This is a genomic window from Gemmatimonas sp. (assembly GCF_021298855.1).
In the GTDB taxonomy this organism is placed as follows: Bacteria; Gemmatimonadota; Gemmatimonadetes; order Gemmatimonadales; family Gemmatimonadaceae; genus Gemmatimonas.
In genome coordinates, this window is record NZ_JAJTHI010000010.1 from 56,694 (window position 1) to 172,036 (window position 115,343).

General features: G+C 68.7%; 96 protein-coding genes (2 of these 96 cut by a window edge). 54 read left to right on the plus strand and 42 right to left on the minus strand.

Annotated features, from left to right (window positions below; translation table 11 throughout):
• The 3 genes from LW840_RS04330 to LW840_RS04340 form a co-directional block, all read left to right on the plus strand.
• On the plus strand, positions 1-807 hold the 3' portion of the coding sequence (locus LW840_RS04330) for a sigma-54 dependent transcriptional regulator (protein WP_291260033.1). It extends 585 nt beyond the left edge of the window; 807 of the gene's 1,392 nt are visible here — the last part of the coding sequence; its start codon lies off the left edge, out of view; the stop codon is at positions 805-807.
• A 337-nt stretch (positions 808-1,144) separates the two neighbouring features.
• Positions 1,145-2,923, plus strand: a complete 1,779-nt coding sequence (locus LW840_RS04335) for a hypothetical protein (RefSeq protein ID WP_291276478.1) — start codon at positions 1,145-1,147, stop codon at positions 2,921-2,923.
• A gap of 14 nt (positions 2,924-2,937) precedes the next feature.
• Positions 2,938-3,579 (plus strand): hypothetical protein, encoded by a 642-nt coding sequence (locus LW840_RS04340; RefSeq protein WP_291260035.1) that lies wholly within the window; start codon positions 2,938-2,940, stop codon positions 3,577-3,579.
• Here the strand turns inward: LW840_RS04340 and LW840_RS04345 are convergent.
• The 3 genes from LW840_RS04345 to LW840_RS04355 form a co-directional block, all read right to left on the minus strand.
• Positions 3,576-4,118 (minus strand): HNH endonuclease, encoded by a 543-nt coding sequence (locus LW840_RS04345; RefSeq protein ID WP_291260036.1) that lies wholly within the window; start codon positions 4,116-4,118, stop codon positions 3,576-3,578. The genes LW840_RS04340 and LW840_RS04345 overlap by 4 nt on opposite strands.
• A 318-nt stretch (positions 4,119-4,436) precedes the next feature.
• The gene (locus tag LW840_RS04350) at positions 4,437-5,786 is read right to left on the minus strand and encodes an amidohydrolase family protein (protein ID WP_291276479.1); all 1,350 of its coding nucleotides are present in this window, start codon (positions 5,784-5,786) and stop codon (positions 4,437-4,439) included.
• 72 nt (positions 5,787-5,858) lie between these two features.
• Positions 5,859-8,012: a penicillin-binding protein 1A gene (locus LW840_RS04355; RefSeq protein ID WP_291273520.1), complete on the minus strand. Its 2,154-nt coding sequence runs from the start codon at positions 8,010-8,012 to the stop codon at positions 5,859-5,861.
• Between the two features lie 67 nt (positions 8,013-8,079).
• On the opposite strand from LW840_RS04355, the gene tyrS reads away from it, so the two are divergent.
• Positions 8,080-9,366, plus strand: coding sequence for a tyrosine--tRNA ligase (gene tyrS / locus LW840_RS04360; protein WP_291260039.1), 1,287 nt, complete (start codon positions 8,080-8,082; stop codon positions 9,364-9,366).
• 22 nt (positions 9,367-9,388) lie between these two features.
• On the opposite strand, the gene LW840_RS04365 is transcribed toward tyrS, so the two are convergent.
• The 5 genes from LW840_RS04365 to LW840_RS04385 form a co-directional block, all read right to left on the minus strand.
• Positions 9,389-9,985, minus strand: a complete 597-nt coding sequence (locus LW840_RS04365; protein ID WP_291268283.1) for a GNAT family N-acetyltransferase — start codon at positions 9,983-9,985, stop codon at positions 9,389-9,391.
• A gap of 79 nt (positions 9,986-10,064) precedes the next feature.
• Positions 10,065-11,168 (minus strand): aminotransferase class V-fold PLP-dependent enzyme, encoded by a 1,104-nt coding sequence (locus tag LW840_RS04370; protein ID WP_291276480.1) that lies wholly within the window; start codon positions 11,166-11,168, stop codon positions 10,065-10,067.
• A gap of 82 nt (positions 11,169-11,250) precedes the next feature.
• Positions 11,251-12,378: a glycosyltransferase gene (locus LW840_RS04375; protein ID WP_291276481.1), complete on the minus strand. Its 1,128-nt coding sequence runs from the start codon at positions 12,376-12,378 to the stop codon at positions 11,251-11,253.
• A 5-nt stretch (positions 12,379-12,383) separates the two neighbouring features.
• Entirely contained in the window at positions 12,384-14,246 is a 1,863-nt protein-coding gene (locus tag LW840_RS04380) for an ABC transporter ATP-binding protein (protein ID WP_291268280.1), read from the minus strand.
• Positions 14,247-14,248: 2 nt separating this feature from the next.
• On the minus strand, positions 14,249-15,811 hold the full coding sequence (locus LW840_RS04385) for a response regulator (protein ID WP_291260044.1): 1,563 nt from the start codon (positions 15,809-15,811) through the stop codon (positions 14,249-14,251).
• Between the two features lie 61 nt (positions 15,812-15,872).
• On the opposite strand from LW840_RS04385, the gene LW840_RS04390 reads away from it, so the two are divergent.
• From LW840_RS04390 to LW840_RS04415, 6 genes are all read left to right on the plus strand, one after another.
• Positions 15,873-16,268, plus strand: a complete 396-nt coding sequence (locus LW840_RS04390; RefSeq protein WP_291260045.1) for a hypothetical protein — start codon at positions 15,873-15,875, stop codon at positions 16,266-16,268.
• Between the two features lie 3 nt (positions 16,269-16,271).
• Entirely contained in the window at positions 16,272-17,108 is an 837-nt protein-coding gene (locus LW840_RS04395; protein WP_291260046.1) for a DnaB-like helicase C-terminal domain-containing protein, read from the plus strand.
• Between the two features lie 49 nt (positions 17,109-17,157).
• Positions 17,158-17,901, plus strand: coding sequence for a YebC/PmpR family DNA-binding transcriptional regulator (locus LW840_RS04400; RefSeq protein WP_291260047.1), 744 nt, complete (start codon positions 17,158-17,160; stop codon positions 17,899-17,901).
• A gap of 38 nt (positions 17,902-17,939) precedes the next feature.
• Positions 17,940-18,509: a crossover junction endodeoxyribonuclease RuvC gene (ruvC, locus tag LW840_RS04405; RefSeq protein WP_291260048.1), complete on the plus strand. Its 570-nt coding sequence runs from the start codon at positions 17,940-17,942 to the stop codon at positions 18,507-18,509.
• The gene (ruvA, locus tag LW840_RS04410; RefSeq protein ID WP_291268278.1) at positions 18,506-19,105 is read left to right on the plus strand and encodes a Holliday junction branch migration protein RuvA; all 600 of its coding nucleotides are present in this window, start codon (positions 18,506-18,508) and stop codon (positions 19,103-19,105) included. Before ruvC ends, ruvA begins: the two co-directional genes overlap by 4 nt.
• Positions 19,106-19,333: 228 nt before the next feature.
• Entirely contained in the window at positions 19,334-20,374 is a 1,041-nt protein-coding gene (locus tag LW840_RS04415; protein WP_291270077.1) for an endonuclease/exonuclease/phosphatase family protein, read from the plus strand.
• Positions 20,375-20,431: 57 nt separating this feature from the next.
• Here the strand turns inward: LW840_RS04415 and LW840_RS04420 are convergent, their stop codons facing one another.
• Genes LW840_RS04420 through LW840_RS04435 form a run of 4 tightly spaced genes read right to left on the minus strand, consistent with a single transcriptional unit; the run spans position 20,432 to position 24,654 of the window.
• Entirely contained in the window at positions 20,432-21,727 is a 1,296-nt protein-coding gene (locus LW840_RS04420; RefSeq protein WP_291276482.1) for a phospholipase D-like domain-containing protein, read from the minus strand.
• Between the two features lie 48 nt (positions 21,728-21,775).
• Positions 21,776-23,353: an ABC transporter permease gene (locus tag LW840_RS04425; RefSeq protein ID WP_291276483.1), complete on the minus strand. Its 1,578-nt coding sequence runs from the start codon at positions 23,351-23,353 to the stop codon at positions 21,776-21,778.
• Positions 23,350-24,105, minus strand: coding sequence for an ABC transporter ATP-binding protein (locus LW840_RS04430; RefSeq protein ID WP_291260053.1), 756 nt, complete (start codon positions 24,103-24,105; stop codon positions 23,350-23,352). Before LW840_RS04430 ends, LW840_RS04425 begins: the two co-directional genes overlap by 4 nt.
• A 12-nt stretch (positions 24,106-24,117) precedes the next feature.
• A complete protein-coding gene (locus LW840_RS04435; protein ID WP_291276484.1) occupies positions 24,118-24,654 on the minus strand; it encodes a DUF3299 domain-containing protein in 537 nt (178 codons plus the stop codon).
• 121 nt (positions 24,655-24,775) lie between these two features.
• On the opposite strand from LW840_RS04435, the gene ruvB reads away from it, so the two are divergent.
• The 15 genes from ruvB to LW840_RS04510 all read left to right on the plus strand — a co-directional run bounded on the left by ruvB (position 24,776) and on the right by LW840_RS04510 (position 38,108).
• The gene (gene ruvB / locus LW840_RS04440; RefSeq protein WP_291260055.1) at positions 24,776-25,804 is read left to right on the plus strand and encodes a Holliday junction branch migration DNA helicase RuvB; all 1,029 of its coding nucleotides are present in this window, start codon (positions 24,776-24,778) and stop codon (positions 25,802-25,804) included.
• A 188-nt stretch (positions 25,805-25,992) separates the two neighbouring features.
• Positions 25,993-27,084, plus strand: coding sequence for a tRNA preQ1(34) S-adenosylmethionine ribosyltransferase-isomerase QueA (gene queA / locus LW840_RS04445; protein WP_291268274.1), 1,092 nt, complete (start codon positions 25,993-25,995; stop codon positions 27,082-27,084).
• Between the two features lie 29 nt (positions 27,085-27,113).
• A complete protein-coding gene (gene tgt / locus LW840_RS04450; RefSeq protein WP_291260057.1) occupies positions 27,114-28,271 on the plus strand; it encodes a tRNA guanosine(34) transglycosylase Tgt in 1,158 nt (385 codons plus the stop codon).
• A complete protein-coding gene (gene yajC, locus LW840_RS04455; protein WP_291260058.1) occupies positions 28,268-28,618 on the plus strand; it encodes a preprotein translocase subunit YajC in 351 nt (116 codons plus the stop codon). Before tgt ends, yajC begins: the two co-directional genes overlap by 4 nt.
• Before the next feature lie 60 nt (positions 28,619-28,678).
• The gene (gene def, locus LW840_RS04460) at positions 28,679-29,239 is read left to right on the plus strand and encodes a peptide deformylase (protein ID WP_291260059.1); all 561 of its coding nucleotides are present in this window, start codon (positions 28,679-28,681) and stop codon (positions 29,237-29,239) included.
• Positions 29,240-29,254: 15 nt separating this feature from the next.
• A complete protein-coding gene (gene fmt, locus LW840_RS04465; RefSeq protein ID WP_291276485.1) occupies positions 29,255-30,250 on the plus strand; it encodes a methionyl-tRNA formyltransferase in 996 nt (331 codons plus the stop codon).
• Positions 30,247-31,596 carry a 16S rRNA (cytosine(967)-C(5))-methyltransferase RsmB gene (gene rsmB / locus LW840_RS04470; RefSeq protein WP_291276486.1) on the plus strand — a complete coding sequence of 450 codons (1,350 nt, stop codon included), beginning with the start codon at positions 30,247-30,249 and terminating at the stop codon, positions 31,594-31,596. Before fmt ends, rsmB begins: the two co-directional genes overlap by 4 nt.
• Positions 31,596-32,114 carry a PASTA domain-containing protein gene (locus LW840_RS04475; RefSeq protein ID WP_291276487.1) on the plus strand — a complete coding sequence of 173 codons (519 nt, stop codon included), beginning with the start codon at positions 31,596-31,598 and terminating at the stop codon, positions 32,112-32,114. Before rsmB ends, LW840_RS04475 begins: the two co-directional genes overlap by 1 nt.
• A complete protein-coding gene (gene rpe / locus LW840_RS04480; protein ID WP_291260063.1) occupies positions 32,111-32,776 on the plus strand; it encodes a ribulose-phosphate 3-epimerase in 666 nt (221 codons plus the stop codon). The genes LW840_RS04475 and rpe overlap by 4 nt, the downstream gene beginning before the upstream one ends.
• The gene (locus LW840_RS04485) at positions 32,773-33,324 is read left to right on the plus strand and encodes a TlpA disulfide reductase family protein (RefSeq protein ID WP_291260064.1); all 552 of its coding nucleotides are present in this window, start codon (positions 32,773-32,775) and stop codon (positions 33,322-33,324) included. Before rpe ends, LW840_RS04485 begins: the two co-directional genes overlap by 4 nt.
• A gap of 14 nt (positions 33,325-33,338) precedes the next feature.
• Entirely contained in the window at positions 33,339-34,418 is a 1,080-nt protein-coding gene (tsaD, locus tag LW840_RS04490) for a tRNA (adenosine(37)-N6)-threonylcarbamoyltransferase complex transferase subunit TsaD (protein WP_291267554.1), read from the plus strand.
• Positions 34,419-34,430: 12 nt separating this feature from the next.
• A complete protein-coding gene (locus tag LW840_RS04495; RefSeq protein WP_291276488.1) occupies positions 34,431-35,258 on the plus strand; it encodes a prolipoprotein diacylglyceryl transferase family protein in 828 nt (275 codons plus the stop codon).
• 156 nt (positions 35,259-35,414) lie between these two features.
• Positions 35,415-35,699 (plus strand): FeoA family protein, encoded by a 285-nt coding sequence (locus tag LW840_RS04500; protein ID WP_291260067.1) that lies wholly within the window; start codon positions 35,415-35,417, stop codon positions 35,697-35,699.
• A gap of 55 nt (positions 35,700-35,754) precedes the next feature.
• Positions 35,755-37,965 (plus strand): ferrous iron transport protein B, encoded by a 2,211-nt coding sequence (gene feoB, locus LW840_RS04505; protein WP_291276489.1) that lies wholly within the window; start codon positions 35,755-35,757, stop codon positions 37,963-37,965.
• Positions 37,966-37,970: 5 nt separating this feature from the next.
• Positions 37,971-38,108 carry a FeoB-associated Cys-rich membrane protein gene (locus tag LW840_RS04510; RefSeq protein WP_291260069.1) on the plus strand — a complete coding sequence of 46 codons (138 nt, stop codon included), beginning with the start codon at positions 37,971-37,973 and terminating at the stop codon, positions 38,106-38,108.
• 57 nt (positions 38,109-38,165) lie between these two features.
• Here the strand turns inward: LW840_RS04510 and LW840_RS04515 are convergent, their stop codons facing one another.
• Genes LW840_RS04515 through LW840_RS04525 form a run of 3 tightly spaced genes read right to left on the minus strand, consistent with a single transcriptional unit; the run spans position 38,166 to position 40,593 of the window.
• Positions 38,166-38,924: a hypothetical protein gene (locus LW840_RS04515; protein WP_291260070.1), complete on the minus strand. Its 759-nt coding sequence runs from the start codon at positions 38,922-38,924 to the stop codon at positions 38,166-38,168.
• Positions 38,921-39,610, minus strand: a complete 690-nt coding sequence (locus LW840_RS04520; protein ID WP_291260071.1) for a haloacid dehalogenase-like hydrolase — start codon at positions 39,608-39,610, stop codon at positions 38,921-38,923. The genes LW840_RS04515 and LW840_RS04520 overlap by 4 nt, the downstream gene beginning before the upstream one ends.
• On the minus strand, positions 39,607-40,593 hold the full coding sequence (locus LW840_RS04525; protein WP_291260072.1) for a DMT family transporter: 987 nt from the start codon (positions 40,591-40,593) through the stop codon (positions 39,607-39,609). The genes LW840_RS04520 and LW840_RS04525 overlap by 4 nt, the downstream gene beginning before the upstream one ends.
• 58 nt (positions 40,594-40,651) lie before the next feature.
• Here LW840_RS04525 and LW840_RS04530 point away from each other — a divergent pair, with 58 nt between their 5' ends.
• On the plus strand, positions 40,652-41,083 hold the full coding sequence (locus tag LW840_RS04530; RefSeq protein ID WP_291260073.1) for a hypothetical protein: 432 nt from the start codon (positions 40,652-40,654) through the stop codon (positions 41,081-41,083).
• Between the two features lie 23 nt (positions 41,084-41,106).
• Here LW840_RS04530 and LW840_RS04535 read toward each other — a convergent pair whose 3' ends face one another.
• The 3 genes from LW840_RS04535 to LW840_RS04545 form a co-directional block, all read right to left on the minus strand.
• Positions 41,107-44,946: a PAS domain S-box protein gene (locus LW840_RS04535; RefSeq protein WP_291276490.1), complete on the minus strand. Its 3,840-nt coding sequence runs from the start codon at positions 44,944-44,946 to the stop codon at positions 41,107-41,109.
• 64 nt (positions 44,947-45,010) lie between these two features.
• Positions 45,011-49,597, minus strand: coding sequence for a translocation/assembly module TamB domain-containing protein (locus LW840_RS04540; protein WP_291276491.1), 4,587 nt, complete (start codon positions 49,595-49,597; stop codon positions 45,011-45,013).
• 37 nt (positions 49,598-49,634) lie between these two features.
• Positions 49,635-51,869 (minus strand): BamA/TamA family outer membrane protein, encoded by a 2,235-nt coding sequence (locus tag LW840_RS04545; RefSeq protein ID WP_291276492.1) that lies wholly within the window; start codon positions 51,867-51,869, stop codon positions 49,635-49,637.
• A gap of 85 nt (positions 51,870-51,954) precedes the next feature.
• Here LW840_RS04545 and LW840_RS04550 point away from each other — a divergent pair, with 85 nt between their 5' ends.
• The 16 genes from LW840_RS04550 to LW840_RS04625 all read left to right on the plus strand — a co-directional run bounded on the left by LW840_RS04550 (position 51,955) and on the right by LW840_RS04625 (position 72,866).
• Complete coding sequence (locus tag LW840_RS04550; RefSeq protein ID WP_291269657.1) at positions 51,955-52,500, plus strand: cob(I)yrinic acid a,c-diamide adenosyltransferase; 546 nt, start codon at positions 51,955-51,957, stop codon at positions 52,498-52,500.
• A gap of 9 nt (positions 52,501-52,509) precedes the next feature.
• On the plus strand, positions 52,510-53,622 hold the full coding sequence (aroB, locus tag LW840_RS04555; RefSeq protein WP_291276493.1) for a 3-dehydroquinate synthase: 1,113 nt from the start codon (positions 52,510-52,512) through the stop codon (positions 53,620-53,622).
• A 303-nt stretch (positions 53,623-53,925) separates the two neighbouring features.
• Entirely contained in the window at positions 53,926-54,834 is a 909-nt protein-coding gene (locus LW840_RS04560) for an RNA polymerase sigma factor RpoD/SigA (RefSeq protein ID WP_291260079.1), read from the plus strand.
• Between the two features lie 199 nt (positions 54,835-55,033).
• Positions 55,034-55,411 carry a response regulator gene (locus LW840_RS04565; RefSeq protein WP_291260080.1) on the plus strand — a complete coding sequence of 126 codons (378 nt, stop codon included), beginning with the start codon at positions 55,034-55,036 and terminating at the stop codon, positions 55,409-55,411.
• A 60-nt stretch (positions 55,412-55,471) separates the two neighbouring features.
• On the plus strand, positions 55,472-56,908 hold the full coding sequence (locus tag LW840_RS04570; RefSeq protein WP_291267546.1) for an FAD-linked oxidase C-terminal domain-containing protein: 1,437 nt from the start codon (positions 55,472-55,474) through the stop codon (positions 56,906-56,908).
• A complete protein-coding gene (locus tag LW840_RS04575) occupies positions 56,901-58,037 on the plus strand; it encodes an FAD-binding protein (protein ID WP_291276494.1) in 1,137 nt (378 codons plus the stop codon). Before LW840_RS04570 ends, LW840_RS04575 begins: the two co-directional genes overlap by 8 nt.
• Positions 58,018-59,412, plus strand: coding sequence for a heterodisulfide reductase-related iron-sulfur binding cluster (locus LW840_RS04580; protein ID WP_291273098.1), 1,395 nt, complete (start codon positions 58,018-58,020; stop codon positions 59,410-59,412). The genes LW840_RS04575 and LW840_RS04580 overlap by 20 nt, the downstream gene beginning before the upstream one ends.
• Positions 59,413-59,572: 160 nt before the next feature.
• Positions 59,573-61,012 (plus strand): carboxypeptidase regulatory-like domain-containing protein, encoded by a 1,440-nt coding sequence (locus tag LW840_RS04585; protein WP_291260084.1) that lies wholly within the window; start codon positions 59,573-59,575, stop codon positions 61,010-61,012.
• Positions 61,013-61,022: 10 nt separating this feature from the next.
• Entirely contained in the window at positions 61,023-61,736 is a 714-nt protein-coding gene (locus LW840_RS04590; RefSeq protein ID WP_291276495.1) for a c-type cytochrome, read from the plus strand.
• The gene (locus LW840_RS04595; RefSeq protein ID WP_291276496.1) at positions 61,733-64,045 is read left to right on the plus strand and encodes a tetratricopeptide repeat protein; all 2,313 of its coding nucleotides are present in this window, start codon (positions 61,733-61,735) and stop codon (positions 64,043-64,045) included. The genes LW840_RS04590 and LW840_RS04595 overlap by 4 nt, the downstream gene beginning before the upstream one ends.
• A 222-nt stretch (positions 64,046-64,267) precedes the next feature.
• Positions 64,268-67,552: a SusC/RagA family TonB-linked outer membrane protein gene (locus LW840_RS04600; protein ID WP_291267540.1), complete on the plus strand. Its 3,285-nt coding sequence runs from the start codon at positions 64,268-64,270 to the stop codon at positions 67,550-67,552.
• 19 nt (positions 67,553-67,571) lie between these two features.
• Positions 67,572-68,966: a RagB/SusD family nutrient uptake outer membrane protein gene (locus LW840_RS04605; protein WP_291267539.1), complete on the plus strand. Its 1,395-nt coding sequence runs from the start codon at positions 67,572-67,574 to the stop codon at positions 68,964-68,966.
• A gap of 215 nt (positions 68,967-69,181) precedes the next feature.
• The gene (locus LW840_RS04610) at positions 69,182-69,661 is read left to right on the plus strand and encodes a hypothetical protein (RefSeq protein ID WP_291267538.1); all 480 of its coding nucleotides are present in this window, start codon (positions 69,182-69,184) and stop codon (positions 69,659-69,661) included.
• Between the two features lie 61 nt (positions 69,662-69,722).
• Positions 69,723-71,012, plus strand: a complete 1,290-nt coding sequence (locus tag LW840_RS04615) for a Xaa-Pro peptidase family protein (protein ID WP_291276497.1) — start codon at positions 69,723-69,725, stop codon at positions 71,010-71,012.
• Between the two features lie 41 nt (positions 71,013-71,053).
• Positions 71,054-71,632, plus strand: a complete 579-nt coding sequence (locus LW840_RS04620) for a hypothetical protein (protein WP_291268185.1) — start codon at positions 71,054-71,056, stop codon at positions 71,630-71,632.
• A 130-nt stretch (positions 71,633-71,762) separates the two neighbouring features.
• A complete protein-coding gene (locus LW840_RS04625) occupies positions 71,763-72,866 on the plus strand; it encodes a glycine cleavage T C-terminal barrel domain-containing protein (protein WP_291276498.1) in 1,104 nt (367 codons plus the stop codon).
• Between the two features lie 74 nt (positions 72,867-72,940).
• Here LW840_RS04625 and LW840_RS04630 read toward each other — a convergent pair whose 3' ends face one another.
• Positions 72,941-73,159 carry a hypothetical protein gene (locus tag LW840_RS04630; protein WP_291269647.1) on the minus strand — a complete coding sequence of 73 codons (219 nt, stop codon included), beginning with the start codon at positions 73,157-73,159 and terminating at the stop codon, positions 72,941-72,943.
• A 347-nt stretch (positions 73,160-73,506) separates the two neighbouring features.
• Between LW840_RS04630 and LW840_RS04635 the strand changes: the two genes are divergently transcribed.
• The gene (locus LW840_RS04635; protein ID WP_291268183.1) at positions 73,507-74,961 is read left to right on the plus strand and encodes a magnesium chelatase; all 1,455 of its coding nucleotides are present in this window, start codon (positions 73,507-73,509) and stop codon (positions 74,959-74,961) included.
• Positions 74,962-75,012: 51 nt separating this feature from the next.
• On the plus strand, positions 75,013-77,121 hold the full coding sequence (locus LW840_RS04640; RefSeq protein WP_291268182.1) for a TonB-dependent receptor: 2,109 nt from the start codon (positions 75,013-75,015) through the stop codon (positions 77,119-77,121).
• Between the two features lie 37 nt (positions 77,122-77,158).
• Here the strand turns inward: LW840_RS04640 and LW840_RS04645 are convergent, their stop codons facing one another.
• The 6 genes from LW840_RS04645 to LW840_RS04670 form a co-directional block, all read right to left on the minus strand.
• Positions 77,159-79,660: a dockerin type I domain-containing protein gene (locus LW840_RS04645; protein WP_291276499.1), complete on the minus strand. Its 2,502-nt coding sequence runs from the start codon at positions 79,658-79,660 to the stop codon at positions 77,159-77,161.
• Positions 79,657-80,046, minus strand: a complete 390-nt coding sequence (locus LW840_RS04650) for an IPT/TIG domain-containing protein (protein WP_291276500.1) — start codon at positions 80,044-80,046, stop codon at positions 79,657-79,659. The genes LW840_RS04645 and LW840_RS04650 overlap by 4 nt, the downstream gene beginning before the upstream one ends.
• A gap of 11 nt (positions 80,047-80,057) precedes the next feature.
• Complete coding sequence (locus LW840_RS04655; RefSeq protein WP_291263729.1) at positions 80,058-80,549, minus strand: hypothetical protein; 492 nt, start codon at positions 80,547-80,549, stop codon at positions 80,058-80,060.
• A complete protein-coding gene (locus LW840_RS04660; protein ID WP_291263730.1) occupies positions 80,546-82,597 on the minus strand; it encodes an Ig-like domain-containing protein in 2,052 nt (683 codons plus the stop codon). Before LW840_RS04660 ends, LW840_RS04655 begins: the two co-directional genes overlap by 4 nt.
• An 80-nt stretch (positions 82,598-82,677) precedes the next feature.
• A complete protein-coding gene (locus LW840_RS04665; RefSeq protein WP_291276501.1) occupies positions 82,678-83,466 on the minus strand; it encodes a 4'-phosphopantetheinyl transferase superfamily protein in 789 nt (262 codons plus the stop codon).
• Positions 83,467-83,468: 2 nt separating this feature from the next.
• Positions 83,469-84,806, minus strand: a complete 1,338-nt coding sequence (locus LW840_RS04670) for an MFS transporter (RefSeq protein WP_291268178.1) — start codon at positions 84,804-84,806, stop codon at positions 83,469-83,471.
• A gap of 120 nt (positions 84,807-84,926) precedes the next feature.
• On the opposite strand from LW840_RS04670, the gene LW840_RS04675 reads away from it, so the two are divergent.
• Positions 84,927-86,201 (plus strand): VWA domain-containing protein, encoded by a 1,275-nt coding sequence (locus LW840_RS04675; RefSeq protein ID WP_291268177.1) that lies wholly within the window; start codon positions 84,927-84,929, stop codon positions 86,199-86,201.
• A 19-nt stretch (positions 86,202-86,220) separates the two neighbouring features.
• Here the strand turns inward: LW840_RS04675 and rfbB are convergent, their stop codons facing one another.
• The 5 genes from rfbB to LW840_RS04700 are packed head-to-tail and all read right to left on the minus strand — an operon-like array spanning position 86,221 to position 90,822.
• Positions 86,221-87,351, minus strand: a complete 1,131-nt coding sequence (gene rfbB, locus LW840_RS04680) for a dTDP-glucose 4,6-dehydratase (RefSeq protein ID WP_291268176.1) — start codon at positions 87,349-87,351, stop codon at positions 86,221-86,223.
• On the minus strand, positions 87,344-88,249 hold the full coding sequence (rfbD, locus tag LW840_RS04685) for a dTDP-4-dehydrorhamnose reductase (RefSeq protein WP_291263735.1): 906 nt from the start codon (positions 88,247-88,249) through the stop codon (positions 87,344-87,346). Before rfbD ends, rfbB begins: the two co-directional genes overlap by 8 nt.
• Positions 88,246-88,791 (minus strand): dTDP-4-dehydrorhamnose 3,5-epimerase, encoded by a 546-nt coding sequence (gene rfbC / locus LW840_RS04690; RefSeq protein WP_343213674.1) that lies wholly within the window; start codon positions 88,789-88,791, stop codon positions 88,246-88,248. Before rfbC ends, rfbD begins: the two co-directional genes overlap by 4 nt.
• Complete coding sequence (gene rfbA / locus LW840_RS04695; protein ID WP_291273105.1) at positions 88,791-89,669, minus strand: glucose-1-phosphate thymidylyltransferase RfbA; 879 nt, start codon at positions 89,667-89,669, stop codon at positions 88,791-88,793. Before rfbA ends, rfbC begins: the two co-directional genes overlap by 1 nt.
• Before the next feature lie 28 nt (positions 89,670-89,697).
• Complete coding sequence (locus tag LW840_RS04700; RefSeq protein ID WP_291268173.1) at positions 89,698-90,822, minus strand: DegT/DnrJ/EryC1/StrS family aminotransferase; 1,125 nt, start codon at positions 90,820-90,822, stop codon at positions 89,698-89,700.
• A 257-nt stretch (positions 90,823-91,079) separates the two neighbouring features.
• Between LW840_RS04700 and LW840_RS04705 the strand changes: the two genes are divergently transcribed.
• The 4 genes from LW840_RS04705 to LW840_RS04720 are packed head-to-tail and all read left to right on the plus strand — an operon-like array spanning position 91,080 to position 94,912.
• The gene (locus LW840_RS04705; RefSeq protein WP_291268172.1) at positions 91,080-92,531 is read left to right on the plus strand and encodes an oligosaccharide flippase family protein; all 1,452 of its coding nucleotides are present in this window, start codon (positions 91,080-91,082) and stop codon (positions 92,529-92,531) included.
• Positions 92,532-92,551: 20 nt separating this feature from the next.
• On the plus strand, positions 92,552-92,968 hold the full coding sequence (locus LW840_RS04710) for an FdtA/QdtA family cupin domain-containing protein (protein WP_291273108.1): 417 nt from the start codon (positions 92,552-92,554) through the stop codon (positions 92,966-92,968).
• An 8-nt stretch (positions 92,969-92,976) separates the two neighbouring features.
• Positions 92,977-93,921, plus strand: coding sequence for a glycosyltransferase (locus tag LW840_RS04715; RefSeq protein ID WP_291276502.1), 945 nt, complete (start codon positions 92,977-92,979; stop codon positions 93,919-93,921).
• A 28-nt stretch (positions 93,922-93,949) separates the two neighbouring features.
• On the plus strand, positions 93,950-94,912 hold the full coding sequence (locus LW840_RS04720; protein ID WP_291276503.1) for a glycosyltransferase family 2 protein: 963 nt from the start codon (positions 93,950-93,952) through the stop codon (positions 94,910-94,912).
• Between the two features lie 7 nt (positions 94,913-94,919).
• Here the strand turns inward: LW840_RS04720 and LW840_RS04725 are convergent, their stop codons facing one another.
• Positions 94,920-96,155, minus strand: coding sequence for a glycosyltransferase (locus LW840_RS04725; RefSeq protein WP_291273109.1), 1,236 nt, complete (start codon positions 96,153-96,155; stop codon positions 94,920-94,922).
• 57 nt (positions 96,156-96,212) lie between these two features.
• Between LW840_RS04725 and LW840_RS04730 the strand changes: the two genes are divergently transcribed.
• Positions 96,213-97,388: a DegT/DnrJ/EryC1/StrS family aminotransferase gene (locus LW840_RS04730; RefSeq protein WP_291276504.1), complete on the plus strand. Its 1,176-nt coding sequence runs from the start codon at positions 96,213-96,215 to the stop codon at positions 97,386-97,388.
• A 147-nt stretch (positions 97,389-97,535) separates the two neighbouring features.
• The gene (locus tag LW840_RS04735) at positions 97,536-98,957 is read left to right on the plus strand and encodes an exosortase C-terminal domain/associated protein EpsI (protein WP_291269635.1); all 1,422 of its coding nucleotides are present in this window, start codon (positions 97,536-97,538) and stop codon (positions 98,955-98,957) included.
• Here LW840_RS04735 and LW840_RS04740 read toward each other — a convergent pair.
• Positions 98,944-100,095: a glycosyltransferase gene (locus tag LW840_RS04740; protein ID WP_291268166.1), complete on the minus strand. Its 1,152-nt coding sequence runs from the start codon at positions 100,093-100,095 to the stop codon at positions 98,944-98,946. The two genes, LW840_RS04735 and LW840_RS04740, sit on opposite strands and share 14 nt — an antisense overlap.
• 180 nt (positions 100,096-100,275) lie before the next feature.
• Between LW840_RS04740 and LW840_RS04745 the strand changes: the two genes are divergently transcribed.
• The 3 genes from LW840_RS04745 to LW840_RS04755 are packed head-to-tail and all read left to right on the plus strand — an operon-like array spanning position 100,276 to position 103,359.
• Positions 100,276-101,094 (plus strand): formyl transferase, encoded by an 819-nt coding sequence (locus tag LW840_RS04745; RefSeq protein ID WP_291276505.1) that lies wholly within the window; start codon positions 100,276-100,278, stop codon positions 101,092-101,094.
• Between the two features lie 4 nt (positions 101,095-101,098).
• The gene (locus LW840_RS04750) at positions 101,099-102,223 is read left to right on the plus strand and encodes a hypothetical protein (protein ID WP_291268164.1); all 1,125 of its coding nucleotides are present in this window, start codon (positions 101,099-101,101) and stop codon (positions 102,221-102,223) included.
• Positions 102,220-103,359 carry a glycosyltransferase gene (locus LW840_RS04755; RefSeq protein ID WP_291276506.1) on the plus strand — a complete coding sequence of 380 codons (1,140 nt, stop codon included), beginning with the start codon at positions 102,220-102,222 and terminating at the stop codon, positions 103,357-103,359. The genes LW840_RS04750 and LW840_RS04755 overlap by 4 nt, the downstream gene beginning before the upstream one ends.
• 19 nt (positions 103,360-103,378) lie before the next feature.
• On the opposite strand, the gene asnB is transcribed toward LW840_RS04755, so the two are convergent.
• The 10 genes from asnB to LW840_RS04805 all read right to left on the minus strand — a co-directional run.
• Complete coding sequence (gene asnB, locus LW840_RS04760) at positions 103,379-105,292, minus strand: asparagine synthase (glutamine-hydrolyzing) (RefSeq protein ID WP_291268162.1); 1,914 nt, start codon at positions 105,290-105,292, stop codon at positions 103,379-103,381.
• A 12-nt stretch (positions 105,293-105,304) separates the two neighbouring features.
• Positions 105,305-106,351, minus strand: a complete 1,047-nt coding sequence (locus LW840_RS04765) for a FemAB family XrtA/PEP-CTERM system-associated protein (protein ID WP_291273111.1) — start codon at positions 106,349-106,351, stop codon at positions 105,305-105,307.
• The gene (locus LW840_RS04770; RefSeq protein WP_291276507.1) at positions 106,351-107,229 is read right to left on the minus strand and encodes an XrtA system polysaccharide deacetylase; all 879 of its coding nucleotides are present in this window, start codon (positions 107,227-107,229) and stop codon (positions 106,351-106,353) included. The genes LW840_RS04765 and LW840_RS04770 overlap by 1 nt, the downstream gene beginning before the upstream one ends.
• Positions 107,199-109,028 (minus strand): HAD-IIIC family phosphatase, encoded by a 1,830-nt coding sequence (locus tag LW840_RS04775; protein ID WP_291268159.1) that lies wholly within the window; start codon positions 109,026-109,028, stop codon positions 107,199-107,201. Before LW840_RS04775 ends, LW840_RS04770 begins: the two co-directional genes overlap by 31 nt.
• On the minus strand, positions 109,021-109,260 hold the full coding sequence (locus LW840_RS04780) for an acyl carrier protein (protein ID WP_291263754.1): 240 nt from the start codon (positions 109,258-109,260) through the stop codon (positions 109,021-109,023). Before LW840_RS04780 ends, LW840_RS04775 begins: the two co-directional genes overlap by 8 nt.
• Positions 109,261-109,279: 19 nt before the next feature.
• The gene (locus LW840_RS04785; protein ID WP_291268158.1) at positions 109,280-110,086 is read right to left on the minus strand and encodes a polysaccharide deacetylase family protein; all 807 of its coding nucleotides are present in this window, start codon (positions 110,084-110,086) and stop codon (positions 109,280-109,282) included.
• A 1-nt stretch (position 110,087) separates the two neighbouring features.
• Entirely contained in the window at positions 110,088-111,380 is a 1,293-nt protein-coding gene (locus LW840_RS04790) for an O-antigen ligase family protein (protein WP_291269631.1), read from the minus strand.
• 148 nt (positions 111,381-111,528) lie between these two features.
• Positions 111,529-112,269 (minus strand): sugar transferase, encoded by a 741-nt coding sequence (locus LW840_RS04795; RefSeq protein ID WP_291263757.1) that lies wholly within the window; start codon positions 112,267-112,269, stop codon positions 111,529-111,531.
• Between the two features lie 62 nt (positions 112,270-112,331).
• On the minus strand, positions 112,332-113,171 hold the full coding sequence (locus tag LW840_RS04800) for an SLBB domain-containing protein (RefSeq protein ID WP_291268155.1): 840 nt from the start codon (positions 113,169-113,171) through the stop codon (positions 112,332-112,334).
• Positions 113,172-113,194: 23 nt separating this feature from the next.
• Positions 113,195-115,343, minus strand: partial view of a polysaccharide biosynthesis tyrosine autokinase gene (locus tag LW840_RS04805; RefSeq protein ID WP_291268154.1) — the 3' portion only. The gene runs 290 nt beyond the window's last position; the window shows 2,149 of its 2,439 coding nt (coding positions 291-2,439); its start codon lies beyond the right edge, outside the window; its stop codon occupies positions 113,195-113,197.

Genomic DNA, 115,343 nt, shown 5'->3' on the forward strand with positions numbered 1-115,343 from the left:
AACTGTGCCGCCATTCCGCGTGACCTCGTGGAGAGCGAGATGTTCGGCCACGAACGGGGGGCTTTCACCGGCGCCACCGAACGGCGCATCGGCCGCTTCGAACTGGCTCACACCGGAACGCTGTTCCTGGACGAGGTGGGGGATCTCGGCGCCGAAGCGCAGGCCAAGCTGCTGCGGGCCATCGAGGCACGAGAGATCGAGCGCGTGGGTGGCGGCAAGCCGATCAGAATTGACGTGCGCATCCTGGCGGCCACCAACAAGGACCTGACCCGGGCCGTGGCCGAGGGCACGTTCCGTGAGGACCTGTTCTTTCGGCTCAACGTGATTCCCATGCAGCTGCCCCCGCTGCGTGACCGGCCCGGCGACCTGCCCGCCCTCGTGCGCCACTTCTCGGCGCGTCATCGCACGCGCACCGGTCGGCCCCTGGTGACCTGGCAGCCGGAGGCGCTCGCCGCGCTGGGGGGATATCGCTGGCCGGGCAACGTGCGCGAACTCGCCAACGTGGTGGAGCGGCTCGCCATTCTGCATGCCGGCTCCGAGGTGTCGCGCGCCGACGTGCTGCAGGTCATCCCGCAGGCCGCGCACGGCGCCACCCCAGCGAACGGGACCAGCGACCACGCCGGGGTCGATCCGGCCGACGGGCTGCCGCTGAGCGATGCGCTCGACGCGTACGAGCGGCGCCTCATTGCCGCCGCCCTGGCCCAGAGCGATGGCAACGTGGCCGAGGCGGCGCGGCGGCTCCAGACCGACCGCCCCAACCTGTATCGTCGCATGCGGCGGCTCGGGCTGGCTTCGCCCGCCGAGTGAGCACGGCGCCGCGCGTCGGCAGGCATTCCAACCTTTTGCGGGTTGCCGATGTCCGGCCATGCCCCGGCGTGGCACTCCGACACACCCGTGTCTCCTTTCGGGCGCATCGCGCGTGCCGCGGGGACGCGCCAGTCACACCCGGAATTGATGATATTGCGGGAGCGTCACGCCTCGGCCACCGTGTGATCCCGGTCGCCCTGGTACGGGGCATGCCATGGCGGAGCGCGAACCTCAGCAGGAGTTCCGAATGAGTCAACCCATGACCGCCTCCGGTCATGTCTGCCCCCCAATCCGCCGCCGCGCGAGCATGGTGCGCCAGACGAGCCCCCGTGGAGTGGTGGCTCGAGGCCTGCTCGTCCTTGGCCTGGTCATGCTGCCGGCGTCGGCCGCAGCGCAGCGCGTGGGCGGTGTCCCACGGGATGTCGCACTCGAAGTCACCCGGCTGTTCAACGCCACGGCCACCCGCAAGGTGCGCGGTGACTTCACACTGGCCGCGAGTGACACCGTGCGTGGCGACCTCGCCATCCTGAACGGCAACGCCCGGCTTTCGGGAGTCGTGAACGGCGACGTGGTCGTGCTGAACGGCGATGTGGTGCTGACGGAGGGTGCGCGCCTGGCCAAGGGGCTCACGGTGGTGGGCGGAACGCTGCAGGCGCCCGAGCGCCCCACCGTGACCGGCGAGATTCGCGTGTGGAGCGCGCGCTACCGGTATCAGGAGAGCGGCGACACGCTCGTGGCCGACACGGATTTCCTCACCCGCTTTTCGCAGTGGGTGCGGGAGGACGACGAAGGGGAAACGGAAAGCCAGCTGTTCTTCACCTCGGCGCACACCTACAACCGCGTGGAAGGGCTGCCCATCTACGTGGGCCCGCGCTTTCGCGCCCGTAACGGGGCGACCCGTGTGCGCGCCGAGCTGTATGGCATTTTCCGCACGGGCGACCGCCTGGTGTGGAACGATGAGAACCTGGGCCATCGCGCGCTCTTCGAGGTGCGACAGGGTGAGCGGGCGGGGATCGCCGTGGGCACGCGGCTGTTCGACGAAGTGGACGCCATGGAGCGCTGGCAGCTCAGTGATGGCGAGGTGGGGTTGGCCACCTTTCTGTTTTCGCGCGACTATCGCGACTACTGGGAACGGCACGGGGCGCAGGCGTACGTCTCGGCCTTTGCCGGGCGCGGCCACGAACTCAAGCTGTCGTACGGGGAAGAGCGGTGGAACGCCCGTCGGGCGCGCGATGTCTTCCGGTTGAACGACGAGGTCGCCTTGCGGCTCAACCCGCGCGGTGACGAGGGCGTGCTGCGGTTGCTCACGCTGAGCGGCACCTTCGACACGCGCACGGAATCCCGGCACCCGCGCTCGGGGTGGTACCTGCGCGGGGAGTACGAGCGGGGGCACAGTGACGCGCTGACGCTGGCGCCGCTCACCGTGGGGCTGGGGCGAACCGGGAACGTGACGGAGCTGGGGCGAACCGGGAACGTGACGGAGCTGCGGCCAACCGAGCCCCTCGACTATGGCCGCGCCTTCTTCGACCTGCGCCGCTACAACCGCCTGGGCCCGAATGCGCAGCTCAACCTGCGTGCCGTCATGGGCGGCTGGGTGCACGGCGATGCCCTGCCCGTGCAGCGTCGCCTTGCGGTGAGCGGCATCGACGCCCTCCCCGGTTTCGACTTCCGCCGCACCCTCGGTACGGCGGACGCGGGCACCTGTGCGACCGGCTCCGAGGCGCAGTATGTGCTGCTGGGGCGCCCGGCCCAATGCGAGCGCATGGCGCTCGTGCAGGTGGAGTGGAAGGGCGACTTCCGCATCGACCTGTTCGGTGACGACGATGAGGGCGACCGGCGCTGGCAGCTCGGGCGCGGCCACGCCGATGGCACGTGGGTGATCTTCGCGAACAGCGGGCGTGGGTGGCTCGTGAACCGCCCCGCCACGGTGGCGGGCACCACCAGCGAGGCCGATCCGCTGTTCTTCGGCCGCAACCGGGTGCCCGACCTGAACACCTGGCGCACCGATATCGGCGGCGGCTTCGACTTCGGTGACTTCGGCGTCTACATCGCCCAGGCGGTTTCGCAGCGCGGGCTGTCGCCGAACGTGTACGTGCGGCTGGGCCGCCGCTTCTGAGCGCACGGCTCGCCATGACCCGTCTCCGGCGCCTGTGCCTGACGGTGCTGCTGCTCCTCGTGGGCAGCGGCCGGTTGGCGCGCGCACAGGACACGCCGGCGATCGACATTCGCATGACGGCGCAGAGCTATCCGCCCTTGGTGGCCGTTCGCAATGCGCTCACGGACCGCGAGCACGACGAGCTGCTCAAGAACGGGTTTCCGGTGCGCATGCACCTGCGGGCCGAGATCTGGACGGTGGGACGGTACTTCGATGACATCCGCGGGCGCGCCGAGTGGGATGTGATCGTGCAGTACAACGTGGTGGAGCGCAGCTACGAGGTGGCGCGCCTCGTGGGCGATCGGGTCATGCCCCTGGGCAGCTATGTGCGCTTTGCCGACGCCCGCGCGGCGTCGGAGCTGGCGTACCTGCCGGCGCTCCCCACGCCGCGGCGTGGCCAGAAAGGCTACGTGCTGGTGCAGGCCGACATCCAGGCGCTCGACGTGAGCGATCTCGACGAAGTCGAGCGCTGGCTGCGCGGCGAAGGGGCCCCCGCCGTGCGCGGCAAGCGCAGCCCGGCGTCGGCCATTACGCGCGGGGTGCGCACGCTCGCCTCGCGCATTCTTGGCGCCGAGACGCGGCGGCTGGAGGCGAGGACGCCGACGATGGTGTTCTAGGGTCGGCCGACCGCCCGCAACCCACTCCCCTCGATCTTCTCCAGCTCGCGCAACGTCTCTTCGCCGTAGAAGGTGCGGATGTACTGCGCCTGGATCGGCGTGAGCCGTCGCACCGCCCACGAGAGGTGCACGAAGTGCGGCTCGACCGGCGCGTGCAGCGGGTGCATGCCGATCTCCGCGGGCATGCGATTGGCCTTCCGCGTGTTGCAGGAGCTGCAGGCGGTCACCACGTTCGACCACTCGTTCGTGCCGCCGCGCGACATGGGAATGAGATGATCGCGCGTGAGCGATTCGCGCGGCTTGAGCTCACTCGACCGGCGCCCGCAGTACTGGCACTGATAATCGTCACGCGCGAACAGGAAGGTGTTCGTCACCTGCCGGCGGAAGCGCCGCGGCACGTGCACGTAGCGCGTGAGCCGGATGACGGCCGGACGCGGAAAGGCGTGCTTCTCCGAGCGCACCGGCGCGTGCCGGTCGGCCTCGACGATCTCGGCCTTGCCGTCGATCACCAAACGAAGCGCACGGCGCAGCGGCACCATCGTGAGAGGCTCGTACGACGCATTCAATGCGAGACAACCGGCGATCACGCCTACCCTCCGTCAAGTCGGTGAGTCGTGGAGACCAACGCTGTCGTGCCGCGCCGCGGGAGGCGCGGTGGTGCGTCCCCCGCGCGTGCACGCGGGTCCGGCGAAAAACGAAACCCCGCCGAAGCGCCGGCAGTGGCCGGGAGCATGGCGGGGTGCAGAAGGATCAATGACGCGTGGTCCTGGCGACGACGCCAGCACACCCGCCTGTCCGGCGGGCGCCGCAACTCCGGAAGACGGCGAGCTCGTCACGCGTACGCATGCCGAAGCATATCATGGCGCACCACGCTGCCGCCACTGGCGGAGCCGCGCTCCCGTCTCCCGCTGCCGCGCGTGCCACGCGGGATCGTCGACCAGCACCTGCCCACCTCGTACCAGGACCCGTCCTCCCACCGTCACCAGCGTCGCCTGTGCCCGCCCCGCGAGCGCGTGCACCAGCGTCACGGCGGGATCATGCACGGTGTGCACCGTGGAGCCGTCCAGTGCAAAGGCGGCAAGATCGGCGGCCTTGCCAACCTCCAACGTTCCCACCACGGCATCCAGTCCCAGTGCCGCCGCACCGCCCGCCGTGGCCAACTCGAGCGCCGCGTGGGCGGACAGCGAGTCCGGACTGCCCGATCGGATGGCATGCGCCAGGATGGCCTGCCGCGCTTCATCGATCAGATGCATGCGATCGTTGCTGGCGACCGAGTCGGTGCCGAGGCCGACGGCGATCCCGTGCGCCTGCATACGGTCCAGCGGGGCCAGCCCCTGCCCGAGCTTCGCGTTCGAAATGGGGCAATGCACGATGCTCGCCCCATGATGCGCGATCCGCTGCAGGTCATCCTCATCCACCCGCACGGCGTGGATGAGCAGCGGGCGCGCCGCCAGCACGCCGGTGGCCTCGAGCAGCGCCACGGGGGAACGGGCCTGCGGCGCGACCGCCATGCCGCGCGCCCGCAGGCGCTCGGCAAATGGCCCCTCGCCACGGCACACGAACGCCGTTTCGGCGGCACTTTCGGCCACATGCACCGCCATGGGCAACCGCTCGGCCCGCGCATACTCGGCCGTGGCCTGAAAGAGCGACGCCGACACCGTGTACGGCGCATGCGGCGACACCCCGGTGCGCACAAGCGGAGTGTCCTGCTGCCGCAGCAGGTCGATTCGCCCGCGCAACCGCGACAGGGACTCGTCACGCTGCGCCGGATCCGGGCCGAACAGCTCGACATACCCAATGCCGCGCACCCCCAGCTCGCGCATGGCATGCAGGGGCATCGCGGAGTCGGTGCAGTCGGCCAGCGTGGTGATGCCGTGACGCAGCGCCTCCACGATGCCCACCCGCGACGCATCCAGCAGGTCGGCTTCGGTGAGCAGGTCACGCCGCACCGCCGTGAGCGTGCGCAACCACTCACGGAAGTCGAGGCCCTCGAGAAATCCGCGCAGCGTGGTGAGCTCGAGGTGGGAATGCGCATTCACCAGCCCGGGCAGGAGCACGGCATCGCCCAGGGAGACCACCGGCACGGGCGCCGCCGTGTGCGCCGAGATCACCTCGCCGGCCGCGCGTGCCGGTCCCACCCAGGCAATCGTATCGGCCGTCACCAGCACGGCACCGTCTTCGATGGCCGGCGCACCGATGGGAAGCACCCACCGTGCCGTATAAAGCGTGCGCTCGGAGGGAACCGGAAGCGGCGGGTCGTGCGTCAGAGGGGCCTCACGTCACGCCGGTGGCAGACGGAAGGGATTGGTCGTGTCGCGCTTCACCGCGGCGCCCGCACTGTCCATGGTGAACGCCGACGGTGCCGCAGCGTCGGTACAGGTGCGCGTCGGCTCGAATCCCTGCACGAAGAACTCCGTGGTGAGGGCGCCCATGCAACTGGCATTGGCGAGTCGACCGGTCGCGGCGTCGATCTCCCGCACCACGACGCCGTCTGGCCGAGGCCAATCGGGAGGCTGCGGCTTGCGACGGTACACCTCCGTCATGAAGGATGCCCACGCCGGGGCCGCCAGGTCGCCTCCCTGGGCGTTCCCCTTGATCTTCTGCGGCTTGTCGAAGCCCATCCACACGCCGGCCACCAGATCGGCGGTATAGCCGATGAACCAGACGTCGGCGCCGTCGTTGGTCGTGCCGGTCTTCCCGCCCGACGGGACGCGAAAGCCGCTGCTCCAGATGCGGGCACCGGTGCCGCGCACGACGACATCCTTCATCATGTTCACCATCAGCCACGCCTCCTCCGGGGAAAGCACGGCTTCGCGCACGAGCGCGGGTTTCCACACGACCTTCCCCGCCGCGTTATCCACCCGCGCGATCGCGTGCGGCGTGGTGCGCAGGCCGAGGTTCGCAAACACCGAGTAGGCGCCGATCATCTGGATGGGATACGTATCGGCCGACCCGATGAAGACGGAGGGATACGGCGGAATGGGGGTGGTGATGCCGAAACGCCGCGCCATCGTGATGACCGCATCGGCGCCCACGGCCATGCCCGTCCGAATCGCCGCCAGATTGCGGGACTGATACAGGGCTTTGCGCATGGGCATGCTGCCCTGGAACTTCATGTCGTAGTTCTGCGGTGTCCACGTCTCACCGCCCATCTGGTCGAGGGCGATGGGGGAATCGTCCACCACCTGCGCCGGCCCGTATCCCTCGTGCACGGCGGCCGCGTACACGATGGGCTTGAAGGTGGACCCCGGCTGTCGCAGCGCTTGTGTTGCGCGATTGAACTTGCTGTCGCCGAAGTCGCGCCCCCCCACCATGGCGCGCACGGCGCCGGAGCGGGGGTCGATGGCCACGAAACTGCCCTGCAGGTAGGGCGAGTTCGCCGCGCCGGTTTCACCACCGTCGGCGCTGCGGGCGAGATACGCCTCGTACGTCAGGTGGGTGTACTTCCCGTGGCGTCCGCCCTCGATGGCCTGCAACTGGTTCTCCAGCGCCCGCTCCGCCGCCGTCTGCATGTCGACGTCGAGCGTGGTATACACCTTGAGCCCCTCGTCGTAGAGCCGCGCCCCGAAGTGCTCTTCCAGTTCCTTGCGGACCCACTCCACGAAATACGGCGCCACGTCACCCGACTCGGCGCGCTCGGCCAGCTGCAGCGGGTACGCCTTGGCCAGCGACGCGTCCTCGTTGCTGATGGCCCCACCGCGACGCATCAGCTCGAGCACCGTGTTGCGACGCTGGATGGCGCGATCGGCGAAGCGACGCGGGTTGTAGCGCTCCGGCCCCTTGAGCAAGCCGGCCAGCACCGCCGCCTCGGCCACGGTGACGTCGCGCACGCTCTTGCCGAAGTAGCGCTGCGAGGCCGTCTCCACGCCGTACGCGCCGTTGCCCAGGTAGACCTGGTTCAGGTAGAGCTCGAGGATCTTGTCCTTGCTGTAGCGACGCTCGATGGCGCGGGCGACGCGGGCCTCCTTGATCTTGCGCAGCAACGTCTTCTCGCGCGAAATGCGATCGGAGAAGACGTTGCGGGCCAGCTGCATCGTGATGGTGCTGAAGCCCTGCACGTAGCGGCCCGCCTTCACGTTGCGCGCGAGAGCCCCGAAAATGCGGAAGTAGTCGATGCCGTCGTGCGCGTAGAACCGCTTGTCCTCGGTGATCACCACCGCATCACGCACGTGCTTGGGGATGTCCTTGAGGCCGATGAGGGTACGGCGTTCGAGGCCAAGCTCGGTGACGAACCGCCCGTCAGCCGCGTACACCTTGGATGTCTGGCGCGGCACGTACTGCTCGAGCGAGGCGATGGAGGGGCACCGGCCGTCGCGACAGATGACGGCCCAGGCACCCGCCAACCCGCCGGCACCGATGGCGGCACCGAAGACAGTGAGCACCAGCAGCCAGCCCAGCCAGGGGCGCCGCTTGAGGACGGTGGAAAGAGCCATAGCAGGGTGGAAGGTACACGCCGGGGAAGGGATCGGTACCGTTGGGTGGTGTGCTTATCTTCCGGGCATGTCCGCCACGACCAACACCTCCGCACCGCTCGAGGAGCTCGCCTGGCGCGAGCTGCTGCACCAGCACACCGACGGCCTGCCGGCCGCCTTCGCCGCGGGGCAGGTCACCGCCTACGTGGGATTCGATCCGACCGCGTCGAGCCTGCACGTGGGCAACCTGGTGCCGATCATGGGGCTGGTGCACCTGCAGCGCGCGGGACACCGCCCCATGGCGCTGGTGGGGGGCGGCACCGGGATGATCGGTGATCCCAGCGGACGCAGCAGCGAACGCAACCTGCAGGATCTCGACACCATCCGCGCCAACGCGGAGGCGATCCGGCGGCAGCTCGCCAAGTTCCTTGATTTCGAGGGACCGAGTGCCGCCAGACTCGTGAACAATGCCGATTGGCTGTGCTCCCTTTCGCTCATCGAGTTCCTGCGCGACACGGGCAAGCACTTCTCGGTGAATTACATGATGGCCAAGGATTCGGTGAAGAGCCGGCTGGAAAACGGCATCTCGTACACCGAGTTCACCTACATGCTCCTGCAGGCGTTCGACTATCTCGAGCTGCACCGCCGCGAGGGGGTGACGCTGCAGATGGGGGGGAGCGACCAATGGGGCAACATCACCGCCGGCCTCGAACTCATCCGCAAGGCGCAGGGTGGGGACGCCCATGCGCTCACCTTCCCGCTCATCACCAATGCCGACGGCACGAAGTTCGGCAAGAGCACCGGTGGCGGGTCGGTGTGGCTCGATGCGGAGCGCACGTCACCGTACCAGTTCTACCAGTTCTGGATGGGCGCCGACGACCGGGATGTCTCCCGCTACCTGCGGTTCTACACGCTGATGTCGCGCGAGGAGATCGAGGCGCTCGACGAGGCGGTACGCAGCGATCCGGGGAAGCGTGCCGCGCAGCGGGCACTCGCGTACGACGTGACGGCACGCGTGCACAGCCCCGATGCGGCGCGGGCTGCCCAGGAAGTGTCGGCGTTGCTCTTCGAGCGGGCGGACCCGGCCGGCCTGTCGGACGCGGCCCTCACGGCGCTGCGATCAGAGATCCGGTTTGCCGCGTATGCGCCGGTCGCGCAGCCCGCCATGGACGAGGTGGATGTGCTGCATGCCCTGCAGTTGCTGGGCCTCGCGGATTCCCGCGGCGCCGCGAAACGTCTGCTCGAGCAGGGCGGGATCAGCGTGAACGGCGAGAAACTCGCCCAGCCCACGGTGCGTCACGATCGCCTGCTGCGTGGTCGACATCTGCTCATCAAGAAGGGACAACGCGAGTTCGGTCTGCTGCACGTGCCCTGAGCACCCCACCGGCGCCGCGCGCTCAGAACGCCGGTGTCAATCCGCCAAACGCCCGGCTGACGTTCACGAACCCCACCGCGCGGGCCAACGCCCGCGCCCCCAGATCCGTGGACACGAGCGTCGCATACGGCAGCAGCCCGTCGCGCAGCAGCGCCTGCACGGTGCGGTGCAGGACGAGGTGCCCCAGGCCAATGTGCCGGAACGCCGGCGAAACGAGCACCCGCAGGCGCGAGAGGCGTCCGATCGGCGCACCGGCCGTGGCGAGCGCCACGAGCACGCCGCCTCGCAGGGCTCCCACCCGCAACCGATCGGCGGGCGCCTCACGCTCGGGTGGCGGCGCAAAGGGGCGCCACTCCTCCGGCGACACATCGAAGCGCAGCGTCTCGAGCAACATGGGGGCGGGGCCGTAGACCAGCACGGCGTTGGCGTGCGGCTCTGCCGTGAGCGTCTGCGCATCCACCATCGCCAGCAACTCGTTCGCCCCGAGGACCTCGCCCGCCGGGAGGGGGGCAAGACGCCCCCCCGCTGCCACGCCGCGTGGCGCCAGGATACGCAGCGCCTCGGCGATGGTGCGCTCGGCGAGGGCGATGGGGGTGCGAAGAGAGGGAGGGCGCGACATCGGGTGTGGAGAAGACCAACCAATGGAATCTGGCGGTCAGGGCTTGCAAGTCCAGTGCCGACCCACATTTCCCTGGCCGCTAGGCGTCCAGCACCGCTACCACGCGGTCGATCTCGTCGAGGGTATTGTACACGTGCGGCGAGAGTCGAATGGCCCCCTCCCGCACGGTGAAGTGCACCTGGGCACTGGTCAACGCGGCCGCCATGGGCGCCAGCGCCACTGGCGCGAACGACACGACCCCCGCGCGACGCGCGGATTCGGCGGGGGTGATGAGGCGCACGTCGGCGCGTGATTGCGCCCATTGGGTGAGACGCCCGGTGAGCGTCTCGAGATGCGCGGCAATGGCCGGCACGCCCAACTCCAGCAAGAGCGCTGTCGCGGCGTTGGCCACGGCGAAGTCGTGGTAGGCCAGCGTCACGACTTCGAAGCGCCGCGCGTCGTCGAAGAAATCGAATTCGTACTCCGTGAGGCGGGTGTAATCGGTGCTGCGCTTCATGCACGCCCACCCCACGTCGTGCGGCTGCAGCGCCGTCACGAGCTCACGGCGCACATACACGAAACCGGTGCCCCACGGCCCCAGCTGCCATTTCTGGGCACCACTCGCGAACAGGTCCACGGGAATGGCGTGCAGGTCGAGTGGCCGCACGCCGCATCCCTGAATGCCGTCGACGATGAAGAACACCCCGCGCGCCCGGCAGGCGCGCCCGATGCGTGCGAGATCGGCGACGTACCCCGACGCGAACTGCACCCAGCTCACTACCACGGCCACCACATCCGACCGTTGCTCGATCGCCTGCACGAGCGCGTCCTCGTCGGGGAGCCCGTGGACCCGCGGAATGAGCTCGAGCGTCACCCCTCGCGAACCGAGCGCCTGAAAGGGATACACGCAGCTGGGGAACTCGCCATCGAACGCGAGGACCACCCCCGGGCGCAGTGGCAAGGCGCGGGCGGCGAGGTTGAGCCCATAAGTGGTGTTGGGCATGAGCGCGATCTCGTCGTGGTCGGCACCAACGAGCGCCGCGAACTGTTGCCGGGCGGTCGCGGCCGCCTCGAGCAGCGACGAAAACGGGATCGCGTGCGGCCGGGCGCGCCAGGCACTCCACCGCGCCGCCTCACGCACCGCGGCCTCCGGCATCGGTCCCACGGATGCCGCATTCAGGTAGATACCTGGATCATCGGCCATCCATGCGAACTGGGTCGCGCGAAGCGAGATAGTGTCGAGCATGGGGGGGGGGCGGAAGGACGAGAACGGACGACGGGGGAGGTCAGGCTGGCGTGAGTGACGGCCGACGGGTGCGGCGGGCCCCGCTGTCACCGGCCGCGCGTGCCAGCAGCAGGGCCGCGTCATCAACGAACGCCTCCCAGCCGAACTCCCGAGCTGCCCGGGCGGCGGCGGCATGCCCCACCGCGCGTTGGGCATTCACGTCCGCGAGGAGGCGCGCGAGCTCGGCTACGACCACGACCGTGTTGTCGGCCGAGACGTGGAGGCCGGTGGCCCCAGGCGTGACCAGCTCGGCAAAGGGGGCATCGACGGCTACGACGGTGGGCAACCGCTGCTGCATGGCCGCGAGCGTCGCGAGCGCCCCGAGGTCGCCCGGCGCCGTGATCCACGCGGCACGGGCGTGCCCCAGCTCATGCTGCAGCAGCGCCTCCACGGGCACGACCTCCACCGCAGCCGCCAGGTCGAGCGACGCGGCATGCACCCGCGTGCCTTGCAGCGCCGCGGGGGCGCCAACCAGCAGCACCCGCAAGTCCGGGCGACGGGTACGCAGATGCGCGAGCGCACGGAGGGCCGCCGCCGTGGCTTCGTCGTGCGACGCCCCGGGGACCAGCACCACGGCTGGCGCCGTCACCGGCAGCCGATGAATCGCGGTGGCATGCGCTGCCGTGTCAGCCACCCGTGGCGATGGCCACCCCAGCGCCAGGCGGGTGTCACCCCACGGCGTGATGGGAGTCCGGGCCCGTGCGAGACGCGCACGCCAGCGCAGCGTGGCGGACTTGGCCGCGCCACCAGCCGCGGGCGATCGAACCGCAGCCGTCCCCGTGCGCGGCACGTACTCGTCGGCCGTCACCCGGCGCACGATGCCACCGCGGGTGCCGATGGCGAAAGCCGCCAGCGCCGCATCGCCTTCGCTGCCCACCAGCAACGCGTCAGGGCGCAGCGCGTTGACGATCCCGCGCAGACTCCATGCCCGCCGCAGCCCACCGGCCCCGCTCACACTGCGCAGCGAGAGTCGTGGCCACCCCTGCTCCACCGCCCGTTCCGTGGCACTGCCGAGTGCGGTGACCATGGCCACCACATCCCCACCGGCGGCGAGCCCGGCCGCGAGTTGGGCCAGGAGCCGCGCTCCCGGCGTCCACTCGGGGGTGGAGGCCACGACCAACACGCGCATGATGGCTACCCGACCTCGGCGACTTCGTCGGTGGAGCGGCGATCGAACTGCAGCGCGTGCAGCCGCGCGTAGGGTCCGCCGCGCGCCAACAACGCGTCGTGTGCGCCTTCCTCCACGAGTCGGCCGCCATCGAGGACCAGAATGCGGTCGGCGTGCTGAATGGTCGCGAGCCGGTGGGCAATGACGAAGACCGTGCGCCCTTCGAGCAGCCGGTCAATGGCCTCCTGCACCAACCGTTCACTCTCCACATCGAGGGCCGACGTGGCCTCGTCGAGGATGAGAATGGGCGGATCCGATACGAGCGCGCGCGCGATGGCCACGCGCTGCCGTTGCCCACCCGACAGGCGGCTTCCGCGCTCACCGAGATTGGTGTCCCACCCCTCGGGCAAGGCCTCGATGAAGGCGAGCGCGTTCGCGGCCCGCGCCGCATCGTCGAGTTGCGCCTGCGTGGCGTCGGGGCGCCCGAAGGCCACGTTGGCGCGCACGGTGTCGTTGAAGAGGACCGTGTCCTGGCTCACGATGCCGGTGAGGGCGCGCAGGGCTCCGAGGCGAATCTCCCGCAGATCCACGCCATCGAGGGTAATGCGCCCCGCGGTGGGATCGAGAAAGCGGGGGAGCAGGTCCACCAGCGTGCTCTTGCCGGCGCCACTCGCCCCCACGAGCGCCACCACTTCGCCTTTCCGCGCGGTGAACGTGACATCCTGCAACGCCGCGGCACCGCCATCGTACTGGAACCCCACGCCGGAGAACGCGATCTCCCGCTCGAAGGTCGCCACATCCCGCGTCCCACGGTCGGTGGTCGTTTCCGCCGGTGCGTCGAGAATCTCGAACACGCGCTCGGCGCTGGCGAGCGACTGCTGGGCCGCGGCCGGCGTTTGCGACAGCTGCTTGAGCGGCTGCAGCAATCGCATGACCTGCACGAGGAACACCAGCAGCTCGGCGCCGGTGAGACTGCCCTCGACGAGCACCAGCTGCGCGCCGTACCAGAGGATGATGACGGCGGTGAGCGTGCCCAGGGTTTCGATGACCGGGCCCGAGAGCAACGCCAGACGTCCCACCTTCACGAAGCCGCGGGCGAAGGCATTGTTCTTCGCGGTGAAGCGTGCCTCTTCCCGCCCCTCGGCCCGGTACGACTTCACGAGGCGCACCCCGCTGACCACTTCCTGCACGAGGCTCGTCATCTCCCCCTGCTCGTTGCCCAGACGGCGGTATCCCTGCCGCAACTTGCGCAGGACCGGCTGAATGGCACCGATCGTGACGGGGGCGATGACCAGGGCCGCGAGCGACAGGCGCCACGACGTGGTGAACATGGCCACCAGCGTCGCCACCAGCTGCGCGCCGCTCCAGAGGGAGCGCGTGACCAGCTCGGTCACGACCGTCTTCGCGTTGCCCGTGTCGTTGAGCACGCGGGCAATGATCTGCCCCACCTTGTTGCGGGTGAACCACGGCAACGGCAGGCGCAGCAGATGCGCATAGAGCTGGTCGCGCAGGTCACGCACCACGAACTCCTGCAGCTTCACGCCCAACTGCCCCGACAGCCACACCAGCGTGTTCTTCAGCGTCACCGCCGCGATCACGATGAGCAGCACATTGCGCAGCGACCCCATGCGATCCCGCTCATCGAGCAGGAATCCGATCGTGGTGTCGAGCACGCGTCCGATCGTGCCGGTCGCCGGGATCAGCTGTTCGCTCTGGAAGAACGCGTTGAAGAACGGCACCAGCAACGTGAACGAGAACACGTCGGCGAAGGCGGCCAGCGCATTGAGCAGCACCACCAGCCCGAGCTTGCCCTTGTGCGGTCCCACGAACCGCCAGAGGCGGCGCCAGAGGACGGGCGCCGGTGTGCGGTGGGCCCCGGTGTCGGGCATCGTCAGCGCTTGGGCGTGAGCAGGGACACGGGGAGAATGCACTCCTCCGGTGTCACCCCGCCGTGCAGAAAGGAGCCGCGGTAGCGCCCCTGATACTCGCGCAGCTTGGTCGGATAGACGAAGAAGGTGTCCCCCGCGGCCATGAGCGTGTTGTTGCCCGGACCGCGATGCGGCAGGCGCAGGTCGTCGGGGTTGGCGAACAGCAGCGCCTGCTCCGGGCGCTCGGCGCGGAGATCCTCCCCGAACTTGTAGCGCAGGTTCGCCGTGGCATCACGCTTGGCGAAGACGGTTGCCGGCGTGTTGCAGTGCAGCGCCCCGTGGTCGCTGGTGACCACCACCGACACGTTGCGGCGCGAGGCTTCCTTGAGCAGCGTGAAGAGCGCCGACCGTTCGAACCACTGCCGCGTGAGCGCCCGCAGGGCGATCTCGTCGCGCGCCACCTCGTACAGGATCATGCTCTCCGAGCGGCCGTGCGTCAGCATGTCCACGAAGTTGAAGACGAAGGCATGCACGCCGTCGCCGGCGATGGCCGCCGGCAGGTGGCGCTCCAGGTCGTCGGAGTCGGTGGCCGTCGTGAGCTTCTGATAGCGCACCGGGGCGGCCACCTGCAGCTCATCGAGGTGCGCCACGAGCAGGTCCTTTTCGTGGGCGTTGAGCGTTTCGTCGTCGCGCTCCCCCCACCAGTCGGGAAAGCGCGCCGCGATCTCCCCCGGGAACAGGCCGCTGAACAGCGCATTGCGCGCGTACGGCGTGGCGGTGGGCAGGATGGAGTAGTAGTGCGTCGTTTCCACGTCGAACAGCGGGACCAGCAGCGGCTCCAACGCCCGCCACTGGTCCAGCCGCAGGCAATCGATGACGACGAAAACGACCTTGCGATCGCGCTGCAGCACCGGCAGCACGAACTCGGTGACGACATCGACGGAGAGGGGCGGACGATCGCCCTCGAGCTCCCGGAGCCAGCGGGGATACTCCGTGCGCATGAACTCCGCGAACGCGCGGTGCATGTCGGGATAGAGCCCCCGCAGCGACTCGTGCAGCCCCAGTTCGCCGGCGTCGGCGAGGTCCACGTCCCACTGCATGAGCTCCGCAAAGCGATCGATCCAGCCGCGCCAGTCGAGATTGGCGTAGCGCTCCGATTCGATGGCGCGGAAGCGCTCGACGAACGCGCGCGCCATGGCCTGCGAGCGGATGAGGGGGCCGTCGAGAATCTTCGTGATGACCGACAGCACCTGGCGCGGCGTCACCGGCTTCACGAGATAGTCACGGATGTTGGCGCCGATCGCCTCCTTGAGGGTGGCGTCTTCCTCGCTCTTCGTGACCATGACCACCGGCAGGGCGGGCGCCAACTCGCGGATGTCGCGATAGGCGTCGAGGCCACGCGTGCCCGGCATCTGCTCATCGAGCAGCACCAGGTCGTACGGGTGCCGGCGCAGCAGTTCGAGGGCGTCGTCGGCATTGGTCGCGGTGTGCACCACGTACCCCTTGTCGCCCAGGAGCAGGCGATGGGGTTCGAGCAAGTCCGCTTCGTCGTCCACCCAGAGGATGGTCTTTGCCGATGGCGCCATGGAGGAAAGATACACAGGGGGTGCCCCCGCCACGGCGTGCCGGTTCGTGCTAGAATTGGGTGTGCTGACCGATCCCCTCCCGTACGCACTGGACCCGCTTCGCTTCGGATTTCCCGCCCTGGCCTCCCTGGCGGGGCGCCTGCCGTTGGGTGGCGGGCGCGAAGTGGCGCTTGCGGCCCTGCTGTCCGCCCGTCTCGCCCATGGGCTCACACCGGGGAGCGCGCTGCCGGCATCCGACCGGGTGGCGCGCGCCTCGGGCGCCAAGATCTGGTTGGCGTCGTTGGCGCTCCCGGCCACCACGCGCGTGCCCTTCGCGCGGTGTGTCGAAGCCAGCACCGGCACCCCACTCCAGGCGGCGGGCGCCCTCCGCACCGTGGTCGCCGCCGCCGGGGCCCACCTCGATGGTCCGTCGGTACAGGAGTTGGAGCGCCTGGCCCGACTGCTGGCGGGCGGCTGACCGATGGCCGGTGATCACGACATTTCGCCGCTCACCCGCATCGTGGCGCGCGTGGATCGGACCGGCGAGGGGCAGGTGGATCCGGAGCTCGTCCCGACGCACTTCCCCTCCATCGATCGTCTCTTCGGCGGCGGGTTCCGGCGCGGCGATCTGATCGTGCTCGGGGGTGACGACAGCGCCGGGTCATCGGCGCTGGCCCTGGCCGTGGCGCTGCGCAGTGCCTCACGGGCGCTCATCGTCTCCACCGAGATGCAGCCGGAGCGCATCTACGAGCGGGCCCTTGCCATGTCCGCGCGGGTCTCCGTGGAGCACATGCGGCTCGGCGCCGTCGATGAGGCCGAGCGGGCCCGTCTGGCCGCGGCCGCCCTGTCCTTGCGTGATCGGGCCCCGGTGGTGGAAACGCTGCTCGATGGCGGAATCACCGCCATCGAACGCGCCGTGGAGGCCACCCCCGGCGCCGCCCTGGTCATCATCGACACGCTCGAAGGCACGCTGCAGCGCGACCACGGCCAGGCGGACGCCCTGGGCTTCGCGGTGCTCGCGCTCAAGCGCCTGGCGCTCTCGCGCCAGCTCGCCGTGCTGGTCACCGCGCACCTGCCCGCGCTCGATCGGACCCGGGCTGACCGACGCCCGCGGTTGGCCGATTTCGGCCTCGGTGGTGCCGTGGGCACGCACGCAGATGTGGTCCTGGGGCTCTTCCGCGAGGAGATGTACGAATTCGACCGCGGGGTGTCGGGAGCGGCAGAGCTGCTCGTGCTCAAGAATCGCGGCGGCGCGCGCACCTACGTGGACCTCTATTTCGACGCCCGCTTCGGCCGCTTCGAGGACGTGGCCGAGTAGCGGTCTCCTGTTAGATTGCCGGACGAACCACCACCAGTCCGAGGAGCAGATGGCCGGCCACAGCAAATGGAAGCAGATCAAGCACTACAAGGCGGCGACCGACAAGAAGCGCGGCGCCTTGTTCACCCGCCTGATTCGCGAAATCACCATGGCCGCCAAGCTGGGCGGCGGCGACCCGGCCGGCAACCCGCGCCTGCGCACGGCCATCGACAATGCGAAGGCGAGCTCGATGCCCAAGGACAACATCGAGCGGGCCATCAAGAAGGGAACGGGCGAGCTCGAGGGCGTGGACTACACCGAGGTGCTCTACGAAGCGTACGGCCCGGGCGGGGTGGCCATCATGATCCAGGCCGTCACCGACAACCCCACGCGTACGGTGGCCGACGTCCGCCACAAGCTCTCGCGCAATGGCGGCAACATGGGCACGAGCAATTCGGTGGCGTTCATGTTCGACCGCAAGGGCCAGATGACGGTGCCGGCGGACGGCGTCAACGAGGACGCGCTCATCGAGGCGGCCCTCGAAGCCGGGGCCGACGACGTCGCGAACGAGGGTGAGCTCTTTGTCGTCACGACCGAGCCCGCGGCGCTGCACGCCGTGAAGGAAGGGCTCGAGTCCCAGAAGTACAAGGTCGAAGACGCCGAGCTCGCCTGGGTGCCGAAGAACACGGTCAAGGTGGACGGCGACAATGCGGCGGCGCTGCTCAGGCTCCTGGAAGCGCTCGAAGAGCTCGACGACGTGCAGAAGGTCGACGCCAACTTCGAGATGGACGAAAGCGCCATGGCCGGCGCGTAGCCCGATGTGGCGTTCGTCATCTCCCCCGTGAGCACACCATGAAGCTGGTGCTCGGCATCGACCCGGGCACGGCGGTGACGGGGTATGGCGTGGTGTCACTCGAGGGACGCAGCACGGCCCTTGTGGAGTGCGGCGTGATTCGCACCAACGCGCGGGACCCGCTCCCGCAGCGATTGCACGAGGTGCATGAGGGGGTGCGCGAACTCATTGCCCGGCACCGCCCCGATACGCTGGCCATCGAAGACGTGTTCTACGCCCGGAACGTGCGCACCACCGTCGTCCTCGGGCATGCGCGGGGCGTCATTCTGCTCGCCGCGCAACAGGCGGCTCTCACGATCCACGAGTATCCGCCCGCGGCGATCAAGAAGGCCGTGACCGGGCGGGGGAGCGCCAGCAAGGAGCAGGTGCAGTTCATGGTCGGCCGGCTGTTGCGGCTCAAGCAGCCACCGCAACCGGCCGATGCGGCGGATGGGGTGGCTGCCGCGCTCTGCGCCTGTCTGTCGGTCACGCTGCCCTCGCTGCCGCCGCTCAACCTGCCGTCGCTCGCTTCGGTTCGCGAGGCCGCGCGCCCGCACATCACCCGCCGTCCCTCGGAGTCTCGCTCATGATCGCACTGGTTACCGGCACGCTGGTCACCCGCGAACTCGACCGCGTGGAAATCATGACGGCCGGTGGCGTAGGCTACGAGTGCCTCATTCCGCTGTCGGTGTTCGAAGGGCTGCCCGCTACGGGACAGCAGGTGACGCTGCACACCCATCTCTCCGTGCGCGAGGATGCCTGGCACCTCTACGGGTTCGCGCACCCCTATGAGCGTGCCGTCTTTCAGAAGCTGCTCGGCGCCAAGGGGGTTGGTCCCGCGCTCGCCCTCGGCATTCTCTCGGCGCTCACCCCCGAACGCGTCGTGCGGGCCCTGCGGGAGAAGGACGTCACCACACTCATGCGGGTCCCCCGCGTGGGACGCAAGAAGGCGGAACAGATCATTCTCGATCTCGCCGACAAGATCGACGTGGTAGGCAGCGGGCCGGCGTCGGGCGGGGCCGCCCCCGGTAATCCCGTGGCCGACGACGCCACGCGCGCTCTGGTAGCGCTCGGCTACAATCAGCCAGAAGCCGAGCGTGCGGTGCGGGCCGTCATGGAGAGCGGTGCCGCCGGCGACGTGAGCACCGTGGTGCGGGGCGCGCTGGGCAAGTTGACGGGGAAGTGAAGGCCGGGACTCACGTGACGGACGTGAGTCCCGGCCTGTCGGGGGGGTTCCCGAACATTTCCCGCTGCGGGGGGTCTCACACGCGTGATCTTCACCTTCCGCCCCCGGCCCGGTCTGCTCGTGACCCTCTCTGCGCTCGGTATTGCTGGTGGAACCGCCCTTCACGCGATCCCCGCGGCACCCGCGGGCAAGGGGCATGCGGCCTGCGCGGCCGCCAGCCCAGGGCGCGTGAGGTGGGTCCAGGGTCCGGCCAGTGACCGGGAGGAGCTCGACCGCTGGTGCGCCGGCGTCGGCCCGGCCGTCGTGGAGCGGTACGAGGCGCCCCTCGGGCAGCGCCCCACGTCGGCCCACGAACTTACGGTGGTGAGTTGGAACACCAACGTGGGCGGGGGTAATCTGCCCGGCTTCATCAGCGACCTGCGTGCGGGACGTTTCACGGGTGGCGACAGCGTCGAGCACTTCGTTCTGCTGTTGCAGGAAGTGTATCGGACCGGCCACGACGTACCACGCGGGGCGGCCATGCGGCCACGCCGGATTGCGCCACGGCCCGCTCAGGGCCAGCGGGCGGCGGTCGTCGAAGTGGCGCGGGACCATGGCCTGCACCTGTTCTATGTCCCGTCCATGGCGAATGGCTGGGCAGACGCGGACGGTGCCCGCGAAGACCGCGGCAACGCCATCGTATCCACGCTGCCGCTCGACGATCACACGGCCATCGAGCTGCCGTTCGAGGGGCAGCGGCGTGTAGCCGCAAGCGCAACCGTACGCTCCACCACGCCCGATGGACGGCCGCTGCCCGTGCGCGTCGTGAGCGTACACCTCGACAATCGCTCGATCCTGTCCCGGTTCCAACGCAGTTTCGGCAGCGGCCGTGCGCGACAAGCCGAGGCGCTCACGGCGGCGCTGGCGCGCGACTCGAACGCGCTGCCAACCGTGGTGGCTGGCGATCTCAACACGTGGGCCCCCTCGTCATGGGAACGTGCGGTCGCCGTGCTGCGTGCGCACTTCCCGCACGGCAATGCCACCAACGGCCCCACGTACGCCGGTCGCCCGCTGGGTGTGGGGCGCACCCTCGATCATATGCTGTTCCGCCTGCCCGTGGCCGAGGAGCAGGAGCGCGCCACATCCGGTCCGTCAGCCGCCACGCGGTTGCCGACGCCGTCCGCCCAGACGCCGGTGTTCGACCGACCCGTGTCGCGGCGGCTCGATGATGCGCACGGATCCGACCACTACCCGCTGATGACCCGTCTCACCCTCGCCGACGCGCGCTGACCGACGCGCGCTGACCGACGCGAACCGCGCACGGCGAACCGGTGTGCTGCGCGCCGTCTACATGAGATTGCGCATGAGTCGGGCCAGCAGCGTCATGCCACGCTCGTAGAGCCCGCGATGCGACAGCAGGCTCGGCGTGACCTCAACCGATTGCGCCAGATCACGCGCAAACTGCCCGGCCATGGCGTCGGCCAGCGCGTGGTCCTGTACCTGCAGCACGGCTTCGTCATTGATGCGCAGCGACAGGTTGTCGAGGTTGAGGCTGCCCACCGACACGAAGGTCTCGTCGACCAGAATCGTCTTCGCATGCATCATGGCCGGGCGATACTCGTAGATGCGCACGCCCCCGGCGAGCAGTTCGGAAAAGGTGCTGCGCGCGGCCCAATGGGAGAACGGGATATCGATCTTCCGGCTGGGCACGAGCACGCGCACATCCACACCGCGCCGCGCCGCGGCGACGAGCCATTCTCGCAGGCCGCGATTGGGTACGAAGTACGAGTTGGTGATGTACACGCGGCGGCGCGCCCCGGCGAGCGCGAGCGCCAGGAAGCGCTCCGGCACGGAGGTACCGAACGCCCGCTGCGTGAACATCACACCCGCCACCGCGCCCGATTCCGCGGCGGCTACCGGCACATCGGCGGGAAATTCACCCGTGAGCAGATCACCGGTGGCGTTGGCCCAGCCGATGGCGAACGCCCCGACCAGCTGCGACACGGCCGGCCCCGTGAAGCGCACGGCGGTCTCCCGCCACGACGGTTCACCGTCGTGGGAGATCCACTTGTCGGCAAAGCCGAAACCGCCCACGTAGCCCACGCGTCCATCGATGGTCACGATGCGCACGTGTGAGCGATGCATGGATTCGTGCATGGCCCACCAGCGCACGGGGCGCAACGTGGCGACACCGGCACCCGCGGCGCGCAGACTGTCCATCCACCCGCGGGTGAGCGCATTGCAGCCGAACCCGTCGCGCAGGAAGTACACCGCGACCCCGGCGCGGGCCCGTTCGGCGAGCCGGGTCTTGAGCCACTCCGTGACCGCACCGGGCTCGCAGTAGTAGTTCTGGACCGCAATGGACCGGGTCGCCGCGCGCAGGTCCTGATCGAGGCGCGCCATGGTCGCCGGGCCGTCCACCAGCAGGTCGACACGATGGCCGGGCTCCATGGTGGTCTGCGTGAACGCGGCGAGTGCCGTGCGGAAGCGTGGCGAGTCTGCGGCAGGTACGCTGTCCATGCCGATCGGCCGCAGCACGCGGATGTCGGTGGTGCCGAAGGTGTCGGCGAAGCGATGCCACGTTTGCGCAAGCGCAAACACGAGCGGAACGAAGAAGAACGCGACGGCGAGCAGGCGTGCCACCTGCTGTTGCCGTCGCGTTCGGGGGGGCAGCCGCTTCCACATGCGCGGTCAGGCGCGCGGCGACAGCCCGTCCACCAGACTCGTCCGGTACGCCTTCCACGCCGGCACGAAGCCGATCAGCATGCCGCTGATCATCACCATCGCGAGATAGCGGTACTCGGTGTCACCGAGGGCGCGCAGGGCGAGGTGGATACCGAAGCGCTGTTCGATTGGCGTCTGCGTGGCCGCCAGCCCGCCGTACACCAGCGCCACGCCGATCACGCAGCCCAGGAACGCCAGCAGCGTACTCTCGAGCACGAGCAACGCGAGAATGGTGCGCGGCCCCGCGCCCACGGCGCGGAGAATGGCCATCTCGCGCCGACGGGCCTCGAGCGACGAGTAGAGCGCCACCAGCATACCGGTGATGCTGATGGCCACGGCGAACATCGCGATCACCCGCAGTCCCACTTCGGCACTGCCGATGTTCTGCCACAGTTCGCCCAGTGCCACGCCGGGGATGATGGCGGTGAGGGGCTCCACCAGGTCCGTGTTCATCTCGCGCTGCAGCATGAGCGCTTCGAAGCGATTCTTGGTCCCCACGAAGAAGGCCGTGATCTGGTCATCGCCGTGATCATGCTCCGCCTCATCGGCCTGATCGGCGGCGCTCCGGTCGGCGGACGACGGCGCAGGCGTCACGCGCACCTTCGGTGCGGCGGGAGGCGGGGGGGGCTCGGCCCCGGGCATGGCCACCGGCGTCCCCGGCGGGGGTTCGGCGCCCGGCATGGCCAGGGGCGTCCCCGGGGGCGGTTCGGCACCCGGCATGACCAGGGGCGCACCGGGAGGCGGTTCGGCACCCGGCATGGCCATGGGCACGCCTGCCGGTGGTGCCTTCGGAATGCTCGCCGCGCGCTGCTTGTTGGCCTCGACGATCGCGCGATTCCGGTTCTCCGTTCCCGGCTCTCTCCCCCCTGCCGGCGGCACCGCGGCAGCCTCCGCCGGGGCTTCGCCCTCCTCGTGCATCGCCTCGATCCCTTCGAGCGTGACGTACACGGAGCGGTCGATGGGCGTGAAGGTGCGCGCCAGCACGCCCACGACGCGGAAGGGGTGTGCGTCGTGATTGCTGGTGCCGATGTCACGCAGACCGTGCGTCACGACGACCGGTGTCCCCACGGCGTACTGGAGCCGTGCGGCCACTTCACTGCCGATGACGACTTCCGTGTCGGCCTGCGCGGCGCGACCGGCGGCGAAGGTGATGCGCCCGTTGTTGCGGAACCGGTAGCGCGCGTAGAACTCGGTGCTGGTTCCCACGACGCGGAAGCCGCGATGGCTGTCGCCGAGGGCGTAGGGCACCACCCACTTGACGGCCGGGTGCTGCTGCCAGCGCTGCATCGTGCGCAGCTGCACGCTGCCGGCCGGGTTGCCGATGCCGAAGACCGTGCTGAGGAGTACCTGCAGCGAACCGCCGCGCGCGCCCACGATGAGATCGACGCCGCGAATGGTTCCGGCGAAGCTGTCCCGAACACCGGCGCGCACGGTTTCGATGCCCACCAGCAGCGTGACCGAGAGGGCAATGCTGGCCACGGTGAGCGCGGTGGTGAGCTTGCGGCTGCGCAACGAGGCCAGGGCCAGACGCAGAATGAGCATCATGGGCGCGGGTCCGCCGGTGGCGAGCGGAACGACGCCGTGGTGCGGCGCCCGTTCGTCGCCGCGGTATTGATCTCCCCCAGTTCCACGATGCGCGAGAAGAGCGGCATGAGCGTGTGGTCGTGGCTCACGAACACCAGGGTGGCCTGCGCCTTCTCGCAGGAGCGGAAGAGCAGCTCGAGGAACTGCTCGCGACGGTCGGTATCGAGCGCGCTGGTGGGCTCATCGGCGATCACCACCTCGGGGCTGCCGATGAGTGCGCGCGCGGCGGCGACCCGCTGCTGCTGCCCCACGCTCAGCTCGCCAATGGGCGTGTCGAGCAACCGGGCAATGTCGAGTTGCGAAGCCACGTCGCGCACGGCCGCGTCGAGCGTCTGCGCCCCCAGGCGTGCGCGCCGCGCCGGCTCGAGACGAATGGGCAGCAGGATGTTCTCCCGCACCGACAGGTACGGGATGAGATTGAACATCTGAAAGACGTACCCGAGATGGCGGGCGCGGAAGGCATCGCGCTCGCCGTTGGACATGCGGCTGAAGTCCTGCCCCAGCACCTGAACCTGACCGGCGGTCGCGCGCAACACGCCGGCAAGAAGGCCGAGCAGCGTGGTCTTGCCACTGCCGCTCGGCCCGTGCAGGAACACCGTTTCACCGCGCGCGATCGACAGATGATCGATCGCCAGCACATCCTGGCCCGCGCGATAGGCGAATCGGAGCTTCGACAGGTCGACGGCCCGCGCCGACGACGTCGGAGTGGTCATGCGGATGCGGGGCTACTTGGCGGAGTACGGCTCGACCTTCATCCCTTCCAGCGTGTAGCCGACGGTGCCGTACGGGCTCTCGACCGAGGCGATCTTGAGCGTGCCCGACATCCACACGGCGTCGAAGAGATTGAGCTTGACCGCCTTCTTGCCGCTCATCTCCACCATCACGATCTGGTTGGGCGGTGGCGGTGGCGTGTGCACGCAGGCGCCGTAGTAGGGAACGAGCAGGAACTCGGCCCCCTCTTCCTGAAAATCGTCGAGAGGCACCACGAAGCCGGGGATGCGCACCTGCTTCCCCTCGAGCTTGCGGAGCGTATCGGTGGCCTTGCCGTTGGTGTAGTCGAGGCCGGCGAGAACGCGCCAGTCGATGTTGACCGGCTGCTGCGAGGCCCCGACGGGCGAGGGCGTGTCGCTGGGGCGCGCCGGCGTGGTGATGGCCACCCGCTTGGCGACCGGTGGTACGCCGGGGCGGGTAAAGGCCGATCCCACCACCACCAGGGCAGCCAGACCAGCCACGGAAAGCAACGAATGGGTGCGACGCGTCATGTCAGTCTCGGGGGCAAAACGGTTACCTCAATGTACGCGAATGAGGGCGGAATGTTGCCCGATCGGACGCCCTTGCCGACCCGCTGCCCTCGCCCCGTCCCCTTTCGGTATATTTGCGGCCATGTCGCGCGCCGAAATCACCACGCCGGAAGCCCTGTCCGAAGAAGGGCTCGTCGAACTGTCGCTGCGGCCCCAACGGCTGGCGGAGTTCATCGGGCAGAAAAAGGTGAAGGAGAGCCTGGCCATCGCGATCGAGGCGGCCCGGGCGCGCCGGGAGCCGCTCGACCACATCCTGTTCTTCGGGCCACCGGGACTGGGCAAGACGACGCTCGCCGACCTGATGGCGCGCGAACTGGGGGTGAACCTCACCACAACCTCAGGGCCGGCGCTCGAGAAGCCCAAGGATCTGGTGGGTCCGCTCACCAACCTGCGCGCGGGCGATGTGCTCTTCATTGACGAGATTCACCGGCTGCGCCCCGTGATCGAGGAATTCCTCTATCCGGCCATGGAGGACAACAAGATCGATGTGCGGCTCTCCGACGGTCCGAACGCACAGACGGTGCAGATCGACATCCAGAAGTTCACCCTCGTTGGCGCCACCACCCGCCTGGGGATGCTGACGGCACCCATGCGGGCGCGATTCGGCCTCGTGCACCAGCTGGCGTTTTACCCGGTGGAGGAACTCGAGATCATCGTCCGCCGCACGGGTGAGGTGCTGCGCGTGGAGATGGACGCCGCCGGCGCCCACGAAATCGCCAAGCGCTCGCGCGGCACGCCACGCGTGGCCAACCGCCTGCTGCGGCGGGTGCGCGACTATGCACAGGTTCGCGCCAACGGGCGCATCACCGTCGAGGTGGCGCAGGCAGCGCTGGCGCTGCTGGATGTCGATCACTTCGGGCTCGATGACATGGACACGCGGCTGCTGCGCGCCATCATCGAGAAGTTCGACGGCGGTCCCGTGGGACTGGGTACCATTGCCGCCGCCATTGGCGAAGATGCCGGCACGATCGAGGACGTGTACGAACCCTTCCTCGTGCAGCACGGCTTCCTGCAGCGCACCCCACGCGGACGCCTCGCCACGGCGCACGCCTATCGCCACCTGGGCTTCACGCCGCCAACCGGCGCGACGGAGCAGCACGGGCTGTTCTAGCCGGCCCTGCGACTGAACATGACGCGTTGCTCACGCGTTGTTGCACCCCCGGTCCGGTCTGCGGTGGCAACCCATGCGGCATGCCCTGCGTTCAGCATCGTGATCTGGGACCAGCCCGCACTCCTGCGGGACGAATGTCCAATCAACCGTTGCGCCCGGGACCAGTTTCGATTGTCTTTCGCTCCCTTATGACCGTTTCGTCCGAACCTGCGGCCCCTGCGGAACCGGTGGCTCCCACCGGCGCGCGCACGTCCGACTACGACTACGAGCTTCCCGACACGCACATCGCGCAGCGGCCCGTCGAACCGCGCGACGCCAGTCGGCTCCTCGTGCTCGACCGTCGCGACGGGTCGCTGGCGCATCGCACCTTTCGCGACATCCTCGAGCTGATTCCGGACGGAGACGCGCTGGTGCTGAACACCACCAAGGTGTTCCGGGCACGGCTGCTGGGGCATCGGGAAAGCGGCGGGCCGGCGGAAATCCTGTTGCTGCGCCCCGCCGAGGGCACGAGCGACGGCCTGCACTTCGAGGCGATGATCCACCCGGGCGGCAAGCTGCGCCCGGGCCGCACCGTGACGATCGCCGAAGGCTTCGCGGTGGAGATCGTGGATACGACGCCGCGCCGCACGCGCATCGTGAAGCTGCACACCTCGGGCAACCCCATGGACGCGGTGGAAGCGCACGGTCACGTGCCGCTCCCGCCTTACATCGAGCGCGCCGACGAAGCGGGCGACGCGAGCCGCTACCAGACGGTCTATGCCCAGCAGGCGGGGTCGGTGGCTGCGCCCACGGCCGGCCTGCACTTCACCGACGACGTGCTCACCCGGCTCGACGCCAAGGGCGTGGAGCGCGTGCATGTGCTGCTGCACGTGGGCGCCGGTACCTTCCGGCCGGTGAGCGATGATGATCCCTCGCGGCATGTGATGCACGAGGAGTGGTGCCAGGTGAGCCGAGAGGCCGCGGACCGGCTCAACGCCGTGCGCGCTCGTGGCAACAAGATCTGGGTGGTCGGCACCACCGGGGTCCGCACGCTCGAAACGGCGACGGACGCGCACGGCATCGTGCAGCCGTTCCAGGGGAACACGGACATCTTCCTGCGGCCGCCGTACCAGTTCCGTGGTGTCGATCATCTCATCACGAACTTCCACCTGCCGAAGTCCACGCTCATCATGCTGGTGGCGGCCTTTGCCGGCTATGAGCGTACCATGCACGCGTACCGGACCGCGGTGGCCGAGCAGTACCGCTTCTACTCGTACGGCGACGCGATGGCGATCGTGTGACCTGACGCCGGTTCCGCTACTTTTCCGCGGTGACCAGCCCGTTTCAATTCCAGACGACCCACACCGACGGCGGCGCCCGCGCCGGCGTCTTCACCACGCCACATGGCGAGGTGGCCACGCCGCAGTTCATGCCGGTCGGCACCCTTGCCAGCGTGAAGGCGCTCGACCCGGAGGATCTGACGCGTCTCGGCGCCACCATGATCCTCGCCAACGCCTATCATCTCCGCCTGCGCCCCGGCGACGCGATGATCCGCACCATGGGCGGGCTGCACCGGTTCATGCAGTGGGATGGCCCCATCCTGACCGACAGCGGCGGCTTTCAGGTGTTCTCCCTCGAGGGGTTGCGCACGATCGCCGAGGAGGGGGTCGCGTTCCGCAGCCACCTCGACGGGTCTCTGCAGCAGTTCACCCCCGAGTCGGTCATGCAGATCGAGCGCAACCTGGGCGCCGACGTCATCATGCAGTTCGACCATGTCGTGCCCGGGCAGTCGCCCCACGAGCTGGCGAAGGTGGCCATGGAGCGCAGCGTGCGCTGGCTCGAGCGCTGCCGGGTGGCCTTCGACCGACTGCAGGCAGACGACACGCTGGCCCCCACGCCGGTGCAGGCACTCTTCCCCATTGTGCAGGGGGGCATTCATGCGGACCTCCGCCGGGACTCGGCGCGGGCCATCATGAACTGTGGCGATTGGGTGGGGTATGGCGTGGGCGGGCTGTCGGTCGGGGAAGCCAAGCCCGACATGTACGCCATGCTCGATGTCGTGAACGGGGAGCTCCCCACACACCGGCCGCGCTACCTCATGGGGGTGGGATTCCCGGAAGATCTGGTGGAGGGCGTTGCCCGCGGCATTGACCTGTTCGACTGCGTCGCCCCCACGCGCATGGGCCGCACCGGGGCCTTCTTCACGGGCACCGGACGCAAGAACATCAAGAACGCCCAGTGGCGGCTCGACCCGGCCCCGCTCGAGGACGGGTGCACCTGTGCCGCCTGCACCCGCTTCTCCAAGGCGTACATCCGGCACCTGTTCGTGGCGGAGGAAATCCTCGGACTCCGCCTCCTGAGCCTCCACAATGTACATTTCCTCGTCGCGCTGATGCGCGATGCCCGCGCCGCCGTTCAGGCCGGCACGTTCGCAGGCTGGAGCCGTGACTGGCTCGCCCGTTACCACTCAAGCAAGACCATGTCATGAACGCTTCCGTCATTGCCAGCTTCGCCCTGCTGCAGGCCGCCCCCGGCGCCGCCGTGCCGCAGATGATTTTCATGTACGGCGCGATCTTCGCGATCTTCTACTTCGTGCTCATCCGGCCGCAGCAGAAGCAGCGCAAGCAGCACGAAGAGCGCGTGAAGACGCTCAAGAAGGGCGACGAAATCGTCACCGCCGGCGGCATCGTGGGCGAAGTGCTGCACATTGCCGCCCAGGGGAAAGACGGCACGGCCACCCTCGCCGATCGCATCACGATCAAGTCGGGGGAAAGCAAGCTGGTGGTCGAGCGCGGCCGCATCGCCGCCGTGGCCGGCAGCACGCCCGCGGCCTGAGTCCGGCCTCGTCAGCGCGACCTCTCGCTCCTTCTTCCGCACTTCCCGCCCGACCGTCCCGTGTCCCTGCTCGATATTCACGTCCTTGGCTCCCCCATTCTCCGGCAGGAGACGCAGGTAGTCACGCAGATCACCCCGGCGCTGCGCCGCCTGGTCGACGACATGTTCGAGACCATGGAAGTGGCGAAGGGGGTGGGACTCGCGGCGCCGCAGGTCGGGCGCAGCGAGCGGCTGTGCGTGGTGGACGCCGACGAGACGCGACTCGTGGTCATCAACCCCGAAATCGTGCACAAGGAAGGCGGCATGATCCGGGGTGAAGAAGGGTGCCTCTCCATGCCGGAGATCTACGCCGACGTGGAGCGCCACGCGCGGGTGACGGTGCGCGCACAGGATATCGACGGCGCCTGGTACGAAGTGGAACTCGCCTCGGGGTTGCTGGGGCGGTGCCTGCAGCATGAGATCGATCACCTGCACGGCCGCATGTTCACCGACCGCCTGAGCCTGCTCAAGAAGCGGGCGGCGCTCAAGGAGTGGGAGTACGAGAAGGCCAAGTATCCGAAGAACGTCCGCGTGCTTCCCGTCGGCGATCTGCCGCCGGAGAAGGATGGCGCGAGCGCGTAACGGACTCGGCGCCCCGTGAGAATTCTGTTCTGGGGCACGCCCGACTTCGCCGTGCCGCCGCTGCGCGCCCTGCTGGGCGAGGGGCACGATGTGGTGGGTGTCGTCACGCAGCCCGACAAGCCGCGGGGCCGCTCGCGCACCCAGCGCGATCCGTCACCGGTCAAGGTCGTCGCGCTCGAGGAATCGCTGCCGGTGCTGCAGCCGCTCAAGCCGCGCGGCGAGGAGTTCCTGCAGCAGCTGCGCGACCTGGCCCCCGATATCTCGGTGGTGGTGGCGTACGGCCACATTCTCCCCAAGGCCGTGATCGACCTGCCCCCGCACGGCACGCTCAACATTCACGCGTCGCTGCTGCCGACCTTGCGCGGCGCCGCCCCCATTCAGGCCAGCATTCTGCAGGGGATGGCCGAAACGGGGGTCACCATCATGCAGATGGTGCCGGCGCTCGACGCGGGGGACATGCTGCATGTCCTGCGCATTCCCATCGGGGCCGAGACCACCTACGGGGAGCTGCACGACCAGCTGGCGGAGATGGGCGCGCTGGCCATCGTGCAGGCGCTCACGCTCATCGAGGCGGGGGTCTCGCGCGCCGTGCCGCAGGACGACGCGCTCTCCACCTACGCCCCCAAGATCGAGCGGTCCATGGCGCGTCTCGACTTTTCCGCCGACGCCACCGTGGTGTCGCGGGTCGTGCGCGCCTTCGATCCGCGCCCCGGCGCGTTCGCGACGCTGCGCGGCGCGGAGGTGAAGTGCTTCGGCGCGCGGATTCACGAGGACGGCACCGACGCGTCGCTCGACGAGCCGACCCGCGCCAGTCCACCAGGTACGGTGCGCAGCGTTGATGATGGCGGGCTGCTCGTGCGGTGCGGTCGCGGCGCCGTCCGCCTGATGGACGTGCAGCCCAGCGGCAAGCCGCGCATGACGGCCGCCGCCTGGGCCCGCGGACGGGGCGTGCAGGTGGGTGACGCTTTTGCCATGCCAAGCAGCGACCACGCGCGCGGCGCGGCGTCGTGAGTACCGTGAAGCGCCCCTATCAGGGCACGCACAAGGGCCCCGAGGTCACCGAATCGCGCACCGCGGCGGCACTCGTGCTGGCCGACCTGCGTGGTGGGCAGCTGCTTGACGCCAGCTTTGAACGCCGCACGACGCTGCTCGACGCGCGCGACCGCCGCTGGGTGCAGGAGCTCGTCTGGGGGATGCTGCGCACGCGCGCGCGGCTCGATGCCATCCTCGCCGACCGCGTACGGGGCGGCATCGCCAAACTCGATGCCGACGTGGCCGACCTGCTGCGCCTCGGCACCTACCAGCTGCTGCACATGGACAGCGTGCCGCCGTACGCCGCCATTGGCCAGACGGTGCAGCTGACCAAGCAGCGTCACGGCATCGGCGCCAGCACGCTGGCCAATGCCGTCCTGCGCCGCATCGATCGGGAGCGGGCGCACATCGAGCCGGTGGTTCCGGCCGACCCCCTCGACGCGCTCGCGCAGCAGTATTCGCACCCGCGCTGGGTGGTGCAGCGGTGGGCAGCACGATGGGGGCTGGACGACACCGCCCGGCTGCTGAGCGCCAACAACACCCCGGGCGGCATCGTGCTGCGCCCGTACGGGATCGATCGGGCGCAGCTCGTGGCCCTGCTGGATGGCGCCGGCGTGGAGACCCACGAGGTCCCCGGCGTCCCCGATTCGGTCCGCCTGGCCGGCTCGGTGGCGCTCACCGAACTGGGCGCATTCAAGCAGGGGAACTGCTACGTGCAGGACCCGGCGGCAACGCTGGTGGTGCAGTATGCCCAGGTGGAGGCTGGCAGCGTGGTGGCCGACCTGTGCGCGGCGCCCGGCAGCAAGGCGCTCGAGCTGTCGCGACGCGCGGCCATGGTGATTGCGTCCGACCGGCACGGCGCCCGTGTCGATCGCATGCTCCACGGGTTCGGCCGGCTCGACGCCGATCGCCTGCAGGTCGTCATCGCCGACGCAACGCAGCCGGCGATCGTGCCGGTGGATGCCGTGCTGGTGGATGTGCCCTGCACCGGCACCGGCACCTTTCGGCGGCACCCCGATGCGCGGTGGCGCCTGCGTGTGAGCGACTTCGCGGTGCTGGGAGCGCTGCAGAAGCGCATCCTGCGGGCAGCGGCCACCGTGGTGAAACCCGGCGGGCTGCTGGTATACAGCACCTGCTCGCTCGAGCTCGAGGAGAACGACGACCAGGTGGCGACCTTTCTGGCCGATCATCCGGAGTACTCCGTCGAACCCCCATCCCCGGGCACCGTGCCGGACGCCCTGCTCGACGGCGGGCTGCTGCGCGTCCTGCCGCATCGCCACGGATTTGATGGGGCCTTTGCCGCGCGACTGCGCAGGGCGGCCTGATGAACGCCACGCTCAAGCGCTGGGGGACGCGCGCCGTCATGGCCCTCCTGCTGGGCGGCGCGCTGGGTGCGGGCGCCGGCGTGTTCACGGTGAACCGGCTGGAGCCCGGGCGCGGCACCGGGGTAGATTCGCTGGCCGTGATGCTCGACAGCCTTGCGCGCGGGAATGTGCCGGCGGCGCGTGGTGCGGAGGGCGGGGAGGCGCCGAGCAAGAGCGCGGATGTCCCGGCTGACACCGCCCCCACCCCGCCCGCGGAAGTCGTGGCGGTGCCCGCACTCGAGGGGCTCGAGGAAGGCGCGGCGCGCAACGCGCTCCTCGACGCCGGGCTCGTGGTGGGGGAAATCGAATTCCGTGCCTCCTCCCGCCCGGCCGGCACCGTGCTGGCCTCGGTCCCGGCAGCCGGCGCCCAACTTGCCCCCGAATCGCCGGTCACGCTCATCCTCAGCGACGGGCGCAGCACCGATCCGGATACGCTGGCGGTACCGGCACCGTCTTCTCCTTCGCCTTCTTCCTCATGAGCGTTCGCATCGCCCCGTCCGTCCTCAGCGCCGATTTCCGCAAACTCGGTGATGAGATTGCCATGTGTGAGGCCGGTGGTGCCGACTGGATCCACGTGGACGTCATGGACGGCCGCTTCGTGCCCAACCTGTCGTTCGGCGTGAAGGTCATCGACGCGGTGAAGAAGAGCACCAGCAAGGTCGTGGACGTGCACCTCATGGTGCTGGAGCCGGAGCACTACTTCGACGACTACGTGAAGGCCGGCGCCGACGTGCTCACCATTCACGCCGAAGCGGCGCCGCACCTCGATCGCCAGATCATGCGCATCAAGGAGCTGGGCGCCAAGGCGGGGGTGGCGCTCAACCCCGGTACGCCGCTCAGCGCGATCGAAGAGGTGGTGCACCTGCTCGACCTCGTGCTCATCATGAGCGTGAACCCGGGGTACGGCGGGCAGAAGTTCATCGACTATTCGGTGGACAAGATCGAACGGGCGCGCTTCCTGCTGGACCAGGCGCAGAGCCGCGCGGTACTGGAGGTGGATGGCGGCATTTCGCGCGACACCATTCAGGCGTGCTGGAAGGCGGGTGCCGATACCTTCGTGGCCGGCAACGCCATTTTTGGTGCGGCCAATCCGCAGCAGGAAATCGCCGTGCTGCGCAACCTCTGCTCGGAAAACGTATGACGGCGAAGCAACAGTGGCTGGTGGTCCTGGGCATCGTGGCGCTGCTCGGTGGCGGCGCGTTCGCGGCGTCACATGTCCTCGAGGACGAACTCACGAGCATCACCATGGGCAGCGACGCCCCCGGGTTCGCTGCCGCCACGCTCGACACACCGCCGCGCATGAAGTCGCTCAGCGACTATCGTGGCGAGGTCGTGGTGCTCAACATCTGGGCCACCTGGTGCATTCCCTGCCGCACCGAGATGCCCAGCATGGAGAAGCTGTTCAAGGAGCTTGGCCCCAAGGGGCTCAAGATGGTCGCCGTGAGCGTGGACAACGCCGGTGAGGAACAGAAGATCCGCGATTTCGTGAAGGAGTACGGGCTCACCTTCGAGGTGCTGCACGATGCGGCCGGCAGCATTCAAAGCATTTATCGCACGACCGGTGTCCCGGAGACCTTCGTCCTCGACCGCGACGGCGTGATTCGCAAGAAATGGATCGGCGCCGACGATTGGGCGTCCGAGGGCAACCGCCGCCTGCTCGAACAGCTGCTCGCGCAGCCCAAGTCGTAAGCGGCCAGCCTTCCGTGCGCGTCCTCGGCATCGAGACCTCGTGCGACGAAACGTCGGCGGCGGTGGTGAGCGGCACGCCCACGGCAATGGTGATCGAGTCGCTGGTCATTCTGTCGCAGGACGTGCACCGCCTCTTCGGTGGCGTGGTGCCGGAGATTGCCAGTCGCCAGCACCTCACCGGCATCGTGCCGGCGGTGGACGCGGCGCTGCATGACGCCGGGGTGTCGCCCGGCGATCTCGATGCCATCGCGGTGACGTACGCCCCGGGGCTCGTGGGCGCGCTGCTGGTAGGCACGAGCTACGCCAAGGCCTTCGCGTACGCGCACGACGTGCCGGTGGTGCCGGTGCATCACCTCGAGGGGCATCTCTTTGCCACGCTGCTCGAGCACGAGCAGGCGGCGCCGCCCTTCACCGCGCTGCTGGTGAGCGGCGGACACACCCTGCTGCTCGACGTGCCCGCCTGGGGGCGCTACACGCTGCTGGGGCAGACGCGCGACGATGCCGCCGGCGAAGCCTTCGACAAGGTGGCCAAGCTGCTGGGGCTGCCCTATCCCGGTGGGCGTCCCATCGAACAGCTGGCCGCGATGGCCGACCGCCCTGAGCACGGACACGCGCACTACTTCGCGCGCCCCATGCTGCGTCGGCGCGCCGTGGTGACCGACGAGGACTACTACGACTGCTCGTTCAGTGGCCTCAAGACGGCTGTCCTGCACGCCGTGCGCAAGGCCGAGCAGGCCGGCACGCTGGAGCAGGATCGCGCCAGTATCGCGCGCGGCTTCCAGGACGCGGTCATCGACACGCTCGGCGAAAAGGTCTATCGGGCCGCCAAGGCCCATCGGCGGGGCCGGGTGGTCCTGGGGGGCGGCGTGGCGTGCAACGGCGCGCTGCAGCAGGCCATACGGGACCGCTTTGCCGGGCGCGGTGGTGTGGTGTTTGCGCCGTCGCCGCGTCTCGCCACCGACAATGCCGCCATGATTGCCGCCGCGGGGCTCTTCCGGGCCGCGCAGGGCGAACGGGGCGCCCCGACCTTCACCGCCGTGGCCTCGATGCCCCTCCCGGGGCTGGTCGCCGACCGGCATGCCGCCGCGGACTGAGTACTTTTGAGCATGCTTTCTCCCATTGTGCACCATCCCGCGAATTTCCAGCTCGGCCCGCTCGAGGTCACCGGTTTCGGCCTCGCGGTGCTGGCGGCGTTCGCCGTCTCGCAGATCATCTGCCAGCGGGAGCTGTGGCGTCGCGGCCATGACGTGGAGGCGGACGCCATCCCCGACATCGTGCTCGCCGCGCTGCTGGGGACCTTGATCGGCGCGAAGACCTACTACGTGGTGCTGACGGGCGACCCGGGGGCGTTCTTCAGTCGCGGAGGGTTCGTGTTCTGGGGCGGCTTCATGGGGTCGGTGGCGCTCTGCTGGGCGGTCATCCGGTACAAGAAGCTCAACTTCCTGCGCATCGCCGATGTGGCGGGGATCGCCATTGCCGCCGGCTACGCGGTAGGACGCACGGGGTGCTGGGCGGTAGGCGACGACTACGGGCGGCCGTGGAACGGTTTCCTGGCCACGCAGTTCCCCGAGGGGGCGCCGCCGAGCACGGTGAGCGTGATGAGTTCGCAGTTCGGCGTGAGCTTCCCCGCCGGAACGAACTCCGCCGATGTCGTGGCCGTACATCCCACGCAGCTCTACGAGACGCTGATGGGATTCATCATGTTCGTGGTGCTGTGGCGTTTCCGCGCGCACACGCACCGCGAAGGGTGGCTCTTTGGTCTGTACTGCGTGGTGGCGGGGATCGAGCGCTTCATCGTGGAGTTTTTTCGCGCCAAGGATGACACGCTCACGTTCGGCCTGACGACCGCCCAGATCATTGCCCTGACGATCTTCACGATTGGCGTGGGGCTGTTGGTGGGGCGCCGGGGGCCGGGGACCGCCGCGACGGCCTGAGGTGGTTCGGCGAGGGGGTTCAACGGCAGACGAGGGAGGGAGGTCTCGAGACGCCTCCGCCACCTCAATCCCGACGCCCCTATTCCCCATTGCGCCGAGAACGCCGAGTCGTGTATACTCAAATACACCGTTTGAGAACCATTCTCATCTACTCCTGTGCGCTCGGTCTCCCTTCCTACGCTCCAGCCTGCTGACACTGCGCCGCGCACAACCTGCGCGCTGAGCGCCTGTCGCGCCGGAACCCGCGCCACCGTAGTCGATATCGAGTGCTCCGGCGACGAGGCGTGCCGCCTGCGCGCGCTTGGCTTCTGCGAAGGGACCGCCGTCAACATCATCGACGCGCGCGACGCCATGCTCCTCGAGGTGCGCGGGACCCGGCTCGCCCTCGGGTCGGCCCTCACGGCGGGGATCACCGTGCAGCCGGTCGCCGCGCGAGCCTGAGCCCGCGCAACTGGCTCCGGCGGGCGCACCGCGCCGCTGCCTCGAGCTGAACGCGATGACCGCCCGTGACCCCATGACGATGATTCCGCCCGCGCCAGCCGACCAGGCGCCCGAGAGCGGGCGGGCTGGCCTCCGCGATGCCTCGCGTGCGCACCCTGACGCGCTCCTGCGGGTCGCCATCATCGGCAATCCGAACACCGGCAAGACCACGCTCTTCAACGCCCTCACCGGGCTTCGGCAGCGCGTGGGCAACTTTGCCGGAGTCACCGTCGAGCGGGTCGAAGGGAGCGTCAAGGGCCCCGATGGCCATCGGTTCACCGTACTCGACCTGCCCGGCAGCTACTCGCTCTCCGCCGGCTCGCCCGATGAGCAGGTGGCGCTCGAAGTCCTGCTCCACCGCGACAGCGACCGCTGGACGCCGGACGTCGTCCTGGTGGTCGTGGACGCCGTGCACCTCGAGCGCAATCTGTTCCTCACGAGCCAAGTGCTCGAGTTGGGCATTCCGGTCGTCGTCGCCCTCAATCAGTACGACGTGGCAGAAGACGAGGGGATCGCCATTGATGTCCCCGAGCTGATTCACGCCCTGGGCGTGCCCATCGTGCCCACGGTGGCCAAGCGCGGCGAAGGATTGGATCCCCTCAAACGGGCGCTCCTCACCGCGGCCACCCTCCCGCCACCGCAGCGCCGCTTCACGCTTCCGGCGGACGTGCGCGATGCCCTGGAGCCGCTCACGACCTGCCTCACCGACGCCGGACTCGCTCGCAGTGCCGCGGGGATGGAAGCACTGCGCCTGCTGAGCGTCCAGAAGTCCGAAGCCCACCTGGCCACCGTGCCCCGCCTTGAGGCCGAGGTACAGAACGCCATCGCCGCGCTCAGGAATCGTGGGTATCAGCCCAGCCGCCTGGAGAGCGAGCTGCGCTACGCCTGGATTGCCGAGGTGATCGAGCGCACCGTGTCGCGGCCGCGCTCGATAAAGCAGAACCTCAGCGATCGTATCGATCGGGTCGTGCTGCATCGGGTGCTGGGCCCGCTGATCTTTCTCCTGCTCATGGCCGTCGTCTTCCAGTCGGTGTTCTCGTGGGCGGCACCGCTCATGGACGGCATCGAGGTGCTCATCGGAGCCCTGGGCGGCGCCGTGGGTGATCGCATGGCCGACGGCGATCTCAAATCGCTGGTGGTGGACGGCGTGTTCGGCGGCGTGGGGTCGGTCCTCGTGTTCCTGCCGCAGATCGCCATCCTCTTCGCGTTCATCACCCTGCTCGAACACTCCGGGTACATGGCGCGTGCGGCGTTCCTCATGGATCGCGTCATGCGGACGGTGGGACTGCATGGCAAGAGCTTCATTCCCATGCTGTCGGGCTACGCCTGTGCCGTGCCCGGCGTCATGGCGACGCGGACCATCGAGGACCCCAAGGACCGACTCGCCACCATCATGGTGGTGCCACTCATGAGCTGCTCGGCGCGGCTGCCGGTGTACACGCTGCTGATCGGCGCCTTCGTGCCGGCCACCGCACTGCTGCCGGGGCTGACGCTGCAGGGGGCGACGATGCTGGGCATGTATCTGCTCGGCACGGTGACCGCGCTGGTGGTGGCGGCGATCTTCAAGCGGACGCTGCTCAAGGGGCCGGTGCGGCCCATGATCCTCGAGCTGCCCCCGTATCGACTGCCCAGTGCCTGGTCGCTGCTGGTCAGCGTGGCACAGCGCTGTCAGCTGTTCCTGCGCCGCGCCGGCACCGTCATTCTGGCGCTCAGCATCGTGCTCTGGGCCATGGCCACGTACCCGCGCTCCGTCGTGGATCCGTCGCTCCCCGACGTCGCCCGGCAGGAACGGCAGCTGCAGGGATCGGTGCTGGGGCAGATCGGACAGGCCATCGAACCCGTGGTGCGCCCGTTGGGGTACGATTGGAAGATCGGCGTGAGCATCGCCGCCAGCTTCGCGGCCCGCGAGGTGTTCGTGTCCACCATGGGCACGATTTACGGCGTGGGCGGAGAGAACGAAGCGGCGCTGACCGAGAAGCTGCAGACCGAAACGCATCCGACGACCGGCGCACGCGTGTACACCCCGCTGGTGGCGATCGGTTTGATGGTCTTCTACGTGTTCGCGCTCATGTGCATCAGCACCGTCGCCGTCACCGTGCGCGAAGCCGGTGGCGGCGCACTGGGATGGAAGTGGGCATCGATTCAGTTCGCGTACATGCTCGTCCTGGCGTACGGCGCCGCGTGGATCGTGTACGCCGGTGGTCGGGCGCTGGGCTTCGGAGGCTGACGACGATGACGACCGAGAGCGTGGTGGTATGGCTCATCGTGGCCGGCGCGCTGGGCTACGTGGGGCGCATGGTCTGGCGTGCCACGGCGGCGGCGCGCCAGCCGAAGAACGGGTGCGGGTCCGACTGCGGCTGCGGCCACTGAGCCACCCCGCCGGCGCGCGCGCCGCAGCAGCGTGCGCCGCAGCAGCGCGCGCCGCGCTCAGTGCTCCCGCACGAGCTCCGCGACAACAGTCCACGCCTCGTCGGCCGACGCGAACACGCCATGCACCGCCGACACCCACCGGCGCCAGTCGGCGAAGCGGGTGTCCGTCGCCCCGTGGCGCACGAGATCGCCGGTGACCCGCAGTCGCTCGAGGGCGGTGAACAGCGCCCGCGCCTCATCCTCGATGGCGGCCTCGATGGCGCGCCGTTCCGCAGCATCCGTTGGTGCCAGCTGCTGCGCGATCTGCGCGGACGCTCCCGTCATGGCCTCCGTCAGCGCCACCGCATCCATGAGCGCGACCTGACGGACCGGGTCGCTCACGCCATGCACGGCGCGTCGTGCCGCCAGGAGCGGACCGAACCACGCATCGTGGGCCGCCTGCAACACATCACGATCGGTCGGGATCGTCGCCGCTGCGCCCCGCTCGGCACGGTGCGGGGTGGCGCCGAAGTGCCGCAGTCCGCGCGTGAGCTCGGGCAGGCGGCAGGCGCGGTCCATTACCGCCAGCGCGAAAGGCCGCAGGGCGTCGTCGCCCGTCAGTTCCAGCACATCGTGATCGCGCAGATACACCGTCAGCCCCTGCGCACCGATGCCGAGTCCCTCGATGCCGTCCAGCGCCAGGCGCCACGCGGCCGCCTGCGGCCACTCCAGCACCATGGCGTCATGATCGAGTGCGAGGATCCCCGTCGCATTGATGTCGCGACCGCGCACGATGCCCACCACGCGCACCGGAAGCGGGGTGGGGGCAGACGTCATGCCAGGATTGCCTCGACGACGGCTTCGGTATCGTGCAGCGTGGGGAACACCGCGGTCGGCGCGTGCGAGGCCAGCTCGGGCACCGTGTAGCGCCCGGTGGCCACGCCGATGGCGCGCACGTTGAGGGAGCGCCCGCAGTGAATGTCCGCCGGCGTGTCGCCGATGATGACCATGCGGTCCCCCGGGATCTGTCGTCCCAGCAACGCCTCGGCGCGACGTTGGGCCACGGCCGGCAACATCGGGCGCAGCTCATGATCACTGCCGAAGGCATTCACCAGAAACTGCTCCCACGCGAGATTCACGGCCTTGAGCTTCTGACGAGCCCCAGCTTCGATGTTGCCGGTCAACAGCCCCAGCGTGACCGGCGCTTCCTCGGCCAGTCGCGCCAGCAACGGCTCGACCCCCGGCAACAGGATGGCCTGCTCCGCCCCGTCCGCCAATTCGGCGGCGAGTCGTTCGGTGTAGCACGCGAACACGTCGTCCATGCGCCGGTCGATGTCGGCGTCGGGTACTCCGGCCCACCGCATCTGCTCGCGGGTGATCTGCCGGTCGGTCTTGCCGTCGTAGTGGTACGCGGGATCACCGCGAACGCCGAAGACGCGGTGCAACGCGTACTCCATGGAGCGCCGCCCTGCGCCATCCGTGCGCAGCAATGTGCCATCAATGTCGAAGAGCACCAGCTTCACGCGGCTTCCTCCAGGGCTTCCGGTGCCGGACGCACCTTGGCCGTTCGTGACACCAGCAGCCCGCCCATGATGCAGGCGGCCCCCAGCAGCTGCCATCCGGTGGGGGTCTCGTGCAGGAGGATCCACGCAACGGCAATGGCGATGATGGGCTGGAGATTGCCGTACATGGCCGTCTTGGTCGGGCCAAGGATGCGTACGCCGCGGTAGAACAGGAGGTACGCGACCACCATGGCCAGCAGGGCGGAATACGCCACGGCGCCCCACCCCGTGAGCCCTACGGCACCCCAGTCGAGCCGGAGCATGTCAGGAACGCCGATCACCCCCATCATGGCTGCCCCGCTGGCCAAGGTGAGGGCCGACAGATGCAAACCATTGCTGCGCTGCGTATACGGCTGGAGCAGGATGCTGTACAGCGCCCAGGCGATGCTGCCGGCCGCAATGAGGACGGCACCGAGCAGGCTGTCGCTCCCGCCCTCGAACTTCTGTGTGCTGCCCACCACGCACAGGACGCCGACGAGCTGGAGCCCGATGCCGGCCCACCCGAGACGGGACACGCGCTCGCGTCCGAGCAGCCGCGACAGAATGGCGATCCATGCCGGCCCCGCTGCCACGATGAGTGCCGCCACGCCGGCCCGCGTGCGGGCCATCCCGGAGATGAACAGCAGCTGGTAGAAGCCATTCCCCAGCAGGCCGAGGAGGAGCAGGCGCACGATGTCGCGCCGGTTGGGCCACTCGGCACGCACGAACGAAGCGATGCCGAAGAGCACCACCGAGGCAAACACCATGCGCACCCCGGTGAACGACAGTGGGGTCATGGCCTGCAGTCCCGCCTTCACGACGCTGTAGTTGACCCCCCAGATCGTCGCCATGAGTACCAACCCGGCGTCGGTCGCCCCGAACCCCTGCGGGGCGGCGGTACTGGCCGCTTCGGCGGCAGACGCGGGAGTGGCGGCGCGTGCGCGCACGGGAGACAGCGACGACATGCCGCAATGTAGAGCACTTGGCCCCACACCGGGTAGCGCGGTGACGTTATCTTGCGGGATGCATGTTTCCTTCGCGCTCTTCGCCGATGCGGCGAACATTTCCCAGGAAGGGAAGCTGAATATCCTGGGGATCTTCGACGCCGTTCAGGTCGGGCAGCTCCCCGCCCTGCACCCACGCACCTCGTTTGTCCTGCGTCTCAAGGCCACGGCGCAGGATGCCGGTGTGTACCCGCTCGTGCTCCGCTGGATGAATCCCAAGGGGAATGAACTCTGGAGCTCGCAGGCGGAACTCGAGATTGGCGGCGCACCGCCCGGTTCGAGCGAGCTCGATATGCCGGTCATCGTGCAGCTCGACCTGCCGCTCGATGTGGCGGGGGAATATCGCATGATCATCAACATCGGCTCGCAGCACACGACCACTTGTACGCTCAACGTGCATGGAGCGCAGGCCCCGTCGCTCCCCACCCCGCACCCCGGCATCGTGTCGTAGGGCAACCCGGGACCTCCGCCGGCTCAGCGCCCGGGGGCCAGAAGCTGGTCGATGCGGGTGGCCAACTCGTCCAGCGTGAAGGGCTTGGCCAGCACGGGGCGTCCCGTGGCGCGGATGAAGCGCGAGGCCGCCGCGCTGTGCAGATCACCCGTCATGAACACCACGCGTTGCGCCTGGTCCGGGTGCGCAGCCCGCATGGAGTCGTAGACATCCTCGCCGGAGATCCCCGTCATGCGGAGATCGAGCAGGATGAGATCGAAGCGCCGGGCGCTCACCAGGTCGAGCGCCGCGCTGCCACTGTCGGCCACCTGCACGTCGTAGTGCTGCCCGCGCAGGAATCGGCTGATCGCGGCCCGGAGCGTCGGCTCGTCCTCGATCAGCAGGATCGAGGCGGCAGCAGGAACCGGGACCGCACTGGCCGCGAGCGTGCCGTCCGGCGCCGCCGCGACCGCGGTAGCGCCAGCCGGCGTGCGACGTGCTGGCGGCGGGGTGGGCGCAGTGCCTTCCACCAGCGCGGGAAAGGTGAGCGTGAACCGCGCCCCCTGTCCCGGCTCGGAGTGGACGTGAACCTGTCCACCATGGTCGCGCACGATGGTGTGGGTGATGGTCAGCCCCAGTCCACGATGCCCAAGCGCCCCGCGGGTCGTGAACATGGGTTCCAGTACCCGCTCCACGTGCGCCGGGAGAATGCCGGGCCCGCTGTCCTCGATGGTGACCCGGACCTCGTCGCCGTGGATGGCCGAAGTGACCCGCACCTCACGTAGGCCGCGGTGCTCGCTGAGCGCCTGCTCCGCATTGGCCAGCAGATTCGAGACGACCTGCTGCAGCTGCAGCGCGTCGCCGTTGACGAGGCAGAGCCTGGGCTCCAGCGCAATCCGCACCGACGCGTCGATGGCGCGCAGCGTATAGCCGTGGTGGTCGAGCACGCGACGCAGCACCGTGTTCACATCCACCGGCACGCGGGTGCCGCCGAGCTGCGGCGCCTCACCGGTGGTATCGAGCAACTGCCCCACGATGCGGCTGGCGCGGCGCGCCTCCTCGGCGATCTGTTCAACCGCGCGGCGGTCCTCCGCCCCGAGCGAGGGAGACGACAGCTGGAGCTCCGCGACGGCAAGCAGGCTGGCAAGCGGGTTGTTCAACTCATTGGCCACCCGCCCCAGCGATTGCCCCACGGCGGCCAGTCGCGCCTGCTGCAGCGAGGCTTCATGCCTCATCTCATCGTTCGTGATGTCGCGCACGATGCCCAGCGCCCCCACCACGACGCCGTCTTCCAGAAGCGGGGCGGTGGTGACGAGCGTGAGACGCGAGCCGGCGTGCCCAAGGCAGCGCAGCTGGAGGCGGCGACGGTTCCCGGCCAGCGTGGCGCGCATCTCCCGCTCGGCGAGGCCGCGATCCACGGGATCGACCAGCGTCAGGAAATGCGTACCGAGCACCTGCTCCGCAGGCAGCCCGGCCTCCGCGAGAAACCCGGGATTCACCGAGGTGAACGTGCCGTCCGACGCCACCGTGAAGATGGCGTCGATGGCGTTGTCGATGAGGCGACGGTACAACTCCTCACTGCGGTGACGCGCCAGCGCGTCGGCGCGCTGCTCGGTCACGTCCCGCAGACACGACACCGTGCCGGTCACCTCGTTCAGTTCGTAGAGGGGCGCGCTGCTCACCTGCACGGTGCGCGTCGTGCCGTCGGCACGCTGCACTTCGCATTCGTAGCGACGCGCCAGTCCCTGTCGCGTGGCCAGCTCCTCGCGCTCGAGTGCTTCCACGCCGCCGGGTACGACGAGATCGATGTTCAGCGCGCCCACGAGATTCCCGCGGCCCACCAGCAGGTGCGCAGCCGGGTTGGCAAAGGTGATGCGCCCGTCGAGGCCGGTGATGATGATCGCATCGGACACCGTCTCGAGCACCTTGCGGTGCTGCTCGGCGAGACGCGCCGTCTCCGTCACGTCATCGAAGGTGATGACGCACCCCCCGTCCGGGTGCGAGGCCGCAAGCAGTGAGAAGAGGCGGCCGGTGGCCATGTCGCGCACCGTCTCCCGCACCGGTACGCCATCGGTGAGGGCACGATCGATGAAGGCGTCAAGTTGCCGGCCTTCGTCGGAGTCTCCGCTGCCCACGAGGGCTTCGCGAAAGCGCCGGCCCAGGAGCCCGGGAATGCTGAATCCGCACAGTTCCGCTGCGCGACTGTTGCAGCGGCTCACCGTGAGCGATTCCTCGAGTACCACGATGCCGTTGGCGGTGCTGTCGAAGGCCACCTTCCACTCGCGGGTGGCGCGTTCGATTTCCTCGAACAGTCGCGCATTCACGATGGCGACCGCGACCTGATCGGCCAGTCGCTGCAGGACCTTGGCGTCCTCCGCGTCGAACGGACGCTCGCGGTTGAGGATGGCGATGGCGCCAATGGTGCCGCGTCCGGTCACGAACGGCGCAATGACCGAGCGCTGAATGCGCAGGAGATGCTGAACCAGCCGGTTCAGCGCGTCATCGCCCCCGGACTCATTCATGAGAATGAGTTCGTTGGTCAGCACCGAGCGACCGATGAGGCTCGCGTTGACGGGCAGATGCACGCCGCCCAGGACATCGGCGCTGCCGATGGCCGCCACAATATGGAGATAGTCACCCGTGCGCAGCGCGATGCACGCGCCCTCGACGCTCAGCAGCGAGACGGCATGGCGCAGGATGAGACGCAGGACCTCACCAAGCCGCAGCGACTCGCCGACGGCACGCGCCACGTCGGCCAGCGCCTCGGTGGTGCGGCGTTCCCGCTCGCTCTCGGCGTACCGTCGTGCGTTGGCAATGGCGGTGGCCACCTGCGAGGCCATGGTGGCCAGCATCTCTTCGTCTTCGGCCGTGTAGACATCCGGGCTGGTGGAGTGCACGGCCAGCACGCCGAGCAATCGGATGCCCACGCGAATGGGGACCGCCACCACGCTGGTGGCCACGCCCGATTCGCCGACGACGTCGTACATCGACACCGGCGGCGCAATGCCGGCCTTCTCGCGAGCCTTGTCCGCCTCGCGGTCACCAACACGCACGGGACGGCCGGTCCGCGCCACCTCGGCCACGATCCCATCGCCCAACCGCACGGGGCTGCGCGGGCGCTCGACGCCGCGGACCAGCCGCAGCGCGGTCGCGAGAGTGTCGTGGTGGAGATCAGGGACGAGCACGGCGACGCCATCACAGCGGATGGCTCGTTGGACCTGCCGCGCGAGCTCCCGCATGATCTCCTGCTCGTCGAGCGACCGCGTGAGCGACGCGCCGGCCTCCTGCAACAGCGTGAGGCGCTCATGGCGCTGGAGCGCCAGCGCTTCGAGCGCGTCGTAGGCCACCCGGGCAGTGAGGTGGCGCGCGACCGCTTCGATCTCGCCCAGCCGCCGGTCGTCCGGGCGGCGACCATCGCGTGCCCCCGCCAGCTTCATGGTGCCGACCACTTCGCCCTTCGGCCCACGCATGACGGCCACCAGCAGATCGGTGGGCAGCCACTCGTCACCGTCACCGCCCGGGGTCGGTTCCGTGCCGAAGAACTCCCGGGCGACCCACGGATCGCTGCCATTGAGCAGGTACAGGTCGCCCACCCGGAAGCGTTCCAGATGCGAGAGACGCCGGCGCCACACGGCCCCGGGCAGGGGCTTGAGCCCGAAGCCCGTGAGTGACGTGAGATCAGGGCTGCCGGCCTGGGCCACCACCGTCGGGTTGAGCGACGCATCACGCAGCGAGATGACCACCCGATCGAAGCCCAGGTCGTACAGGGCATTTGCCGCAATCTGAACCCGCGCCCCGGTCGACTCGGCGCGATCGATCGCGTCGAGAATGGCGGGGAGGGGGCGGGTCGCGGATGCGGCGGCGGGTGTGGAGGCGCGGAGCATAGGGTACCGCAAGGACGACGATCCCCGTGGCCGCGAAACGTCGTCGCGGCAGACCCCACGGTGCCTAGAAGGTCCAGAAACGGAAAAAGTCGATTCCCACCTGCGGCGGTGTCTGCTGGAAGGTGCGGCTGATCCCCGCCCGGCCGCAGGCCTGGGCGCTCGAGCCGGGCTCCACCCCTGCCGAGACGGAAAGCCCCCCCTCGAAGCGTCGCTCCACCTTGACGCCGAGTCCCTGGGCAAAGAGCGAGAGGGCATCGCCGTTGCCGCCACTCTGCGGGGCCAGCCCGCACAGGCCGGTACTGAAGGTGAGGAAGGTGTTGCGGGCCACCTGTCCGCCAACCCCGACGCGTGTGGAGGCCAGAATGCCGAGGCCGTTCTGGCGGAGATTGGCCGCGTCACCCGGATTGAGGGCCGTGGGTTCCACCTGGACCACGTCGAAGCGGCCGCCGGCCAGCCGGCTCGACAGGTACGATCCGGCCAGGCGCAGCGCCAACGTGGCCCCCTGCTCGGCGTACGTGCTCCCCAGCACGGTGTACGCCGGTTCGCCGGTGACGAGGTAGCTGAGCATATCGCTCTCGGGGAGCGGCGGATTGTCGGCACTGGTGAGCGCCAGCGTGGGGCGATCGACCGTCCCGCCGATGTTCACGCGGATGCGCACGAATTGCTGGTTGGAGTTCGCCCGCGTCTCGCGGACCGTATGCAACGCCGCGATGTCGAGGGTGGGCTGCAGCTCCGGATCACCGAAGAACCGCACGAGTCCACGTTCGACCTCGAAGGTTGGCCGGGCCAGCCCGAGGTTGAGCTGGTACGTGCCACGTTCGACGGTGAGCGAGTCGGCCAGCGCCAGTCGCGCGGCGCGCCCGTCACGGGATAGTGCCTGGGTCACGCGAAGCTGCCCGCCCAACTTGAGATTCGCCTCGGGGGAGCGCAGCCACACATCATCGCCGATGCCGATGCGCACGTCGTCGAGTTGCAGGTTGCGCACCAGCGCGCTCGGGGCGTTCGGCAGCAGCGCATTCATCACCAGCTGCGACGTATCCACGAGATCGAGATTGTCGCTCAGGTCGAGCGCGCGACGCTGGGTGAGTTGGCTGATGTACACGCGCCCGCGATCGACACGCACGGCGCCACGGAGGCGGGCCGCATCGCTCGAGCCGGTCAGCACGACCGGTGTGGGCGTGCTCACGGTGAGCGTCGCCGTGCGCGCCTTGTCCACGGCAAGGAAGTTGTTGGCGGCCAGACGCAGGTTGAACGATGGCTTGGCGATCTCGGCAATGCTGATCACCCCGGACAGGCCAAGGGTATCGGTGAGGGCACCACTCACGGCGCCGAAGCGCCGAATGAGGATGCTGTCGCCGGTCAGCCCGATGTCGGCGGTGGCGCGCTCCAGACGAATGCCGAGATTCGCCAGCGTGAGCGCCGCACTGTCCATGCGCACCTGGCCACGCAGGCGTGGACGATTCCAGGTGCCGGTGAGCTGCACATCGCTTTCCAGCGTTCCCGCGGCCCGCGTGACATCCGGGAAGAGCGCTTCGAGCAGCGACAGGTCGGTACGCTGGGCGGTGATGCGCCCCGCCAGCGGCTCGTCGATCCGGCGCGTAGTGCGGGCGGCAAGCGCCAGATCGAGGGGCAGTGAAGCCGTGGCCCGCACGGCATCGACGCCGCGCAGGCGCAGGGCGCCGTTGAGGGTGAGCCGCAGCGAGTCGTACCGCGCCTGCACGCTCAGGTCGCCGAGGCGCACCCGGCCGACCACGGCATCGGCAAGCGCGACCGCCCCCGTGAGCTGCGGTTGCTCGCGCGTTCCGCTGACGACGCCCTGCGCCGTGAGCGCGCCCTGGTCGAGCCCTGAGCGGCGCAGGAGGCGACCGACATCATTGAGCGGCAAGCGGGTCACCGCGACGCTGGCGCTGACCGCGCCACCGGCCGCCACCCGTCCGCGCACGGCCAAGCGCCCCGTGTCGGTGTGCTGCAGCACCAGGGAGTCCAGCGCCCCCTCGCCGTCGGGTTGCCACCGCAGGGTCGACGGGCCGGCCAAGGTGAAGCCGCGCGGTCGCGCGCCCAGGGTATCGACGCGCACCGTGAGCGTGTCCAGGCGCACTTCGGTGGAATCCCCACGCCGCGTGACCCCACCGGCGATCGCCACGCGCGACTCCGACGGCGTGCGCAAGGCGAAGGTGAACCGATCGGCGAGTCCGCCCTTGAGCGTGGCACGCGCCGTCGCGGCGGCCACGTCGATGCCCGCCACGTAGGCCGAATCCGCGGACGCCGTGAAGAGGCCGTTCGCGCCACGCAGCACATCCCGTACGTCGAGGTCGAAGGCCGTGCGGATGGCGCGCGAACTCGCGACCACGAGATCACTCACGTCGGCCCGCAGTTGCAGGTCGAGCCCTCGCGTATCCAGCGTGTCGATGGAGCCGCGCAGGACGCCCGACACCTCCACGCTACCGCGCAGCGTGTCGGTGGGCAGGACCAGCGGGCGCGTACCGGTATCGGTGGGCGAGAGCCACGGGCGCAGCCCGCCGAGGGAGTCGACGTGCACCGACAGCATCAGCGAATCGCGTTTGGCCTCGGCCAGACCCACGCCGCCGCGGGCCGTGAGGCGCGCCGCCGAGCTTTCCAGCGTCAGCGTGTCGACCCGCACAACGCCCTGGTCGAAACGCAGCGCGGCGCTCCCCCCGAAGACCCGCGCATCGGCGATCCGCGAGAACTGATCGATCGTCGCCCGCAGCGGCCCGGTGAAGCTGTCGTTGCGGAAGACCCCCGACTCGTTGACGGTGCCCTTCAGGTCGACCGTGCCCGCCATGTTGAGCGTCGACGTGGGGAGGCTGCTGCTGCCGAACAACGCCTGCAGGTTGCCGCCGCGGACTCGCCAGTCTCCGGCCGCCCCCATCACCGGTTCCAGCGCATCGGCCACGCCGGTGAAGCTCACCTCGCCCCCTTCACCGGAGAGGGTGGTGTTCAGGTCGAACCGGTCGGCCATGCCCATGGCCCGAATGCGTCCCACGGCACTGCCGCGCAGCGGCATGTTGGGATAGGAGCGCGACAAGGTGGTGTAGGAGAGCGGCAACGCCTCGAGATCCACATCGAACCTGACCCCTTCCGTGACGAGCGTGTAGCGGCCGGCACCGGTGAAGCGCGAGGGTTGCCCGGGGCCATCCACGAGCTCGAGATCCGCCTTGCTGAAGCGCGCGTCGTACCACAGGGAGTCGAGTCGCACCACGCCACGCGCAAAGCCGCCCAGCTCCGCGAAGAGCGGGTTCACGAACCGCGGGGTGCGGAAATCGAGCTGGTCGATCGTGAGGTCCACCCCCTTGAGGATGGCTTCGGCGGGCCGGAAGAGGTCGAGGCGTCCCCTGGCCCGTGCCCGTGAGATGGCGCCCGGCACGTGTTCGTCCTCGAACGTCACCCGTGCCTCATCGAGCGCCCAGTCGGTCACGTAGCCACCGCTGGCGCGGAGCGTCCCGCGCACGGCGCCGCGCCAGTCATAGGGGAAGGGTTCTCCGTTGAACCAGCGCAGCAGATCGGTGTGGGCGGGCTGCAGGTCGAGATTCACATTGGTCAGCCGCGTCACGACGCCACCCACGCCCCACGTCATCGAGCCCCGCAGTCGCGACTTCAGCGACCGCGCGTCCATGTCGGTGATCGCGTAGTCGATGATGTTGAGATCGCGCGGGTCGTTGCGCATGGTGAGCATGGCGCTGCCGCCCCCGGTGTGCGGTACGGTCTCGTCGATCCACGCGAGATCGCTCAGGGCCACGCTGTCGAGACGCAGGCGCACATCGTAGCGCACGGGGCGGTTGCCGCCCCAGACGATCTTGGCGCCGCCGCGCGCGGTGCTGCGCGGCAGGTCGAAACGGGCATTCTCCACCCACAGGGAATCGCCGAGACGACGGAAATCGCCCGACAGATCCTTGAACCAGAAGGGCGGATGGATCCACATCACGTCGAGACGGCGCACCGGGAAGCGCATGCCGGCCGTGTCGGGGTGAGCAAGCCACGAACGCCCCAGCGCCAGATTGCCGCGCACGAAGCGGTGCACACGCACGAGCCGGCCATCCTCCCGTCGCACCTCCCCGTCGAGGCGCCCCAGGTTGTACGCCAGCGCACTGTCGCGTTTGGCCCCGCGCAGGGAGTCGGCCAACTGCCAGGGGAGCCGCATCACGAAGGTCACTTCGTGGAGCGCCGTGGTGTCGATCACGATGTACGTGCCGAACCGGGTCGTGCCTGGCTCACGGCGGCGGCGCGGGGTACGCTGCAGCGCGCGACGCCAGTTCCAGTCGTCCTTGCCGTAGTCGATGAGGGTGATCACCGGTCGCGTGACCTCGAGCGACTTCACCACGATGCGCGCGTCGAGCAGATCGCGCGGATCGTAGCTGAGGCGGATCGGCCCCGTGCTGAGAAACGGGGTCCCGTCGGGCGCCCGGACATCGACGCTGTCGATGGTGATGTCGCTGAAGAGATTCCCGCCCACCGCGCCCACGTAGAGCCGCCCCGGTATGGCAGCCCGTGCCAGCGGCATCACCGTGCGCAGAATGAGCGCGCGGCCGCGCACGGTCTGCGTGAGGGCCACGACGCCGCCCACCACGGTCGCCAGCAGCGACAGCAGGACGGCGGCGGTGCCCAGCACGATGGTGCGGCGGCGTGGTGCCATTAGGGGAGCCCCCCGGCGGCGGCGGCGGTGCCCGGCATCAGAAGGCCTGCCCGATCCAGATGCTGGGATTGAGCCGGCGGAAGAACCCCGTACGCCGCACCGGCCGATACGTGGCTGGACAGCCGCCGGCCGCCTGCGCCGCCAGCTGGCCATCGGCCGCGGCGGGCGTCACCGCCAGGGTGTTGCCGGGACTGACGCAATAGAGCGGGGCCACCCCGCCTTGTGGCCGCGCGTTGAAGTAGGCCGCCCCGGCCGGCAGTTCGTACGGATTGTACCCGAAGTCGATGCGCACCGCGCCGAACGGCGATGCGACCCGCACGCCCAACCCGGGGGTGATCTTCACCACCGGCCCGTCGGCGCGCAGCGCACTGCCCCCCCGGTTCCAGAGTCGCCCGGCGTCGGCAAAGGCGGCCAGCTGCAGCAGGCGCGGGAGCACGGGACTCGCCCATTGCGCCTCGAGGTTGCCCACGACCAGCGTGTTGCCACCCGTGGGCACCACGCGCTCGGTGACGGCGCGCTGGTCGGCACGGAAGTACGTCACGCCGTTCACCGTCTCCGTGGTGAAGTCACTCACGATGTACACGGCGGGGCCCAGTTCGTTCTGCCGAAACCCTCGCACCGTGGTCGGGCCACCGGCATAGAGCCGCTCCTGCGGCGGGATGAAGCCGGCGAATCCGCTGCCGGTCCCCAGCCCCTGCACAAGGCCGGCGCGGACGTGGGCGGTGATCGTCGCCCCGGCCACCTGCCGGTACCACGACACATCGCCGGAGGCGCGATTGAACTGCTGCGTGGCGTCCGAGCCGATCCACGTGCTGGCGTGACGCAGCGTGGCGCGCACGATGGTCCCGCCCGTGGGTCTGACCGCGTCGTTCAGCCGTTCGCGCGACAGCGAGAACTCCACGGCGGCCAGACGGTTGTTGCGCTGCAGGAAACTGCGCAGATCGTTGTCGCACGCGTTGAACACCGCGCAGAAGAACGCCGGCTCCGCCTCGGTGCGCCCCAGTTCCAGCTGATACGAGAGCGTACTGGGCGTGCGGGGCGAGGGCCGCCGGGCAAAGGGATCCGAAAGCGAGAGCACGCCACCAATGGGCGTGCGTCGCAGATACGCCTTGAACTCCGAGAGCGTCGAGCTGAACACGGTGAGCGACGGCACCCGGGCCTGGTCGGCTCGCACCGGCTGGCGCAACGTCATCGACGTGTAGTAGTTGAGCGTGCGGCTGTAGGGGTCGCTGCGCGCCTGTCCCTGGCAGAAGTCATCGGCACCGTCGAGCGGCGCCCCCAGACCGATCTTGCTGACCCGCGCGGTGAGCTCCAGCCGCTGGGCATAGGGCAGGAAATCCCGGTCGGTGAGCGACCCTTGCGCGCGGAAGCAGTCGAGGGTGGCCCAGCCCACGCCCCCGCGCGCCGCAAAGCGGTCGCCCACAACGAGGCGCGCGGTCAGGTTGACGATGGTGTCCCCCGGCGGTTGCACACTGTCGGGCTGCAGCTCCACGCGCTGAAAGGCGTCGGTCTGGTAGAGGTTGCGCTGGGCATCGATGATGCGGCGCACCGAGTACCAGTCGCCCGAGCGCAACGCCATGGTCCGCCGGATGGTGGCGTCGGAGACCGTGCGCGCGCCCAGACTCGTGTCCACGGCGATCGCGATGCGTCCGACCCGCGCCCGCGCCCCCGGCACCACCGTGACCTCCACATCGGCCGTCCGTGCCCGCACGTCGGTGGTGTAGGCCAGCAGCGCCTCGGCCTGCGGCCAACCGAGATTGCGCAGGCGCCGGACGAGCGTATCGCGACCTGCCTCCAGGGCGCTCCGGTCGAACAACAGGCCCGTGCGGAGCGGGAAGTCGCGGGCCGCCGTGCCCAATGCCTCGTCGCGCTCGATCCCGCGGATGGCGAACGCCGAGACCCGCATCGGTTCCCCTTCGGCGATCTGGAACTCGATATCGATGACGGCTGGGCGCACCACGCGGACCACGGTGTCCACCCGCACGTCAGGGTACCCGCGCCGCCGGTACAGCGTCTCCAGCCGGCGGATATCCCGCGCGAACTCGACCGGATCGAGGCAGCGCCGGGTACCGACCAGCGGCACCCCCGGGAGCGTCGACGGCAGCGTGGCCACGGTGCTCGCCAGCACCGCCGCGGAGTACTCACGGTTGCCGACAAAGCGCAGCGACCGCACCTCGCGGTCACCACGTTCGCAGGACAGGTCCTGGGCGGCGACCGGCGCGGCACACCACAGCGCAGCGAGCGCGGCAAGGAAGCGGGGAGATAATCGCACGTTCTATAGTGCGAAACCTCACGTGGCTCAGGGAGCCCGTCAACCTCGACCTGCGGCTTTGGAGCGGCATCCGCTATCTTGCGGCATGAAGATCTATACCCGCTCCGGTGACGAAGGCGCGACCGCTCTCTTTGGCGGCGGCCGCGTAGGCAAGGATCACCCCCGTGTCGACGCGTACGGTGACGTGGACGAGCTGAATGCCTCGCTGGGTCTGGCTCGCTCCATCCAGATGATCCCGCGCATCGACGAGGTGCTCGTCCCCATTCAGCGCGACCTCTTCGCCATCGGCGCGCTGCTGGCGACCCCGGACCTCGAGAAGATGCGCGACCATCTCACCAAGGCCCGCATCGACGAAGGCCGCATCGATGAGCTCGAAAAGGCAATCGACGCGTGCGAGCAGGAGCTGGAGCCCCTGCGCAGCTTCATCATTCCCGGCGGTACCCCCAAGGCGGCGGCGCTGCACGTGGCCCGCACCGTGTGCCGGCGCGCCGAGCGCCGCGTGGTGCACCTGGCCAGCGAGGTGGAGCTGCCGCACCTCGTGGTGATCTACCTCAACCGGCTCTCGGATCTCCTGTTCATGCTGGCCCGTGTTGCCAACAAGCGCGCCGGAGCCGGCGAAGTCACCTGGTGATGCGCTGACATGGGCGCACTCCCCACGCCGCTCGCGCTGCCGCTTGGCTACCCCGTGTACTGCACCAACGGGGTCCTGGCCCAAGTGGGCGCCGTCGTGCGCGACACGGCGCCTGCGCATCGGGTCGCGATCATCAGCGACCGCGTCGTGGGGGCCCACCATGCCAGCGCGATACTGGCGCAGTGTGCCGGCGTACCGGTCCAGCTGTTCACCATTCCCCCCGGGGAGCAGGAAAAGACCCGGGCGCGCTGGGCCGAACTGACCGACGCCCTGGTGGCATGGGGGGCCGGACGTGATACGACCATCATTGCGCTGGGCGGCGGAGTGGTGGGCGATCTGGCCGGCTTCGTTGCCGCCACGTTCATGCGGGGGCTTCCCGTCGTGCAGGTCCCCACGACGCTGCTCGCGATGGTGGACGCGTCCGTTGGCGGGAAGACGGCCGTGGACACCCCGGCCGGGAAGAACCTCGTGGGTGCGTTTCACAATCCGTCCGCCGTGGTCATCGACCCGCAGGTGCTCGAGACGCTGCCCCCGGCCGTGCTGCGGAGCGGACTTGCCGAGATGCTCAAGCACGGGGTGATTGCCGACGCGAGCTACTTCGAACAGGTGCTCGCAGCCCTCCCCGACATCGTCCGGCAGGGCGCCAAGGCCAACGGGCTGGACACACTCATCGCCGGCAGCGTGCACCTCAAGGCCCACGTGGTGGCCGAGGATACCCGCGAGGGAGGACTGCGACAGATCCTCAACTTCGGCCATACCATCGCCCACGCCATTGAAAAGGTGCGACAGTACGACATGCTGCACGGCGAGGCGGTCGCCATGGGGATGGTGGTCGAAGCACGGCTTGCCGAACAGATCGGCCTTGCGCACCAGGGACTCTCGCGGTCGATACGCGACGCCGTCCAGCGCGCCGGGCTGCCAGCGACGCTCCCGCCGGGGATCGATCTGGCGGCGGTGGTGGCCGAGACACACGGCGACAAGAAGGCGCGCGGTGGGGCGGCGCGTTACGCGCTTCCGCGCGCCATTGGCGAAATGGAGGCGGCGGAGGGGCGCTGGGCCGTACCGGTACCCGACGAAGTGGTCATGACCGCCCTCACCGAGTCCGCCGGCGCGCCGGCTTGACCGGAAGCCAAGGCGGCCCCGAACGCAGGTCCGGGGCCGCGGTTACCGCAGCAAGGCCGCCACACCCCCACGGCTGCGGGCGGGACACGTCGCTTGCCGGAAATGAATCCCACATGTGATTGTCGGCTATTTTTGCACGAAATTCGGCCAACTGTCGCGATACTATCTTTTTACTGTCGCTCTTCGTCGCCTGGGGAAAATTTTCATTGACCGTCCAGACCGGGACCGTTATCGTGGCGCTCCCACCCCTAGTTCGGGCCGCGACCCCCGGCCCTACCTCTGCAACACGTACGGCGAGGACGTATGCAGGCAGCCGCAGCGACCAGGACTTCCGAGACCCGTTCCAAAGGGTTCTTCCGATCCGCGCCTTCCACGGCCTTCGACCAGTACCTGCACGACATTCAGAAACTGCCCCTCATCACCGATGCCGCTGAAGAGCGCCGGCTGGCGCGATTGGCGCAGAAGGGCGACGAAAGTGCGGCGGAGCGTCTGGTGACCGCCAATCTGCGGTTCGTCATCAGCTACGTGAAGAAGTATCAGGGTCATGGCCTCGACCTCTCCGAACTCGTGGCCATCGGCAACGAAGGGCTGCTCAAGGCGGTTCGGAAGTTCGACCCGGATCAGGGCGTGAAGTTCATCTCCTACGCGGTGTGGTGGGTGCGCCAGGCGGTGCTCAAGGCGCTGGCGGAACAGACGCGCAGCGTGCGGATTCCCCTCAACCAGAATTCGCAGCTCATCCGGATGGCGCGGGGGGAGATGATTCTCTCCCAGGTGCTCAACCGCGAGCCCACCGACGCCGAAATGGCCAAGCTGCTCGATGAACCGGTGGAGCAGGTGCGCAGCGCCCGCCAGATCACCAGCACCGAGGTCTCGCTGGATGCACCGATCGACCGTCAGGATCGTGAAGCGTCCACGCTCGGTGAGCGCTTCGCCGGGGAAACGCACGCCGATATCGAGGACGGCACCGATTTCCGTCTCATGCGGGAGTTCATCGATCGGGTCTTCCGCAAGTACCTGACCCCGCGCGAGCGGAAGATCCTGTACCTCTATTACGGGCTGGACGAGGGCGCCGAAGCCATGACGCTCGAGCGCATCGGCGCTCTCATGGGCGTGACACGCGAGCGCATCCGCCAGATCCGCGAGCGGGCCTTCGAAAAGCTGCGCGAATCGCCGGACGGGCACGCACTGGCCGGGTTCTGGGGCGCCGCCTGAACGCGCTGCCCCTTCTCTGGTAGCGGAGACGGACAAGCACACACACGGGCACGGCAGCAAGGACTCGGCCGTGCCCGTTTGTGCACCGACGATTGGCATTGCCTTGTGCGTGGTGCGGTTCAGGAATTGATCGCCAGTATGGCGGACCAGGCCGACGGTCCGCACCGCGGTTTCCCTTGGCTCCCCGGGAGGCACCCTCGTGCCGCGTGTGTTGATCGTCGATGACGAGCCGGGCATTCGCTTCGCCCTCAAGCGCTGGTTCGAGCGGCAGCAGTGGCAGGTCACGGAAGCGCCGGACGGCGGCCGTGCCCTCGACCTGTTGCGGAACGTGACCGACGCCACGATTCCCGATGTGATTGTCTGTGACCTGCACCTGCCTGTGCGCTCGGGGGAAGAGATCGTGCACGCTCTCCGCCGGGAGCAGCCGGCACTGGCGGCGCGCGTGCTGCTGACGACGGGCGATGCCGTGTCGCACGCTGAGCCGACGAGTGTCCTCAACACCCACCCGCACGTGCTGCAGAAGCCCTTCGACCTCGCCACCCTGCGCGCGGCCGTCGAGCGCATCACCGGCGCGTAACGCGCTGCCCCAGCTGTCGCACCTCTTCTCCTGCGACTCCCGCGGCAACAGTTTGCGGTCATGACTGCGCTGCGCGAGACGCTCGAAGGAATTGTTGGCCCACGGTGGGTCAAAGCACGCGCCCCGGAGCTGGCCCCCTACGATGCCGACGGCCTGCCGGGATATCGCGCCACGCCGTCGCTGGCGGTGCTCCCCGGCTCGCGGGCCGAGGTGATCGCCGTCGTGCGGGCGCTGGCAGACACGGGCACGCCTTGGGTACCGCGCGGCGCCGGCACCGGCCTCTCGGGGGGCGCACTCGCCAACGGCGTCGTGCTCATCGGCCTGAATCGGCTCACCCGCATACTCGACGTCGATCCGGTCAACCGCCTGGCGCGCGTCGAGCCGGGGGTCGTGAACGCCAGTCTCTCGCGCGAGACGACACGCTATGGCCTGCAGTACGCCCCCGACCCCTCGAGCCAGACCGCCTGTACGATAGGTGGGAACGTTGCCGAAAACGCCGGCGGCCCTCACTGCCTCAAGTACGGCGTCACGCTCAACCACGTGCTGGAGTGCGAGGTGGTGCTCCCCGATGGCACCGTCACGCGGCTCGGTGGGGCGTATGCCGAGTCGTCGGGCTATGACCTGCTGGGGGCCTTCGTTGGCAGTGAGGGCTGTTTCGGCATCGCCACGGAAGTCACGGTGCAGCTGGTCCCGCTCCCCGATGCGGTGCACACGCTCCTCGCCGACTTCGCCAGCGTCACCGACGCCGCGCGTGCCGTGTCCCGCATCATCGCCTGCGGCATCGTCCCCGCCGCGTTGGAAATGATGGACAACGCCACCATCCGGTGTGTCGAGGCCAGCATCTACGCGGCGGGATATCCGGTGGACGCGGCGGCCGTGCTGCTCTGCGACGTGGACGGCGTGTCCGAGGGGCTCGACGAAGACGTGGCCATCATCCGGGAGGCATGCCGTGCGGCCGGCGCCCGAACGGTCGCGGTGGCCACCGACGCCGCCGACCGCGCGCGGCTGTGGCAGGGCCGCAAGAAGGCCTTCGGTGCCATGGGCCGCCTTGCGCCGGCGCTCGTCGTGCAGGACGCCGTGGTGCCCCGCACCAGGCTTCCCGAGGTCCTGGCGGCCATCGAGCAGATCGGCGACCGGTTCGGCGTTCGCGTATGCAATGTGTTCCACGCCGGCGATGGCAATCTGCATCCCAACATCCCGTACAACCCGCACGACGCCGCAGAGAGTGCGCGCGTCCACGAGGCGATGGGCGAGATCATGAAGGCGTGTATCGCGGCGGGAGGCACCATTACCGGCGAGCACGGGGTGGGACTCGACAAGCTGCCGTACATGGAATCGCTGTTCGACGCCGACTCGCTCGACATGATGTGCCGGGTGCGACGGGTCTTCGATCCGGAGACGCGCGCCAACCCCGGCAAGGTGATCCCGGTGCACAGTTGCCGTGAGTGGCACGGGGCCACCGGGCCGAGCCCCCGTGGCCCACAGTCCCGTGTCTGACATCACCAGGCTGGCCGAGCAGATTCGCGAAACGTCGGCGCCGCTGCGCATCGAGGGTGGCGGCAGCTGGCTGCACGCCGGAGGGCCGTGGGCGCCGGCCGCCTCGCTGTCGGTGCGGCATCTTCGTGGCATTCGCGCATACACGCCGGGCGATCTGGTCGTGACCGTGGCGGCGGGAACGAGCCTCGCCGAACTCGCGGCGGCCACGGCGGAACACGGGCAGATGCTGGCCCTCGATCCGTACGGCACCCCCGACGACACGATCGGTGCCGTCGTGGCCACCGCGTCGCCGGCCCCACTGGCGTTGGGTGACCATCGGGTGCGCGACCTCGTGCTCGGCGTGCAGGTCGTCACGGGGGACGGCGTCGTCATGCGCGCCGGAGGGCACGTGGTGAAGAACGTGGCCGGGTTCGACCTCGTGCGGTTGCAGACGGGCGCGTGGGGCACGCTCGGTGTCATCACCGAGGTGAGCCTGCGCCTGCATGCCCGCCCGCCGGTCGATCAGCTGGTGTGCGCCGCCGTGCCGCATGCCGACACCGGAGCCCTCGACGACCTGCTGCCCGCGGTCCTGGCGCAGCGGGTGCCGCTGCCCATGCTGCTGGTGAGTCCCCCCGGCGGGGAGCCGCAACTCTGGGCGCGGCTCACCGGCAACACCAGTCGCGTGCGCGCGCTGCACGCGCGGCTGCGGGCGCTGCCGGTGGGCGATGTCCGGGACGCACCAGACGACGAAACCTGGCGCACGCTGCGCACCACCCCGTCGGAGGCGATCGTGCTGCGCGCCCGGACGCATCGATCGGACGCCGTCCCCTTCGTTCGCGCCGCGCGTGACGCGTTCGAGTCGGCCACGCTCAGCTACGATCCGGCGCACGGCTCCCTGCGGCTGGTCATGCCCGGTACCGGCCTCGCGACGCTGGAGCGCGACATGGCCACGTGGTATCGGCTCGCCGCGGCGCGCGGCGCCATGCACCGGATGACCGTGGTGGTCGATCAGGGACGCACATGGTCCGCACCGTACCAATCGCCGCGTACACCACTGGAGGCCGGCGTGAAGCGCGCCTTCGATGCCCGTGACGTGCTCAATCGCCTCGCCGAGTTGCGGCCGTCGACGCGTGCCCATCCCGATGCGTGAGCCCATGCCGCCGTCCATTTCCTCCTCCACCGCCCACGTGACCGCCGCGACGCCGGGCTGTGCGCTGCCCGGCACGCCCCTGCAGCAGGCGGCGGCGGGGCTCGATGCGTGCGTGCACTGCGGCTTCTGTCTGCCGGCGTGCCCCACGTACGTGAATCTCGAAGACGAGAACGACTCGCCACGTGGCCGCCTGGTGCTCATGCGCCGCCTCCTGGACGGCGAGATTGCGCTCGCGGACGAGGGCGTGGCCCGGCACTTCGACCGCTGTCTCGGCTGTCGCGCCTGCGAGACGGCGTGCCCATCCGGCGTCCCCTACGGAGAACTGCTCGAGGCCACCCGCGCCACGATGCGTCCCGTGCGGGGGATCCCGCGCGTGGCGCAGGTGGTGCTGACCGTGTTCCGGCATCATGTGCTGTTGCGCGCGGCACTGGCGGGTGCGCGCGCGGTGCGCGCCACGGGGCTGCCACGCGTTCTCGCGCGTCTGCTTCCGCGTCGGCTGGCCTTTCCTTTTGCGATGCTGGCGGCCTCGGCACCGGCGCCCTGGCGCCGTCGCCTCCTTGCCCCACGCGCACGGGCCGCGGTGGGCGATGCCCACGTGAAGACCCCCGAGGGCGCAGCACCACCGACCCCCGTGGTCACGTTGCTCGAAGGGTGCGTGATGTCGGGGCTCTTCCGGCATGTCAACGACGCCACGGCGCATGTGCTCGCGTACCACGGGTATCGGTCGTGTGAGACCCAGGGGCAGCGCTGCTGCGGCGCCTTGCATGCCCACGCTGGTGATCTCGAGGGGGCGCGGGCACTGGCGCGCGAAAACATCGCCGCGTTCGAGCGCACCGCGGCCGATCTCATCGTGGTGAACGCGGCGGGATGTGGTGCCATGCTCAAGCAGTATGGGCACCTGCTGCACGACGATCCGGCCTGGTCGGCGCGCGCGGAGGCGCTGTCATCCCGCACCCGCGATGTCAGCGAGCTGCTGGCCGCCGCCGGCGTGCGCGCGGGCACCATTCCCATTGGGCTGCGGGTCACGCACGACCCGCCGTGCCATCAGATGCATGCGCAGCGTGTGGTGCGGCCACCCATGGCCGTGCTCGAGGCGGTGCCCGGGCTGGAACTCGTGCCGCTCGAAGACGCCGATCAGTGCTGCGGCTCTGCCGGCATCTACAATCTCGTGGAACCCGACACCTCGGACGCGGTGCTGGCCCCGAAACTGGCCCGCATTGCCGACACCCACGCCCAGATCGTGGCGACGGGCAATCCCGGTTGCCATATGCAGATCGGCGCGGGGCTCCTCCTGAGTGGGTCCGGCGTCACGGTGGCCCATCCCATCGAGCTGCTGGCCGCCAGTTATCCAGAGCGAGGGAGCCCGCGACCATAGCGCCCAATGCCATCTCCGGTCACGCTCTGGCGGCGAGCGCGTGCGGGGGCTGGAGCGGGAATTCGTGACGCGCCCCGTGGTCGACGGGATACTGCGCCGCCTGCGCTGAACGCGACGGAGGCGGCTGGCCCCCCGGCCGCCTTTGCGGTATGATCGCCGCATGATGAGGATGATAGGAGTGGGCGCGGCTGTGGCCACCGCGCTGGCGACCACAACGGCATTCGCGCAGGCACCGGCTCGCGTCAGCGCGAGGGTGCGTGGCGAAATCGTGGACAGCGTGCGATCACGCCGGTTGAGCGGCGCCACGGTGCAGCTGACGGCCGCCGACGGCAGCGGACGCATTCTTTCCACGACCTCCACATCGCAGGGCACGTTTCAGCTGGACGACGTGGCAACCGGGGTGTATCTGGTCGGCTTTCTCCACCCTTTTCTCGATTCCCTTGGCGTCGAGAGCCAGCTCTTGCGTCTGGACGTGACGAATGGCGATCCGATCGTGCTGACCCTCGCCACCCCGTCGGCCGCCACGCTCATCGAGGCGCGGTGTGGCGCCCCCGCGCCGGAACTGCCGCGCGGCATGTTCTTCGGGACGGTACGCACCGCCGGCGGGTCCCCACCGCCGGTCCCCGCGCGCGTGCGCGCACAGTACAACAGCAATCGCGTCACGGCACGAGGCCTCGAGCGCGTCCCCAACGTGCGCATCGCCACCGGCACCGCCGACGGCGCGTTCGCCGTATGCGGCGTGCCCCCCAATACCGCCATCACCGTGCGCGCCTTCGCCGACCTCGACAGCAGCGGCTTTGTGGAGTTGCCGGTGCCCGGCAACGGCCTGCTGCTGCGCGATCTCGTCATTGGCCGCGGCGTGCGCCAACAGGCGCGCGGCACCGGAGGCACGGCACGGGTGACGAGCGTGTTGACCGGCAAGGCGTCGCTGCGTGGCATCGCGCGCAACCAGAGCGGCCAGCCGGTGAATGGCGCCCGCATCACGTTGTGGGGCACCGGCGTCGAGACCAGCGCGAACGCCGCCGGCCAGTATCAGTTCACCAACCTGCCCGAAGGGACGTATACGGTCGAGGCCCGTGCCGTCGGGTTCCAGCCACACCGGGCACCGGCCGACCTGCAGGCCGCGCGCGAGGCCGTGGTCGATCTCACGCTGTCCGCGCTCGTCACCAACATCGACACGCTGCGCGTGCGCGCCAATCGCGCGGTGCCGCTCGACGAGTTCGAACGCCGCCGCAAGCTGGGCTTTGGCCACTTCCTCACCGAGGAGGAGATCCGCAAGAAGGGCCCGACCTACATGGGCGACATTTTCCGCGGGCTTCCCGGTGTGGTCACGATGCCGGGGCAGTTCGGGCGCGACCGGGTGCTGGTTCGCGGCACCGGCATGACCGGCGATTGCGCGCCGGCCATCTTTCTCAACGGCCTGTACGTGAACATCGAGGACGGCGACCTCGACAACATCATCAATCCCAAGGACGTCCGCGCCATCGAGCTCTATGCACGCACCGCGAGCATCCCGTTGCAGTTCCAGACGCGAAACGGCTGCGGCAGTGCCGTCATCTGGACGGGTGCGCGCATGGATGATCCTCCGGTGAAGAAGTAGGACGGGCGCGGTGCGACACGCGCGTGGGACCCTGGTCCACCTCGCCGCACTCCTCCTGGTCCTCACCGTGCCGGGGGAGGGGATCGTGGCGCAACCGCTGTCCGGCTTCGCTGCCCGCAAGGCCGAGCAGTTGCTGCGTGACAAGCACAGCTGCCTTGGCTGTCACCGCCTCAAGGGGGAAGGGGGACAGCTGGCACCGACGCTCGACGCGGTGCACGAGCGGCGCGATGCGGCCTACATTGCCGCCATCGTGAGCGACCCGCAGCGACTGAAGCCCGGTGTGAGCATGCCGCGCGTACGCATGCCGGCCAGCGAGCGCGCCCTCATTGTGCGCTATCTCGGCGGTGATCCCGCCCGCATGGATGTGCCCCGCACCGCGCCGTCACCTGCGGGGCCGACAGCCACCCCGCCCGACGGCAAGGTGCTCTACGCCCAATGGTGCGCCGGGTGCCACGGCACCACGGGCATGGGCGATGGCCCCAACGCGAAGATGCTGCCCGTGCCGCCGGCGCGACATCATGATGCGGAGGCCATGGGACGGCGCAGCGACGACGCGCTCTTTGATACCATCGAGGCCGGCGGGGCGATCATGAACCGGCATCACCGCATGCCGGCGTTCGGCGGGACGCTCACCACGCCGCAGATTCGCGCACTGGTGGCATACATTCGCACGCTGTGCCGCTGTCAGGGACCGGCATGGAGTCGCGACGGGGCGCCGTCGTGACACGCACACACCGGCGAGCGTGGGGCGCGCTGCTGCTGCTGGGCGCGTGCACCACGGACACCAGCGACAACGCGGCCGGGGAGCAGGGGACCGCGCCGCTGACGGCGGCGGTGCTCGCCACGCCCTCGGCACCGCCGCCGGAGTCGTTTGCGGGCAATGCCTCCTGCCTCAGCTGTCATGCCCGGCAGGTGGAGCAGTGGAGCCGCTCCACGCACGGACGAGCCGGTGGTGTACCGGGCAGCGCGACCAACGATGTGCCGGTCATCGCCCCCTTCTCGGGGACCCCCATCCGGTTTGCCGATGCCACGGTCACGCCGCGCCAACGCCGCGGGCGGTACGAGTTCCTCCTGCAACGGGAGGGGGAAGCCGACACCGCCTTCGTGGTGGACGGCGTCATTGGTGGGGGACACATGGCGGGCGGCGGAACGCAGGGCTTCGTGACCACCTGGACCGACGGCACGGTGCGTTTCCTGCCGTTCGACTGGAGCCGGGACGGACGCACGTGGTTCTGCAACACCGGCACGCGCAGCGACCGAGGATGGCAGCCCATCCGTCCCACCATGCGCCTGGCCGAATGCGGAGACTGGCCCCCCGTGCGCATCCTCGGCGACGAACCGCGCTTCAGCAACTGCCAGAGCTGTCACGGCAGCAACATCACCGTGCAGTACGAGGCGCGTGATGGACGCTGGCGCACCCAGGTCGCCACGTACGCCGTGAACTGCGAAAGTTGTCATGGTCCTGCCGCTCGGCACGTGCGCCTCATGCAGCAGGGGAGTACGGGCGCGGACATCGGACTGGAGGCACTGGCGACGGGCGACAAGGCGCGCAGCCTCGCCACCTGCATGGGGTGCCATGCCCTCAAGACGCGACTCGCGACCGGCTACACACCGGGAGCGCCGCTCACGCAGTTCTACTCCACCGCCCTGTCGCAGCTGGGCGACCGGCCGTTCACGCCGGACGGTCGCACGCGCACCTTCGCGTATCAGGAGGGGCACTACGCAAGTGATTGCTATCGCAACGGTGGCATGACCTGCACCAGCTGTCACGATCCGCATACGCAAGGGTATCGGACGGTTGACGGCGAACCGATTCCGGGGCGCACCGACGATCGCCAGTGCACGAGTTGCCACGCCAGCAAACGCGACGAGCCGTCACGCCATACGCGGCACGCCCCCGACAGTCGCGGCAGCCGCTGCGTGAGCTGCCATATGCCGTACGAGCAGCAGCACGAGTTGGGGCAGGCCGTGCGTTATGGCCGCAGCGACCACAGCATTGCCATCCCGCGGCCCGCCCTCGACTCGGCGCTGGGACTCGTTGGCGCGTGCCGCTCGTGCCATGTGACCCGGAGCGTGCGCGAGCTCGAGGCGCAGGCCGCACGGTGGTGGGGTACGCTCAAGCCGCACGACCGCGCCGTGGGCGGGGTGCTGGCGGCACGGGGGGTCACTGATGTCGAGCGCGCCACGCCGTTGCTGCTCGAACCGCGTTCCACGCACGCCATGGCGCAGGTGGCCGGCCTGGGGGAGTGGCTCGAACGGTTCGCCACGCCGCACATGGAGCGCGTGCCCGCCGAGTTCGAGGAACGGGCGCGCAGGCTCGCGGACAGCCCCGATCTCGATGTGCAGGCGCTCGCCATGGCGCTGCTGCACCTCACTCGCGGTCATGTCGGCACCATCCGACGGGAGCTGACCACGCGACTAGCCGCCGCGCCCGACGCGGCGACACGCGATGCCCTGCGCCGTCGCTGGGCCACCGTGCTCGGTGGCGTCGGGGATGCCGCCCGTGACGCGGGCCGACCAGGGGAGGCGGTGGCGGCCTATCGTGCCGCGCTGGAGGTCACGCCCGATGCCGCACCGTTGCGGCGCAATCTGGGGCTGGCCCTGGCCGCGCAGGGCGATTGGGGTGCGGCGATGCGCGCGTACCAGCACGCGCTGCAGATCGATCCGCGGGTGCCACTGGGGGAAGTGAACCTGGGGCTGGCACTGGAACAGCAAGGCAACCGTGCTGGCGCGCGGGCGGCCTATGAGCGGGCCATCGCCGGTGATCCGACCGACGCGGCGCCCTACCTCAATATCGGCACCCTGCTGCTGCGCGAGGAGCGGGCGGCGGAGGCGCGCCCGTGGCTGGAGAAGGCCCTGGCACGAGATCCGGGACTGGCCACTGGCCATTTCCAGCTGGCGCTGGTGTTCGTTCAGGCAGGTGACCTTGCCCGTGCGGAACGCTCGGTGCGGCGGGCGCTTGGGCGCGACCCGACCCACGCCGAAGCCGCCAGACTGCTGGACGCCCTGCGCGAGGCACGGCAGGAACGCTGAGCGTCTGGCCGGATCCTCCGCGGAGTGCGCCCGGTTGGGATATTCCGATTGACGAAACGCATTAAGGGGATACGAGACGTCCCTTTTCTACGCCGATACGGGAATGGACGGGACAGGAGGCAGGGACGAGTTATTGCTCGCGGCGGTTCGGCATCGTACAATAGCCGTCTTGTCGCCGTATCCGGTTCCCCGGTTCATCTCGTCCCTGCAGGAGGCTAAGGAATGCCCGGAGCTCTTCTCGCACGAAGCGCACGCTTCGTCGCCGCGTTGTTGCTCGTCCTGGCGGTGCCGCTGGCACGCAGCCACGCCCAAGGCAACACCGCGATCGTCGAAGGTCGTGTCACCGATGCGTCGAATCAGCGGCCGCTCGAAAACGTGCAAGTCACGATCGACGGTACGCAGCTCGGCGCCATGACCAACGCCTCGGGCAACTACCGGATCACCGGCATCCCCGTTCCGGGTGGTACCGCCGAGGTCGTGGTGCGGGTGCGTGCCATTGGCTACTCGCGCGAAACGCGCACCGTCACGGTGTCGGCGGGTCAGACCACGAAGCGCGATTTTGCGGTGACGGTGTCGGCCATCCAGCTCAATCAGGTCGTGGTGACGGGGTCCGGGCAGAAGACCGAGGTGAAGCGCCTGGGCAACACGGTGGCGGTCATCCAGCCACCGGCCAACGCGCCCATCAATGACATCTCCAACCTGCTCACGGCGCGTGAACCGGGCGTCTCCGGCCTCGTCTCGGGCGGTCTGTCGGGTGAGGGCGCGAAGATCCGCATTCGCGGCAACGCGTCGCTCTCGCAGTCGAACGAGCCCATCATCTTCGTCGATGGGGTGCGCATCAACTCGGGCGGTGGCTTCGGCATCGGCACCGGTGGCGGCGGGTCGCCGTCGCGCATCGACGACATCGACCCCAGCACCATCGAGCGCGTGGAAGTGCTGAAGGGCGCGGCCGCGGCCACGCTCTATGGCACCGAAGCCTCGAACGGCGTGATCCAGTTCTTCACCAAGTCGGGCACGTCGAGCTCGCCGCGCTGGACCATGCAGCTGCAGCAGGACGCCGTGGACTTCGGCAACCGCGTCGCGCCCAACTCCGGTTTTGCGCGTCGTCAGGGCCAGGCCGACTCGTTGGCGACCTTCTGGAATAAGCCGGGGCTCCGGCCGTTCGAAGTGTTCGAGGTGCCCGTCTTCAATGACTTCATCACCGAGACGGGGCTCGGCAACACCATCTCCACGAGCGTGCAGGGTGGCAGCCAGAGCGTGACGTACTTCGCGTCGGGGCGCTACTACCGCGAGAACGGCCCGTTCGGCGGGCGTGATCTCGGCCCGGCCCAGGACATCGTGCGCCGTATCCAGACGTCGGCCAACCTCTCGCTGGTGCCCACCAAGAATCTCCGGCTCCGCTTCAACAACGCCTACTACAACACGGCCAACGAAGCCCCCGAGAACAACAACAACATCTACGGCGTGAACTCGCTGGCCTATATGGCCCGCCCCGAGCTCGCCAACTGCAACGCGTCCACCTATGTCGCCCCGGGCAAGTGCTCCGGCGCCGGCAACGTCTTCGGCAATCAGGCGTTCATGACGGTGCGCGAGGCCATGCAGCAGACGAACCGGACGGCCACGCAGCGCTACGTCGGCACCCTCGACGCATCGTACACGGCCACTGAGCGCCTCACGCTCTCGTCCACGTTCGGCTTCGACTACGCCTCGCAGCGCGACTTCGGCTTCTCGCCGTTCGGCTATAACGTCGACCTCTTCACGTCCAACAATCCGGACGGCTCGCGGTCGGTGTTCTCGGGGGGCACGCGCGTGCTCACCCTCGACGGCAAGGTCGCCTACAACCGCGACTTCGGCCCGTTCACCACGAGCAACGTGGCCGGCCTGCAGGTGTTCAACAACCGCACCGAAACCAATTCGGGCTCGTCCAACTTCTTCCCGGGTCCCGGCATCGAAGTGGTGGGCGCCGGCGGGCAGAACATCTCCGCCGGTGAGTCGTTCCTGACCACGGTGAACGGTGGCTACTTCGCGCAGTCGCAGATCGGCTGGCACGACTGGGTGTTCGGCACGGTCGGCGGCCGCTACGATTTCTCGTCGGCGTTCGGCCAGGATGCCGGTGGCGTGTTCTACCCGAAGGTCTCGCTGTCCGTGGTGCCGTCGGACCGCACCGGCTGGAACAGCACGCTGCTCTCCACCTTCCGCATGCGCGCCGCCATCGGCCAGTCGGGGCGCCAGCCCGGCGCCTTCGACCAGTTCACCACGTTCGCCCCGCAGGTGACCGCGGTGGGGTCGGGTCTCATTCCGTCGCAGCTCGGCAACCCCGATCTCAAGCCGGAAATCTCCACGGAAATCGAAGCGGGCTTCGAAGCGGGGCTCTTCAACAACAAGGTCGCGCTCGAGTACACGGCGTGGACGCGGACGGTCAACGACGCGCTCGTGCCGCGCACCTTCCCCACGTCGGGCGGCTTCCGCAACGCGCAGCTCACCAACATCGGCCAGATCGACGCGAACGGCATGGAAATCAGCCTGCGCTCGCAGGTGATCAACAAGAGCAGCAACAAGCTGGAGCTGTTCGCCAACGCGGCGTACCTGAACCAGACCCTCGCCAGCCTGGGCGGCGCGCCGCCCATCCGCGTGTCGGGCGGCTACGCGCGCTATCGCATCTACCTCAAGGAAGGCGCCCCGCTGGGATCCATCTACGAGCCGCGTCTCGCCGGCGCGTGCGGCTCGGTGCCAGCCACCAACTCGGCCAACCGCCCCATCACGTGCTACAACAGCGCCGATCAGCTGCCGATCAACTTCAATGGCCGCGGCACGGCCGCCACGCGCGCGGAGCTGCTCGCCTATTTCTCGCAGCCGCGTGACATCCAGACGTCCGCCGTCCAGTCGGCACTGCAGCCGCTGCTGGCCGACTACGACGGCAGCGGCATTCTCTTCGAGCAGAACGTGGGCAAGAGCATTCCCACGTGGACGGGGGCGTTCGGCGGTACGTGGAGCTTCGCCAACCACTGGAAGTTCCAGAGCACGCTCGAATACCGCACGGGCTACCTCATCTCCAACCTGACCGACGGCTTCCGTCTCTCGCAGCACCCGTCCATCGGGTCCAACCGCCGCGAGTTCTCGGAGATTCAGGCCGTCATGCAGAATCCGGCCAGCACGCCTGAACAGCGGGTGCAGGCCGCCGAGACGTACATCCGCGGCTATCGTCGCCTGCTGGAGCCGGGGCTCTACCAGGGGCAGAACGGCAACTTCCTGCGCTGGCGCGAACTCGCCATCACCTACGACTTCGGCGCCGACCTCGCCAAGAAGCTCGGTTTCCGCAACGCCAGCATCACGGCCGCCGGGCGCAACCTGTTCCTCTGGACGAGCTACCCGGGACAGGACCCCGAGTCGAACGAGAACGGCCGCGGCTCAGTCGGCGCACTGCAGGACAACTTCCAGAACGCGACGGACGGCTTCGGCCTCCCGATTCCGCGTCGTGTCTCGCTCGCGCTGAACCTCAACTTCTGATTCGGAGCACGATCCCTCTATGCAGAAGCTTTTCAAGACGCAGGGAACGCGCTTCCGTCGTGCGCTCGGCACCGCCACGGCGGTGCTGGGCACGATGGCGCTGGCCTCCTGCACCGTGTTCTCCACGGAAGTGAAGAACCCGAACGCCGTCACGGAGGATGCCATCGCGACGTCGGCAGCCGCCGCCACGTCGCTCGTCAACGGCCTCTACGGCGCCGTGAACGCGGCCGGCAACCAGATCACCGGGACCAGCGGTGCCGCCGCCGATGAACTCACCTGGGTGGGCTCGCGCGAGTACTGGAACCTGCTCGACGTGGGTGATATCGGCGACCCGCTCAATGAGTACACCGACGGCCAGTACCCCTTCGTGAGTCAGGCGCGCTGGCTGACCAACTACGTCCTGCCCAAGCTCGAGGAGTACGACAAGGCCGGGGCGCTGCGCAACCGGGCCGACCTGGCGCAGGCGTACTTTCTGGGGGCCACGATCTACACCATGATCGGCGAGAACTACGAGGACTTCATCATCTCGTCCGATCGCGTGAAGGAAGGGGCGCCCGTCGGGGAGGCGAACATGCGCATCATGTTCGACTCCGCCATCGTGTACACCGGCAAGGGAGTGGCCATCGCCACGGCGCTCAACAACCAGCCGTTGCGGGCCCGCCTGCTGGCCATGCAGGCGCGGGCGAAGTGGTCGAAGGCGGTGTGGGCCACGCTGCGCGCCCCGCGCGGCTTCCCGGCCCAGCCGCTGATCAACGATGCGGGGGCCAACGCCGACGCGGCAGCCGCCATTGCAGCCTTCGGCAACAACGGGGCGCGCTACCGCTTCGACGTCATCGCGCAAAACGCCGGCGGCTGGTTCTCGACCGGGTCCGAAATGAACGGCCGCCTCGAGATCCGGGCCGGCAACCGCTACATCATCCCCACCGCGGCGGGGACGCGTCCGGTCGATGGCGCGGCGGGCATCGCCATGCGCGATCCCATCACCAACGAGATCGATCCGGTGACGCTCGCGAACATCAACGAGTGCTGCCGGCTCTCCTCCACGGTGAACGTGGGATGGACGGCCGTGTCGGCGAAGGATATGCACCTCATCCTCGCCGAGGCTGCGCTCGCCACGGGTAACACCACCGAATTTGCCAGCCGCATCAATGCGGTGCGCGCGGTGGACGCCCTCCCGGCGTGGACGCCGACCAGCACGGTGACGGCGCGTGACATCCTCATCCACGAGCGCAACGTGTCCCTGTTCCTGCAGGCGCGTCGCCTCATCGACCACTATCGCTTCCAGATCCGGGCGGATCGGTGGGTGAGCACGCGGGGAACCCGGCCGTGCTTCTTCCCCATCTCGTACAACGAGCGGCAGCAGAACCCGCTGGCGCCGCAGCCTGCGCAGGACCGGCCGGCGGCCTGTCAGTAAGCAACTGACCCTCGTACCGGCGGGCTGGTGAACGCCGGTAGGTGGGATGGAGAAGCAGGAATCGGGGGCGACCGCGTGGCGGCGCCCCCGATTTCGTTGGGAGGAGGCGTTGGGGTTGCGCGGTGAGGGGTGGGAGTCGGCCGCATTGGACTCTGACCCCGCGCGCGCCGGCGCCGTAACTTGAACTCGTACTCGTACCCGCACCCGGGATTCGCATGGCTCACCCATTTCCTCGCCGCCGCCCGGCCGCATTCACGGCCCTCGCGCTCACCGCCTGGTCGCTCGTGCTGCCGCTGGTCGGCTGCTACCGCTACGTCCCGGTCGACACGAACGCCACGCCGGCGCTCGGTGAATCCTCGGTGATCCTCACCAGCGCCGGATCGGCCGCGGTGCAGGGGAAGCTCGGCGAGAACGTCCGTACGCTCGACGGTCCGATCACGCGCGTCACCGCCGACTCGATCGAACTCATCGTCACCGACGTCTTCACGCAAACCCGCGAACGCTTTCCGCAAAACGGGGTGCCGGTGGCCGTCGCCCGCGCCAACGTGGAGCAGGTGCAGACCAAGTCGTTCTCGAAGAAGCGCACGTGGACGCTCGTGGGCGTCATCGCCGCCGTCCTCGCCGTGGCCCTCGGCGCCGCCACCGCCGCCAGCGCGTCGAGCAGCGGTGACGGGGGCGGGGGCATTCAGCCCTGAACCTTCGTCAGTTCGCCATCCTGTCCGCGGTTTCCCCTCTTCTCTCCCCTCGAGTCTTCCCATGACCACCCGCCGCGATTTCCTCGCCACCTCCTCGGCGTCACTCGCGGCGCTCGCCGTGACCGGTTGCGATCAGGCCAACGCCCACGTCGGCACCACGCCCGTGGCCAGTGACCTGCCGCCGGCCATTGCAGCGCTCACGCCCATGAAGGACGGGGTCGTCCCCATCTCGGTAGACGAACGCAAGGCACGGCTCGACAAGGCGCGGCGGCTCATGACTGACCAGCGCATTGACGCCCTCATGCTCGCCGGGGGCACCAGCATGGAGTACTTCACCGGAATGCGCTGGGGGAACAGCGAGCGGCTGCTGGCCGTGGTGATTCCGGCCAAGGGGGCGCCGTTTCTCGTCACACCGAAGTTCGAGGAGGAGCGAGCGCTCGAACAGGCCACCATGGGACCGCTCGGCCTGGACGCCACCGTGTACGCATGGGAAGAGCACGAGGATCCGTGGGCGTTCTTCGGCAAGGGGCTGCGTGACCGCGGGCTGGCGACCGCCACCATCGGGGTGGAGGAGACGGTCAAGTTTCAGTTCAGCGACGGCGCCGCACGCCTTCCCCAGGTGCGCACCGTGAGTGGAACGCCGGTGACCGCTGGATGCCGCATCACGAAGGACGCGCACGAGTTGGCCCTCATGCGGCACGCCAGCAAGGTCACCCTGCTCGCCTACGAGGCGGCATACAAATCGCTCACGGAAGGGATGACACAGGATGACTTCGCGGATCTCGTCCAGCTCGCGCACAAGCGACTCGGCTATACCGGCAGTGCCGGTGTGCAGGTGGGCAAGTACAGTGCCCTGCCCCACGGAAGCGCCACCCCGCAAGTCGTGCAGGAAGGCAGCATTCTCCTGATCGACGGCGGCTGCAAGGTGGAGGGCTACAGTTCGGATATCTCCCGCACGTTCGTCCTCGGCAAGGCAACGCAGCGGATGAAGGATGTTTTCGAAATCGAGTTCAGGGCGCAGACTGCCGCGCTGGCCGCGGCGAGGCCGGGGGTGCCCTGCGAAGCCGTCGATGCCGCCGCGCGCAAGGTCATCGTCGATGCCGGCTTCGGTCCCGACTATCAGTACTTCTCCCATCGGGTGGGGCACGGCATGGGCATGGACGGCCACGAGTGGCCCTATCTGGTGCGCGGCAATACGCTGCCACTCGCGCCCGGCATGGTGTTCTCCGACGAACCGGGCATCTACATCCCCGGTGAGTTCGGCATTCGTCTCGAGGACGACATGGTCATCACGGAGAGCGGTGCCGAGCTGTTCACGCCCCAGTCGGAAAGCCTCGAACAGCCGTTCTGACGTCGCCGTGGGACGGTGTGGGACAGGCTAGCTTTCCCGGCATGCCCGCGCTGATCGTGGCCTTCGACGGCGTTCTTGCCGACACCCTCCTGTTGCGGGCGCATGTGCTCGCCGACGCCGCGGCGGCCGAGTTCCAGCCGCGATCAATGGCGGCGGCGCTCGCCGTGCTTCCGGGGCGCACACTGCTGGAAGCCGCGCTGGCGCTGTTCGCAGACGAGACCGAGCGGGATCCCACACTTCCCGAACTCGTCGCCCTGCGTGCGCAACGGGGGTACCGCCAGCTCGTGACGCACGGCGTTCCGGTGCACCCGGCGGTTGTGGATGAAATGGAGGCCGCGGGGCGACGGGGCGACCGCGTCGTGGTACGGGCGGACAGCGAACGGCGCGACGTGGAGCCGCTGCTCGCGCTGCTTGGGCTCGACCACACGCTGGCCTTCCTTCGCTGCAGTGATGACCGGCCACACGGAGCCGCCGCGTCACTCGTACGGAGTTGGCAGGCCATTGATGGGCGTCTGAACGGACTGCGCCAGCCGCCCTCCGAGCGAGTCGCGTGGGAACCGCATGGGGTGACCACGACCGCCGTGGCCGGCGAGTTTGCGGCGCGCGTACGCGCCTTCTGAGGCACGGCATCGCATTGATTCGTTCGCAGGCCTCGTTACACTTGGAAACGGTGTTCAGCCACGCGTGCGGGATGGACCGCGCGCCCCGTCACTCACCGGCCGCACCGACATCCCTGCGCCAAGGAGTTTCGTGAGCGATCCGTCCGTGAACCCTGCTGCCGCGACGACCGGCCTGCCGAACGGCGTGGAGTCACCATCCGTGGTGTACCCGGAACCGCTGAGCCGCGACGACGTCGAGGCGTATCACGACTTGCGGCGCGATGCGGCCTGGTTCGAGGCGCTGCACCACTGGAGCAGTATCGAAGGGCCGAAGGCCATGGAGGCGTTGAACGGCCTGATTACGAACGACGTGAGCGAACTGGCCGTGGGGAAGGGCCTGCACGCGGTGGCGCTGACGCCGAAGGGAAAGGTGGTGTGTGACATGTACGTGGTGCGCACCGCGGCCGACCGCTTCCTGCTCACGGTACTCGGGCCGAGCGCTCCGGCGTGGCTCGAGCTGGCGCGCAAGTACATCAATCCCCGGTTGGCCAAGGTGACCGACGAGTCGGACCAGTGGGCCACCTACATGCTGTATGGGGCGCGGGCGGCCGCTGCCGTGGCGGATCTGGGGGGCGGACCACCCGGTGCCGCGCCGCTCGGCGACGTCATGGGTGGCACACTCGACGAATGGCCCGTCTGGTCGCATGGCCTGTGGAACATCGGGCCGGCATCCGTGCGGCTCATTCGCGCTCCGGTCCTGGGTTCGCTGCCCGGCTTCGTCATCGTCGCCGATGCGCGCGACGCCGAGGTGGTGCGCGATCGGTTGCTGGCGTCCACGAAACGCCACGCCTCGCATGCAGTCTGGAACGTGGCGCGCATCGAGGGCGGACGTCCGGCATTCGGGGTTGATATGGACGAGCACACCATCCCGCAGGAAGCGAATCTCGACACCCTGGGCGCAATTTCCTTCACCAAAGGGTGCTACACCGGGCAGGAGACGGTGGCCCGGGTGCATTTCCGTGGCCACGTGAACCGCCACCTGCGTGGCCTGCGCGCGGACCAGCCGCTCCCGCAGTTTGCCCGGGTGTACGATGCCAACGGCAAGGATGTCGGCGATGTGCGCAGCTCGGTGCTGTCCCCGCGTCTTGGCCCGATCGCCCTGGCCATGATTCGCCGGGAGGTGGCGCCGGGAGACACGGTGCGAGTGCACGACGGGATCACCGCCGCCGTCGAGGCGCTCCCCTTCCCCGAGTGACCTGGGCAGCCTGCTGGGCCCGGAAATAAAAAAGGGGCCGCACCGAAGTGCGGCCCCTCTTCTTCACGACCAGCTTAGTGCTTGGCCGAGTCGGCCGGGGCGGCCGCGGCGGCCGAGTCAGGCTTGGCCGAGTCGGCCGGGGCAGCCATCGCGGCCGAGTCCATGGCCGGGGCGGCAGCAGCCGGGGCGGCCGCAGCGGTGTCAGCGGCGGGGGCCTCTTCCTTGGCGGAGCAGGCGGCGAGCACGATAGCAGCGGCGACGAGGGCGATGCGCTTCATGATGTTGGACTCCAAACGGTGCGATGTGTGCGCCGTGCGTCCATAATGCGCACGGCCCCCCCGGCAGGTGTGCCGACGGGGATCAAGCGAGAGGAATGTACGGTGCCACACCCAGCTGTCAAGACACCGTAATCGGATTCTAACCTGTGGCGGTACGAGGAAAACGCTTGCGGGACATGGATTTTCCCGTGTTTCTGAAACGCGAAGGCGGCGTACCCCTGTCCTCAGCTCGCGGGCACCGTTCGCAGGGTTCGTGCGCTATGCCTTGGTACCCTGCGAGGTCAGAACGGGACAGTCCGCCGCAAACAGGCGACGCCGTTCCCAGTCGCCTCTCCCCGTTTTCGTGTCCCTGATTGCTCACCGTGTCCAGACTCCCCGATACTCTCGGCGCCCTCAAGCGCTCCGGCTACGCCACCAATCGTCCGCGGAACGTCAAGGACGAGATTCGCCGCAATCTCATTGCGCGCCTGCAGGACGGCGGGCCGCTCTTCCGCGGTGTCCTCGGGTACGAGGACACCGTGATGCCGCAGATCGTGAACGCCCTGCTGGCCCGCCACAACTTCATCCTGCTCGGGCTGCGCGGTCAGGCCAAGTCGCGCATCCTGCGCGCACTCGCCTCGCTGCTCGATGAAGCCATGCCGGTGATCGCGGGGAGCGAGGTGAACGATGATCCGTTCGCGCCCATCTCCAAGTACGCGCGCACCCTCATGGACGATGCCGGCGATGACACGCCCATTGCGTGGGTCTCGCGCGACCAGCGCTACGTGGAGAAGCTCGCGACCCCCGACGTGACGGTCGCCGACATCATCGGTGATGTGGATCCCATCAAGGCCGCACGTGGTGGGCACCTGCTCAGCGACGAACTGACCATTCACTATGGCATGCTCCCGCGGGCGAACCGTGGCATCTTCGCGTTGAACGAGCTGCCCGACCTCGCGGGCAAGGTGCAGGTCGGCCTCTTCAACATCATGCAGGAGGGCGACGTCCAGATCAAAGGCTATCCGGTGCGTCTCGCACTCGATGTCCTCCTGTGCTTCACTGCCAATCCCGAAGACTATACGGCGCGCGGCAAGATCATCACGCCGCTCAAGGACCGCATCGGCAGCGAGATCATCACGCACTACCCGGAGTCGGTCGCGCTCGGGGTCTCCATTACCCGGCAGGAAGCGTGGACAAAGCGTGACCACGGCGTCGACATCCGCGTCCCCGACCTCATCGAGGAGGTCGTGGAGCGCATCGCCTTCGAGGCCCGTGACGACAAGCGCATCGACAAGCGGAGCGGCGTGTCGCAGCGCATGCCCATCACCGCCATGGAAAACGTCGTGTCGAACGCCGAGCAGCGTGCGCTGCGGAGCGGCGACGGCGAGGCGGTCCCGCGGGTGGCCGATGTCTATGCCGCGCTGCCTGCAATTACGGGCAAGATCGAGCTCGAGTACGAGGGGGAGCTGGTGGGCGGCAACGCCATTGCCAAGGAGCTCATCCGTCGTGCCTGCGATGCCACGCTGCGCGAGCGGACGGGAGATCTCGACACCGACGACATCGTGATGTGGTTCGATCAGGGGAGCGCCCTGCAGGTCGGCGACGACATCGCCATCGACGTGGTACGGAAGGGCTTCGATCTGGTGCCCGGATTGGTGGACACCGTGGTGGCACTTGGCCTCGCCCGCAAGGGCGACGATGCCATGATCGTGGTGGCCTGCGAACTCGTCCTGGAAGCGCTGGTGGCACGACGCAAGATTTCGCGCTCGGACGCCGGCGCGTATGGGCGTGCCGAGCGCGAACCGCGGCGGCGCCCCAACCAGGATTACTTCGGGTAAGCGCAGGCGGCAGTTAATCTCCGGTTAAGGGACAGGTCGTCAGAATGCGGCATGTCCCTTTTCCGTCGCTTTGCCTTTGTTGCCGGTGCGGCTGTTGCCAGTGGTGCAGGTGCCGCGCCGTTGTCCGCACAGCAGGACCGGCAGGACTCCACCGCGCGCCGCATTGAGCCGATCACCGTACGCGGCGCGCGCGCGCCGTCGGTGACCGGTGGTGCCACGGTGGTCACCATTCGCCCCGATTCGCTCCCGGTACCCCTCGCGCCAGCCCCCCATATTGGCGATGTCCTGCGCCAGACGGCCTTCGTGCTGGTCCGCCAGAACTCGCGTGGCGAAATGGAAATCGGGGTGCGCGGCAGTGACTCCCGACAGGCCGCCGTGCTGCTCGACGGGTTGCCGCTCACCGTGGGGTGGGACTCCCGTACCGACCCGTCGCTCATTCCCACCACCGGCGTGGAGCAGATCGTGGTGGTACGCGGACTGGCCTCACTCCTGAGCGGCGCCAATACGCTGGGCGGCGTGATTCGCATGGACCTCAACGGTCCGCTCGCCCGCGGTACCCGCCACGCCACATCGCTGCAGCTTGGCACCGGTGTGGACCAGTATGCCTCACGGGTACTTTCGCTCCATGCCGCCCGCCCCTTCGCAGTCCCGGGGGGCACGCTGCGCGTACGCGGCGGCGTGACGCACCGCCAGCGCGATGGCTTCGCCCTGCCCGCGTTCGGCGCCGGAGATGGACTCACCGGGGGGCTGCCCGACGCCGGGAGCCCCGGGAACGCGGCGTTGCGCACCAATTCCGACCAGCGCCAGCTCGACGGCTTTGCCACGCTGCGCTACGACCACCGGAGCGGCGCATTCGCCGGCTTCACGGCCACCGGCTACGACACCGAACGCGGGGTCGCGCCCGAGCAGCACATACAAACACCGCGGTACTGGCGGTACCCACGACAGGCCCGCACGCTGGGCATGTTCACCCTGGGCACCGGTCTTCGGCGTACCCCATTTGGCTTCGGGTCGGTCCAGGCCAGTGCCGGCCGAAGCACGCAGGACATCGAGATCGAAAGCTTCACCAATCGCAGCTACCGCACGGTGAGCACGCGCGAGCTGGGCGACGAAGTGAGCGATGTCTATCGCCTGGCGGCGAATCACTCACTGCCACGGAACGCGCAGCTGCGGCTCGCCGTCACGGAAACCGGCGTCCGATACGACGAAACGCTCGACGCCCAGCTCGCCACCGCGCGCGCCACGCGCTACGAGCAGCGTCTCGGCAGTATCGGCGCGGAACTCGACATCCCCGTTCACGAGCGCCTGCTGGTAAGCGGTGGCATGGTGCACGATGAGGCCACGACGCCGCAAAGCGGCGGCCGCCCTTCCCTGGGGCGTCTTGCGCGCACCGGCTGGCGGCTGGGCACGACGTTGCGTGTCAACGACGGCATCCGCCTGCACGCCTCCGCCAGCGAACGGGCACGTTTTGCCGCCCTGCGTGAACTGTACAGCGGGGCGCTCAACCGCTTCGACCCCAACCCGCTGCTGCGCCCGGAGCGACTGCTGGGCGTGGAAACGGGACTCACCCTCGATGGCGGCCGATTCGCCGAGTACGGCGTGCAGTTCCAGCTCGTGGGCTTTCAGCATCGCCTCGATGATGCCGTGGTGCGCATTGCCCTGCCGAATCGCCTCTTTCGCCGCGTGAACCGTGACGCCATCCGCAGCGCCGGCGTGGAGATGCTCGCTGCGTGGACACCACGGGCGCTGCGCGGAGCCACGATCAGCGGCGACGCCACCCTGCAGCGCATCCGGGTGTACGACCGGACGATCGTGGGGAACGCGAACAATGAACGCCGCGCCGAGCACAATCCGGAACGCCGTGCGTCGCTGGCGGTGACCTCACCGACGGTCCTTGGTGTTCGCGGCAGCGTCATGGCCCGACATATCGGCGTACAATACTGCCAGCACCCCGACCTGGGCCGACAGGTGGAACTCAAGGCCCAGACAATCGGCGACGCCGCGATCACCCGCACGTTCGCCCTTCGCTCCCGCGGCCTGCTGCAGCGTCTCACGGCGCTGCTGGCCATCGACAACGTGGGCGATCGTGCCGCCTATGATCAGTGCGGGCTCCCCCAGCCCGGACGCACGCTGCGGGTGGGCCTCACACTGGGATCGTGACCAGCACACCGCCTCGCCACCGGGCGAGGCGGCATGGTCAGCGTCGCGTCCCCACGCACGTCCCGGTGTTCTCGCCTACGGCATGCTTCAGCACGAGCAACGCGTCGAGCACCTGCATGCGTCCGTCGCAGTTGGCATCGGCGGCAGGGAACAGGGTCACGGTGGCCGGCAGCTGAATTCCCGCCAGCGCCTGCTGGATGAGCAAGGCGTCGGCCGCATCCACCTGATTGTCGCCGTTGACATCGCCGCGCAGCACCGCGGCCCCGGTGGCGAAGTCGTAGGCCCAGATGCCGCGCCCGTAGGTGGCGGCGACCAGCCGGTTGGTACGGGCGTTGTATACCAGGTCGGTGACGCGAATGGTGGGCATGCCAGGTTGACGCGTCCACGACCGCCCTTCGTTGGCGCTTTCGTACACACCGAACATGTTGCCCACGTACAACCGGTTGTCAGGACCCCACGCCACCGCCTGCGTGGTGACATCGGGGAGGGAACCAGTGATGTCGTTCCATGTGGCGCCCGCATCCCGGGACAGGTACACATGGGGACTTCCCGAGCCGCCCACGGTGAGGACCACGGTGTTGGGATCCGTGGGCTTCACCGCGAAGTCGGTCATGGTACGCGCGGGCAACGTGGTCTGGGGCGCCAGCCATGTAATGCCGTAGTCGCGAGAAGAACGCACGTTGCCGTCGGTGGTCCCCACGTAGATCACGTTGGAATCCGTGGGTGCCACGGCAATGGCGTTGATGACCCCGGTCCCGCGGGTGAGGTCGGGCGAGATGGGGGCCCAGGTGGTACCCTGATTGTCGGTGCGGAACAGCCGCGACCCGCCGTAGTACAGCCGCGTGGGCCGCGTCACGTCGAGCACGAACGGCGTAATGAAGGCGCGGCGGAGATCCTGGAGCGTGTCGATCGAGGCGCGCGTGATCTGCCCGGTGGTGGCGTTCACCCGGTTGATGTTGCCGCGCTGGCTCGACACGTAGTATGTGGTGGGCGACTGGGGATCGATGGCGGTGAACGATCCGTCGCCACCGAACACGCCGTTCCACTGCAGCATGCCGTTGCGCGTGATGATCGTGCCATTGTCCTGCAGCCCGGTCAGCACCCCGCTCGGATCCGTCGGGTGCAGCGACATGCCGGGGTAATGCAACGTGGTGGTGAGCCCGGAGTTGAGTGCGCTCCAGGAGGCGCCGCGATCGCGCGAGAGGAATACGCCGCCGTCGTTCCCCGAGAGGACACGCTGCGGATTGTCGGGATCGACCGCGATGGCGTGCCAGTCGACGTGAATGCGCTCGGCCATCTCCCGGAACGTGGCCCCGCCGTCAGTGCTGCGGTACGCACGCACCCCGCCGATGTAGACGATGTTGGCATCGGCGTGATCCACGGCGATCATGAGGTTGTAGCCACTCTGGGTGCCGAAGTTGAGTCGGCCGTTCGGTTCGGGCAATCGGGGGCCGATGGCGTCGAGCGTCGTGCGCGACGACGTGGCGTCATCCCAGCGCCAGACGCCGCCGAGTTGCTGGTCTGGGCGCCCCGCGACCATCCACACGCTGCCGGGTCGCGCGCGCGACACGGCAATCTCCATGCGTTGCACCGAGTCCACCGGGAAGGTCGTCACCGCGGCCCACGTGGCCCCGCGGTCGCTGGAACGCCAGAGCCCCGGCGGAAACGCGCTACCGGCCACGCCCACGCGCGCCGCATACATCACGTTGGCGTCGGTGGGATGTTGCACGATGTCGCTGAACGTGAGCGCGGGCGTGACCACCGTCCACGACTGCCCGGAGTTCGTCGAGCGCATGATGCCGCGCAGGGTCGCCGCCACCACCGTCGTGGCGCTGGTGGTACCGGCGCTGGCGCGGTCCACCACCACGCCGTAAATGGGCCAGGCCGTGGCGGCATTCTGCGTGAAGACGTCGGCGCCGTACACCGTCCAGGAGGCGCCACCGTTCGTGCTGCGCAGCATGCCGCAGCCGGCCGTCACCTCGGACACCTCACCCGTGCCCACGTACACGATGTCGGGATTGACCGGGTCGATGGCGATCGAGCCGGTCGTCAGGGAGCACTCCGTGTCGGTGAGCGGGACCCAGGTGGCCCCTTCGTTCGAGCTCTTCCACACGCCGCCCGCTGCCGTCCCCACGTACAGGGTGAAGCGATCGGTCGGGTGGAACGCCAGCGCCGATACCCGTCCGGCGTCCAGCTGCGGGAGCGAGCCGAAGAATCCATTGTCGCCGTACAGCCCGCGCGGCCCGATGCTGGTCCATTGCTGGGCCTGCGGCACCGTGACCGACGCGCGCACCGACGCGCGCATCCCCCCCACGGCCTGCAACCACTTGGTGAACGTTACGCCGTTGCCACCACCATTGAGCGGCGTGGCGCTGTCCCACTGCTCGAGCAGCGCCAGCCGACGCTGCTCGGCATCCCCTTCTCGTTCCTGGGCCACCAGCGACGACGCCCCGGCCATCACGGCCAGGAGCGCCAGCACCGAGTGGGCGAGCCGGCGGCGAGCGGGCTGCGGCAATTGCTGCGGGGTGCTGTGCATCATCGGGCCCCCTGGGCGGCGGTCACGGTCACCGCGAGCGCATTGGAGGTGCCACTCGCATTCTCGACACGAAGGTCGTACGTCCCCGACGCCAGCGGCAGCACCGGGGCGCCTCCGCGACCGGGAAGGAAGGCATCGTCGGCAGGAACGGCAAATCGCATAGTGCTGTCGTTGGTGCGCGGCACGCCCGGCACGCGAAGTCGGCCGAAGTGCACGGTGTTGAGCGAGTCAAAGCCACGGCCCCGCACCGTGAGCATCGCCACCGCGCCGCCCGTCAACGTGACTGCGGTTGGGGTGACGCTGGTGAGGAGGGGCGCGCCGCCGGGGCGGGCGTGACAGGCCACGAGCCACATGGCCGTGGCGAAGGCTGGCACCGGGCGCGTGGACAAGACCGGGCGTGTCACGGCGCACCGCCGGCAACGACGCTCTGTCGCTTGACCTCGACACTGTCCAGCACGGCCATACCGCGCGCGCCATGCGCCTCGGAAACCGACAGCATGAAGGAGGGCGTGGCCGCGGGCGTGGTGCGCACGAACGCCAACCGTACCAGCGCCCCGGCGTGGGTGCCGCCTGCCCAGGCGGCCGCCACGCGTACCGTGGCGCCGTGCGCCTTGCAGGCCAGCAGCGCATCGGTCTGCTGCGCCTCGCACTGGACGAACGTCCAGTCGCCCGCGTGCGCCACTTCACCGGTGATGCTGCCGAGCGTCTGGGGGGCCGCGCCGCCCAACACGACGTCAACGAAGACGCTGTCGTTCACGGGGCGCGCCTGCAGCGACAGCGACGTGGCCGCCACGGGCACCATGGCGTCGGTGAGATCGGTGCGGCGGCAGGCACCGGCCGTGAGCACGACGGCGAGGATCGCGAGTCGGGGAAACCGGGAAGAGGTCATCATGGAATGATCACCGACGGATTGAAGATCGAGGTGGCCGCCGTGACATCGGTGAGGTCACCCCGCAGCAACTGATTGAGCGTGATCACGAGTTGGTTGCCCTGACTGCGCTGGTTCACCCGTGCCTGCAAGCGAATGAGCTGGACGGGCCCGGTGACCGGTGTGGCGCTGGCCCAGGTCACCCGCAAGGACTGGGCAAGATCGACCTGCTGCGTGAACATGCCGGGGCGCAGCAGCGTGAATCCGGTGACGTTGAAGGGCGAAAACAGGAAGGCCCGATTGCCCGGCCACGCCACCTCGAAGTCTGCGGCCGTCAACGGGCGCCCATCGCGCGGGACGATTTCGAGGGTGATCGAGAAGGTGTCGGTGGCGATGCGATAGCTTGGCAGGGTGGCGCGGAGAATGGGCCCGGTGCCGCTCTTCGGTACGAAGACCAGCAGGGAATCGGCGACGCTGCTGGTTCGACTGGCCTGGGCCACGATGAACGTGCGACCGGCGCCGGCGCCGGTAATGCGACCGGTGGCCGACACCGTGGCCACCGAGGGATCGCGCGAGACCCACCGCACACTGGCCGGGCTCGTGGGCTGCCCCTGCAGGTCGCGCGTCAGCAGAAATGGCGTCAGCGAGGAGGTCGCGCCATCGAGTTCGATCACGCGCACCGACGTGTCGGCCTCCGAACGCGCTGTCACGATGCGAATGGGCTGCGTGGTGGTGTCGATGGCCCCCACGGCGATCGGGCGGGACGTCGCCGCCGTCAGCCCCTCGGCGCCAAAGCGCAGCGTCCGGGTCCCTGCCCCCGTGGCAAAGGTGAGCCCCGTGAAGGTGGCGCGCCCCACCGCGTCGGTAATGGCGGTCTCGCGAACGAACGTCGCCCCGTCGCTGGTGACGCGCACCGTCACTCCGGACTCCTCCGAGAAGTTGTTCAACGCATCGACGAGCCGCACCACCGGCGCCGGCTGCATCGCGATACCGGCGTCGATGGTGGCAGGAACATCGCGATCGATCACCACCCGGGTGGGGACGCCGCCGCTCAGCGTCACCGTGGCCGTGGCCGGTGTGGTAATGGAATCGGCCGCCACGGCCAGCGAGCGGGTACCGGCCGTGCCGGTCACCGTGAGGGCGCTGAAGACCGCCCGCCCCTGGGCATCGGTCGCGGTGGTGGTACCGCTCACGGTGGTGTTGCCAATGCCGCCCGTGACGGACGCCACCACGCGTCGCCCGCTCAGCGCCACGGCGTTGCCGTCCTGATCGCGCAGCTGCGCCACGACGCCGGTGGCGCCGGCCGGGACGCCGCTGCGCAGGCGGAGCGCGGAGCTCACCAGCGCGATGCTCGACACGGGGCCGGGCGCGAGGTCGATGCCCTCGGACGCCGCGGTGATGAGATTGCCGGCCGTGAAGAGCAGCGTGCGCGAGCCCGCCACGCCTTGCAGCGCCAGGTCGGTGAAGCGGGCGACCCCCTGCTGCGCCGGAACGGTGGTGGTCCCGGAGACCCCCCCAATGCTGGTCGTGACCGACACCGCGATGGTGCTCGACGTGACGAGGTTGTCGGCGGCATCCCGCACCTCGACGACGGGTTGGGTGAGCAGCGGAGTGCGCTGGGCCGCACCGGCCGGCTGGCGTACGACCGTCAGCTTTGCCGCAGCACCCGCAGTAACCGTGATGGGCAGGCTCCCCGTCGTGCCCGCGACCGTGGCGGTGATGGTGGCGGTGCCGGCCCTGGCACCGGTCACCAGCCCCGTGGCTGATACCGTGGCCACGGTGGCGTCGGCGGACCCCCACGTGATGGACGGGTTCGTGACCGGCCGGCCCTTGCTGTCGCGATAGGCGGCGGTGAGCTGGACCGTGGCCCCCGAGGTCACGGAGGTGGATCCGGTCGCCGTCACGGTTACCACGGCGGGCACATCAGGCTCTGCCGGATCACCACCGCAGGCGGTGATCGTGGCCGCAACGGCGGCCAGCAGGATGCTGGACCACGCGCGACCACCAGCGGGGGGACGCATGGCACGTGGCGGCACCGGCGCACGCCGGATCACACGGAAAAGGGCAGACATGGAAATGGAGGGAGGGGCAGAATGGCCGACTGCGGTACACTACAGGGTAAGCAGCCGTTCATCCACCCTGCGGATGGGCCTCATGGCCCGGACCGGTGACCAGCCCCCTGTCCGTAGCGATCAGACTCGAGGCTGATTACCTCGACACCATCGGCCGCGCCCTCGAACGCAATGGCCGCCGGGAGCGCCGTTCCCGTGAGGGCCAGGGAGCGCACGCACCACGCGGCGGCCCTCTCCCCCTGCACGGTCAACGATTGCAGCGCGTTGTGCTCATGCTTGGCGCCGTCGCAGCAGATGCGGTCGAGACCCACGAGCCCGATCCCCAGCGCCTTGGCGATCGCTTCCTTTCGCGTCCACAGCCGATAGAAGCAGGCGAGTTGCTCCTCCCCGGCCGCCGCCCGCACCTGCTCGACCTCGGCCGGTACGAACGCCGTAGTGGCCACGGACAAGAGATCATCGAGTGGCTGCGGTTCCTCGACATCCACCCCCACGCGCCCGAAGCGCGAGAAGGCCACGAGCACCACGTCACCGGAGTGCGAGACATTGAACCACGGACCGGAGGGGGTATCGGCCGGGGCCAGGACGGGCTTGCCTTCCCGGGTCCGCGTGAGCGGAACCGCCGCGGGCGGTACGCCCAGCCATTGCCCGAGCAGCGACCGACTCAGCGCGCTGCCGAGGGCCGATCGACGCCGATCCTCAGCGCGGCGCAGGCGCGCCACGCGCTGCTGTTCGTCGGCGCTGAGCACCGAAAGCAGGTCGTCGGTGCTGATGTCCACCGTCGACGGGCGGGCGAGCAGCACCACCACCTGATCGGCGGCGCGTTCCCGCCAGCCCGCGTTCGGCCACGGGTGCGGCCGCCCCTGGCCCATCGCTAGACCCGCCGCCAGAAGGATGCACGTCGCATGGTGACCAGACTGGCGGCCAGCAGCACCACCGCGCAGCACGCGATGGCCGCCGGCGCCCCGATGAGACCCGCCACGACCCCGATGCCCAGCGAACCGAGCGCCTGCGACAGGCCGACGAAGACGAGGGCGTAGAAGGCCATGAGACGGCCGCGGTAGCGTTCCTCCACCATGAGCTGGAGCATACCATTCGACAGGGCATTCCACATGATCATGGCCAGCCCCGAGCAGAACAGCAGCAGGTACGCGAGCAGGACGTGACGCGTATAGGCGAACGCCAGCAGCAGCAGGGGAAAGGCGATCGCCGCCGACATCAGCACGCCCCCCTTGCGCGGACGGTGGGAAATGGGGCCAGCCACGAGCAGCGCGGCCAGCAGTCCACCCACCCCCACCGTGGCCAGCATTCCGCCGTAGCCGCCGGCATCGAGCCCCAGCTGATCGCGCGCCACCACCGGCAGCAACGTGAGATAGGGCCCGCCAAACACGGCGCCGACCGTGACCAGCGCGAGCAGATCGCGCGCGTGTCCGGGACGGAGCAGATACCGCAGCCCATCGGCAGCACTGGCCGTCGTGTCGCGCAACACCTGCGGCAGCGTTGCGCGTCGCGCGCCCCTGGTTCCGGCGTCATCAACGGCCCCGGTCGGGGGCGTTCCCGCCGGCGGGGCCAGCAATTCGGTGCTGCTGATGCGGGCCAGTCCCAGCAGCACCGCGCCGAAGCTGGCCGCATTGAGTCCGAAGCACCAGGCAATGCCCAACGAGCCGATGACCGCCCCCCCGATGGCGGGCCCCACCACACGCGCCAGATTGAAGCCGCTCGAGTTGAGGGCAATGGCGGGCTGCAGGTCGTCCCGGCCCACGAGCTGAATCACCATGCTCTGCCGCGCCGGGATCTCGACCGCGCTCGCCAGCCCCTGGACGAACTGCAGGATCAGGAGAATGGCAATGGTGACCTGACCGCTCAGCGTCACCAGCCAGAGGACGCCGGCCTGCACCAGAAAGACCGCCTGCGTGGCCTGGACAATGCGGAACCGATTGCCGCGGTCGACCAGCGCACCCGCATGCATCCCGAAGAGCACGATGGGCAGGGCGCCGATACTGGCGACGAGGCCCACGATGAAGGCGGAATTGGAGAGATCGAGGGCGAGCCACCCCACCGCCATCGTCTGCATCCACGATCCAACAAGCGAGAGCGTCTGCCCGATCCAGAAGATGCGGTAACTCCGGTGACGCCGGAGGATGCGAAAGGGGTTGGCCGACGCTGCCGGCGCCGCCAGCGGCACCGAAGCCGCCCGTCCGGGCCCGGTCACGCGGGAGCTGGTTGCCGTGTGGAGCGCAAAGCGGGAGCAGTTTCGAGAGAACGGGATCGCGCGCCGGGTATCGTGCGTAGAGTATCTGCTGCAACGTAGCGACCTTTCCGGAGATGCCCCATGCGGTTCCATACGTACACCAAGTTCAACCCTCAGCTGGCCGACGCCGTCGACTTGCAGTCGCTGCTCGACCAACTCGCCGATTTCCTGCTCCAGTCGGGGTTCGCCGGGGGCGAGCAGGGGTATTGGGGCGACCCGGGCGAGGAGGCCGACCGGTCGGTCGACTCGCTCAAGGAGGCCATTCTCCGGGCACTCATCGAGAGCGGCCAGCTCACCCCGGAGATGCTGCAGGCGCTGCGGGGCGAGGGCGACGCGGTCAGCGAGGAGAAGCTGGCCGAGTTGCTGGACGGCTTGGTGCAGCGCCTCATCCAGGACGGGTTCCTCACCACGGATCAGGGGGCGAATGTGCCCGCCGGGCACCAGCCGGTCACCGGCAAAGGGTCCATTGCCCAGGCGGCCGCGCGCGATGTCCAGTTCAACCTGACCGACAAGGGCGTCGACTTCCTGGGCTTCAAGACGCTGCGGCATCTGCTGGGCAGTTTCGGCAAGTCCAGTCTGGGCAGCCATGATACCCCGCAACTGTCCACCGGCATCGAGAGTGACGCCTGGAGCAAGCCGTACGAGTTCGGCGACACGCTCAATCTGGACGTGCCGGCTACGCTGGCGAACGCCTTGGGGCGCACCGGCTCACTCGACGTCCCCATCGATCTCGATTACCGGGACCTCATGGTGCGCCAGAGTGAGTATCGCTCGAGCTGCGCCACGGTGCTCATGCTGGACACCAGCCACAGCATGATCCTTTACGGCGAAGATCGCTTCACGCCGGCCAAGAAGGTGGCGCTCGCGCTGACACACCTCATCAAGACGCAGTTCCCCGGCGACACGATCCGTGTGGTCCTGTTCCACGACAGCGCCGAGGAGATTCCCATCGCCACGCTCGCCAAGGCCCAGGTGGGGCCCTACCACACCAACACGGCCGAAGGGCTCAAGCTGGCGCGACGCATTCTCATGGCGCAGAAGAAGGACATGCGCCAGATCATCATGATCACCGACGGCAAACCGAGTGCACTCAGTCTGCCCGACGGGCGCATCTACAAGAACAGCATGGGGCTCGACGGGTATGTGATCGCCGAGACGCTGCGCGAGGTGGCCGCCTGCCGCAAGAGCAACATCATGATCAACACGTTCATGCTGGCGCGCGACCGGGCCCTGGTGGAGTTCGTGAAACAGATGAGCCAGATCAGCCGGGGCAAGGCCTATTTCACGAACACCATGAGCCTCGGGCAGTTCGTGCTCATGGACTTCCTGAAGAAGCGGACCAAGCGGGTGAGTTGAAGGGAGCGGGCGGCGCGCGTCACCCCATCCGGTACTGGTCCTGCATCCACTGGCGATAACTGCCGTCCATCACGCCGCGCCACCACGCCTCATTCGCCAGGTACCAGTCCACCGTCCGCGCAAGGCCGGACGGCAGGGACTCGCTGGGTTCGAAGCGCAGCGCCGTGGCGATCTTGGTGGGATCGATGGCGTACCGGCGATCGTGGCCGGGGCGATCGGCCACGTGCGTGATGAGCGACGCGCACGATGCGCCCGTTGCGGCCGGACAATCGGGGAAACGCCGCGCCAGGTCGGCGTCGGCCGCAAAGCGGGTGTCGAGCAGCTGACACACCCCCTGCACGATCTCGATGTTCACGTGCTCGGCCCGTCCCCCCACGTTGTACGTCTCGCCGGCCTCGGCCGACTCCAGGATGAGCGCGATGGCGCGGCAGTGGTCTTCCACGAAGAGCCAGTCGCGCACCTGCAGACCGTCGCCGTACACCGGAAGCGGCTTCCCGTGCAGCGCATTCACGATCATCAGCGGAATGAGCTTCTCCGGGAAGTGATACGGCCCGTAGTTGTTCGAGCAGTTGCTGATGGTGGCCGGCAGGCCGTAGGTATGGATCCAGGCGCGCACCAGGTGATCCGATCCCGCCTTGCTGGCGGCGTACGGCGAATTGGGCGCGTAGGGCGTACGCTCCGTGAAGGCGGGGTCGTGCGGTCCGAGCGTTCCGTAGACTTCGTCGGTGGAGACATGGTGGAAACGCACGCCGGGTCGCCACTGTCCGTCCACGTGCCAGGCGCGTCGGCACGCATCGAGAAGCGTAAGCGTCCCGACCACGTTGGTCTTCACGAACGCACCAGGGTCCACGATGGATCGGTCCACGTGCGATTCCGCGGCGAAGTGCACCACCGTGTCAATGGCGTGACTGGCCAGCAGCGAGGACACGAGCGAGGCCTCGGCAATGTCGCCATGCACGAACGCGATACGCTGCGTGTCGATCAGCGACGCAATGGTTGCGCGATTGCCGGCGTAGGTCAGCGCGTCGAGCACCACGACGCGGTCGCCCGGGCGGGATGCACACCAGTGGTGCACGAAGTTGCCACCAATGAATCCGGCGCCTCCGGTGACGAGCAGCCGACGGGTGCCCCGCGCGCTCCCCTCAGCCATGGTCGCGCTTCTCGGCACGAGCCCGTGCGAGCCATTGCGTCGTTGATCGCATCACGCCCTCTCTCCAGTGCGGCGGTACCAATCCCAGTCGCGCACGCGTCCCGTGGGTGTCCAGCAGGGACACGCGCGGGCGCCGCGCGGGTCGGGGAAAGGCCTCGGTGCTGACGGGGGTCACGGTCACGTCGGAAGCAACCGCGCCGGCCTGCCGCAGGGTGTCCAGCACGCACCTGGCGACATCATACCATGAGGCCACGCCGCTGTCGGTGACATGTTCGATGCCCGTGATGTCTGTGCGCTGTGCGAGGCCGATGACGGCCTCCGCGAGCGTGCTCGCGGTGGTCGGCGCCCCGACCTGATCATCCACGACGCGCATCGACGTGCCGGCCAGCAGCGTGCGGACCGCATTCCCGACGAAGTTGGTGCCTCCACCGCTGTGGAGCCACGAGGTGCGGACGATCACGGCGTGCGGGTTTGCGCGGAGCACCAGTGCCTCACCGTCCCGCTTGCTGCGCCCGTACACATTGACGGGAGCCGTGACCGCAGAGGGCGCGTACGGCGCCTGCGCGCCATCGAACACGTAGTCCGTGGAGAGGTGCACGAATCGGCTGCCCGCGGCGGCGCAGAGCGCGGACAGGGCGGCGGGGGCGTCCCGGTTGACCCGCATGACGCCCGCTTCATCCGTTTCGGCATCGTCGACGCGCGTGTAGGCGGCGGCGTTGATGACGACCTGCGGCGCGAATTGCGAGATCGTGCGGTGCAACGCGTCGGCATCCTGCAGAGGGAGCGCCGACGACGTCGGCGCATGCAGTGACCATGAGCCGGGGGCGAGTTCCTGAATGGCGCTCCCCAGCTGGCCTGCTCCCCCCAACAGCAGTACCCGGTGCGTGATGCGGCTCATTCGAAGAGGTCCGCCTGCGACAGCGGAGGGGCATGGGCATCCTTGGGCGACAGCAACGGTGCCCCATCGGCAAGGGGCCACGTGATGCCGATCGTGGGGTCGTTCCAGGCGACTGCACGGTCGCTGGCGGCGTCGAAGCAGGTGGTGCACTGATACCAGACGTCGGCGACGTCACTGAGCACCAGAAAGCCATGGGCAAAGCCAGGGGGCACGTACAGGGCGCGACCGTCCCCGGCTTCGAGCTCAGCCCCCATCCACTCACCAAACCGGTCGGACGAGCGCCGCAGGTCGACCGCCACATCGAAGATGCGACCCGTGATCGGCCGCACCAGCTTGCCCTGTGGCTCATGCAACTGGTAATGCAGGCCGCGCAGCGTGCCGCGCGACGAGCGGCTGTGATTGCTCTGGGCAAAGGAGCGGGGCAGACCGAGCTGCGAAAACTTCTCGGCGTGAAACAGCTCGAGAAAGAACCCCCGTGCATCGGCATGGACGGGGGTCGTCACGAAGAGCACACCTGGGAGTGCCGTCTCCTGGATCCGAATCATGGGGCCGTGTCATCGGCAAGGTGACGCAGATAGGTACCGTAGGCGCTCTGGCCGAGGCCGTCCGCCAGGCGGTGCAGTTGCGCCCGGTCAATGTACTGCATGCGCAGCGCCACTTCCTCCGGCGCCGCGATCTTCAGTCCCTGTCGCTGCTCCACCGTCTGCACGAACTGTCCCGCCTGCAGCAACGACTCGTGCGTGCCCGTGTCGAGCCACGCACACCCCCGACCGAGGATCTCGACGGTCAACTGACCACGACGCAGATACTCGGCGTTGATGTCGGTGATTTCCAGCTCGCCGCGCGCCGAGGGCTGCAGATTTGCGGCAATGTCCACGACCGCTTCATCGTAGAAGTACAATCCCGTCACGGCGTAGTTCGATTTGGGGATCTTGGGTTTCTCCTCGATCGAGATCGCCTTCCCGGCATGGTCGAACTCCACGACCCCGTAGGCTTCCGGCGTGGCCACCCGATAGGCGAAGACGGTCGCGCCGTCGGCCTGGGCAGCGGCTCGCTGGACCGAGGTCGGGAGCGTGTGCCCGTAAAACAGGTTGTCTCCGAGCACCAGGCACGAGCGGTGCCCTTCAACGAATGGCCGGCCGATGCGGAACGCCTCGGCCAAGCCGTTCGGCTGCGCCTGCGTTGCGTACTCGAGGCGCAGCCCCCACTGGGAACCGTCGCCGAGCAATGCGCGGAAGGCGGCGACATCACGGGGCGTGGTGATGACCAGAATATCCCGAATGCCGGCAAGCATGACCGTGGTGAGCGGATAGTAGATCATCGGTTTGTCGTACACGGGGAGCAGCTGTTTGCTCACCGCGCGCGTCACCGGGTGCAGGCGTGTGCCGGATCCGCCGGCCAAAATGATGCCACGAGTCATTGAAAAGTCCTGAGCGGGGAACGGGCGGTCAGCGCAATACGGCCTGGAGCGCGCGGATCACCAACGTGACCTGATCGTCGGTCATGACGGGCGACATGGGCAGACTGAGGAGCTCATGCGGCAGTGATCCGGCCACGGGAAGCCGTGTCCGATCGATGGGCAGGTGGGCATAGGCCACCTGATCGCCGGGGTTGCGCGGATAATGCACACTGGTCTCGATGCCAGCGCTCGTCAATGCCGCGCGCACGCGATCGCGCTCGGGGTGTCGGACCACGTACAGATGCCAGACCGGCTCGGCCTCGGGCGCAACCCATGGCAGGGTGAGCCCCAGCGACGCCAGTGCATGGCTGTACTGCTCCGCGATTTCGGCGCGACGGGCGTTCCACCGGTCGAGGTGGGGCAGCTTGACATCGAGGAACGCCGCTTGGAGCTCGTCGAGCCGTGAGTTGGCGCCCACGCGCTCGTGCTGGTACTTGACCTGCGCACCGTAGTTGCGCAGGCGCCGGACGGACTCCGCCAGTTCCGGATCGTTCGTCGTCACGGCGCCGCCGTCGCCCAGCGCGCCCAGGTTCTTGCCGGGGTAGAAGCTGAAGGCGGCCGCGTGTCCGCCCCCCCCCACGCGGCGCCCCGCCCATCGGGCGCCGTGCGCCTGCGCGGCATCCTCGATAAGTCGTAGTCCGTACTCATCAGCGAGGGATCGCAGCGCCGTCATGTCCGCCGGCTGGCCGTAGAGGTGCACCGCAATGATGGCGCGTGTACGGGGGGTCACGGCGTCCCGCACCTTCGCGGGATCCATGTTGTAGCTCAGGGGGTGTACGTCCACCGGCACCGGCGTGGCGCCCACCCGTGTCACCGCCAGCCAGGTGGCGATGAAGGTGCAGCCCGGAACCAGCACGTCATCGCCCTGGCCTATGCCGAGCGCCTCCAGAATCAGCTGCAGGGCGTCCAGCCCGTTCGCCACGCCGACACACTCCCGAACGTCACAGTAGCGGGCGAATGCCTGCTCAAACTGCGCGAGGCGCGGGCCGAGGATGAGCTGGCCGCCGTCGAGGACGTCGCGATAGGCCGCGTCCAGTTCCGGACGGATCTGCCGGTGCAGCGCCGAGAGGTCATAGAAAGGCACCACGCTGGTCGGCGGTCCCGAAGCGGCCATGAGTCGAAGATTGTTGTTGTCGGGGGAACGCGGCAATCGTCAGATAGACGGATGTGGCGTGAACGACGCAACCGCGGGCACGCCGGCGCGGGCCCCGTTATCGTCAATGAAGTCCCGGGCGCGCGCCCTGCGTCAATCCTTCTCGGCGTCGACGCCATGGTTTTCCATCTCTCGATGATGTTTACAGACAGGGTTGCGGCGCCCTCCCCCACGGTGCATCGCCATCTGGCGGGGGACCGTTGACACGACCGCCAAGCATGCGCGCCGGGCTCGCGTGGACGGCCGGCCTGCGCTGGACGGCCCAGCTGCTCAGCTGGGCCTCGACGTTGTTCCTCGTCCGCTTGCTGTCGCGCGAGGACTACGGCGTCGCGGGACTGGCGGGCACCGTGGCGCTCTGGATCTCGGTGCTGGCCGATTTCGGCCTCGCGGGGGCAATCGTTCTGGGCGACGACCTGCCCCGGGCCGTGCACCGGAAACTCCACGGCCTGGCGATCACCGTTGGCCTCGTGGCCGGCGTGGCACTCGCGGGGCTGGGGCCCGCGGCAGCCGTGTTCTTCCGCAACGAGGCCGTGGGCAAGGTGGCGATCGTCCTCGCCTTCGTCATGCTGGTGGACTTTGCCCGCGTCGTACCTGGCGCGTTGGCGTCGCGCCAGCTCCAGTACCCTGAGATTGCGAAGTGTGACCTGGTCCGATCATTGGTGCAGACGAGTGCCGTGCTCCTGCTGGCGATTTCCGGATTCGGGTTCTGGTCTCTGGCGGTCGGACAGCTCGCCGGTTCGATCATCAATACGCTGATGCTCTGGCGCGTCCACCCGATTCGACCGGATTTCGATCCGCGCGGCGTTCCGGTCGGCGTGTTCGGACGCGCGCGTCTGGTCCTCATGGGCTCTCTGGCGTGGCAGACCTATCGCAACCTCGACCTGTGGCTGCTGGGCCGCATGCTGGGCGCGGGCGCGGCGGGCAGCCTGTCCGCCGCCCGCACGCTGGCCTACGTGCCAATCGAAAAGCTCGTCACCGTGATCACCTCGGTGGCCCCGGGGTATCTGGTGGCCGCGCGGGACGATCTCCCGCGCCTGCGCATGCTGTTCGGCAGTTTGACGGAAGCGACCTTCCTTGCCGTGGCCGTGCCCTTGAGCGGCCTGATCCTGACCGCCGACCTCGCGGTCCCGATCATTCTGGGAGACCAGTGGGCCGATGCCATCCCCGCGACCCGGTGGCTGTGCGTGTCGGTCATGATCTGGACCGCGTCCATGATCGCCACGCAACTGTGTCAGATGACCAACAAGTTGCGCCAGACGTCGCTGGCCAGCGTGGTTGCCGTACCGATCGCCGCAGTGGCGTACTTCGTCGGGGTGAAGCTCGCCGGTTTGACCGGTGCCGCCGCGGCATCGGTCCTGGTGGTCTCCGTCGTCGCCGTGCCCACCGTGCAGGGGGCCCTCGTGGTCTCGGAGACCAGTTGGTGGCAGTTCTTCGGCTTCCTTCGGTCGGCCGCGCTGGCCTCCACCGCCATGGCCAGCGTTGTGCTGCCCCTGCGCATGTTCTTGCCCGGGAAACTCGGACCGATGCTGTCCCTGTTGATCCTGGTGGTGGCGGGTGCCATCGTAACCGCCGCGGCGCTGTGGTTCACCCCCTCGGGGGTGGTGGCCGAAGCCCGCGAGTGGCTGATGGGCAAATTGCGCAAGCGTCCGCCTGTCGTTCGTTCGACCTGATCCAGAGTGCCTATCCTCCAATGTCCGGTTCCTTTGTACAGCACATCCGTCTGCCGGTGCACCGCAATGCCGAGCGGCGCGGGCATCTGCTTTCGCTCGATATGGTGGCGGCCTTGCCATTCCCCGCCGTCCGTGTGTTCTGGGTCGACGATATCCATCGAGGGGATCGGCGTGCCGGTCACGCCAACACGATCGTCCACGAGGCCATCGCATGCCTGCGCGGATCGGTACGCGTGAACGCCCACTGTGCCGGCACTACCGATGTCACGACCCTCGACGACCCGGCCCACATTGCCGTGTTCCCGCCGGGCACGTGGATCGACATCGAGGTCCTCGACGATGACTCGCTGTATCTGGTCATTGCGAGTCACGACTTCGCGACCGCACAGCATCATTACGTGCGCGACGTGAACGCCTTGCGGAAAGGGGAGCACTGATGCCGCGCGTGAGCGTCATTGCGCAGTGCTACAACCATGCGCGCTTTCTGGTCGAATGCCTCGAATCCGTCGAGGCGCAGACGTTTCGCGATTTCGAGCTGATCATCGTGGACGATGCCTCCACCGATGATTCCGTGGAGCGCATCCGCGACTGGGTCGCGCGCCGCCGCCCCGCGGCGCGTGTGCTGGCGCTTGCCGCCAATCACGGGGTGGCGGGTGCCCTCAACGCGGCGCTGGCGGCGACGACAGGTTCGCTGGTTATCCGCGTGGCAACCGACGACATCTGGCATCCGGCACTGCTCGACCGGCTCGTCGCAGCGCTCGACGCGGCGCCGGCGCAGGCCCCCATGGCATTCAGCGACGCGGCGTGCGTGGATGCCGAGTCGCGCGACCTGGGACGCCGTTTCATTGCGATGCACCGGCCGGGGTTCGTCCCCCGCAGCGGCGCGATGCTCGACGAACTCGCCGTGGGCAACTTCATTCCGGCGCCCACCGTGCTCATGCGCAAGGCGGCACTCGATGCGGTCGGCACCTTCGATGCGCGCCTGATGTACGAAGACTGGGACATGTGGCTGCGACTGGCAACGCGCGGTCCCCTGGTCTTCGTGCCCGAGGTGTTGGCGCAATACCGGATTGTGGATGGCTCCCTCGCGCGCACACTGTTCGAGTCTCCCGATGCCGTCACCAGCACCCGGCTGGCACAGACGCACTGCCTGATGGCCGAGAAGGTCCTGACGTTCCCCGTCGTGCACGAATCCGGTCGGCGGTTCTGGCGCACGGTGCACTTCGAAAACGCCCTGAAGCTGTTCCTTCGCCCGGAATCGGATCGTCGCCCGCTCCGGAAGGGGCTGCGATGGTACCGGAGTCCGCGACACGTGGCCGTCAGCATGACGGCCAGTCTCGGACTGCCGCGCACGTGGGTCGAACGCGTGAGGGGTCTTGCCCGCGTCTGACGCCCGCCCGACGGCGTCCATCTCCGTGGTGATCCCCACCTTCAATGGTGCCCGCTTCCTGGCCGACACCATTGCCACGGTGCGCTCGCAAACGGTGCAGCCGTCTGAAATCATCGTCGTCGACGACGGTTCGACGGATGACTCGGCGGTCGTGGCCGAGCAGTGTGGTGCGACCGTCGTGCGGCAGGCAAACCGCGGTATCGGTGCGGCGCGCAACGCCGGCATTGAGGCAGCAACACAACCGTGGGTCGCGTTTCTCGATCACGACGATCAGTGGACCCCCGACAAGCTGGAACGCCAGTGGCGGGCCATGGAGCGCTTTCCGGAGGCGGTGCTGATTGCCGCCGATTGCGCCGCCGTCGCGCCGAATGGCGAGGTGCTCATCGCATCGTATGCGTCGCGATCCGTCGTGCACTACGACCGGCTGACCATTCACGCGCGAGACGGCGACACGGTGCTGCATCGCCACGCGTTCGACGAGCTCGCAACCACCGGGTGGTTCCTCATGCCGAGCGCCGCGCTGGTGCGTCGGGATGTGCTCGTACGGGCCGGCGCGTTCGATGTCCGCACCCGTCGCTGGGAGGACACGAGCTGCTTCCTCCGGGTGCTCAAGTACGGGGCGCTGGCGTTCATCCAGCGCCCCCTGACGCTCTGGGTCGTTCACGACGGCAACAGCCACAAGGACGGAGTGGCGATGCTGCAGGGCTTCATGGAGCTGCACGCACTCATGCGGCTCGACCCGGAGGCCTACCCGGAGAGCTACCGGCGCCGGATGGACGCGGAGCGCCCGGAGCGGCTGCGGGAGTTGGCCCGTGCGGAGCTCGACACCGACGGCCGCGCGGCTGCGGCACACGCGTGGGAGTCGCTGCGACTCGCGCCATCGCTTCGTGCCCTCCTGTTGCTTGGCCTGGCGGTCGTGCCCCCAGCGCTGCGTCGCGTTCTCATTGGCGGCCAGCGCCGCCTGCGAGGCATCCAGCCGCCCCCGCGCTGACCCGCCGTCAGGCCAGCGGAGCCTCGGTGACCGGACGTTGGGTCGGCTCCCACATCGCGCTCTTTTCCTGCTTCAGCAGATGCAGCCAGGCCTTCCAACCGGCCACGATGCTGATGAAGACATATCCGGGAAAGGCCACGAGCTTCGGCAGCTTGCGATCGTCCGGCCACGTGAGCACCAGCCGGGCAAGCGCCAGCCCCACCAGCATCCCGGCCGTGAGCAGCAGCGCCCACGGCGCCCGCTCGAGCAGGAACAGCGGCCCGACGATCCATCCGAGAAAGGCGGGGAACAGCATCCACCGCACCAGCTTGTGCGAGGCCATCATCCACGCGTAGCTGCCGTACCGGAATGGGTTCATCATCCCCCGCAGGAACAGCAGCGTATCGAGTCCGCGACCCATCGTGCGGCTCTTGCGTCGCAGTTCCGCCTTGAGCGTGGGGGTGCGGGGCACGAGGCACGTGGCCTCGTCCACGGAGACCGCCCGGTAGCCGTGGGCCCGTGCCACGCTGGCCGCCGCAAAATCGCGGGCCAGCTCCTCCGGCAGCTGCACCTGATGCAGGTGCCGGCGCGCCGCATAGAAGCAGCCACTGGCGCCCACGATGCTGTGCACGCGCGTTTCCATGGCCCGCAGCTGCATCTCGAGGCCCACGTAGGACGATTCGGCCTTGTTGCCCTCGCGCGTCTCGTCGCCCACGCTGATGTCCCGTCCGGAGGCAAGCCCCACCGCGGGATCCATCAACGCACGCACGAGGGGCTTCAGCGACCCGGGGGGGATGAGGATGGAGGCGTCGATCGAGACCACGATCTCGCCGCGCAGATGCGCCGAGGAGGCGTTCTCGCCGGCCGCCTTGCCCTTGCGCTCGGGCATGCGCAGCAGCCGCACCCGCGGATCACCAAAGTCCCGCACCAGCGCATCGGTCCCATCCGTCGAGGCATCGGACACGACCAGGACGTCGAGCTTGTCGGCGGGATACTCCGTATCGAGCGCCTTTTCGAGGGTGCGACGCAGCCGCCGCTCCTCGTTGTACGCGACGATCAGGATGGTGACGAGCGGCCACTCAGCCGGCTCCGGCGGCAGGGTATACGACGGACGAAGGCGGGCCCAGGCGCCCACGAGCACGGGATACACCACGAAGGCGTAGCCCCCCAACAGCACCGGTAGCGCCACCAGAAACCAGCCGAACCCTTCCACCGAACTCCTCCGCTCGCGGGCAGAAATGACACGGGACCCAACGTGAAGCATGGACGCATGGGGTGACTGCGAGCAACTTGCAGGCCGCGTCCACCCTTGCCCCGCGTCGTGCCACGTTACCTGCCCCCCGTACATTTCCCCCTGCCGCCCACGGCCGTACTTGCGTCGTTGGGAGCGGCATGGCGTGACCGCGGGCAACAGGAAGAACGTGCCCTGGCCGTGTTGGCCACGCGCTTTCCCGGCCGCTCCATCACGCTGACCGACAGCGGCACCTCGGCACTGTCGCTGGCGATCTCGGCGAGCGCGGCCCTGAAGCCGGCGCGCGCGCCATTGGTCGCGCTCCCCGCGTACGGGTGCCCCGACCTCGGCACGGCGGCCGTGGGCGCCGGCGCCCACGTGGTGCTCTACGATCTCGACCCCGGGACGCTCCAGCCTGATTTCGACTCCCTGGGCGACGCACTCGAAGCGGGCGCCACCCACGTGGTGATCGCGCATCTGTACGGACGAGCGGCGGATGTGGGCACAGCGCGCCTGCTCGCCGCGGCGACCGGTGCCATTGTCATCGAGGACGCGGCACAGGGGGCCGATGCGTTCTGGGGTGGCGTGAGCGCCGGCAATCTGGCCGACTGGTCCATCCTGAGCCTCGGGCGCGGCAAGGGCTACAATGCCGGCGGCGGTGGGATCCTCCTGGGCCCCATGGAGCAAGCCGGCCGCGTCCTGCCGGACGACGCGGGGGCCCCCACGTGGCGCCGGGAACTGCGCCATACCGCCACGGCGATGCTCACGCAGTGGCTGTCGCATCCGGCGCTCTACGGGATTCCTGCCGGCATGCCGGCGCTCGGGCTGGGCGACACCCGATATCATCCGCCATCGCCGCCGACGCTCATCACGCGCGGCGCGTTATCACTGCTCGGCAGTGCCCTCCAGCAATCGGCAGGGGCTGCCGAGGCCCGCCGCCGCCGCGAGCAGCAGTATCGGAACGCGCTGCATGCCTGTCCCGGCGTGCAGCTCCCGGTGCCGCACCCGTCGTCGCTCTCCGGTGCCCTGCGCGTCCCGGTACTCGTTGAACCATCGCGTGCGGCCCCGCTGCACCATCTGGGCGTGGTACGCTCCTATCCGCGGACGTTGGATGCGTACCCCGAAATCGCCGCGCGGGTATCCGACCTCCGAAGCATGCCCGGCGCACTCCAGTTGGCCGCCCTGATGCACACGCTGCCGACCCACCAGCAGGTGCGCGCGCGCGACATCGACCGCATCGTGCAGACGCTCACCCGGCAACCGTAACGCCGCAGATTGCCTCGCGGTTGCGCCACCGATGTGACCGTCTCGCGCTCCCTACCGTCTCTGACAGTGCGCGGCCATGACCGGCCGGCGAGACACCGCACAGCCTCACGCTGCTCGGAGGACGCGTCTCCCCTTATCGTGTAGTGCATGCCCGTTCCCATTGTCGTACTGGTCTTCGCTGTGGTTGCCGCCGGGTTCGCCTCGACGTGGCGCAGCCTCTTCGTCGCATGGACCGACTTCTACTCGCACGGCTTCCTCGTCGCCCCGTACGGCTTCTGGCTAGCCTGGTCGAGACGGCATGAAGTGCCGTCGCCCGCCCGCCCGTGGTTCGCCATCGTGGGCGTGGCGCTCGTCCTGTCGCTGGGCTGGTTGCTTGGCCGGATTGCGTTACTGCAGATCGTTCACCAGACCATGCTGCCGCTCATCCTGGCGAGCTGGGCGCTGGCGGTGTTCGGGCGTGGGGCACTACCGGTGGTGGCCGCGGCCACGGTCATGCTGCTCCTCGCCGTTCCGCTGCTCACGGCGTTCGTGCCGCTCCTGCAGTCGGTCACGGTATCGGCGAATGCCGCCCTGTTGGCCGTCTCTGGACTCAAGGCCGAAATCACGGGCACCTTCATTCGTATCCCGGAAGGGTTGTTCGAGGTGGCCGACGGCTGCGCCGGTTCCGCCTTCTTTGCCGCCGGCATCAGTCTGGCCGCCATGTATGTGAGCCTGATGCGCACCTCCCGGCAGGCCGCTGTCGTGGTCGTCCTGTCGGCCGTGGTCCTGTCGCTGGTGACGAACTGGCTCCGCGTGTTCGGACTCATCCTCGTGGGGCACTGGACCAACATGCAGCACCCCCTGATCAACGACCACGGCTGGTACGGCTGGGTGATCTTCGCCGCGGTACAGCCCCTGTGGTTGTGGATCTCCGCCAAAGCCGAGAAGCGCTGGCCCCACGCGCCACACGAGATCGGCGGCGAGTCGCCGCTCAGCGGCGTGGACTGGCGGGTGGTGGCTGGCGCATCGCTCGCCTGCCTGACGGGTCCGGCGCTGGCCTTGGCCCTGCAGGCCAGGCCGCGTGCGGCAGCGCCGGCAACACTGCCGGATCTGGCGGCCATTTCGCTGTCGGACGCGCCGGCTCTCGTGCAGCCCGGCCAGTGGACGCCCAGCGCAATCGCGGGGCAGCAACACCTGCAGGCGATCGTGCGCAACGGCCCCACCGCCGTGCAAGTCGACCGGGTGATCTTCTCGAATCAGCAGCAGGGCGCCGAACTCGTTGGTACCGATCGCCATCTTGGCGACAGCGTGGAGGTGCTGACCGACGAGGTCACCGCGTTCTCCACGACTCCGGTGCGACTTGTTCGTCAGGCCATCGTGCGGTACAAAGGCGGGGTCCGCCTGGTGTGGTATTGGTACCGGGTGGCCGGGGTCGGCACCACGCAATCGATGAAGGCCAAGCTGCTCGAGATTCCTGCGGGGATCATCGGCAGCTCCCCGTCGGAGTTCGTTGCCGTCAGCACCCCGTGTGGCCCGCGGGATTGCGCCGATGCGGCGCGCGCGTTGCGGGCGGTGCTCACACGGCCGTGATCGCACGAGGTGGCAGGTCGTCGATATAGCCGAGGAACGTCTGTACCCGCTGTTCCCACGTGTGCTTGGCGGCCACGGCCTGCCGCGCGTCCCGATCCGCCGGGGTTCGCGCGTCCAGGGCCCGCGCCACGGCGTCGGCGAATGCCGCGCCGCCGTCTGCCACCTCGACGACCGTGGCGTACTTCTGCACCTCGCGCAGTCCGGTGGACACCACCGGAATCCCCGCCGCCAGGTACTCGAGCACCTTCAACGGGTCGACGGCGGCCGTGTGCGCGTTGTGGACGTACGGCACCAGGCCCACGTCGAATGCCTGCACGTACGCGGGCAGGACATCGTAGCTGCGGGCACCGAGGAAGTGCGTGCCCTCCGGCCAGGCGGCGGGATCGATCTCCTCCTGGTGCATACCGACCAGCACGATGGAGGCCGAGGGGAAACGATCGCGAACGGCCTGGAGCAGCCCACGGTCGATCACCGGTCCCACGCCACCGGCAAAGCCGATGATGGGTCGTGGCAGGTTGGCCAGCTCCGGCGGCGCCTCCCGTGGGGTCGCGAAGTGGGCGTAGTTCACGCCCTGGGGAAGATGCAGCGTGCGGCCCGATGCGGGGCGCTTGCTGTGGGTCAGGCTTTCCGCCGTGGCAATCGTGGCGTCCACCCGCGCGAGCAGCCGTGCCTCGTATGGCACGAGCAGGTTGCGCTCGACGCCCGGCAACTGGTCGTAGTCGTCGAGACAAAGGTACACGGCGGCACGCTCGCCAAAGGCACCGACCAGATCGGCACCGAGCGGCGTGGCGGTGACGAAGATGGGCGTGCGTCCCGGTGCGACGGCGGCAAGCGCCCGCTGCACCTCGGCGAGAACGACGCCTCGGTTCCAGCGCCGGACCCATTCGATGTTGTGCCATGGCAGTGCACGCGGATTGATGATCAGGCGCGGGCCCTCACCATCGGTGGGCGGTGCCTTCCGCGCTGACACCATCTTGGCGACCTTCGAAAGCGCCCGGCGGAAATCGTACCAGGTCAGTTGCGGTCTTCGGTGACCGAAACTGTTCACCCAGATCACGTCGTGCGAGCGCACGATGCGACGGAAGAGGTGCTGGGTCGTCGATACGTGGCGCCCCCAATCGTCAGCGATGACGATCACCGGCGGCTGCGCCCCTGTGGGCGCCGCCGGGTCCTGCGGCCCGCGAGCCGCCTCAGCTGATGTGATGGAATCCGGTCCTGACATGATCACCCGTGAACGTTCCGCTGCCGGTGCGGAGATACGCTGCTATTCTAAACGACCTCTCCACACCCGTGCGATCCCTCCCCGATGTCTGACACCGTGACCCCGCCCTCCGTGCGTGTGGTCGTCCTATCCAAGCCGCACCCTCTCACACGCCACCTGCTGAGCAGGCTGGCGGAGCGGCACGCATTGGTCGGGGTGATCTACGAGGACCGATTCCGCTCGGTGGGAGACCGGCTCCGGTATCTCCGGCGCAATGCCCGACGGGAGGGATGGTGGCACACGGCGTGGGTCCTCGCCTACGAGGTGTTCGATCGGCTGACGCGCCCCTCGGCCTTGGGCGACGCAGTGGCCCGGGTCCTTCCCCCGGCGCAACCGCTTCCGGACGACGTACCGGTCCGGACGGTCCGCTCGCTGAACGGTGCCGAGGCCCGCGCACTCATCACCGAATGGGCGCCGGATCTGCTGGTCGTGCACGCCACCGGGATTCTCAACCGGGCGACCTTCGAGCTGGCACGCGTGGCGGCACTGAACATCCATTGCGGTGTGCTCCCGGAGTATCGCGGACACGCGAGCACGTTCCATGCGCTCGCCCGCGGCGACCTCGACAACCTCGGGGTGACCGTGCACCACATCGCCCCCACCGTGGACACCGGTGCCGCGGTGGCGGTGGCGCGTGTGCCCTTCGGCCGAGAGGACGACGACGTGACCATCTGGTGTCGCGCGTTCGCCGCGGGCACCGACGTGGTGCTCCGGCAAGTCGATCGGCTGTCCCGCGGTGAGCCTGTCGACGCCGTTCCCTACGAAGGGCAGTTCGGCCCGCACTACCGACGTCGGGCGCTACCGGAACATCTGCGCTTCACCTGGTTTGCCCTGCCGCGACTCCGGCGCCGCGCCGGCCAGCAGGGAGGACGCTGACGCGATGGGGCTGCAGATCCGACTGGCCCGCCCCGACGACGCCGAGGCCATCGCGCGGCTCAACGCGCGCCTCAGGGCGGGTGGTGTGGATACCCTGGTGTATCCGCCGGACGTCGTTCCCGCCGCCCAGCCGGACGAGCCGCAGGAGTCCTACTACGTTGTGGCCGACGGCGACGAGATTCGCGGCAGCGTCTACCTGCGGCGCAGCCGACTCTGGCTGGCCGAGCGTTCGATCCCCGTGGGCTGGATCAAGTACCCGGTCGCCGAAAGCCTGGTGGAGCGACGATTTGCGGGGGTGCCGGCCGCCATGATCATGCACCTCCAACGCGAGCTGCCGACGCTCCTTGCCGTGGGCATGGGAGGCCTGCAGGGACAGTTCGCCAAGCTGCTGCAGGCCCTTCGCTGGTCGGGGGCCGTCGTGCCGACGTACGTGCTGCCCGTCGATCCACTGCCGGTGCTGACGGAGCTCCCACAGCTCGCCTCGCGCCCTCGCGTGCGACGCGCCGCGTCGGTGCTGCGCCTGTGCGGTGCCGCTCCCGTGACGCGCGGGGCGCTTCGTGCGTGGAATGCGATCCGCGGGATCGGCACCCTCCGCGATATCCGGGTCTCGCCATACGCCGCTCCGGATGCCGGGTGGGATGCGCTCTTTCGCCAGATCCGGGGGAGCTATCGGGCCATGGCCGACCGCGGCCAACGCGCGGTAACATGGGCGATCCCTCCGGCAGCGCCGGGTGTCGGCTTCTGGACGGTCGAGCGGCAAGGTCAGCGGCTCGGCTGGTTTGCCGCGCAGCAGTTCGACTTTCGGCGCGCACGCCATCGGCCGTATGGCGCCCTGCGCGTGGGGATGCTGCACGACATGCTGGCGGATCCCGCCAACGCCGGCGCTGTCGTGACGGCAGCGGTTCGCACACTGGTGAAGGGTGGGGCGCAATTGCTCGTGGGAAACCACAGCGCGCCGGAGTGGCGCCCCGCCTTTCGCGCGGCAGGCTTTCTGGAAGCGCCGCCGTCCTTTGCCTGCCTGGCTTCACCGGCGCTTGTCCGTGTACTTGCGGAGGCGGGCCTCACCCCGGCACAGCTCTATGTCACCCGCGGTGATGACGGGGTCATGAACCCCGAGGTCGTCGAATGAGCGCGACGACGGGCACGCCGGACCTGGCGCATGTCGTGCATGTGGTGGAAACGCTGGGCATGGGGGGAATGGAGCGTGCCATCGCCACGCTGTGCCGAACGCTGCGAGCACGGCAGATCCGCACCAGCGTGATCGCCATGAAGCAGCTGGGCGCGGTGGCTGACGAACTGCGGGACATGGGCGTGCCCGTGCACCTCGCGGGCGTACCGGTCTCACCACCGGACTACTTCGCGTGGCGGTGCCTGGTGCCGGTGCTCCGTGAGGTGCGCCCCACCGTGGTGCATACCCACAATTCGGCACCCCTGATCTACGGTGCCCCGTCAGCCCGCTGGTGTGGAGTGCGCCGCATCGTGCATACCGACCACGGTCGTGTGCTGCCCGACCGGCGACACATCATGATCGCCGAACGGTGGGCCGCCTCCGTTGTGCACGCAATGGTCGCCGTCTCCGCACCATTGGCGGAACAGCTCGCCGCTCACCTGCACATCGGGCCGCACAAGCTGCACGTGATCGTCAATGGCGTGAACGCCGTGGTTCCCGTGGCGCCTGCGCAGCGCGATCGGACACGCGCTGCATGGTTCGGGGCAACCGACGGGCCGATCGTGGGGTTGGCCGCCAGGTTGGTATGGGAGAAGGGGCTGAACGTGCTGCTCGCCGCCTGGCCGCAGGTCCTGGCGGTCCATCCCGGTGCCCGCCTGCTGATCGGTGGTGACGGTCCCGAGCGCGCGGCGCTCGAGCGGATCATCGAACAGCAGGCGCTTGGCGCCTCGGTGTGCATGCCCGGGATGGTATCCGACATGGCGGCGTTCTATAGCGCCCTCGACGTGTTTGTGCTGCCCTCGGTATCGGAGGGACTGCCGCTCGCGCTGCTCGAGGCCATGTCGATGGGGTTGCCCATTGTCGCGTCGGCAGTGGGCGGAATGCCGGCGGCACTGGGGCCGTCGCAAGCAGGCGTCCTTGTTCCGCCGTCCGATGTGGCGGCGCTGGCACGGGCCCTCTGCGAAACGCTGGATGGACTCGGCCGCGCCGACGGGGCCATCGCACTCGGTGCACGCGCCCGCGCCACATTCGCCCGCGAGTTCACGGCCGAGGCGATGACCTCCGCCTACATGTCGCTGTACGGCATCAGGACGTGACGCCGCGATACGACACGCCTCAGGGCGCGAGTCGCGGCACCGTGAGTTGCGGCACCGCCGGTTGCTGTTCGACGTAGTGGCCGTGCCAGAGCGAGAACACCATGAGGGCCCACAAGGTGCTCTCGTGGTTGGCGCGACGGGTGGTGTGCGCCTGAAGCAGTTCGCCAATGGCGCGCACATCGAAGAGCCCCAGACGCTGCATGCGCGCCGCCGCCAGTTCGTCCTCCAGCACCGCGCGCATCTCGTTGCGCAGCCAGGAGGCCGTCGGTCCGACGAAACCACGCTTGGGCGCCGTGAAGTGATTTGGGGTGAGACGTGGCCGAACGGCCTCACGGAGCACCCATTTCTGCACCGACCCGCGAATGCGATAGTGATCGGGCAAGGTGAAGAGCCGTTCGACGAGCCGCACGTCCACGAATGGCACCCGGACTTCGAGTGAGTGTGCCGACGAGACGCGGTCACTGAGGGCAAGGATGTCGTCGGGGAGATAGCAGCCGTAGTCGATCCGCAGCGCACTGCGCAGCGCACCATCAGCCGTGCCAGGTGCCCCGAGTGCACCGAAATGCGCGGTGTGTCGATCGCCGCGACCCTGTGGGCGCACGGCGGTGAACTCCGCCGGTCCGAGCCGCGCCACGAAATCCGCGTACCGTTCCACCGGCGTGCCATTGCCGGCCCGTACGAATCGCTTGAGTCGGGTGATGGAGAGCGAGCCGTTCCGGGGTTCGGGGATCGCCTGGGCAAGGCGGCTCACACCGCGACGCACGAGTGGCGGGACACGATTCCACCGGTCGGCCAGTGCCAGACCGCGATGCCGGCGGTATCCGCCGAACAACTCGTCACCGCCAGTACCGGCAAGCACGACCTTGTATGAGGCGGCTACGGCCTGGGAGAGTATCCACGTTGGTACCGCCGATTCGTCGGCCAGCGGCTCATCGAGGGCGTGGCAGATGGGACTCAGCAAGTCCTGCACGGCCGGTTCCACGTCGACCACGGTCAGCGGCAGGCCATAGCGATTGGCGAGGGCCCGAGCCAAGGGCACCTCATCGGTCCCCTCCGCACCACTCCCGTGGTAGCGGGCCGTGAAGGCACGCGAGGCGTAGCCCATGCCGGCCATGCCGCTCACGACGGCCGAGGAATCGATGCCCCCACTGAGGAACGCGGCGATCGGTACGTCGGCCACCAGATGCGCCGCCACGGCATCGTCGAGCGCCTCGCGCACGTATGCCACGACATCTCCCCCCGGATCCACGGTGCCCGTGGGCAGCTGCCAGTAACAGCGCTGTCGCGGGGATTCACCGCGGCGGATCGTCAGGGTATGCGCAGGTAGCAGCTTCCTTACGTCCCGGAAGATGCTCCAGGGCGCGGGCACGTAGCCCAACTGGAGGTAGAGATCGAGCGCCTCGCCATCGATTTCCCGTGACGTGGCGCCGACGGCGACCAGCGCCTTGAGTTCCGAGGCGAAGGCCACGAAGCCATGGCCCTCCGCGACATACAGCGGCTTGATGCCGAAATGATCGCGGCCAAGCAGCAGGGTGCCCCGATCGGCATCCCAGATCGCGAAGGCGAACATGCCACGCAAGTGCTCCACCAGATGCTCACCGTAGTCCTCGTACAGGTGCACCAGCACTTCCGTGTCGCTGTGCGTGCGCAGCACGTGACCACGCGCCAGCAATTGCTCACGCAACGCCCGGTAATTGTAGATCTCGCCGTTCATCACGACACCGATCCGGCCGGTTTCGTTGAAGATCGGCTGATGTCCGCCGGCGAGGTCGATGATGGACAGTCGCCGCATGCCGATAGCGGCCGGGCCGTCGGCCCACACCCCCTCGTCGTCCGGCCCGCGATGGCGCAAGGCATCGCACATCGCCCCCACGAGGGTGGCGTCGCCCGCCCGCTGCCCGTCTCGCCACAGCAGTCCCGCTATGCCGCACATGGTGGTCGTCTCTCAGGGAATGAGCCGGACTACGAGCGGCCCCAGGCGATTGGCGAGCGGCAGCGGCAGACGCCGCCACACGCGTGGGGCGTACGACATCATGCCGGAGTCGGGGTTGGGCGTTGCGGTGCGCCCACCCTTGGCAACCTGATACCAGTGCAGCATTTCGTCGTGTCCGCCCCATTGCAGCTTGAACTTGTGGGTGCTGGCACCCGGCGTCGATCGCCCGAAGTTGAAGCGCGCACATCCCGCGGCCATGGCCCGCTGCATGAACTCCCAGTACAGCAGCATGTTCGGCGCCACGCGGTTGTAGGCGCGAAGCGATGACGCCCAGGTGATCTCGAACTCCCGGTCCCAGCGAAAGCCCATACCGCAGGCGATCGGCGTGCCGTTGTGGTAGGCCACACCCGTCCACGCATCATCGCCAAAGGCGTCCGCGAGGGCCTCGAACAGGCGCACACCGTGGGTGGGCGTGCCCAGATCACGCATGTGCGACGAGAACACCCGATGGAAGTCCGCCACACAGTCGCGGCCGAAGCGCACCGTGACGCCCTCCTTCTGCGGGCGTCGCACCTGACTCCGCAGCTTGGCGGGGAACGCCTTGAACAACGCATCGGGCGAATCGGGCAACGGCAACAGTACGGCCACCTTGCGATGCGACACCGCAAGGTCGATCGGCTGTGGCGTGCGACTGCGCAGTTCCAGCAGATCCACCTCATCATCGGCGGCCATGCGTACCGCCTCGGCCACCAGCGCCTGCACGACCTCATCCGAGCCGAGCGGCCCCCCGTGATTCACGAAGGGCATGGAGACGAGAAAGTGCCCGAAGAGGGGACTGCGAATGCGCATCAGCGGGAGCACCCCCCGTACGCGCCCCTGCGAGTCACAGGCAGCGAGGCGGCAGTCCTCGTGTCCCAGCACGTCGCGAAAGACACGGGACCAGCCCGAGAGATGGAAGTGCGTCCAGGTGGGCTGGGTGCGCACGAAGGCGTCCCACGCCCCATCATCGGCGTAGCCGCGCACGATACGCGCGCCCGACGGCATGGCCTCGGTGCCCATCAGGCTGCCACCGCGTGGCTGGTGCGATAGTCCCGCACCGAGGTAAAGGCGGCCGACGCCAGCAGGGCGTCGAGACGGGGCAATGCGGTGGCAAGGCCGCTGTAGTGGCGAACGCGCGTCAGCCACCCGGCGGCAAGCCGGGGCTGCTCCGGATCGATCTCCCACGGGTGGATGTAGCACATGGCGGGTGCCCCACGCGCTGCCGCCTCACGAACCGCCCGATGCAGCAGCGCCGGTGGCAGCATGCGCAGATAGCCGCCGCCGGCGCCCGGCAGCCGCATCGAACCGAACGACGCGGTCGCCAGTGGATATTGGTGTAGCGGTCCACTGGGCGTGGGAATCACGTACGGATCCCGCGGCGCGCCCGGGTTGCCGTAGCCTGGACGCACGATGGGAAAGGCGCTGGAATCGTACGTGAATCCTTCTTCGACGAGGATCTCCCATGCCCACTCCACGCCAGGGACGATGGAAAACGAGGGGGCCCGGTAACCGGTGATCGCCTCGCCGGTCACCGCCTCGAGTACGGCCTTCGAGCGACGCAGATCCTCGCGAAAGGCTTCGGGCGTGAGCGTCGTGACCCGGCGATGCCAGAAGGAATGGGAGGCCACCTCGTGTCCGGCCCGTGCAATGTCGCGCACCAGTTCCGGAAAGCGCTCCGCGACCCAGCCCAGGGTGAAGAACGTGGCCCGTGCGTCGTGCTTGGCCAGCAGGTCGAGCAACCGGCGCGTGTTCGTGTCGACACGCGTGGGGAACCGGTCCCAGGTGGCGATCGGCGCGATCGCCTCGAAGGCGCTGACCTGGAAGTAATCCTCCACGTCCACGCTGAAGAGATGCTGCGGCCGGGTCGTCATGCGGTACGCCGGATTGCGGCCGGCCACGGCAGCGCGGTATCGGTGAGCGCCACGCCGAAGCACATGGTGTCGGTCGTGGGCATCGCCGGCTCCGGCTCGAACCCCAGCGCGGGGTACAGGTCGGCCACCACGCTGTTCCGCGGCCCCGGCACGTATTCGCCCAGCAGTCGCGTGCATCCCCACTGGCGAGCGACCTCCGCGGCAAACGACAGGAATGCGTGCTCGGCACGGCGATTCATGACCCGGCAGCTCATGACCAGCACCTCGATGCGCGCCGTCTCCCCATGACGCGCAAGGACGGCGGCCGCGATGATGCCGTGGTCACCGAAGCGATCGGCCAGTCGCATGTGCAGCACGCGGTGGGTATCCGGCGTGGACATCCACTCCGTCACCTGCGCCTCGGACGGGCGGCGCAGCGTGAGGTTGAACTGATTGGTCTTGGCGATCAGCTGTGCGACCCGTTGCCGTTCGAGCGCCGAGGTGGCCATCGCCTGTGCCGTCAGCTCGAGCGATCCGAGATACTCCTCGACGGTGGCGTAGGCACCCGCCACTGTCTGCCGTTGGCGCTCTTCCGCGTACTGACTGGCCCGACGCAGGTCCTCGGCCGAGGCGGCCAACTGGTCGAACCACGGTGCGGCAGCGAGTGCGCGCGGCAACGATCCCCACGGCTCGACATCGATCACGCGCACCGCCGGGAGCATCGACTGCACTTCCGCCCGCTCCACCGGGTTGTCATCGAGAAACACGAGCGCATCGAGTCCGAGGCCCAACTGCTCAGCCATCCGCGCGAGGCCGGCGGACTTCGGCTCCCAGCTCACCGCGTGGGCCGCGAAGTCGTCCCATCGCAGGAGGAATTCGGGGTGTCGCGCGAAGGCATCGCGCACGACCTCCTCATCGTTCTTGCTCGCGATGGCGAGCAGCACACCGCGGTCGCGCAATCCGCGGGCGTGACGTTGCACCGCCTTGAACACGTTGCCCGGATAGTCGTCGCCCACCTTGAGTGCCTCGACGCCATCGTCGCCGACCACGCCGCCCCAGAGCGTGTTGTCGAGATCGAGTACCAGCACCTTGGCCGACGGCTGCACGGCCGCGCGAATCGTGCGCGCCAGATGCTGCGCCGCTGCAGGGTGGTGGATCGCCGCCACGGGTATGCGTCCGAGAAACCACAGGCGATCATCGCGCCAGACGCCGGCGCCGTGCGCCGCCACCAGACCAGCGTAATCCCAGACGTAGGCGCCACCGACCGCCGATACGGCTTCCCGCAGCGAATGATTCGCGTACGCGACCGCTTCCTGGCGTGAGGCGGCGACGGAGGCGTCACCCACGCCGAATGGCGACGCGGCGACGGGGGCGAAATTGGCCACCAGCGTCGTCCATCGGCCCGCGGTCCCGGCGCCGTCTCCGGCCCGTGCCTGCAGCAGTGCGGAGAGGCGCTGGACCAATGCGTCGAAGGACGAGCGCAACGTGGCCCCGGTGGCATCGGCTACCCGAATCGCGGCGTCGGGGCTCATGTCCTCGAGCCGCACCGCCACCACCACGACATCAGGCTGGAAGGCATGCAGCGCACTCGACTCGTCCAGCCACAGCGACTCGACCTCGCCGTATCCGCCAATGAACAGATCCACGTCGAGACCGAGCCGGCCGAGTTCGACCCGCAGGAACGGCTCGATGAAGCCGAACGTGAACGAGGCGAGCAGGGCCACGCGCAAGGGGCGCGTGCCACCGCGCACCTTGAGCTCGCGAGCCAGGCGATGGTATGCGGAGGCGTCGGTGAACGGGGGGCCGTGGCGCAGCGATGCCGCTTCGCCGGGCGCGTGATCAGGCACGGGCCGCTACGACCCGCTGCACCACCGCGCCCACGGTACGCAGTTCCATCAGCTCGTCGGGTTCGAACTGCACACCGCACGCGCCTTCGATGGCCAGCATGAGATTGATGTGCGTGAGCGAGTCCCACGACGGAATCGTGTCGGGAGACGCGTCATCGGAAAGCTGTTCGGCAGGGACACCGAGCACACTGGTGAATACCGCGCGAACCTGGAGGGCCGTGCTCTCGCTCATCTACAGGGCAAGGGAATGGTCAAGGCGGAGGCGTCATGCCGGCGGCGGGTGCGGCCGCGCGACGTTCCACGAGATAGCGCCGAAGGGCGCCGTATCGGCGGACCCCGAGCGCACTGCGCACCAGCGACAACGTGGACAGGCGCAGCGATTCGCGTGACAGCGTTCCCGGCAGCTGCCTCACCATGGATTCGAACGCCTCCGGCATGGTACCTCGCCGCACCGTGTACCGCCCGAAGACGCCGCGACGCCGTTCCGCGTCACCATTCGCATGCCAGCGGCTGGTGGCGATGTGGCGATATCCACTGTCGTGCAAGAGGTGACGAAAGCGCCGCCGGGGCCAGTCGCCGTTCGGCAGGGCCAGGGTCACGACCGGTGCACCGATGTTGTCCTCGATCTCCCGCCGGCTGTCCACCAGTTCGCGTGTCACCGCGGCGGCATCGAGTGTCGAGAGGAACGGATGAGTCTGCGTATGCGACTGGATGGACCAGCCACCGGCCTGCAGTTCGCGCAGCTGCGACCACGTGCAGTACCCCGTCCGTCCCACCCACGCCGGCACCACGAAGATCGTGGCGGACATACCCGCTTCGGCGAAGAGGGGGAAGGCCACGTCATAGTTGGACCGGTGCGCGTCGTCGAAGGTGATGGCCACGCCGTGCGACTCGGCGCCGGCGTCGAGCACAGCCTCGAGCGAACGCCCGGCGATGGCGCGCTCCCGCAACCACGTCAGCTGCCGCGCCAACGCCGGCGCCGGAACGGCGAAGTAGTCGGCATCCTCGTGGCGCGCGGGGGTGGCATGGTACATCAGGGCCGCCCAGTGGGGTGTCACCTCAGCCTCCCGTCGCCATTCCGGCAGGGACGGCGGTTGGCACCGCCCGCGCGCCCCGGCGTGACGAACGCCCGGGACGAGCGCGCCCCACGAATCGGGCCGCCTGCGGCACCGTGCGCAGCGCTATGCCGAGCGCCGTGAGCAGCATGACCATCGGGCTGAAGGTGGCACTCAGGAACATCGCACCAACCATGAACGTGATCACCGCCACCGCTACCGTTTCCACCTGCCGCTGGTACTGCAACTCATCGTCCGATCGGGGGGGGTGGGCGCGTACGCGCCACCACAGGGTCACGCTCGGCACCAACATGCCCAACAAGCTGAGGAAACCCGGCAGCCCGATTTCCGCCAGGCTTTCGACGTACATGTTGTGCGCCGCCGACCATTTCCAGCCCGCGTTCCGCCCAAGCTCCTCACGACCATACCGCCCTTCCGCCTGACCGAACTGTCCGGCCCCGACCCCGGTGAGCGGTCGGGACAGGAAGTAGCCGATGCCACGCTTCCAGATCTTGGTGCGTCCGGTCTCGTCGGTGATGTTGTAGTCCTGACTGACGGTACCCAGGGTGCTGAGCCGCTCGATGTACTTCTGTGGGGCCAACAGCAACGCGGCTGCGACGGCCGGGAACATGGCCAGCCGCAGCCACATGGGCACGGCGCGACGCGCCAGCACCAGCGACATGATCACCATCACGGCGAAGGAGATCGCCCCGCCCCGGGAGTAGGTGCGGATGATGACATACATGCCAAGGACGAGGCCGATGAGGCCTGCGAAGCGCCACACCAGCTTGTTGTCGCGCAGCGCCCAGAGCGAGGCCGCACCGCACGAGGCCATCACCAGGGCCAGGTCGTTCGGGTCGTAGCTGCCAGCCAGCGTGGTGCGCGCGCCGTCGGCCCCATTGAGCACAACGCCGAAACCGGCGGCAATCAGCACCCCCATGAGGACCTGCATCACCACCATGCTGCGGAGCAGACGGCTCACGTCCCCCACGCCACGTACGGCCACCAGCATGATGAGGATGAAGGGTATGGTGCGCGTCACGAAGGCGAACGCGATCGCGAGCGTGTCACTGCGCAGCAGCGAAAAGGGCAGCGAGAGGTACAGCGCGGCGCTGAAGATGACGAGCGACTTCCCGATGGGTGTGGCCCAGCTGCGTCGCACGATGGCCAAGGTCGGCCCGGTGAGGAGAGCGATGGCGCCGAGGCCGAGCAGGATCTTGCCGGCCGGAATCGTCCCTTCGCCCACGGCATCGTGAATGCGTCCGACTATGGCCAGCACGATACCGATCGACAGCACGGACGCGAGCGTCCACGTGGACGATGCACTGGCAGGAAAAGCCCCACGGCCCGCACGGCGCCGCGCAGCGGTGAAGCGCCCGCGCGGCCGTCCGGGCGCCGGGACTGGCGCCACCTGACGGGACATGGGCGATGGCGCCGTCACCGGACTACCGCCCGCCGATGCGGAAAATCATGACCGGGACGGTGCGCAGCATGATGCGGACATCTTCCACGATGGACTGCCGCTGCATGTACTGAATGTCGAAAGCCACTTTGCGCCGAACGTCGTCGAGGTCGGTGTCGTAGGGGTTGGACACCTGCGCCAACCCGGTGATTCCGGGCTTGACCCGCTGCCGCACGGGATAATCGGCGATCTGCTCCCGCAGGCGGACAAAGATGCTCGGGCGCTCCGGACGCGGGCCCACGATGTTCATGTCGCCACGCAGCACGTTGAACAGCTGCGGCAGTTCATCGATGCGGGACTTGCGGATGATGCCGCCGATCACCGTCACCCGATCGTCGTTCTGCTTGGCCCAGACCGCCTGCCCGTTCACTTCCGCGTCGACGCGCATCGAGCGGAACTTGTAGATCGTGAACGGCGTGCCCCCGAGGTCTTCCCGACGACGTTCGTTGAGCGCCCGCGTGCGATGCCATCGGCGGTCGAGTCCGACGCGGACCTGCGTGTAGAACACCGGGCCACGCGAACTCAGGCGGATGAGCAGCGCCGTGATGAGCATGACCGGCAGCGACGCCGTGAGCATGAGCAGCGCCACGACCACGTTGAAGACGCGACTCGCGAGCTCGGAACGGCGACGTGGTTCGAAGTCATCGCCGGGTCCCGTCTCGGACATCGCCTCCGCCGCGGCGGGCTCACCCGCCAACTCCGGGGAGCCGCTGGCACGCGACACCGTGCGTCCAGCTCCGGAAACCGGGATGGTCGATACGCGGGGATCCCTCATGGGCACGGTGCTCAGTTGTCCTGACGGCTGTAGTACCATTGAATGAACTGCAAGGCCGCAAAGAAGAGCGACGAGGCGACGAAGGCGAGCTGAACGACGAGACCCCAATTGACCTTGCGGCGCTGGGTGAAGCGTACCTCATCGCCGCTCTGGATGTCCACCTCTTCCAGCGTGCTGCCGTCCTTCACGATGCGCTTGGCCGCCTTGGAGTCCACGAGCTTCGTGGCACCGCGCGTGGCCTCGAACTGATCGGTTTTGGCGTCCGGCAGCGGGCCGCCGGCCAGCATCAGCAGATCGCTCACAGGACGGTCCGGTGCGGCATAATAGAAGCCCGGGCGCAGGACGGCCCCCAGCACGGACACCCGCGTGAGCACGCTGGTCCGGACACTCGCATTACGGACGAATCGTGCCACGTGCGCGTTGATGTGCGTCTCCAATTCCGATCGCAAGACGCCGGCCACCGACACCTCGGGGAGGTTGAGCACGAGGACACGCAAGCTGTCCCGGACCAGCACCGTATCGGTGCGCACGCTATCCATGCGCACGGACACCACGAAGCGGTCGCCCACCCGGAAATCGCCCGTCTGCAGTCGCTGCTGGATGGCGGACCCTTCGCGACGCAGTCGACCCAGCGACGCACCTTGCGCCGAGCTCTGCTGACGCTGCAAATCGGCAACGCGTGCGGTGAGCTCGGCGCGCGTCGCCCGCTGGGGCCCGGCCACCACGATGTCCTGCGCTCCGGCTGCCGCACCGAAGCGGCTCAGCATGGCCCCGACGAGGAGAGCACGTGCCACCACGGCCCGGCCGGATACTCCCCCGATGGCACTCCACGGGTTTCGAATGGTCAGCATGATACGGGCACCAGAGTTCATCATCACGACCGCCCGCTGGGCAGCGCCGTGGTCTTGCGCGTGCCTTCCGGGAGGCGTTCCGTCGGCTCGTCCTTCGCCTCGTACTCCTGATAGTACGAGTAGTACTGATACGCGCCCTTGAGTTCGATGCCATTCAGGATGGCACCCATCACCCGGACGGGGAGCGTATCGACCACGGCCATCTTGGCTTCGGCCATCTTCCGGTCGGTGATGCCGACACGCATCACGAGCGCCATGTTGCCGGTGGCCGTGGCCAGCGCGTAGGCATCGAATCCGGCGCCCAGCGGCGGGGAGTCGATGATGACGACATCGTACTCGGCCGCCATCTGGCTCACCAACTGAGTCAGGCGCGGCGTCGCCAGCAGTTCCGGCGCCTTGCGGCGACGGGCCCCACCGGGCAGGACCGTCAGATTCGGGTGCGCCTCGACCGGATGCAGCACCTCGGCAATGAGGGCCGTGCCGTCGAGGTACTCGACCAGCCCCGGCTTGGAGGGGATGTTGAAGGTCTTGGCGAGCTCGCCGCGGCGGATGTCGCCGTCAATGAGCAAGGTGCGCGCACCGGATTCCGCGAAGCTGAGGGCCAGGTTGCTCGACACCAGGCTCTTGCCATCCCCCGGCCCCGGGCTGGTGATGGTCATGGTGAGCGGGCGCCGCGGATCGGCCGCATAGCGCACGTTCATGCGCACGGTGCGGAAGGCCTCCACCACTTGGGCCGCCTGATCCGACTTGCTGCGACGCCCCTTGGCCGATACCACGGGCACCGCGCCGAGCACATAGAGCCCCAGATCACCGGTGACCTGCTCCGGGTACCGGAAACGGCGGTCGGTCTGGTCCAGCACTATGGCCAGGAGGATTCCCAGCAGCAACATCGCGCCGGTACAGGCAAGAATGAGCACGGGGGCCGTGTTGCGCGTCGGGCGCAGCGGCGGCACCGCACCATCAAGGATGCTCACATCGGGAATGGTCGCCGCCTCGGCCAGCTTGGCTTCTGCCGCCTTGAGGTTGAGGCTCTTGTACATCTCTTCACTCACCTCGACCTGCCGCTTGAGACGCTGCTCCTCAATGGTGCGGGTCGGAATGGTACGCAGGTCGCGACTGCTGCGCGCAATGCTGGCCGTGAGGCTCTGCTCGCGCTGCCGCAACTGACCGAGATAGGCTTCCAGCGCCGCCGGCACGGTCACGGTGCGCAACGCGGTCAGCGCCGCCTGCGCTTCCTTGACCTTGGAGAATTCATCGGTGTAGCTCTCGCGCAACTGCCGGAGCGCGAACTCCCGTTCCGCCTGATCCTTGAGCACGCTGCGCAGGTTCTCGGCGGCGGGGTCGGCATTCACATTGGGCACCGACAGCACCGCTTCCCGCGTGATGAGCTCCCCGCGGCGCGCGCCCTCGAGGATGCGATCGAGGGCTTCACGATCGCGCTGATAGGCGTCGGCCTGGATCTTGTCCCGGAAGTAGTTCTCGAAGACCGGACTGTTGGTCATCTCGATGCCAGGCTGAATCGTCTGCCGCTCCGTGGGTTCGGTGACCGTGCGCACACGAAAGCTCTCCAGCGCCGATTCCGCGGCTGCCAGATCCCGTGCCGCATACTCCCGCTGTCCCTCGAGGATGGCCGCCACTGAGGTGACGTTCTTCTTCTTGAGCGCGGTCGCGGTGGCGACGAACTGCTCCACCCAGGCGTTCAGCGTGGTCGCGGTCCGCTGGGCATTGCTCCCGCGAAGCGAGATCGACAGGAACGAGGACCCATCCACCAGGTTCATCTGCAACTTCTTGATGAGCGCGATGGAGGCTTCACGCGGCGTCTGCACGCTGAAGCCGATTTCGTCGCGGTTGCCCAGCGCCTCCAACGTGGGTTGCCAGACAAAGCCGATGCGTGCCCCGATGGAATCCCCAACGGCCCCCTGCTCCACTTCGAGCCCCTCCGCCGTGGCAAGCACGTAGCGTGGGCCATTCACCTTCAGCACGTAGCTGCCCGGGCGCAGCGACTGCTGCTCGCTGACGCGGAACGAGCGAAAGAGCGTGCTGTCGGCATCGCGGGCCGGCTGGACGAACAGCGCGAGGCTGTTGACCACCGGATCCGAAACGGCGAACGAGCGCATCAGATCCTGCCATCCCGACGCCTTGAGCAGCTCCTCGGCCTGGATGGGGCCCCGA

What these genes read in the sequence shown, in the direction of transcription:
- LW840_RS04340 (WP_291260035.1), top strand. Translation starts at nt 2,938, where the DNA reads ATGACCCGTCTCCGGCGCCTGTGCCTGACGGTGCTGCTGCTCCTCGTG.
- LW840_RS04345 (WP_291260036.1), bottom strand. Translation starts at nt 4,118, where the DNA reads ATGGTGCCGCTGCGCCGTGCGCTTCGTTTGGTGATCGACGGCAAGGCC.
- LW840_RS04355 (WP_291273520.1), bottom strand. Translation starts at nt 8,012, where the DNA reads ATGGCTCTTTCCACCGTCCTCAAGCGGCGCCCCTGGCTGGGCTGGCTG.
- tyrS (WP_291260039.1), top strand. Translation starts at nt 8,080, where the DNA reads ATGTCCGCCACGACCAACACCTCCGCACCGCTCGAGGAGCTCGCCTGG.
- LW840_RS04365 (WP_291268283.1), bottom strand. Translation starts at nt 9,985, where the DNA reads ATGTCGCGCCCTCCCTCTCTTCGCACCCCCATCGCCCTCGCCGAGCGC.
- LW840_RS04370 (WP_291276480.1), bottom strand. Translation starts at nt 11,168, where the DNA reads ATGGCCGATGATCCAGGTATCTACCTGAATGCGGCATCCGTGGGACCG.
- LW840_RS04375 (WP_291276481.1), bottom strand. Translation starts at nt 12,378, where the DNA reads ATGCGCGTGTTGGTCGTGGCCTCCACCCCCGAGTGGACGCCGGGAGCG.
- LW840_RS04380 (WP_291268280.1), bottom strand. Translation starts at nt 14,246, where the DNA reads ATGCCCGACACCGGGGCCCACCGCACACCGGCGCCCGTCCTCTGGCGC.
- LW840_RS04385 (WP_291260044.1), bottom strand. Translation starts at nt 15,811, where the DNA reads ATGGCGCCATCGGCAAAGACCATCCTCTGGGTGGACGACGAAGCGGAC.
- LW840_RS04395 (WP_291260046.1), top strand. Translation starts at nt 16,272, where the DNA reads ATGGCCGGTGATCACGACATTTCGCCGCTCACCCGCATCGTGGCGCGC.
- LW840_RS04400 (WP_291260047.1), top strand. Translation starts at nt 17,158, where the DNA reads ATGGCCGGCCACAGCAAATGGAAGCAGATCAAGCACTACAAGGCGGCG.
- ruvC (WP_291260048.1), top strand. Translation starts at nt 17,940, where the DNA reads ATGAAGCTGGTGCTCGGCATCGACCCGGGCACGGCGGTGACGGGGTAT.
- ruvA (WP_291268278.1), top strand. Translation starts at nt 18,506, where the DNA reads ATGATCGCACTGGTTACCGGCACGCTGGTCACCCGCGAACTCGACCGC.
- LW840_RS04425 (WP_291276483.1), bottom strand. Translation starts at nt 23,353, where the DNA reads ATGATGCTCATTCTGCGTCTGGCCCTGGCCTCGTTGCGCAGCCGCAAG.
- LW840_RS04430 (WP_291260053.1), bottom strand. Translation starts at nt 24,105, where the DNA reads ATGACCACTCCGACGTCGTCGGCGCGGGCCGTCGACCTGTCGAAGCTC.
- LW840_RS04435 (WP_291276484.1), bottom strand. Translation starts at nt 24,654, where the DNA reads ATGACGCGTCGCACCCATTCGTTGCTTTCCGTGGCTGGTCTGGCTGCC.
- ruvB (WP_291260055.1), top strand. Translation starts at nt 24,776, where the DNA reads ATGTCGCGCGCCGAAATCACCACGCCGGAAGCCCTGTCCGAAGAAGGG.
- queA (WP_291268274.1), top strand. Translation starts at nt 25,993, where the DNA reads ATGACCGTTTCGTCCGAACCTGCGGCCCCTGCGGAACCGGTGGCTCCC.
- yajC (WP_291260058.1), top strand. Translation starts at nt 28,268, where the DNA reads ATGAACGCTTCCGTCATTGCCAGCTTCGCCCTGCTGCAGGCCGCCCCC.
- LW840_RS04475 (WP_291276487.1), top strand. Translation starts at nt 31,596, where the DNA reads ATGAACGCCACGCTCAAGCGCTGGGGGACGCGCGCCGTCATGGCCCTC.
- rpe (WP_291260063.1), top strand. Translation starts at nt 32,111, where the DNA reads ATGAGCGTTCGCATCGCCCCGTCCGTCCTCAGCGCCGATTTCCGCAAA.
- LW840_RS04485 (WP_291260064.1), top strand. Translation starts at nt 32,773, where the DNA reads ATGACGGCGAAGCAACAGTGGCTGGTGGTCCTGGGCATCGTGGCGCTG.
- LW840_RS04495 (WP_291276488.1), top strand. Translation starts at nt 34,431, where the DNA reads ATGCTTTCTCCCATTGTGCACCATCCCGCGAATTTCCAGCTCGGCCCG.
- feoB (WP_291276489.1), top strand. Translation starts at nt 35,755, where the DNA reads ATGACCGCCCGTGACCCCATGACGATGATTCCGCCCGCGCCAGCCGAC.
- LW840_RS04510 (WP_291260069.1), top strand. Translation starts at nt 37,971, where the DNA reads ATGACGACCGAGAGCGTGGTGGTATGGCTCATCGTGGCCGGCGCGCTG.
- LW840_RS04515 (WP_291260070.1), bottom strand. Translation starts at nt 38,924, where the DNA reads ATGACGTCTGCCCCCACCCCGCTTCCGGTGCGCGTGGTGGGCATCGTG.
- LW840_RS04525 (WP_291260072.1), bottom strand. Translation starts at nt 40,593, where the DNA reads ATGTCGTCGCTGTCTCCCGTGCGCGCACGCGCCGCCACTCCCGCGTCT.
- LW840_RS04530 (WP_291260073.1), top strand. Translation starts at nt 40,652, where the DNA reads ATGCATGTTTCCTTCGCGCTCTTCGCCGATGCGGCGAACATTTCCCAG.
- LW840_RS04535 (WP_291276490.1), bottom strand. Translation starts at nt 44,946, where the DNA reads ATGCTCCGCGCCTCCACACCCGCCGCCGCATCCGCGACCCGCCCCCTC.
- LW840_RS04540 (WP_291276491.1), bottom strand. Translation starts at nt 49,597, where the DNA reads ATGGCACCACGCCGCCGCACCATCGTGCTGGGCACCGCCGCCGTCCTG.
- LW840_RS04550 (WP_291269657.1), top strand. Translation starts at nt 51,955, where the DNA reads ATGAAGATCTATACCCGCTCCGGTGACGAAGGCGCGACCGCTCTCTTT.
- aroB (WP_291276493.1), top strand. Translation starts at nt 52,510, where the DNA reads ATGGGCGCACTCCCCACGCCGCTCGCGCTGCCGCTTGGCTACCCCGTG.
- LW840_RS04560 (WP_291260079.1), top strand. Translation starts at nt 53,926, where the DNA reads ATGCAGGCAGCCGCAGCGACCAGGACTTCCGAGACCCGTTCCAAAGGG.
- LW840_RS04570 (WP_291267546.1), top strand. Translation starts at nt 55,472, where the DNA reads ATGACTGCGCTGCGCGAGACGCTCGAAGGAATTGTTGGCCCACGGTGG.
- LW840_RS04585 (WP_291260084.1), top strand. Translation starts at nt 59,573, where the DNA reads ATGATGAGGATGATAGGAGTGGGCGCGGCTGTGGCCACCGCGCTGGCG.
- LW840_RS04600 (WP_291267540.1), top strand. Translation starts at nt 64,268, where the DNA reads ATGCCCGGAGCTCTTCTCGCACGAAGCGCACGCTTCGTCGCCGCGTTG.
- LW840_RS04605 (WP_291267539.1), top strand. Translation starts at nt 67,572, where the DNA reads ATGCAGAAGCTTTTCAAGACGCAGGGAACGCGCTTCCGTCGTGCGCTC.
- LW840_RS04610 (WP_291267538.1), top strand. Translation starts at nt 69,182, where the DNA reads ATGGCTCACCCATTTCCTCGCCGCCGCCCGGCCGCATTCACGGCCCTC.
- LW840_RS04615 (WP_291276497.1), top strand. Translation starts at nt 69,723, where the DNA reads ATGACCACCCGCCGCGATTTCCTCGCCACCTCCTCGGCGTCACTCGCG.
- LW840_RS04620 (WP_291268185.1), top strand. Translation starts at nt 71,054, where the DNA reads ATGCCCGCGCTGATCGTGGCCTTCGACGGCGTTCTTGCCGACACCCTC.
- LW840_RS04640 (WP_291268182.1), top strand. Translation starts at nt 75,013, where the DNA reads ATGTCCCTTTTCCGTCGCTTTGCCTTTGTTGCCGGTGCGGCTGTTGCC.
- LW840_RS04645 (WP_291276499.1), bottom strand. Translation starts at nt 79,660, where the DNA reads ATGATGCACAGCACCCCGCAGCAATTGCCGCAGCCCGCTCGCCGCCGG.
- LW840_RS04655 (WP_291263729.1), bottom strand. Translation starts at nt 80,549, where the DNA reads ATGATGACCTCTTCCCGGTTTCCCCGACTCGCGATCCTCGCCGTCGTG.
- LW840_RS04660 (WP_291263730.1), bottom strand. Translation starts at nt 82,597, where the DNA reads ATGTCTGCCCTTTTCCGTGTGATCCGGCGTGCGCCGGTGCCGCCACGT.
- LW840_RS04665 (WP_291276501.1), bottom strand. Translation starts at nt 83,466, where the DNA reads ATGGGCCAGGGGCGGCCGCACCCGTGGCCGAACGCGGGCTGGCGGGAA.
- LW840_RS04675 (WP_291268177.1), top strand. Translation starts at nt 84,927, where the DNA reads ATGCGGTTCCATACGTACACCAAGTTCAACCCTCAGCTGGCCGACGCC.
- rfbB (WP_291268176.1), bottom strand. Translation starts at nt 87,351, where the DNA reads ATGGCTGAGGGGAGCGCGCGGGGCACCCGTCGGCTGCTCGTCACCGGA.
- rfbD (WP_291263735.1), bottom strand. Translation starts at nt 88,249, where the DNA reads ATGAGCCGCATCACGCACCGGGTACTGCTGTTGGGGGGAGCAGGCCAG.
- rfbA (WP_291273105.1), bottom strand. Translation starts at nt 89,669, where the DNA reads ATGACTCGTGGCATCATTTTGGCCGGCGGATCCGGCACACGCCTGCAC.
- LW840_RS04700 (WP_291268173.1), bottom strand. Translation starts at nt 90,822, where the DNA reads ATGGCCGCTTCGGGACCGCCGACCAGCGTGGTGCCTTTCTATGACCTC.
- LW840_RS04705 (WP_291268172.1), top strand. Translation starts at nt 91,080, where the DNA reads ATGCGCGCCGGGCTCGCGTGGACGGCCGGCCTGCGCTGGACGGCCCAG.
- LW840_RS04710 (WP_291273108.1), top strand. Translation starts at nt 92,552, where the DNA reads ATGTCCGGTTCCTTTGTACAGCACATCCGTCTGCCGGTGCACCGCAAT.
- LW840_RS04725 (WP_291273109.1), bottom strand. Translation starts at nt 96,155, where the DNA reads ATGCTTCACGTTGGGTCCCGTGTCATTTCTGCCCGCGAGCGGAGGAGT.
- LW840_RS04735 (WP_291269635.1), top strand. Translation starts at nt 97,536, where the DNA reads ATGCCCGTTCCCATTGTCGTACTGGTCTTCGCTGTGGTTGCCGCCGGG.
- LW840_RS04750 (WP_291268164.1), top strand. Translation starts at nt 101,099, where the DNA reads ATGGGGCTGCAGATCCGACTGGCCCGCCCCGACGACGCCGAGGCCATC.
- LW840_RS04755 (WP_291276506.1), top strand. Translation starts at nt 102,220, where the DNA reads ATGAGCGCGACGACGGGCACGCCGGACCTGGCGCATGTCGTGCATGTG.
- asnB (WP_291268162.1), bottom strand. Translation starts at nt 105,292, where the DNA reads ATGTGCGGCATAGCGGGACTGCTGTGGCGAGACGGGCAGCGGGCGGGC.
- LW840_RS04765 (WP_291273111.1), bottom strand. Translation starts at nt 106,351, where the DNA reads ATGGGCACCGAGGCCATGCCGTCGGGCGCGCGTATCGTGCGCGGCTAC.
- LW840_RS04780 (WP_291263754.1), bottom strand. Translation starts at nt 109,260, where the DNA reads ATGAGCGAGAGCACGGCCCTCCAGGTTCGCGCGGTATTCACCAGTGTG.
- LW840_RS04800 (WP_291268155.1), bottom strand. Translation starts at nt 113,171, where the DNA reads ATGCTGACCATTCGAAACCCGTGGAGTGCCATCGGGGGAGTATCCGGC.